119 protein-coding genes (2 of these 119 cut by a window edge) are annotated in these 112,332 nt (G+C 62.9%); 57 read left to right on the top strand and 62 right to left on the bottom strand.

Annotated features, from left to right (window positions below; all coding sequences use genetic code 11):
• Positions 1-3, bottom strand: partial view of an efflux RND transporter permease subunit gene (locus FHY04_RS16560; protein WP_183937232.1) — the beginning only. It extends 3,159 nt beyond the left edge of the window; only the first 3 of its 3,162 coding nucleotides appear in the window; the start codon lies at positions 1-3; the stop codon falls past the left edge of the window.
• A protein-coding gene (locus FHY04_RS16555) for an efflux RND transporter periplasmic adaptor subunit (RefSeq protein ID WP_183937231.1) crosses the window boundary here: on the bottom strand, positions 1-1,247 show its 5' portion. 1 nt of this gene lie to the left of the window's left edge; 1,247 of the gene's 1,248 nt are visible here — the first part of the coding sequence; it begins with the start codon at positions 1,245-1,247; the stop codon is cut by the window's left edge — 2 of its three bases fall inside, at positions 1-2. The genes FHY04_RS16560 and FHY04_RS16555 overlap by 4 nt, the downstream gene beginning before the upstream one ends.
• On the bottom strand, positions 1,244-2,482 hold the full coding sequence (locus FHY04_RS16550) for a TolC family protein (RefSeq protein WP_183937230.1): 1,239 nt from the start codon (positions 2,480-2,482) through the stop codon (positions 1,244-1,246). The genes FHY04_RS16555 and FHY04_RS16550 overlap by 4 nt, the downstream gene beginning before the upstream one ends.
• 82 nt (positions 2,483-2,564) lie before the next feature.
• Complete coding sequence (locus FHY04_RS16545; protein WP_183937229.1) at positions 2,565-2,825, bottom strand: hypothetical protein; 261 nt, start codon at positions 2,823-2,825, stop codon at positions 2,565-2,567.
• An 81-nt stretch (positions 2,826-2,906) separates the two neighbouring features.
• Complete coding sequence (locus tag FHY04_RS16540) at positions 2,907-3,266, bottom strand: hypothetical protein (RefSeq protein ID WP_183937228.1); 360 nt, start codon at positions 3,264-3,266, stop codon at positions 2,907-2,909.
• 97 nt (positions 3,267-3,363) lie between these two features.
• Positions 3,364-3,774: a DUF411 domain-containing protein gene (locus tag FHY04_RS16535; protein ID WP_409349174.1), complete on the bottom strand. Its 411-nt coding sequence runs from the start codon at positions 3,772-3,774 to the stop codon at positions 3,364-3,366.
• 112 nt (positions 3,775-3,886) lie between these two features.
• A complete protein-coding gene (locus tag FHY04_RS16530) occupies positions 3,887-4,279 on the bottom strand; it encodes a DUF305 domain-containing protein (RefSeq protein ID WP_037527287.1) in 393 nt (130 codons plus the stop codon).
• 133 nt (positions 4,280-4,412) lie between these two features.
• Positions 4,413-5,129 (bottom strand): PepSY domain-containing protein, encoded by a 717-nt coding sequence (locus FHY04_RS16525; protein ID WP_183937227.1) that lies wholly within the window; start codon positions 5,127-5,129, stop codon positions 4,413-4,415.
• A gap of 46 nt (positions 5,130-5,175) precedes the next feature.
• A complete protein-coding gene (locus tag FHY04_RS16520; protein ID WP_037527288.1) occupies positions 5,176-5,760 on the bottom strand; it encodes a cytochrome c in 585 nt (194 codons plus the stop codon).
• A 67-nt stretch (positions 5,761-5,827) separates the two neighbouring features.
• A complete protein-coding gene (locus tag FHY04_RS16515; RefSeq protein WP_183937226.1) occupies positions 5,828-7,123 on the bottom strand; it encodes a copper resistance protein B in 1,296 nt (431 codons plus the stop codon).
• Complete coding sequence (locus tag FHY04_RS16510) at positions 7,120-9,192, bottom strand: copper resistance system multicopper oxidase (RefSeq protein ID WP_183937225.1); 2,073 nt, start codon at positions 9,190-9,192, stop codon at positions 7,120-7,122. The genes FHY04_RS16515 and FHY04_RS16510 overlap by 4 nt, the downstream gene beginning before the upstream one ends.
• Before the next feature lie 178 nt (positions 9,193-9,370).
• Between FHY04_RS16510 and FHY04_RS16505 the strand changes: the two genes are divergently transcribed.
• Positions 9,371-9,706, top strand: coding sequence for a hypothetical protein (locus FHY04_RS16505; RefSeq protein ID WP_037527292.1), 336 nt, complete (start codon positions 9,371-9,373; stop codon positions 9,704-9,706).
• A 31-nt stretch (positions 9,707-9,737) separates the two neighbouring features.
• Here FHY04_RS16505 and FHY04_RS16500 read toward each other — a convergent pair whose 3' ends face one another.
• The 5 genes from FHY04_RS16500 to FHY04_RS16480 form a co-directional block, all read right to left on the bottom strand.
• Entirely contained in the window at positions 9,738-10,325 is a 588-nt protein-coding gene (locus FHY04_RS16500; RefSeq protein WP_037527294.1) for an RNA polymerase sigma factor, read from the bottom strand.
• 10 nt (positions 10,326-10,335) lie between these two features.
• On the bottom strand, positions 10,336-10,776 hold the full coding sequence (locus tag FHY04_RS16495; RefSeq protein WP_037527296.1) for a periplasmic heavy metal sensor: 441 nt from the start codon (positions 10,774-10,776) through the stop codon (positions 10,336-10,338).
• A complete protein-coding gene (locus FHY04_RS16490; RefSeq protein WP_037527298.1) occupies positions 10,773-11,048 on the bottom strand; it encodes a hypothetical protein in 276 nt (91 codons plus the stop codon). Before FHY04_RS16490 ends, FHY04_RS16495 begins: the two co-directional genes overlap by 4 nt.
• Before the next feature lie 442 nt (positions 11,049-11,490).
• Complete coding sequence (locus FHY04_RS16485; RefSeq protein WP_183937224.1) at positions 11,491-11,991, bottom strand: MucR family transcriptional regulator; 501 nt, start codon at positions 11,989-11,991, stop codon at positions 11,491-11,493.
• On the bottom strand, positions 11,988-12,278 hold the full coding sequence (locus tag FHY04_RS16480; RefSeq protein ID WP_037527300.1) for an HU family DNA-binding protein: 291 nt from the start codon (positions 12,276-12,278) through the stop codon (positions 11,988-11,990). Before FHY04_RS16480 ends, FHY04_RS16485 begins: the two co-directional genes overlap by 4 nt.
• Before the next feature lie 358 nt (positions 12,279-12,636).
• Between FHY04_RS16480 and FHY04_RS16475 the strand changes: the two genes are divergently transcribed.
• A complete protein-coding gene (locus FHY04_RS16475; protein ID WP_260171583.1) occupies positions 12,637-13,155 on the top strand; it encodes a DsbA family protein in 519 nt (172 codons plus the stop codon).
• Between the two features lie 88 nt (positions 13,156-13,243).
• Here the strand turns inward: FHY04_RS16475 and FHY04_RS16470 are convergent, their stop codons facing one another.
• Complete coding sequence (locus tag FHY04_RS16470; protein WP_221211838.1) at positions 13,244-13,861, bottom strand: YgjV family protein; 618 nt, start codon at positions 13,859-13,861, stop codon at positions 13,244-13,246.
• Between the two features lie 388 nt (positions 13,862-14,249).
• On the opposite strand from FHY04_RS16470, the gene FHY04_RS16465 reads away from it, so the two are divergent.
• Together FHY04_RS16465 and FHY04_RS16460 are read left to right on the top strand one after the other, a co-directional pair.
• Positions 14,250-15,359: an acyltransferase gene (locus tag FHY04_RS16465; protein ID WP_183937221.1), complete on the top strand. Its 1,110-nt coding sequence runs from the start codon at positions 14,250-14,252 to the stop codon at positions 15,357-15,359.
• Between the two features lie 78 nt (positions 15,360-15,437).
• A complete protein-coding gene (locus FHY04_RS16460) occupies positions 15,438-16,721 on the top strand; it encodes a glycoside hydrolase family 130 protein (protein ID WP_037527161.1) in 1,284 nt (427 codons plus the stop codon).
• 495 nt (positions 16,722-17,216) lie between these two features.
• On the opposite strand, the gene FHY04_RS16455 is transcribed toward FHY04_RS16460, so the two are convergent.
• The gene (locus tag FHY04_RS16455; protein ID WP_183937220.1) at positions 17,217-17,396 is read right to left on the bottom strand and encodes a hypothetical protein; all 180 of its coding nucleotides are present in this window, start codon (positions 17,394-17,396) and stop codon (positions 17,217-17,219) included.
• A gap of 168 nt (positions 17,397-17,564) precedes the next feature.
• Here FHY04_RS16455 and FHY04_RS16450 point away from each other — a divergent pair, with 168 nt between their 5' ends.
• Complete coding sequence (locus tag FHY04_RS16450; RefSeq protein ID WP_037527163.1) at positions 17,565-18,500, top strand: NAD(P)/FAD-dependent oxidoreductase; 936 nt, start codon at positions 17,565-17,567, stop codon at positions 18,498-18,500.
• An 80-nt stretch (positions 18,501-18,580) separates the two neighbouring features.
• Here FHY04_RS16450 and FHY04_RS16445 read toward each other — a convergent pair whose 3' ends face one another.
• Positions 18,581-18,916 carry a hypothetical protein gene (locus tag FHY04_RS16445; RefSeq protein WP_157840457.1) on the bottom strand — a complete coding sequence of 112 codons (336 nt, stop codon included), beginning with the start codon at positions 18,914-18,916 and terminating at the stop codon, positions 18,581-18,583.
• A 185-nt stretch (positions 18,917-19,101) separates the two neighbouring features.
• A complete protein-coding gene (locus FHY04_RS16440; RefSeq protein WP_221211837.1) occupies positions 19,102-19,479 on the bottom strand; it encodes a DUF305 domain-containing protein in 378 nt (125 codons plus the stop codon).
• A 192-nt stretch (positions 19,480-19,671) separates the two neighbouring features.
• Between FHY04_RS16440 and FHY04_RS16435 the strand changes: the two genes are divergently transcribed.
• The 4 genes from FHY04_RS16435 (at position 19,672) to FHY04_RS16420 (ending at position 22,111) form a co-directional block, all read left to right on the top strand.
• Complete coding sequence (locus tag FHY04_RS16435; protein ID WP_183937219.1) at positions 19,672-19,893, top strand: hypothetical protein; 222 nt, start codon at positions 19,672-19,674, stop codon at positions 19,891-19,893.
• 201 nt (positions 19,894-20,094) lie between these two features.
• Positions 20,095-20,862 carry a MauE/DoxX family redox-associated membrane protein gene (locus tag FHY04_RS16430; protein WP_037527169.1) on the top strand — a complete coding sequence of 256 codons (768 nt, stop codon included), beginning with the start codon at positions 20,095-20,097 and terminating at the stop codon, positions 20,860-20,862.
• Positions 20,863-20,973: 111 nt separating this feature from the next.
• Positions 20,974-21,630: a DUF2231 domain-containing protein gene (locus FHY04_RS16425; protein WP_311725246.1), complete on the top strand. Its 657-nt coding sequence runs from the start codon at positions 20,974-20,976 to the stop codon at positions 21,628-21,630.
• Positions 21,631-21,640: 10 nt separating this feature from the next.
• Positions 21,641-22,111 (top strand): nuclear transport factor 2 family protein, encoded by a 471-nt coding sequence (locus FHY04_RS16420; protein WP_037527171.1) that lies wholly within the window; start codon positions 21,641-21,643, stop codon positions 22,109-22,111.
• Positions 22,112-22,418: 307 nt separating this feature from the next.
• Here the strand turns inward: FHY04_RS16420 and FHY04_RS16415 are convergent, their stop codons facing one another.
• From FHY04_RS16415 to FHY04_RS16400, 4 genes are all read right to left on the bottom strand, one after another.
• Positions 22,419-23,177, bottom strand: coding sequence for a copper resistance protein B (locus FHY04_RS16415; protein WP_221211836.1), 759 nt, complete (start codon positions 23,175-23,177; stop codon positions 22,419-22,421).
• An 11-nt stretch (positions 23,178-23,188) separates the two neighbouring features.
• Positions 23,189-25,513: a multicopper oxidase domain-containing protein gene (locus FHY04_RS16410; protein ID WP_183937217.1), complete on the bottom strand. Its 2,325-nt coding sequence runs from the start codon at positions 25,511-25,513 to the stop codon at positions 23,189-23,191.
• Between the two features lie 271 nt (positions 25,514-25,784).
• Positions 25,785-26,360: an RNA polymerase sigma factor gene (locus FHY04_RS16405; protein ID WP_037527173.1), complete on the bottom strand. Its 576-nt coding sequence runs from the start codon at positions 26,358-26,360 to the stop codon at positions 25,785-25,787.
• A 9-nt stretch (positions 26,361-26,369) separates the two neighbouring features.
• Positions 26,370-26,810 (bottom strand): periplasmic heavy metal sensor, encoded by a 441-nt coding sequence (locus tag FHY04_RS16400; RefSeq protein ID WP_037527177.1) that lies wholly within the window; start codon positions 26,808-26,810, stop codon positions 26,370-26,372.
• Between the two features lie 511 nt (positions 26,811-27,321).
• Here FHY04_RS16400 and FHY04_RS16395 point away from each other — a divergent pair.
• From FHY04_RS16395 to FHY04_RS16380, 4 genes are all read left to right on the top strand, one after another.
• Positions 27,322-27,765, top strand: a complete 444-nt coding sequence (locus tag FHY04_RS16395; protein WP_260171581.1) for a flagellar hook-basal body complex protein FliE — start codon at positions 27,322-27,324, stop codon at positions 27,763-27,765.
• Positions 27,766-27,882: 117 nt separating this feature from the next.
• Positions 27,883-28,251: a copper homeostasis periplasmic binding protein CopC gene (copC, locus tag FHY04_RS16390; protein ID WP_037527181.1), complete on the top strand. Its 369-nt coding sequence runs from the start codon at positions 27,883-27,885 to the stop codon at positions 28,249-28,251.
• Between the two features lie 4 nt (positions 28,252-28,255).
• Positions 28,256-29,182, top strand: a complete 927-nt coding sequence (gene copD, locus FHY04_RS16385) for a copper homeostasis membrane protein CopD (protein ID WP_037527182.1) — start codon at positions 28,256-28,258, stop codon at positions 29,180-29,182.
• A 43-nt stretch (positions 29,183-29,225) separates the two neighbouring features.
• Positions 29,226-29,495: a flagellar biosynthetic protein FliQ gene (locus FHY04_RS16380; protein ID WP_183937216.1), complete on the top strand. Its 270-nt coding sequence runs from the start codon at positions 29,226-29,228 to the stop codon at positions 29,493-29,495.
• A gap of 49 nt (positions 29,496-29,544) precedes the next feature.
• Here FHY04_RS16380 and FHY04_RS16375 read toward each other — a convergent pair whose 3' ends face one another.
• The 6 genes from FHY04_RS16375 to FHY04_RS16350 form a co-directional block, all read right to left on the bottom strand.
• Positions 29,545-29,877: a four-helix bundle copper-binding protein gene (locus tag FHY04_RS16375; RefSeq protein WP_037527184.1), complete on the bottom strand. Its 333-nt coding sequence runs from the start codon at positions 29,875-29,877 to the stop codon at positions 29,545-29,547.
• Positions 29,878-29,966: 89 nt separating this feature from the next.
• Complete coding sequence (locus FHY04_RS16370; RefSeq protein ID WP_037527313.1) at positions 29,967-30,848, bottom strand: DUF4396 domain-containing protein; 882 nt, start codon at positions 30,846-30,848, stop codon at positions 29,967-29,969.
• 68 nt (positions 30,849-30,916) lie between these two features.
• The gene (locus FHY04_RS16365) at positions 30,917-32,230 is read right to left on the bottom strand and encodes a type II restriction endonuclease (RefSeq protein WP_183937281.1); all 1,314 of its coding nucleotides are present in this window, start codon (positions 32,228-32,230) and stop codon (positions 30,917-30,919) included.
• Positions 32,231-32,327: 97 nt separating this feature from the next.
• Positions 32,328-32,747 (bottom strand): histidine kinase, encoded by a 420-nt coding sequence (locus FHY04_RS16360; protein ID WP_183937215.1) that lies wholly within the window; start codon positions 32,745-32,747, stop codon positions 32,328-32,330.
• Between the two features lie 66 nt (positions 32,748-32,813).
• Positions 32,814-33,434: a response regulator transcription factor gene (locus FHY04_RS16355; protein WP_183937280.1), complete on the bottom strand. Its 621-nt coding sequence runs from the start codon at positions 33,432-33,434 to the stop codon at positions 32,814-32,816.
• Positions 33,430-34,989: a PAS domain S-box protein gene (locus FHY04_RS16350; protein WP_260171580.1), complete on the bottom strand. Its 1,560-nt coding sequence runs from the start codon at positions 34,987-34,989 to the stop codon at positions 33,430-33,432. Before FHY04_RS16350 ends, FHY04_RS16355 begins: the two co-directional genes overlap by 5 nt.
• 338 nt (positions 34,990-35,327) lie before the next feature.
• Here FHY04_RS16350 and FHY04_RS16345 point away from each other — a divergent pair, with 338 nt between their 5' ends.
• From FHY04_RS16345 to FHY04_RS16325, 5 genes are all read left to right on the top strand, one after another.
• A complete protein-coding gene (locus FHY04_RS16345) occupies positions 35,328-35,678 on the top strand; it encodes a hypothetical protein (RefSeq protein WP_183937214.1) in 351 nt (116 codons plus the stop codon).
• A gap of 16 nt (positions 35,679-35,694) precedes the next feature.
• Positions 35,695-37,629: an FAD-binding oxidoreductase gene (locus tag FHY04_RS16340; RefSeq protein WP_183937213.1), complete on the top strand. Its 1,935-nt coding sequence runs from the start codon at positions 35,695-35,697 to the stop codon at positions 37,627-37,629.
• Positions 37,630-38,298 carry an iron reductase gene (locus tag FHY04_RS16335; protein WP_037527189.1) on the top strand — a complete coding sequence of 223 codons (669 nt, stop codon included), beginning with the start codon at positions 37,630-37,632 and terminating at the stop codon, positions 38,296-38,298. It abuts the gene before it with no gap.
• A complete protein-coding gene (locus FHY04_RS16330) occupies positions 38,286-38,990 on the top strand; it encodes a class III cytochrome C family protein (RefSeq protein ID WP_183937212.1) in 705 nt (234 codons plus the stop codon). Before FHY04_RS16335 ends, FHY04_RS16330 begins: the two co-directional genes overlap by 13 nt.
• A 105-nt stretch (positions 38,991-39,095) precedes the next feature.
• Positions 39,096-39,395, top strand: a complete 300-nt coding sequence (locus tag FHY04_RS16325) for a DUF1622 domain-containing protein (RefSeq protein ID WP_052148885.1) — start codon at positions 39,096-39,098, stop codon at positions 39,393-39,395.
• Between the two features lies 1 nt (position 39,396).
• Here the strand turns inward: FHY04_RS16325 and FHY04_RS16320 are convergent, their stop codons facing one another.
• Together FHY04_RS16320 and FHY04_RS16315 are read right to left on the bottom strand one after the other, a co-directional pair.
• The gene (locus FHY04_RS16320; protein WP_183937211.1) at positions 39,397-39,726 is read right to left on the bottom strand and encodes a four-helix bundle copper-binding protein; all 330 of its coding nucleotides are present in this window, start codon (positions 39,724-39,726) and stop codon (positions 39,397-39,399) included.
• Between the two features lie 143 nt (positions 39,727-39,869).
• Positions 39,870-40,085: a hypothetical protein gene (locus FHY04_RS16315; RefSeq protein ID WP_183937210.1), complete on the bottom strand. Its 216-nt coding sequence runs from the start codon at positions 40,083-40,085 to the stop codon at positions 39,870-39,872.
• A 278-nt stretch (positions 40,086-40,363) separates the two neighbouring features.
• On the opposite strand from FHY04_RS16315, the gene FHY04_RS16310 reads away from it, so the two are divergent.
• The 3 genes from FHY04_RS16310 (at position 40,364) to FHY04_RS16300 (ending at position 43,804) form a co-directional block, all read left to right on the top strand.
• Entirely contained in the window at positions 40,364-40,732 is a 369-nt protein-coding gene (locus tag FHY04_RS16310) for a hypothetical protein (protein ID WP_183937209.1), read from the top strand.
• Positions 40,733-41,093: 361 nt separating this feature from the next.
• Positions 41,094-43,424, top strand: a complete 2,331-nt coding sequence (locus FHY04_RS16305) for a heavy metal translocating P-type ATPase (RefSeq protein WP_221211833.1) — start codon at positions 41,094-41,096, stop codon at positions 43,422-43,424.
• Positions 43,421-43,804: a MerR family DNA-binding protein gene (locus FHY04_RS16300; RefSeq protein ID WP_183937208.1), complete on the top strand. Its 384-nt coding sequence runs from the start codon at positions 43,421-43,423 to the stop codon at positions 43,802-43,804. Before FHY04_RS16305 ends, FHY04_RS16300 begins: the two co-directional genes overlap by 4 nt.
• Before the next feature lie 321 nt (positions 43,805-44,125).
• Here the strand turns inward: FHY04_RS16300 and FHY04_RS16295 are convergent, their stop codons facing one another.
• On the bottom strand, positions 44,126-44,518 hold the full coding sequence (locus tag FHY04_RS16295; protein WP_183937207.1) for a helix-turn-helix domain-containing protein: 393 nt from the start codon (positions 44,516-44,518) through the stop codon (positions 44,126-44,128).
• Positions 44,519-44,589: 71 nt separating this feature from the next.
• On the opposite strand from FHY04_RS16295, the gene FHY04_RS16290 reads away from it, so the two are divergent.
• From FHY04_RS16290 to FHY04_RS16240, 11 genes are all read left to right on the top strand, one after another.
• Positions 44,590-45,240 (top strand): cation transporter, encoded by a 651-nt coding sequence (locus FHY04_RS16290; RefSeq protein WP_183937276.1) that lies wholly within the window; start codon positions 44,590-44,592, stop codon positions 45,238-45,240.
• Positions 45,241-45,340: 100 nt separating this feature from the next.
• Positions 45,341-45,658, top strand: a complete 318-nt coding sequence (locus FHY04_RS16285) for a hypothetical protein (protein ID WP_221211831.1) — start codon at positions 45,341-45,343, stop codon at positions 45,656-45,658.
• Between the two features lie 65 nt (positions 45,659-45,723).
• Positions 45,724-47,091 (top strand): TolC family protein, encoded by a 1,368-nt coding sequence (locus tag FHY04_RS16280; protein ID WP_183937205.1) that lies wholly within the window; start codon positions 45,724-45,726, stop codon positions 47,089-47,091.
• Entirely contained in the window at positions 47,091-48,254 is a 1,164-nt protein-coding gene (locus FHY04_RS16275; RefSeq protein WP_183937275.1) for an efflux RND transporter periplasmic adaptor subunit, read from the top strand. Before FHY04_RS16280 ends, FHY04_RS16275 begins: the two co-directional genes overlap by 1 nt.
• A gap of 3 nt (positions 48,255-48,257) precedes the next feature.
• A complete protein-coding gene (locus FHY04_RS16270; RefSeq protein WP_183937204.1) occupies positions 48,258-51,503 on the top strand; it encodes an efflux RND transporter permease subunit in 3,246 nt (1,081 codons plus the stop codon).
• Positions 51,500-51,841 carry a DUF190 domain-containing protein gene (locus FHY04_RS16265; RefSeq protein ID WP_183937203.1) on the top strand — a complete coding sequence of 114 codons (342 nt, stop codon included), beginning with the start codon at positions 51,500-51,502 and terminating at the stop codon, positions 51,839-51,841. Before FHY04_RS16270 ends, FHY04_RS16265 begins: the two co-directional genes overlap by 4 nt.
• Positions 51,828-52,403: an SRPBCC family protein gene (locus tag FHY04_RS16260; protein ID WP_183937202.1), complete on the top strand. Its 576-nt coding sequence runs from the start codon at positions 51,828-51,830 to the stop codon at positions 52,401-52,403. The genes FHY04_RS16265 and FHY04_RS16260 overlap by 14 nt, the downstream gene beginning before the upstream one ends.
• On the top strand, positions 52,400-52,780 hold the full coding sequence (locus FHY04_RS16255; RefSeq protein ID WP_183937201.1) for a hypothetical protein: 381 nt from the start codon (positions 52,400-52,402) through the stop codon (positions 52,778-52,780). The genes FHY04_RS16260 and FHY04_RS16255 overlap by 4 nt, the downstream gene beginning before the upstream one ends.
• A gap of 31 nt (positions 52,781-52,811) precedes the next feature.
• Entirely contained in the window at positions 52,812-53,495 is a 684-nt protein-coding gene (locus FHY04_RS16250) for a ZIP family metal transporter (RefSeq protein WP_183937200.1), read from the top strand.
• Positions 53,496-53,553: 58 nt separating this feature from the next.
• Positions 53,554-53,925 (top strand): DUF305 domain-containing protein, encoded by a 372-nt coding sequence (locus tag FHY04_RS16245; protein ID WP_260171578.1) that lies wholly within the window; start codon positions 53,554-53,556, stop codon positions 53,923-53,925.
• A complete protein-coding gene (locus FHY04_RS16240) occupies positions 53,925-54,842 on the top strand; it encodes a cation diffusion facilitator family transporter (RefSeq protein ID WP_183937199.1) in 918 nt (305 codons plus the stop codon). The genes FHY04_RS16245 and FHY04_RS16240 overlap by 1 nt, the downstream gene beginning before the upstream one ends.
• Before the next feature lie 293 nt (positions 54,843-55,135).
• On the opposite strand, the gene FHY04_RS16235 is transcribed toward FHY04_RS16240, so the two are convergent.
• Genes FHY04_RS16235 through FHY04_RS16210 form a run of 6 tightly spaced genes read right to left on the bottom strand, consistent with a single transcriptional unit; the run spans position 55,136 to position 63,872 of the window.
• On the bottom strand, positions 55,136-58,369 hold the full coding sequence (locus FHY04_RS16235; protein ID WP_183937198.1) for an efflux RND transporter permease subunit: 3,234 nt from the start codon (positions 58,367-58,369) through the stop codon (positions 55,136-55,138).
• Entirely contained in the window at positions 58,366-59,529 is a 1,164-nt protein-coding gene (locus FHY04_RS16230; protein WP_183937197.1) for an efflux RND transporter periplasmic adaptor subunit, read from the bottom strand. The genes FHY04_RS16235 and FHY04_RS16230 overlap by 4 nt, the downstream gene beginning before the upstream one ends.
• Entirely contained in the window at positions 59,526-60,785 is a 1,260-nt protein-coding gene (locus tag FHY04_RS16225) for a TolC family protein (protein ID WP_183937196.1), read from the bottom strand. The genes FHY04_RS16230 and FHY04_RS16225 overlap by 4 nt, the downstream gene beginning before the upstream one ends.
• 51 nt (positions 60,786-60,836) lie before the next feature.
• Positions 60,837-61,178, bottom strand: coding sequence for a hypothetical protein (locus FHY04_RS16220; protein ID WP_221211830.1), 342 nt, complete (start codon positions 61,176-61,178; stop codon positions 60,837-60,839).
• Positions 61,179-61,219: 41 nt separating this feature from the next.
• Complete coding sequence (locus FHY04_RS16215) at positions 61,220-62,548, bottom strand: MFS transporter (RefSeq protein ID WP_183937194.1); 1,329 nt, start codon at positions 62,546-62,548, stop codon at positions 61,220-61,222.
• 52 nt (positions 62,549-62,600) lie between these two features.
• Positions 62,601-63,872 carry a nickel/cobalt efflux transporter gene (locus FHY04_RS16210; protein WP_311725306.1) on the bottom strand — a complete coding sequence of 424 codons (1,272 nt, stop codon included), beginning with the start codon at positions 63,870-63,872 and terminating at the stop codon, positions 62,601-62,603.
• On the opposite strand from FHY04_RS16210, the gene FHY04_RS16205 reads away from it, so the two are divergent.
• The 6 genes from FHY04_RS16205 to arsH all read left to right on the top strand — a co-directional run bounded on the left by FHY04_RS16205 (position 63,871) and on the right by arsH (position 67,413).
• Positions 63,871-64,140, top strand: a complete 270-nt coding sequence (locus tag FHY04_RS16205) for a metal-sensing transcriptional repressor (RefSeq protein ID WP_128456012.1) — start codon at positions 63,871-63,873, stop codon at positions 64,138-64,140. The two genes, FHY04_RS16210 and FHY04_RS16205, sit on opposite strands and share 2 nt — an antisense overlap.
• A gap of 148 nt (positions 64,141-64,288) precedes the next feature.
• On the top strand, positions 64,289-64,621 hold the full coding sequence (locus FHY04_RS16200) for a helix-turn-helix transcriptional regulator (RefSeq protein ID WP_183937193.1): 333 nt from the start codon (positions 64,289-64,291) through the stop codon (positions 64,619-64,621).
• An 11-nt stretch (positions 64,622-64,632) separates the two neighbouring features.
• Positions 64,633-65,061, top strand: a complete 429-nt coding sequence (gene arsC, locus FHY04_RS16195; protein WP_183937192.1) for an arsenate reductase (glutaredoxin) — start codon at positions 64,633-64,635, stop codon at positions 65,059-65,061.
• Positions 65,061-66,347 carry an arsenic transporter gene (locus FHY04_RS16190; protein ID WP_183937191.1) on the top strand — a complete coding sequence of 429 codons (1,287 nt, stop codon included), beginning with the start codon at positions 65,061-65,063 and terminating at the stop codon, positions 66,345-66,347. The genes arsC and FHY04_RS16190 overlap by 1 nt, the downstream gene beginning before the upstream one ends.
• Positions 66,344-66,667: a YnfA family protein gene (locus tag FHY04_RS16185; protein ID WP_183937190.1), complete on the top strand. Its 324-nt coding sequence runs from the start codon at positions 66,344-66,346 to the stop codon at positions 66,665-66,667. Before FHY04_RS16190 ends, FHY04_RS16185 begins: the two co-directional genes overlap by 4 nt.
• Complete coding sequence (gene arsH / locus FHY04_RS16180; RefSeq protein WP_183937189.1) at positions 66,667-67,413, top strand: arsenical resistance protein ArsH; 747 nt, start codon at positions 66,667-66,669, stop codon at positions 67,411-67,413. Before FHY04_RS16185 ends, arsH begins: the two co-directional genes overlap by 1 nt.
• 157 nt (positions 67,414-67,570) lie before the next feature.
• Here arsH and FHY04_RS16175 read toward each other — a convergent pair whose 3' ends face one another.
• Positions 67,571-68,284, bottom strand: coding sequence for an Abi family protein (locus FHY04_RS16175; RefSeq protein ID WP_260171592.1), 714 nt, complete (start codon positions 68,282-68,284; stop codon positions 67,571-67,573).
• Between FHY04_RS16175 and FHY04_RS22710 the strand changes: the two genes are divergently transcribed.
• On the top strand, positions 68,204-68,548 hold the full coding sequence (locus FHY04_RS22710) for a hypothetical protein (RefSeq protein ID WP_260171577.1): 345 nt from the start codon (positions 68,204-68,206) through the stop codon (positions 68,546-68,548). The two genes, FHY04_RS16175 and FHY04_RS22710, sit on opposite strands and share 81 nt — an antisense overlap.
• 1,273 nt (positions 68,549-69,821) lie before the next feature.
• Here FHY04_RS22710 and FHY04_RS16170 read toward each other — a convergent pair.
• On the bottom strand, positions 69,822-70,058 hold the full coding sequence (locus FHY04_RS16170) for a hypothetical protein (RefSeq protein ID WP_183937188.1): 237 nt from the start codon (positions 70,056-70,058) through the stop codon (positions 69,822-69,824).
• A gap of 283 nt (positions 70,059-70,341) precedes the next feature.
• Here FHY04_RS16170 and FHY04_RS16165 point away from each other — a divergent pair, with 283 nt between their 5' ends.
• Entirely contained in the window at positions 70,342-71,463 is a 1,122-nt protein-coding gene (locus FHY04_RS16165; RefSeq protein WP_183937187.1) for a tyrosine-type recombinase/integrase, read from the top strand.
• Between the two features lie 148 nt (positions 71,464-71,611).
• Here FHY04_RS16165 and FHY04_RS16160 read toward each other — a convergent pair whose 3' ends face one another.
• The 11 genes from FHY04_RS16160 to FHY04_RS16110 form a co-directional block, all read right to left on the bottom strand.
• Complete coding sequence (locus FHY04_RS16160; protein ID WP_260171591.1) at positions 71,612-71,818, bottom strand: KTSC domain-containing protein; 207 nt, start codon at positions 71,816-71,818, stop codon at positions 71,612-71,614.
• A gap of 12 nt (positions 71,819-71,830) precedes the next feature.
• Complete coding sequence (locus FHY04_RS16155) at positions 71,831-73,399, bottom strand: ATP-binding protein (RefSeq protein WP_221211828.1); 1,569 nt, start codon at positions 73,397-73,399, stop codon at positions 71,831-71,833.
• A 235-nt stretch (positions 73,400-73,634) separates the two neighbouring features.
• Positions 73,635-74,879, bottom strand: a complete 1,245-nt coding sequence (locus FHY04_RS16150; protein ID WP_183937184.1) for an SIR2 family protein — start codon at positions 74,877-74,879, stop codon at positions 73,635-73,637.
• Positions 74,876-77,551 (bottom strand): AAA family ATPase, encoded by a 2,676-nt coding sequence (locus FHY04_RS16145; RefSeq protein ID WP_183937183.1) that lies wholly within the window; start codon positions 77,549-77,551, stop codon positions 74,876-74,878. Before FHY04_RS16145 ends, FHY04_RS16150 begins: the two co-directional genes overlap by 4 nt.
• Positions 77,548-78,657, bottom strand: a complete 1,110-nt coding sequence (locus tag FHY04_RS16140) for a DNA repair exonuclease (protein ID WP_183937182.1) — start codon at positions 78,655-78,657, stop codon at positions 77,548-77,550. The genes FHY04_RS16145 and FHY04_RS16140 overlap by 4 nt, the downstream gene beginning before the upstream one ends.
• Complete coding sequence (locus FHY04_RS16135) at positions 78,657-81,554, bottom strand: class I SAM-dependent DNA methyltransferase (protein WP_183937181.1); 2,898 nt, start codon at positions 81,552-81,554, stop codon at positions 78,657-78,659. Before FHY04_RS16135 ends, FHY04_RS16140 begins: the two co-directional genes overlap by 1 nt.
• Before the next feature lie 109 nt (positions 81,555-81,663).
• Positions 81,664-81,960 (bottom strand): helix-turn-helix domain-containing protein, encoded by a 297-nt coding sequence (locus FHY04_RS16130; protein ID WP_221211827.1) that lies wholly within the window; start codon positions 81,958-81,960, stop codon positions 81,664-81,666.
• Positions 81,961-82,130: 170 nt separating this feature from the next.
• On the bottom strand, positions 82,131-82,418 hold the full coding sequence (locus FHY04_RS16125) for a hypothetical protein (protein ID WP_183937179.1): 288 nt from the start codon (positions 82,416-82,418) through the stop codon (positions 82,131-82,133).
• Positions 82,419-82,421: 3 nt separating this feature from the next.
• The gene (locus tag FHY04_RS16120) at positions 82,422-85,685 is read right to left on the bottom strand and encodes an error-prone DNA polymerase (protein WP_183937178.1); all 3,264 of its coding nucleotides are present in this window, start codon (positions 85,683-85,685) and stop codon (positions 82,422-82,424) included.
• Positions 85,682-87,400: a DNA polymerase Y family protein gene (locus FHY04_RS16115; protein ID WP_260171590.1), complete on the bottom strand. Its 1,719-nt coding sequence runs from the start codon at positions 87,398-87,400 to the stop codon at positions 85,682-85,684. The genes FHY04_RS16120 and FHY04_RS16115 overlap by 4 nt, the downstream gene beginning before the upstream one ends.
• Entirely contained in the window at positions 87,387-88,148 is a 762-nt protein-coding gene (locus FHY04_RS16110) for an ImuA family protein (protein WP_183937177.1), read from the bottom strand. Before FHY04_RS16110 ends, FHY04_RS16115 begins: the two co-directional genes overlap by 14 nt.
• Positions 88,149-88,392: 244 nt before the next feature.
• Between FHY04_RS16110 and FHY04_RS16105 the strand changes: the two genes are divergently transcribed.
• On the top strand, positions 88,393-88,992 hold the full coding sequence (locus tag FHY04_RS16105; protein ID WP_140851346.1) for a DUF6088 family protein: 600 nt from the start codon (positions 88,393-88,395) through the stop codon (positions 88,990-88,992).
• On the top strand, positions 88,985-90,049 hold the full coding sequence (locus FHY04_RS16100) for a nucleotidyl transferase AbiEii/AbiGii toxin family protein (RefSeq protein WP_183937176.1): 1,065 nt from the start codon (positions 88,985-88,987) through the stop codon (positions 90,047-90,049). The genes FHY04_RS16105 and FHY04_RS16100 overlap by 8 nt, the downstream gene beginning before the upstream one ends.
• A 16-nt stretch (positions 90,050-90,065) precedes the next feature.
• Here the strand turns inward: FHY04_RS16100 and FHY04_RS16095 are convergent, their stop codons facing one another.
• The 9 genes from FHY04_RS16095 to FHY04_RS16055 all read right to left on the bottom strand — a co-directional run bounded on the left by FHY04_RS16095 (position 90,066) and on the right by FHY04_RS16055 (position 97,129).
• Complete coding sequence (locus FHY04_RS16095) at positions 90,066-90,743, bottom strand: hypothetical protein (protein WP_183937175.1); 678 nt, start codon at positions 90,741-90,743, stop codon at positions 90,066-90,068.
• 197 nt (positions 90,744-90,940) lie between these two features.
• Complete coding sequence (locus FHY04_RS16090) at positions 90,941-91,660, bottom strand: hypothetical protein (protein WP_183937174.1); 720 nt, start codon at positions 91,658-91,660, stop codon at positions 90,941-90,943.
• A gap of 9 nt (positions 91,661-91,669) precedes the next feature.
• Entirely contained in the window at positions 91,670-91,957 is a 288-nt protein-coding gene (locus FHY04_RS16085) for a hypothetical protein (protein WP_183937173.1), read from the bottom strand.
• Positions 91,958-92,108: 151 nt separating this feature from the next.
• Complete coding sequence (locus tag FHY04_RS16080; RefSeq protein ID WP_183937172.1) at positions 92,109-92,906, bottom strand: hypothetical protein; 798 nt, start codon at positions 92,904-92,906, stop codon at positions 92,109-92,111.
• Between the two features lie 40 nt (positions 92,907-92,946).
• The gene (locus FHY04_RS16075; protein ID WP_183937171.1) at positions 92,947-94,209 is read right to left on the bottom strand and encodes a Shedu immune nuclease family protein; all 1,263 of its coding nucleotides are present in this window, start codon (positions 94,207-94,209) and stop codon (positions 92,947-92,949) included.
• A 104-nt stretch (positions 94,210-94,313) separates the two neighbouring features.
• Positions 94,314-95,237: a toprim domain-containing protein gene (locus FHY04_RS16070; RefSeq protein ID WP_183937270.1), complete on the bottom strand. Its 924-nt coding sequence runs from the start codon at positions 95,235-95,237 to the stop codon at positions 94,314-94,316.
• 245 nt (positions 95,238-95,482) lie between these two features.
• The gene (locus tag FHY04_RS16065) at positions 95,483-95,926 is read right to left on the bottom strand and encodes a hypothetical protein (protein ID WP_183937170.1); all 444 of its coding nucleotides are present in this window, start codon (positions 95,924-95,926) and stop codon (positions 95,483-95,485) included.
• Between the two features lie 213 nt (positions 95,927-96,139).
• Positions 96,140-96,463 carry a single-stranded DNA-binding protein gene (locus tag FHY04_RS16060; protein WP_183937169.1) on the bottom strand — a complete coding sequence of 108 codons (324 nt, stop codon included), beginning with the start codon at positions 96,461-96,463 and terminating at the stop codon, positions 96,140-96,142.
• Positions 96,464-96,514: 51 nt separating this feature from the next.
• Positions 96,515-97,129, bottom strand: a complete 615-nt coding sequence (locus FHY04_RS16055) for a hypothetical protein (protein ID WP_260171574.1) — start codon at positions 97,127-97,129, stop codon at positions 96,515-96,517.
• Between the two features lie 646 nt (positions 97,130-97,775).
• On the opposite strand from FHY04_RS16055, the gene FHY04_RS22705 reads away from it, so the two are divergent.
• From FHY04_RS22705 to FHY04_RS15980, 15 genes are all read left to right on the top strand, one after another.
• Positions 97,776-98,270, top strand: coding sequence for a hypothetical protein (locus tag FHY04_RS22705; protein WP_260171573.1), 495 nt, complete (start codon positions 97,776-97,778; stop codon positions 98,268-98,270).
• Positions 98,267-98,620, top strand: a complete 354-nt coding sequence (locus FHY04_RS16045) for a hypothetical protein (protein ID WP_183937167.1) — start codon at positions 98,267-98,269, stop codon at positions 98,618-98,620. Before FHY04_RS22705 ends, FHY04_RS16045 begins: the two co-directional genes overlap by 4 nt.
• Complete coding sequence (locus FHY04_RS16040; RefSeq protein ID WP_183937166.1) at positions 98,617-99,228, top strand: lytic transglycosylase domain-containing protein; 612 nt, start codon at positions 98,617-98,619, stop codon at positions 99,226-99,228. The genes FHY04_RS16045 and FHY04_RS16040 overlap by 4 nt, the downstream gene beginning before the upstream one ends.
• Entirely contained in the window at positions 99,225-100,553 is a 1,329-nt protein-coding gene (locus tag FHY04_RS16035; RefSeq protein WP_183937165.1) for an LPD7 domain-containing protein, read from the top strand. Before FHY04_RS16040 ends, FHY04_RS16035 begins: the two co-directional genes overlap by 4 nt.
• 22 nt (positions 100,554-100,575) lie before the next feature.
• On the top strand, positions 100,576-100,899 hold the full coding sequence (locus FHY04_RS16030; RefSeq protein ID WP_183937164.1) for a TrbC/VirB2 family protein: 324 nt from the start codon (positions 100,576-100,578) through the stop codon (positions 100,897-100,899).
• Positions 100,892-101,233 carry a VirB3 family type IV secretion system protein gene (locus FHY04_RS16025; protein WP_183937163.1) on the top strand — a complete coding sequence of 114 codons (342 nt, stop codon included), beginning with the start codon at positions 100,892-100,894 and terminating at the stop codon, positions 101,231-101,233. Before FHY04_RS16030 ends, FHY04_RS16025 begins: the two co-directional genes overlap by 8 nt.
• On the top strand, positions 101,226-103,592 hold the full coding sequence (locus FHY04_RS16020) for a VirB4 family type IV secretion/conjugal transfer ATPase (protein WP_183937162.1): 2,367 nt from the start codon (positions 101,226-101,228) through the stop codon (positions 103,590-103,592). Before FHY04_RS16025 ends, FHY04_RS16020 begins: the two co-directional genes overlap by 8 nt.
• Positions 103,525-104,319 (top strand): type IV secretion system protein, encoded by a 795-nt coding sequence (locus tag FHY04_RS16015; protein WP_260171572.1) that lies wholly within the window; start codon positions 103,525-103,527, stop codon positions 104,317-104,319. The genes FHY04_RS16020 and FHY04_RS16015 overlap by 68 nt, the downstream gene beginning before the upstream one ends.
• Before the next feature lie 2 nt (positions 104,320-104,321).
• Positions 104,322-104,594 carry a hypothetical protein gene (locus tag FHY04_RS16010; RefSeq protein ID WP_183937161.1) on the top strand — a complete coding sequence of 91 codons (273 nt, stop codon included), beginning with the start codon at positions 104,322-104,324 and terminating at the stop codon, positions 104,592-104,594.
• A gap of 45 nt (positions 104,595-104,639) precedes the next feature.
• On the top strand, positions 104,640-105,704 hold the full coding sequence (locus tag FHY04_RS16005; protein WP_260171571.1) for a type IV secretion system protein: 1,065 nt from the start codon (positions 104,640-104,642) through the stop codon (positions 105,702-105,704).
• Positions 105,705-106,140: 436 nt separating this feature from the next.
• Positions 106,141-106,818: a virB8 family protein gene (locus tag FHY04_RS16000; RefSeq protein WP_183937160.1), complete on the top strand. Its 678-nt coding sequence runs from the start codon at positions 106,141-106,143 to the stop codon at positions 106,816-106,818.
• A gap of 1 nt (position 106,819) precedes the next feature.
• A complete protein-coding gene (locus tag FHY04_RS15995) occupies positions 106,820-107,827 on the top strand; it encodes a TrbG/VirB9 family P-type conjugative transfer protein (protein WP_183937159.1) in 1,008 nt (335 codons plus the stop codon).
• A 1-nt stretch (position 107,828) separates the two neighbouring features.
• A complete protein-coding gene (virB10, locus tag FHY04_RS15990) occupies positions 107,829-109,133 on the top strand; it encodes a type IV secretion system protein VirB10 (protein WP_183937158.1) in 1,305 nt (434 codons plus the stop codon).
• Between the two features lie 4 nt (positions 109,134-109,137).
• A complete protein-coding gene (gene virB11 / locus FHY04_RS15985; protein WP_121905596.1) occupies positions 109,138-110,160 on the top strand; it encodes a P-type DNA transfer ATPase VirB11 in 1,023 nt (340 codons plus the stop codon).
• 13 nt (positions 110,161-110,173) lie between these two features.
• The gene (locus FHY04_RS15980; protein ID WP_183937156.1) at positions 110,174-112,096 is read left to right on the top strand and encodes a type IV secretory system conjugative DNA transfer family protein; all 1,923 of its coding nucleotides are present in this window, start codon (positions 110,174-110,176) and stop codon (positions 112,094-112,096) included.
• A gap of 17 nt (positions 112,097-112,113) precedes the next feature.
• Here the strand turns inward: FHY04_RS15980 and FHY04_RS22310 are convergent.
• A partial coding sequence (locus FHY04_RS22310) for a hypothetical protein (RefSeq protein ID WP_221211826.1) occupies positions 112,114-112,332 on the bottom strand: 219 nt, incomplete at its 5' end.

The following is a 112,332-nucleotide window of genomic DNA, read 5'->3' as shown; positions in this document are numbered from 1 at the left end:
CACTTCGTGTCGCCCGTGATCGGCCGCGCGGCGATGCCGGTCAGGCTCGCCTCGCTGTCGAGCAGGAACTGGCCCGACGCGACGACCTTCTCGCCTGGTGCCAGTCCGGCGAGGATTTCGGTCCTACCACCTGCATCACGGCCCGTCTTTACCTCTGCTGGCCGATAGCGGCCCTTATCCTCGGCGAGCATGACCAGCGTCCGCGTGCCGGTGCGGATCACGGCTTCGCTCGGCACCAGCAGTGCGGTGTCGGACGTGCCGCCCAGATGGACGGTCGCGAACATGCCGGGGCGCAAGCGACCGCTAGGGTTGCGCAGCTCGATCCGTACCGTGAGCGTGCGGCTGTCGGCTTGTGTCGTCGGCAAGACAGCGATGATCCGCCCGGTGAAATGCTCGGCAGGGAAGGCCGCCAATTCGGCAGTCGCGGTCTGTCCCACCTTGACCGCACTGGCCCGTACCTCGGGTACTGCGGCATTAAGCCAGACCGTGGAGAGCCCGTTGACCTGTGCCAGCGTCTGCCCGGCGGCGAGCGTTACACCTTGCCGCGCGTCAAGCGTCTGGATGACACCGGCGATCGGACTGCGCACGGTGGTCATGCCGCGCCCGCGCGGCGTGCCACCCGGAATACCGAGAAGGCGCAGGCGCTGGGCTGCGGCCGCAGTGAGCGCCCTGTCGCCGGTCCGCCGCACGGCCTCATATTCCGCCTGTGCACCGCCCCATTCGGGCACCAAGATGTCGGCGATCGGCGCACCGCGCGCGATCACGTCGCCCGGCGCCCGATTATAAACCCGCTGGACGAACCCGGCTGCGCGCGACTGGATGATTGCTACGTCGCGCTGGTTGAAGTCGATCGTGCCGGTCGCATCCAGTGCGCCGGCCAGCATGCCGGTAGTCGCCGTGGCGATACGGATGCCGAGATTTTGCATTGCGGACGGATCGATCGAGATGCCGGGCTTGGCGGCCGGTGCCGTGGCACTCGCATCCGGATATTTGGGGATCGTCTTCATCCCCATCGACGAGAGCGAGTCCGGATTGTCGTAATGCTCCTGCGGCACCATCGGGTCGTAATAATAGAGTGGCTTGGGTTTAGCCGAAGAGGCCGGATCGGCAGTCGCCGATGTCAGCGGGGCTGTCGTAGCCGGGCTGGTCAGCCGCGCGGCCACGAACCCGATCCCGCCGCTGGCAAGGATCGCAAGAACGACCGCGCGGGACGCGGGCGTGCGGGGGACGAGATCGCGCGGGCTCATCGTGGGTCGCTCCGATAGGTGAGGGTGAGACGCGCACCGTCGATCGCGACCAATGCCTCGCGGTCGAGCGTTTCGAGGGCCGCATTGGCAAGCGCACTATGTGCGTCGACGACATCGAGCAGTCCGGCACGTCCGCCAGCATAGCTCGCGGTCTCGAGATCGACGCGCTCGCGCGCCAACGGCTCGAGCGTCTCCTTCGATCGCATCCACTGCGCATGGTGCATCACATGATCGGCAAGGCCCGCATCGAGGCCTGCCGCGAGTTGGCGGGCAGTATCTTCCTGCTGGGCGCGCTGTTTCGCCGCATCCGCGACGCGTGCGGCGATCAACGGGTCCTGTCGGTGCGATTTGAACAGCGGCAAGCCGATGGTGACGCCTGCCGAGACATAATCGCCAAAGCGCGGGTCGCGACGCTGATAGCTGACGTCGACACCGAAATCGGGGCGGCGATCGGCCTGCGCCAACCGGACGTCGGCATCGGCCTGGCCGACACGGGCGGCAATCGCCGCCAGCATGGGGTTGCGATCGAGCGCACTGCGCAATTGCGCGGGGTCCACCATGAAGTCTGGCACCGGGCCGGCGACCGCCGGGGTCGGATCTCCGGTCCAGCGGATCAGGTCTGAGCGCGCGCGCGCGACCGCGGACACCAGTTCGTCGCGGCGATCATCTAGGGCTGCGAGACCTTGGCGTCCGGCAAGCGTCTGCGCCGGGCGAGCGCTACCGGCCGACACCGCACTTGGTGATGTCCGTACCAGACGATCCAGCCTGCCGCGCACGGCATCGAGCGCCACCAGACGGCGCTCGGCATAGGCCAGCGTGATCCAAGCAATTGCGGTTTCGACCTCGACGGTGCGGGCTTCAGCGACCGCCTCCGCATCGGCGGCCGCGATATCGGTATCGGCACGTGCCTGTTGCGCGTGGCGCTTGGCGGCGTTCGGAATGTCCTGCGACAGCCCGACCCGCGCCCAGGTAAAATTGTCCCGATTGGGCTCGAACGCGAGCGGCCCCGAAACCGGGAAGCTGTCGACCCCGAGCGCGAGCTTCGGATCGGGGAGGGCGCCTGCAGCTCCACGTGAAGCACGCGCGCTGTCGGCACCGAGGGTACGAGCGCGTAGTGACGGTGCATGGCCCCTCGCTGCGGCGAGCGCCGCATCGAAGGTGAGCGGTCCAGCCGTGGCTGTGGTGGTGGTAAGCGCAGCGATCAGCGCGGCGCTCAGTATCGTGTATCTGGACATGGTTTCCCCGCTGGCAGATCGAAGCTCAGCGAAAGACCGACCGGCAGGGTCGAAGCCCTGCCGGTCGACTTTCAGCGCTCGATTAAGAACTGTGCGAGGCGCAGCAGGCCATAGCGCCGGACTTGGCCGTCATCATAGACTGGCAAACGTCGGCGTCGGTCATCGCAATGGCCGCCGGCACCCAAACGCGACGCGCCACGGCAAGCGGCGCGCGAGGGCCGGGAGCCTGGGTACCCGCCCGCCATTCATAATGACCGGCATCGGGACGCGGAGACGCTGATGCGGACGTGGCAGCAAACACGGCGACCATACCGACGAGGACGCCGGAAAACTTGATATTCATGGTAATGATTCCTTGATCTGAGCAGTTGCCGCCAGCACGCAAGCGCCTCGAAAGGGGCCTGCGGCAGACGGAATCCGGGTGTCAGATCAGGAAACTGGGTGGGTCGGGGTCGGGGCCGTAGGTCCGCCCATCAAGGCGCGCAGTCAGTGGCCATGCTGGATCAAGGCGATTGAGCTGGCGTGTCGTGAGAGTAGCACCTACCGGCTCGGTGATCGCCGCGGCGGGGCATCCCATCGCCGCGATGCATTGGAGCGTCATCTTCTTACACGGCACCGAGCCGTGCATCTGTCCCGCCGTCATGCCATCGCAGCAATCCATTGAGGCCATTGTCACCATCGACATGGTCTCGCTCTGAAGCGGACTCATCGCCATCGCCGTGGACTGTCCGAACAGGCCGACGACCGCGAACAATAACAAGAAAGGGCGAAGAAAGCGGGTCACGTCGTCGTGTAACCTAATGCAATGGGGTTATAAAGTCAATTCGCCCAAACGAGCAGTCGGTTACACGCCAAGATCAATGCCGTAGAATTAACCAGCTCTATCCCCCATGATGCGCGAAGACGCGGCCCCCAGCTGGGCCAAACGCGATCACGTCGTAGGCTTGCGGCTTTGCCCCTGCGACCTCCATGCCAGGGGAGCCCATCGGCATTCCCGCGACCGCTAGTCCGCGCACGCCGTTCGGGTGCTGCGCAAGCACGCGCTTCATGTCGGCGATCGGAACGTGTCCCTCAAATGCCATCCCGTCGATGATCGCAGTGTGGCAGGACGCGAGCTGCGCCGGCACGCCCACGCGGCGCTGGAAAACCGTGCGGTTCGCGTCGTCGATGATCTGGACCTTGCGGCCGAACTGCTGGCGAACCTGGGCTGCCCATTTCTCGCAACAGCCGCACCCAGGATCGCGGTGCATGGCGATGTCGGCCGCAGCCGATGCTACGGCGGGAACCGTCATCAACAAGGCGGCAATGATGCCGCGTAGGCCGTGCTTCATAGGTCAGCTCCGAATGAGAAACCCCGCCCTGCCGGGGGAATTGGGGGGAATCGACAGGGCGGGTAAGCACCCCTTACTGCGGGCGCTTACCGTGCTTGCTGAGCCAACCCTGAAGCTCGGCAATGCTCTTTTCCTGTTCCGCGATACCCATCTGAGCCATACGCTTAGTTTCGGCATCGTTAGCAACCCGCAAGGCGACGCGCGACATAGCGACAGCGCCGCGGTGATGTTCGATCATCTTGCGGGTCCACATTTCGGCCGCATCGCCCTGCTTGGCCGCCATCATCTTCTGGTGCATGTCCATCTCGGCCTGACCGTAGGGGTTGCCGGCCATCATCTTGGACATGTCGGCGCCCTTCATGCCGCCCATCTGGCTGTGGTCCATGCCCTGCATTCCCCCGCTCTGCTGTGCGAGCGCGGGCGTGGTGATCAGGGCTAAAGCTGCTAACGTCGGTGCAAATCGCATTGTCGATCTCCTCGGGTTCTAAGTCTTTTACGCGTGCGGGGACGCTACCCCTCACGCACGCCGTTAAAACGCGCGAGATGTCGTCCAGAAACGAGACTTTATTTCCAAGGGCGGCACGCCTGCGGCGCGTATATTACGCGCCAGTCCCGGCGATGCGACGTCGTCGCTTAGGCCACCGCATGTAGAGAAGGACCGCCCCGCCCAACCATAGAACCAGTCCGCCGATCGCGAAGGCGAGCAGCCAAGGTGTGTTGAAATTCTCGTGGTTCGTCCAATCCATAATGTGGAGGCCCCAGAAGAAGTCGTAGAGCCGCCATGTCCCGGTCCTCACTGCCATGATCCGGCCGGTGTCAGCCGCTACGAATACGCGGGTGGAGTCGGGATCGGTGAACGCAACGCGCCAAGCAGGAAGCGTTCCTCGGTATTCGGGGTTAGCGCGCTCGATCCGTTCTACCATTGCTGTCGGTCGGGCGCTGCCGCGCCACGCCGAGCGTGCAATCTCTTCGGCCTGGCGGGCTGTTAGTGCCGGAAGCACCGTGCCGGTCGAGGCGTCGAGCAGGCGCGTGCCTTTGGCAGTCGCGACCTCGGCGACGGGCCGGCCAAGCCACATGCGATAGGTTATCGCCTCGATCGGCGCACCGCTCGCGGCGACGATCGCCGATGGCGGCGCGAGCGCGATGCCGGTGGGAATGGCCGTCACGGCTTTGCGGTCGACGAGATGATCCCCATGCACCCGCTCGATCGGCAGGAAGCTCATCAAGGCGCCGCTCGTGAACCATAGCAGGAGCTGCGCGCCGATGATGATCGCAAGCCATTTATGGATGCGGCTCGCGAGCAGGTGCAGCCTCAATTTTGCGCTTTTCAGAACCGCCCCTCCATCAATGTCGTCGCCGGCATCATTTCATGCCTGGCATATCCCTCATCATCTCATCGTGATCGGCCGGGGCGCTCGCCACCAGCGCCTTATACTGCTCGGGCGTCATACCGGGGAGCTTGCGCACGAACGCGACCATATCCCAAATCAGGGGATCGGGATGGGTCTTGCCCCATGCCGGCATGGCGCTGAGCTTTACGCCGTGCTTGATGATCCAGAATTGCTGCGCGGGAGTGAGATCCTGGGCACGCGCGAGTTCCGGTGCCTGCGGATAGAGGCCCTGGCTCATTTCGGACTTCTCGACGCCGGGGCCGAGATGGCATCCGGAACACATTTCCCCATAAAGGCCCGCGCCGATCGACACGCGCTGCGCCGACGCAAGATCAGCCGGTGGCGCGATACCGCGGGCGTGCGCCTCGATCGACCGATCGCGCAACCGTTCGAGCACCGAATAGACCGCAGGCGTGTGCGGCTCGTCGGCCGCGATATTATACACGCCGAAATAGACGAATGCGGCTGTGCAAACGGCGACAAGAACCGCCACCACCGCAACGAAGGACAAGCTCGGCAAGTGCCGTTTCAGCGTGCCCGATGCCTCGTGTTGCATTACTTCTCCCCTCGACATGCCAGTTGATTATGCGCGCGAGCGCCTAGCGGTGCTCGGGGCGGCAGGCTCAGAACCACATGCGGACGCCGGCAACGATGCTGCGGGACGTGGCCTTGTCGCCCTCCGCCCGGACGTAGCGGGCGGTGTCGCCAAACCGGCGATCCCACGACACGCCGATATAGGGCGCGAACTCGCGCCGTATCTCATAGCGGAGCCTCAATCCCAGCTCGGCATTGGACAGGCCCGATCCGATCCGGTTTTCCGGCACGTCCTGAGCCGCGAAATTAAGCTCGGCGCGCGGCTGCAAGATCAGTCGCTGGGTGACGCGCTGGTCGTAATATCCCTCAAGCCGACCAAGCACATCGCCCTTGTTGGACAGGAACAGCGCCCCCTCCAACTCGAAGAAACCTGGTGCCAGTCCCTCAAACCCGACGGTCGCATAAGTGCGCTTCGGGGAAGGCCCCAAGTCCTGGCGCACGCCCGCTTGTAGATTGAAATACGGGCCGATCGTCCGGCTATAGAGCGCCTGCACCTCGGCAGTTTCGATGCCCTTGCGAAACGCTCCCTCGCCCTCACTCTTGACGAACAGACGGTTGATGTCTCCACCAAACCACGCTTCGCCGTCCCAGCGATAGCCGTCACGGCCGTTGCGGAATTGATACTCGGCTAGGTTCAACAGCACCTGGCTGAAGTTCTGACCGCCATGCTGCCGAAGATGATGGCGGCCCATCGCCATCGTGTCCGCCCCGTAAACGCCGTCGGCCGCGTGGTCAGTCGGGATAGGCGGGGGCGGTCCGTTTCCGGCGGGAAGCGCGGTGCCGGTCTGCTGCACCCCCTCCGTCGCCATGCCTGGCATCCCGGCCATGCCGGGCATTCCCTGCATGTCGTGGCCGCTGCTCTGGTCGGCTGGCATATTCATGCCCGGCATGGCCGAGTGATCCATACCCTGCATCGGCTGCTGAGCGCCCTGAGCGGGCGTCTGGCCGTTTTGGGGCATCTGCATCCCCGGCATCGCCTGCATGTCCTGCTGGGAGCCCTGCGGGGCATTCTGGTCCATCCCGGGCATGGTCGAATGATCCATGCCCGGCATGGTCCCGTGATCCATACCCTTCATGCCGGCCATTGGCGCGGCCCCGCGCTTCGCTGCTGGAGCCGCTTTCCCCCTTAGGGTTGCGGTGCGCGCGGTAGCCTTCGTCTTTGTGGCGGGCTTCCCCTTCGCTGCGGGTTTGTTCGCCGGCTTCTTCTTGGCGGGCATTGGCATCGTCATGCCCGGCATGTTCATGCCCTGCATCGACTGGGCGGCGACCGGAACGGTCATGCCAAGCATCGTGGTGGCGGCGAGCGCCGGGATCAGCCGGTTCATGCTGCCGCTCCCTCTAATGGCCGAACGGTGACGACACGCATCATGCCCGCGGTCATGTGGTAGAGATTATGGCAGTGGAACGCCCAATCCCCCGGAGCATCGGCCGTCAAATCGAAGGCCATTTTACCTCCGGGCGGCACATTCACCGTGTGTTTGCGCGGCGCGTGGTCGCCGTGGCCCGTGACCAGCTCGAAGAAGTGACCGTGGAGATGGATCGGATGCGGCATCATCGTGTCGTTGATCAGCGTAATCCGCACCCGCTCGCCGTTGCGAAACGGAATGGGATCGGCCGGGTCGCTGAGCTTCTGACCGTCGAAGCCCCACATGTAGCGTTCCATATTACCCGTCAGGTGGATCTCGAACTGACGCGATGGCGCGCGCACGTCCGGGTTGGGCGCGAGCGCCACGAGGTCACGATAGGTGAGGACACGGTGGTCAAGGTCTTCCAAGCCCTGCGGCGGCTCGCCACTCCGGTCTTTCGGCATCGGGGAAATGGTCTGCACGCCCGGCCCCATCTTGACGCCCGGCGCATTCTTCGGATCGCGCATGCTCATGTTCATGCTGCCACCTGAGCCGTGATCCATACCGGCCATGCCGCCAGCCTGGCTCGAGCCGCCCTGCATGGCGCTATGGTCCATTCCGGGCATAGCAGCGCCGCTGCTCATCTGGCCCTGATCCATGCCGGCCATGCCGGCGCCCGCCGCCACCTGGCTGTGGTCCATTCCGGGCATGGCAGTGCCGCTCATCTTGCTGTGGTCCATGCCCGACATGCCGGACATGCCTCCCATCGCAGCGCCTACCGCGACCGTCCCGTGATCGGTGGGCTCCTTCCAGCCGGTCAGCTTCCATAGGTTGCGCGAAGCATTCTGCATCAAGGTGGGGTCCGCCCCGCGCTTCACGACCGGACTCTCCTCCGACATGCCGGACATGCCTTGCATCCCGCCCATGCTCCCCATGTCCATGCCCATATCGGTCATGGTCAGCAGCGTGCGCGGACGGAGTGGAGGAACGGGCGCGATCATGCCCTCACGCGGGGCAAGCGTCGCCCGGCCCATGCCGGAGCGGTCGATCGCTTCGGAGACGAAGCTGTAGGCCCGGTCCCCGGGCATTACGATCACGTCGAACGTCTCGGCGACGCCGATCTGAAACTCGTCCACCTGAACGGGGCGGACGTTCTGCCCGTCGGCCTGCACGACGGTCATCGGCAGGTCGGGGATGCGGACGTTGAAGTTGGTCTGCGCCGCGGCGTTGATGATCCGCAGGCGAACGCGCTCGCCTGCCTTGAACAGCCCCGTCCAATTGTCATACGGCCCATAGCCGTTGACCAGGAAGGTGTAGGTCGAGCCCGTGACGTCGGCGATATCGGCGGGGTCCATCCGCATTTTGCCCCAGTCGATACGGTCCTTCAGGGGCATCTCCCGACCGGCGAGCAAACCCGCGAGGGTCGGGCGCTGATAGTTGAAATAGGCACCGCCCATTTGCTTCAGCTTTCGGAAAATCTGGTCGCCCGTCATCTGGCTATGGTCGGACAGCACGATCACATGCTCGCGGTCGTAGCCGATCGGATCTGTGCCGGCCGGATCAATCACGATAGGACCGTAAAGCCCGCCTTGCTCCTGCGCGCCCGAGTGGCTGTGATACCAATAGGTGCCCGCCTGGATGATCGGGAACTCGTACACGAAGGTCGAACGTGCCTTGATGCCGGGGAAGCTGATGCCGGGAACGCCGTCCATCGGAAAGGGGACCAGCAGCCCATGCCAGTGGATCGAGCTGTCCACGTCGAGGTTGTTGGTGACGGACAGGCGGACCTTCTGCCCCTCTTTCAAGCGAATGAGAGGCGCGGGCACCGTGCCGTTCACGCCGATCGCGGGCGTGGACTTTCCATCGACGGGAAGTTTGAAACTGTCGATCGTCAGCGCGATCTCAGCGCCTGACACGACGGGCAACGGCTTGACGATCCCGCCCGACACAGGCTGCGCCCATGCGGGCATATAGGCGGTAAGCGCCACGCCGCCGCCCGCTAGGGCAGCCCCGCGTAGCATCTGGCGGCGATCGAATATGCGGCTCATACGGTCCTCAAGGCTCTCGAACGGGAGTGTCCCTCTAGCCTTGATACGCGGCGCGAGCGCGAACCCCTCAATGCCTTTGCAGGGAAAGGCGAGGGCAGGTGGTGCTGCGGCCTTTCCCTGCAATCTTGCTCAGCGACAGAGCCGCTTAGTAGCCATATGGGTTGGAGTAGTTCCGATCATGGTCGTCGCCATGCTCGCGCCGGAGTTCGCGATGCTCGTCGCGGTGCTCGTGGCGAAGGTCACGATGAAGCCGACGGTGATCCCGACGCGTCAGCCCGTAGGCGTGCGCCTCGGCATGTTCGTCGTCGATGGCATCATGGCCGTCATGGTGTTCGTCGCGCAATTGCTGGTGCTGATCGCCATGTTGCCAGTCCCGTTGATACCGCCAATCCTGATTTTGGGCCATTGCGGGCACCGCGAGACCGAAGGTCAGCCCAATCCCAAGCGCGACTCTACTCAAAGCGTTCATGTCACCTCTCCTAACTGTGGAGGCGTTCTGCGGCTCCGCTGTTGAACCGGCAGTGACGTAGATCGTAATCGGCTGTTCAGCCCGCGGCTGAGCGGGTCATCGCCCCAAGTCGGTCTGCCAGGCTGCGCCGCGCTCGATACAGGCGGGTCTCTACGGCCTTCTCACTGATCCCCAACACCTCGGCCGTCTCGGCTTGGCTCAAGCCCTCGATCGTGCGGAGGACAAGCGGCTCCTTCAAGTTCGCCGGCAAGGTCGAGATGGCACGCGTCACCCGGTCCAGCTCCTGACGGTCGCCCGTGGCGTCGTCGATTGCCACCTGATCGTCTGCCACCGCTTCGGCCTCGGGGCCGATCGGCGCGGCGAACGACAGGAAGCGCCGCACGGTGCGCTTGCGCCCCCAATCCCGGCACTTGTTGATCGCGATCGTCGATAACCACGCGCGCATCGAACGATCGCCGTCGTAGCGAGGCAACGCCTGGTGAGCCGCGACGAACGTCTCCTGCACCAGGTCCAGCGCCTCGTCGGCTTCTCCGACGCAAGCCCTGACCATGCGGAAGACTGACTGGCGATGCCGACGCATGATCTCGGAAAAAGCGGCCTGCCTTCCTGCGATGCTGAGCGCTGCAAGCTCACCCTCGGTTAGCGTCGTCCAGTCGAGGCTCACGCACCAAGACTCAATGGACGTCGTCGGTGAGCGCCTTGACCACCGCCTGATCGAACTGCCCGGTCTGGTTCGGCCGGAGAAGCTGTCGCATCGCGAATATGTGCGCGAGCGTCGCCTTTTGTAGTTCGCCCATCGCGGCATGGCTCTGATCGACTGCGGCGGCGACCCGCGGGCCGTTGCCGTGCTCGGCCTCGATCGCCTCGGCAAGCCGCGCGTTGTCGGCTCTCAACTCCAGCTCGAACGCGCGCCGCTGCACCGCGAACCGCTGCTCCAATATCTGAAGGCGCGCCTCTTGGGTGGCGTCCAGCGCTAGCTTGTGATGCAGCACGTCATGCAGCTCCGCGCCGGGCTGCGCCCGGGACGGGAGAAGCGCCCGCCCGATGAACACGCCGATGATCGCCGCGACGAAGCACGCGATCACACCAAGCATGAGCCGGGTACGGCCGCTCACGGCGTGCCGACCAGCAAGGTCGATGGCGCGAGCGGCGACACTGGCCCAAGCGGGAATAGGAGAGATGCCGCGCTGGCCTCCTTCGCTGGAACGCCAGCGCCGAATATCCCCATGACGAGCGCAGCCGCGATCGTCATCGCGCCGAAGCCCATGCCGACACGGGCCACTGGCGCCGCAGAAATGCGCGCGAGCACCCTGGCTTCGATTCCGTCGAGGCTTTCGGGCACGGGTGCGTACGCGAGCCTCATCAATACTGCGTCGAGGTTGTTCATATCGTTCACTCCGCCCCTCTAGCATGAAATACGCGGGCGGGGCTCCTGTCCCTCACCCTCGGGTTGTGCGGGGTAGCCGGTCGAAGTGCGTACGTTGCGAGCTGCGCATGATCGGCGACCTGTTTGGTTAAACGCTACGCCCACGCCGGGCCGCAAGGCGAGGCGTCAGGGTTGGGTGGGTGGACAAAGGCCCGGTGGTCGAGCGACAGCCTCTATCTAGGCAGATTGGCTAAGCGACTAGTCGTGGACACGCGCGCATAGCAGACGAGCAGAGGCATTCCCCGAAAACTCAATACGGTCCAGCCGGATTTCGGAGAAGGAAACAAGAAGCGGTTTTGGGAGGCTAGGTATGCCGTTTCAACGTCCTTGGCCGATCGTGATAGCTCTCCCGTGGCGACCGTTTCTCGAAGAGGCTGCTAGGGTCCGACTGATTGCCTAAAAACTATCCGGTGATAGTCGGCAGCTTCAACTTTTGTCGTTTGGGCGGACTGGATTCAGTTGGTGTCGTCCGCAGGCCAGGTTTGCGGCCCAGGCCAATTTTCTTTGCCATGGCGCGACGCGCGGCTGAGTACGCTTCTGCCACCATCGGATAATCGGCCTTCAAATTATACCGGCGCCGATACTCTTCTTCGGTCAGGCCATGCCCTCCCAAATGGCGGCGCAAGGTCTTGTAAGGTTTGCCATCGATCATCGAGATGATGTGCTCCTTCGACGCGAGCGACTTGCGCACTGACACCGCCGGGGTGAACAGGTCAGCTGGAGGTTCCTCGACGCCTGCCGCATCTGGCTGACCGATCAGTTGCAGCACGCTATCTCGCATCGTGGCGAGAAACGCCGGCACGTCCTCGGCCGACGCGCGGGTGTTGGGATTACTCAACCATGCGATCGTCAGCTCGGTTGCGAGTTCGATAGCGCTTGGACCGGCGTCAGTCTCTGTCGTCATGAGCGACCCTTTGCGACGGGAAGCTTGTCCTTGAACGCCTTGGCGGGGACAAACACGACTTTGGTCGACGCAGCGATTTCCATTGGCTCGCCTGTACGTGGATTGCGTCCGGTGCGCGCGTTCGTACCCTTGCTGGAGAATTTGCCGAACCCCGGCAATGACACTTCCTCGCCGCGTGCAACCGCATCGCCGATACTGCCGAACACATGGTCGATCAGCGCGCGCGCCTTTACCGTGCTAAGTTCGCTTTCTGTTCCGACACTTCTCACAAGATCGTCCAGCTTCATGTAAAACTTTCCTTGCCGTCAAAGCGAATCAACGCACCGCAAAATAGCGGAGGCTTTGTGGGCACGAGTGAGCTGCTGTGTCGACCGATAATATATTCAGCAGAGTTCGATGCCCATGAGGTCGGAACAGTTTGGCTGTGCTCCGTGCCTCCACCCGCTACCAAGTGCGCATGCCAGGAATGTTTTACGCGCAGCGGCATCCGCGCCATCAGACTCCCGCAGGGGCTGTAGCATGCCCGCGCCGCTAACCCGTCGCCAAATAATGCGGCTGGGTGCATTGGTCGTTGGCGGATGGGCGGCCAGTATGGTGTTAAGGCGAACGGTGCCGATCGGACGTGACATCGGCAGGTCCAGCGCTTTGGCGAAAATCCTCGACGGAAAGGGTTTTCCGATGAGCGGGCCGGCTGATGCATCCCTGCATCTCGCTGTCTTTTCTGACTATCGCTGCCCAGCGTGCAGGCGTGCGTTCCCGGCGTTGGAAGAAGCAATACGCAAGGACGCAGACGTGCGCGTGATCTACAAGGACTGGCCCATTTTCGGTCCACCGTCGGAGCAAGCTGCACGGGTGGCGCTCGCGAGCGCCGAGCAGGGCATCTACCCGGCGGTTCATCGTCGGCTTATGACTGACAGTAGAGCTATTGACGATGGCATGCTCAGGAATGTCGTAACTGAGGCGGGTGGTGATTGGACCCGGACCATCGCCTATCTGACGTCGCACGACGAGCAAATCTCGGCGCTCCTTCGCACTAACGGTCAACAAGCTCTCGCGATCGGACTTCCGGGCACGCCGGGCTACCTTGCTGGGCCGGTGTTGGTCATCGGCGCGATTGACGAAGCGGATTTTACTCGATTGTTCGCTCGCGCGCGCGCTTCATGACGCACAAAGATCACATCCGCCTCTATCCAATGACATTGCGCTTGCATCGGCTACGCGTTCGCTGCCGACACGGCCTGTAATAGATCGATCATGCGCAGCGCTTCCGTTGCTCCGCGACACGATAGCGGTTCAGCCTGAATAAGCCCGCCCAGCCCAAGTATCGGTTGAAAGAAGCCCGGTAAACGCCCCCTGCATTGCGCAATGCAGCGCCTGAGCCCGCGGCTTGCAGGCTCCGCCGCGCCCCGAACGCCGCTAGGCCGAGTCCACCGATGTTAGTGACGACGGAGATGAAATCCACCGTCAGCGCAAACGGCGCGCCGACTATAATATTGTGTGCCAACCAGAAGGGAGCCCCGATCAGGAAGCCTACCTTCATCCGTATAGGCGATGGCTGATTGCGCGCGGCCATGCTTACTAAGCCACCGCAACCGGCCAGAAGCGATGATATGCCTGCCCATGTGATAAGAGCCAGCGCGGCAAGGACGACGAGGCTCGCGACATTGAGCGCAAGCCGCGTTCGACGGTCCCGTACGGTCAGCGCGATCATCAGCTGCGCTAGCGAGATGCCGCAAGCCACAGCTGCGGTCGAGGCGCCAAGGACGGCGAACTGAAATGTGAAGGCGGTCGCGCCTACGCCCTGGACGACGATCACCCGACGCAAACTGCGCAGGAACGGCCAGATAACAACGCAGCCCAGCCCGATCATGCCCAACAGAATGCTGGGCGCACTGCCAGCGGCCATCGCTACGGAAATAAAGGATGGCATGCTCTCTCGCGGAAATGTGGGACTACATCCGCATATGAAGATACGAGGTTAATAAGCCCTTCATTGTACGAGATGCGCACGGCTGCGGGTCAGATTCGAGCTCGGCGCCGAGAGTCTTTAGGTGGAAATGCTCGTCGATGTTGCGGGCAGGATGTCTTGCCATGCGCAGCCGCGTGGCTTGGGCGAAGAGGTATGCCAACCTCCTCGCGCGCCTCTGGACCCTGTGTCGCCTAGAGCCGTGAGGGGTAAACACCGCTGCCGCGTAAATCAAACGGGGCCTGTCGTGTTCAGACAACCTTGGGGTCGGCCTGCGGTTGGGGATCACGAGATGGCCGATGTTGCGACAGGTCGCGCCGAGCGAACGGCGGAGGATCGATCACGGTCCTTTCATATCCTAGACATTTTACGGGGTCTTGCCGCCATAAGCGTCATCACGTTGCATTACCCGCAAGCCTTCGCCCCCTTCGTAGCAATCGGAGCATACCTCGCGGTAGACTTGTTCTTTGTCATGAGCGGCTTCGTGCTCGCCCGCGCTTATGATGTGAGACTTAAAGACGGAATGGGGGGAGGGGCTTTCATCACTGCTCGGCTAATCCGCCTCTATCCGTTCTATCTGCTGGCCTTGGCGCTGGGCATCGTTGAACTCGCTTATTACTATCGAAACGATCATCTCGCAGCGGAGATAATGCTCTCCGGCATATTCAACGTCGCGATGTTGCCTTCGCCACCGGTGGGTATCCCGTATCAACCGCTGTTTCCTGCGAACTTTGTAGCGTGGACTCTGTCATTCGAGCTGCTCGCCAACGCTGTTTACGGCTTTGGTTTCAGATTTCTGACTGTCGAACGACTGAGAAAGATCACCAGCATATCGGGCTTGGTCCTTTTGGCATTGGTACTCATTCGCGGCAATCTTAATGGAGGAGCATATTGGCCTGATGCTCATCTAGCCGCAATCAGGGTCACCTTTTCCTTCTTTGTCGGAGTTTTGATTCACCGCGCTCGGGAGGAGGGAAGATTAGCAGCGCTGACTTCCGTCAAGCTACCCCAGGCCATCATCATCGTGATCACGATCGGCGCCCTTGGTGCGCCCATACCACCTGCCTTGCGGGGGCTATTTGATGCGGCCTGCGTGCTGTTTCTATTTCCGCTGATTGTAGCCGCTTCGGCTGGGCGCAACCCGGTTCCAAGTCGAGGAATCAGCGCTTTTCTGGGGGAGATTTCCTATCCCATCTATGTCTTGCAAATCCCCGTCTTTACGCTTGGGGTGATGGGCCTGCCCAAACTTCTATCAGGTCTTCCACAGTTACCTGCGCCATGGTCAGGGTTTGTCCTGTTGTCTGCACTCTGCATCGCCTCGTGGTTTATGGCCGCGCGCGTCGACATCCCGGCGCGGCGCCGGATGAACGCTGCGGTGCTGCGGCATCTCCAGCCTGGGTAGAGGCTTCATGATGCATAGGGATGACCTTTGATTGGCCAAGCCTGCCTATTCACATGCCACAATTCGAGAAAGCCTGACATGATCCAGCGCGCGAAGCTCCGTTTTCCTCATGTCACGCTACGGCCCGATCCGTCGCGTACCTTGGTCAGGCCATTCGAGCCCGGCTATCCGCGTGGCTTTGACGCTGGCACGACACGCACTCAGGAGACGGTCGACTTAATCCTATCGCTAGACGAGGCGGAATTGACCCGTCAGCTGGAGGGCGTCACCGCGTCACTCGACCAGAACCACCGCGACGTCGACGCGATGCTGCGGCGGCGTTTTGACGAGGTCGCGGATCACTTCGAAGGTGCCGATCGCTGCGACGACGCGCGACGCCGACTGATCGGAGCCTATTTCAGCCAGGAATATGCCTATGAGAGCGCAGCGTTGTTCAATCCCGGCGCCGTCCTACATCCCGACCAAAGCGGCGTTGTCGATGGCGAGGTTCGGATCATCCTGTCGCTGCGCGGGATCGGCGAGGGCCACCTTTCCTCGGTAACGTTTCGCACGGGGCGATGGAAACCGGGCGGCGCGTTGATCGTGGATGATCCCAGTTCGGTGTCGATGCAGCCGATCATCGAGCGTGCCGATACCGACGACGCGGTCCGCCTCCGCTATGGCGGCAGCGAGACTTTGTCGGAAACCGTGCTGTTTCCGGTGTTGCCTAGCCAACGCCAGGGTATCGAGGATCTCAGGCTGGTCCGCTTTGACGAAGGTGACGGCACGGTCGCTTACCATGGGACATATACCGCGTTCAGCGGCGCAGAGGCGCGATCGGAGCTGCTGACCACGACCGACTTCAGCACCTTCGAGATGCGCGCGCTTACCGGCGATGCCTCGACGGGCAAAGGGATGGCGCTTTTTCCCCGTCGGGTCGACGGCTTGTTCACGATGCTGGGCCGCCAGGACAACAAGAATATCTGGCTGCTGAGATCTGACGACATCCTCCGCTGGGGCGGCGGCGCCAAGCTGATCGAGCCGCGCTATCCCTGGGAGTTTGTCCAGATGGGCAATTGCGGCTCACCGATCGAGGTAGACGAGGGATGGCTGTTGTTGACGCACGGGGTTGGCACGGTCCGCAACTACTGCATCGGCGCCTGCCTGCTCGACAAGGGCGACCCCTCAAAGCTTCTGGCGCGTACACCTCGCCCGGTTCTGGCTCCCAGCCCCAAGCAGCGCGATGGCTATGTCCCCAATGTCGTCTACAGTTGCGGCGCGCTCGTTGTCGGCCGCGATCTGCTGCTCCCCTATGCAGTCGCGGACAGCTTTACCGCGTTCGCGACCACGACGGTCGACGATCTGCTCGCAGTGATGGAGTGAGCAGGCGGCGCGCTTTGAGGGATTTCCGCGCCAGATGCGTATCTATTAATATTGGCGGCTCTGGCGCGTCTGGTCAGCCGGTGTGTCCGGCCGGCGCCTGGGGTCGGCAGCAGCGTTTGAGGCCGTGCATGCGCCTTGCAGCCTCGGCGACAGTCGTGATCCACGCTCAATCGATGGAGGCTCCACATGTCACCGCAGATTTTGAAACTTTCGGCAATTTCCGGTCTCGCAGCGGCACTTGGCGGTTGCGCGACGTATGGTCCTCCGAGTCGTAATATCGCCTATTTCGCGGTGCCGTGTAACACACCAGGAGCTTTCGTAGCGCAGCCCTTGTCAGCTCCGGACGCGCCTCCAGCCGCGCCGGTCCCAGCGGCCCAGACGCAAGGTGTACGATCTTGCCTGATTGCAGTGCCGGCCCAAAATCTCGCGTATAACGGTCGCTATCGGGGCGGCGGGGGCTCTTACGACCCCTACTATGGCTATCCGGGCTATGGGTCACCCTTTTACGGTTCGGTTGGGATCGGCTTCGGACTCCACGGCGGTGGTTATGGACACGGCGGCGGCTTTGGCCATCGCGGTGGATTCAGCCATGGCGGTGGCGGCGGTCACGGCGGCGGTGGTGGTCACGGCGGTCACGGGGGCCATTGAAGCGCCGATCTGTTCGGGCTTGTTCATGCGGGAAGCTCGGCCGCAGAACCACCATCCAACTTTGCTCAAATGACGACCAATGGGCGTATGCGGAACAGGAATGATCCTGCGTGACACCCGACGTGAGGGACGATCGCCGTGCACGCGTAAACGTGAATAGAGCGCGCGCTAGAGCCGGCTTGGGGGAATGGCTTTATGAGCACGGCAGCTGACGGGTCGACGTCGCAGAACAACGTGGATTGCATCATCATCGGAGGTGGCCCCGCCGGGCTGACGGCCGCGACCTATCTCGGGCGTTTTCTACGCAACTGTGTTGTGATCGACGCGGGGGCGGGCCGCGCAAGTTCGATCCCGCGGTCACACAATCTGCCAGGCTTCCCAGACGGGATTGGTGGTGCGGATCTGCTGTCGCGTATGAAACGGCAGGCGCAGGCGTACGGCGCAACAATCCAGCAGGGCAGGGTGGTTCGCCTGGCGATCGTCGAGGACGGGTTCTCGGTCGCGACGGACACGACAAGCTGGCAGGGCCGTACCGTGATCCTGACGACCGGCGTTCGAAATCACCGGCCCTCGATGCCTCAGGAGACGCACGACGACGCATTGGCGCGCGGCCTGATCCGCTACTGCCCAGTGTGCGATGCTTATGAGGCGAAGGGCACCAATATCGCTGTGCTCGGCTGTGACGATCATGGCGCTGCCGAGGCTGAGTTCCTACGCCCCTACGGCGCACGCGTGACGCTGCTGACGCAACGCTCGCCCGAACTCTCCTGGCCGGACGAGGCGCGGCTAGTTGGGCTCGGTGTCGAAATAATCAAAGAAGCGGTCGATCAAATATCGATCGATGGCGATCAACTCGCGGTTCGACTGGCAGATGGACGCCAGCTCTCGTTCGACACCCTGTATCCTGCGCTTGGCTCTTCACCGCACACGCAACTCGTCGCAGAGATCGGGGTGAAGCTTAGCGAAGGCGGTTGCGTTGTCACCGACGCGCATCAGCAGACCTCGGTTAGCGGTTTGTTCGCGGCGGGCGATGTTGTCGAAAGTCTCGATCAGATCAGTGTCGCAATGGGCCAAGCCGCGCAGGCAGCGACCGCGATCCACAACTTGCTGCGCGGTAGCGGGGACAGGTGACCCTATTGAGATATTTACTGTAAGGGCTAGTCGCGGCGCTCGCACCCCGATCCGGTCAAGTCTCGGGATGCGAACCCAGGTCAATGGCCGCGATAGTTGTCGTGGCCGCTTTGGTAATGCTGGTTATACCCACGATCATACCCATGCTGCTGCTGATAGCCATGCTGGCGAGGGTAGTAGCCATTATTATAATAGCCGTTGCCGGCATTGTAACCATGGCCACCGCCACGATTATACCGATGGCCACCATTGCCACGGTTGTACCCATGGTTGCCATACCCGCCCTGAGAATGACGATCTTGATTCTGCCAACCACCGTGGTTGCGATCCCGGGCGAGCGCCGCACTTGGTGCTAGAACAGCAGCTGTAGATGCAACCAGTGCGGCAGCCGCAAACATTTTGCCAAACATTTCCATTCTCCTCATCGTTCCATTACGTGAGGTCTTGGTAGATCGTCCTGGTTGAAGCAGTTCTGAATGCATCTGTCAGCGACCATTCACGAGAGTTTCAGTGTCGAGACTGTCATCTTGTCTCGCAGAGCCGCACGTGTGAAAGGTGGCGTTGTCGCTACCCCTCACCGGCCCGCTGGGACAGCTGAGTATCAGCTCATTTTCGCTTGCAGCTCGGTGAGCGCCCGCTGATTGTCATCGACCGTCTTCCGAGCCTCTGCCAACACCTCGGCGTTCTTTGTGTGACGCATGATAATCTGTGACATCTCGATCGCGCCGCGGTGGTGAGCGGCCATGCTCTTCATCCATGCCTTGGCGGGATCGGGGTCCATCATTCCCTGCATCATCGCCTGGTTCATGCGGTCCATCGCGGCCGAAAGCTCTTTTTGCGCTGGCCCCATGTTCTGCATGCCCTGCATGCCCTGCATCCCGGGCATCGCCATTCCGCCCATCTGCGAGTGCTGGGCAAGTGCCGGCGTGGCGGCGACGGTCACTGCGGCGATGCTCATCATACCGAGAAGACGGGTCATGCTGGTTCCTTTCTTTGTGGTTCGATCCTCAACGAGCAAGCGGCAGTCCGGTTCACCTGGAGCGGTTTAGGCCGCAATGGTTGCTTGCGATTGTCATGCTTCTGGCCCCCGAGGGCAAACGGCTCGTGGCGCGTATCATCTTGTAGGCACGACGGTTGCACCGCCGCTGCCCTAGGCACGATCGGAGACGTTATGACCAAGATGAAAATCGCCGTGAGGCTCCTTCAGACCGCAGCTGCCATCGGTATCGCCACTGCCGGCATCAGCGTCGCATCGGCGCAGTCAAATGGCGGCTCGATGGCCGGTATGAAGATGGCGCCCGGATCGAAAATGGACATGAAGAGCAAGAAGGCCGCCCCGAAGAAGGCCGCTCATCACAAGGGTGGGCACAAGGCGGCAGCCAAGCACAAGTAAACGTCGATAGCTGCCAGCGGGTTGTCGGGAGCGTTCCTGGCAACCCTCTCGCATCCGTGACGCATGGGCAGGGGCCTTGAATGTGCTCTTGGCAACCGTGGAAAGGCGTTCCGCAGGAGCTTGCGCCCTGGACGGTTCAACTGATGACCTAGGGTAATTCGCTCGTGCTGTTGCAAGCGGAGAAAAGAAGCGGAGAAGCACATGGCTACCGGCCCCGCCAAGCAGGCAACCATCTACCGGATGGTGATGGCGGAACACACGTGCCCTTACGGTCTTAAAGCAAAGAATCTGCTGCGGCGCGAGGGCTACGCGGTCGAGGATCATTGGCTTACGACCCGCGAAGAAACCGATGCCTTCAAGGCGGAGTATGGGGTCAAAACGACCCCCCAGACATTTATCTCTGGCGAGCGAATAGGCGGCTATGACGATCTGCGCCGCTTTTTCGGCAAGACAGTCAGCGACCCCAAAGCCGTCTCCTACCGCCCCGTGATTGCGGTCTTTGCGATGACGGCGCTGATGTCTCTCGCCACGAGCTACGCCGTGTTCGGCACCCCTTTCACGATCCGCGCGGGCGAATGGTTCATTGCTTTTTCGATGTGCGTCCTAGCGCTGCTGAAGCTCCAGAACATCGAGAGCTTTTCCAGTATGTTCCTCGGGTACGATCTGCTCGCCAAACGCTGGGTGCCCTATTCGTACATCTACCCGTTCGCAGAAGGTGGCGCGGGCGTGCTGATGATCGCCGGTGCGCTGACCTGGCTGTCAGTGCCCGTCGCCTTGTTCATTGGCGCCATTGGCGCGGCCTCGGTGTTCAAAGCGGTCTATATCGACAAACGGGAGTTGAAATGCGCCTGCGTGGGCGGGGATAGCAACGTGCCCCTCGGCTTCATCTCGCTGACCGAGAACGTGATGATGGTGGCCATGGCGATGTGGATGGCGCTTGCTCCGGGCATGCTGAAGATGACGGGTTAGAGCCTCGTTCAGATCACTGCCGATGGGCAACAATCCAAAACACCACGAGCAATAAATCACTCAAGACGAGGTAATGCGATGACGCGATCGGCAAAGCGGTTTACGATAATAGTGCTGGGCTTTGTAGCACTGTCGACGGGCTCGCTCGCATTCGCGCATGAGGATCATGACGCGCTGGGCGCAGGTCCCGGGGCGGCCAATAGCGCGGCTCCTGCCAAGGCAGATGATCACATGGCCATGGGTTCGATGACGAGCCTCAACGCGAATATCGCCGGCGACGACATGGCGATGGGCGGCATGCACGACGAGGGCGCCAACAAGAACAAGAGCTTCGGCGAGCGCCTCGTGAGCTGGCTTGGCCGCGTCCATACGATGGTCATCCATTTCCCGATCGCGATGTTCATCGGCGCCTTCGCGGTCGAGCTGTTCGGGCTATGGCGCCAAAATCGCGACTACCAGCGCGCTGCGCACGTCATGCTCGTGGTCGGGGCGCTGGGGGCTATCGTGGCGGCGTTCCTCGGCTGGTTCGCTGGCGGCTTCTATCTATGGGACCGCAATCCGATCCTGATGACCCATCGCTGGCTTGGCACCTCGATCGCGGTATTCGGGATAGGCCTCGCCTACCTGGCTACAGCGCACCGCAGAGCGCCCGATCGATCTCGCACTGCATATTGGGGGCTGCTCGGTTTGATGACGCTGGCGATATCGGTACAGGGGTTCCTGGGGGGCACTTTCATGCATGGCGGCCTCAACCATCTGGCGTTCTAAGGGGAAAAAGATGATGCTTGGACTGAGGGTGGCTGTGGCCACGTCGCTGGTAGTGCCGATTGCGGTCGCTGCGCAGTCTCCGTCGCGCATGGCGGACACAAAGGCCGTGGAAGCGGTGCTGTCTGAGTACAAAGCGGCGATCGAAAAGCTCGACGCGACCGGGACAGAACGTCTCTTCGCGGCCGACTCCCAGATTTTTGAAACGGGCGGATCGGAGGGCACCTATGCGACCTATCTCGCCCATCATCTTGGGCCCGAGCTGGCGGCGTTCAGGTCGTTCAACTTCTCCGACTACAAGGTCAGCGTCCGCTTCGAAGGTCCGGTCGCGCTCGCGACCGAAAGCTATCGCTTCAGGATCGAGCCGAAGACCGGAGCTGTTGCTGAACGTCTTGGCGTCGCCACCAGCGTCTTGAGGCGCGTAGGGAGCAGCTGGAAGATCGTCAGCATGCACAATAGCGGTCGCAAGCCGAAAGGTGCCTGAGCGGTCAGCGTCGTTGATCCCGAAGCTTGCTGGGGATCAACGACGTGGTCTCTACCGCTTCTTTGCTGATTCCGGCGTAGTCGGCTCCGGAGTCGTGCTTGTTGCAGCATTCGTCGGGTGATCGTGTTCGGGGACACCCGCATAATGGTTCATCTGGTCCTCAGAAATGCTCGGCGTTTCATCTTTGGTGCCACACGCCGCTACAGCTAGAGGCAACAAGAGCATGGCCGAGATAACCCGTGTTCTTCTCATGTCACAATGTCCCCGCAATTCATGAATGCGCTGATGACCGCTGCGAGGGGGCGACTCAGAACCATGCACGGATACCTGTTCTCAGCGCCCAGCCCCCCGCATTCTCGCCGTCCAACCGGGCTAACCGGGCGGTCCCGCCAAGCTTGCTCTCGTACACGATCGCGACGTAGGGCGCGAACTTGCGGCTGAATTCATAGCGCGTCTGCACGCCCGTTTCGATGACCGAAAATCCGGACTTCACCCGGCGTCTAGGCGCGTCGTTCAGATAGAAGTCGGTCTCCAGCGTGGGTGCCACGATCAGTCGGTTGGTCATGAGCAGATCGAAACTCTGCTTATACCTGATGCTGACGTCGCCCTTGAAGCCGACGAAAGCATGCACCTGGGTTTCGAGCCGGTACGGCGACAGACCCTGTATACCAAAGACCGCATACCCCCGGCTATCGGGCTTGACGTCGTAGCGCACGCCGCCCTGGACATCGAAATAGGTGAAGACGTTGCGGCTGTAGAGCGCCTGAAACTCCAGCTGCTCGGTCCGCGGGCCATTCTTCTCCCCTTCGCTCTTGTACCAGAACTTGTCCCGGTCGCCTCCGACCCAGCCCTCGGCATCATAATTGCCGACGTTCTTGCCGCGCTGGCGTGAATAGTCCGCCTCGATGCGATTGTAGGTAAAGGTCCGCTCCTCATGACCCATTCCGCCCATCTCGATCTGGCGTTCCATGACGTCTTTTTCCTGCGGTGCAGGCGGACCCGCCGGGACCTCCACGGTCTGAGGTGCGGCCGGCGTGCTTGCCGCTGCCGCAGCTGCGGCAGCCATGATGAACCACATCAATTCGTTCCCGTCCCGTGATCCATCCCAGGCATCGACTGCATTGCAGGCGTGGGCATCCCGTTTGGCTGACTGACCGACGCCACGATAAGCTTCTGCATCATGCCGCTCTCCATATGGTAGAGCAGGTGGCAGTGAAGCGGCCATTCCCCGGCTTCGTCTGCGGTAAGCAGGATCGACTGCGTTTTGCCGGGAGCGATCGTCACGACGTTCTTGTCGGGCAGCCGATCTGCCGACTGCCCGTTTTCGACCTGGAAGAACATCCCGTGCAGGTGCATCGGATGCGCCATCATCGTCTCGTTGACGAAGGTAATGCGAACCCGCTCACCAAATGCAACCTTCATCGGCGGTGCCTCGCCGAACTTGGCGCCGTTAAGCGTCCAGATATAGCGCTCCATGTTGCCCGACACCTTGATGACGATCGTCCGGGTCGGTGCGCGGGTGTCACGCTGCGGGGCCAGTGCTCGCAAGTCTTTTACCGAAAGCACGCGCGCTCCATAAGGAGCGCCTGTGGCCCAGCCGAAGACTCGCCCCGATCCGTCAGTGTCGCCCTCGTCGGCAAGCGATGTCATCGACATGCCCGCCATGCCAGCCATGCTGCCTCCGCCACCACTCATATCCATTCCAGCCATAGACCCGCTACCGCCGGCCATCCCGGCCATCCCGGTATGCTGCATGGGCATGGCCATCTTGCCGCTGCCCATGTCCACGCCGGCCATTGCCTGACTATTGCCGGTCATCCCCGGCATGCCGCCATCGGTCATCGCCATCCCGTCCATGCCAGCCGTCGTGTCGGACCCCATGCCGTAATCGACGCGGGGGAACGGCGTCTCCTTCTTGCCGGATGAGGTCGCCTGGACCGCACTCCCCGATCGCGCAGGGGTGTTGCTGGCCATCATCGATGCACTAGCCATTCCTGGCATCTTCGTGTGGTCTGACGACGCAGGAGCTTTACTACTCATGTCCATGCCCTGCATCGAGCCGCCCGAGTGGTCCATTCCAGCCATAGCCATCGACTTGCTATCGCCCATGTCCATTCCGGCCATGGCGCCCGAGGTGGAATGGCTCGACCCTGCCTTCGAACTGGCTGAAGACTTCGCCGAAGCGCCCGCATTGCCGCTCATGTTCATGCCCGGCATCGAGCCTCCAGATTGGTTCATTCCAGCCATGTCCATCGATTTCCCGCCGCTCATGTCCATGCCGGGCATCGAGCCGCTGGAATGATCCATGCCTGCCATCGGCTTGCCATCGCCGCCCATCGACATGCCCATGCTGCCCATCTCACTCATCAACAAGACCTGGCGCGGACGCGGCGCCGGTGCCGTCACGGCCATCCCTTCCCGAGGCGCAATCGCCGCCAGCACGGACGCTCTGCGGTCAAGCGTCTCCACCCACAGCGGATAGGCCTGGCCTGCCTTGGGCTCGACAATCACGTCGTACGTCTCGGCAACACCAATGCGGAACTCATCGACCGTGACGGGCTCGACGGCCCGACCGTCGGCCGCAACGACGGTCATCGTCAATCCGGGGATTCGAACATCCATGAAGCTCATCGCCGAGCCGTTGATGATCCGAAGCCGCACCTTCTCACCGGGCGTGAACGGAAGGTAAGGTTTGCGGCTGCTCGGCTGCCCGTTCACGAGCAGCGTGTAGTTGCCAACGTCGGCGATATCGGTCGGATCCATCCGCATCTTGTTCCAGGCCGCACGGTCCGCCAAGGTCTTCTTCAAGCCGAATTTCGCAACATCGCGAAACAGCTCGGGCGTGGTTCGCTTGGAGAAATTGTAATATCCCGAATCACCCTTCAGGTTGCGCAATATCCGCTCCGGCGCGGTGCGCGTATGCTCTGAAAGCAGCACGACTTCATCGCGGTCCGCTTTGACCGCGATATCGCTGCCGGCTTTGGGATCGATGATGAACGCCCCGTATTGGCCTTCCTGCTCCTGGGTCGCCGAGTGCGCGTGATACCAATAGGTCCCGGTCTGCCGGAGATTGAAGGTGTAGGTGTAGGTCTCGCCGGGCTTGATGCCGGCAAAGCCATTGAACCCGGGCGCACCGTCCTTCGATCCTGGCACCAGCAGGCCATGCCAGTGGATCGAGGTCGTTTCCTTCAGGTGGTTGGTGACCCGAATAGTCGCAGTCTCACCGTCGGTGAACCGCAACACCGGTGCCGTAATTCCGCCATTGACCGTGATGGCCATATCTTTTCGACCTGGTTCGACCTCAACTTTCTGCCGGTCGAGGACGAGGTCATACGTCCGCGCTTCTGCCGTGCCGGCAAAAAGGATGGTGGTGGCCAGGAGGAAAACAGCTGTCCGACGCATATCGATGCCTTTATGTTAGAAAGTCCTGCCGTATGTTAGAAAGTCCTGCCGTCGCTGAGTTTAATGGTCAGTTCGGGCTCATGCATAAACGACGCGAGCACCCCAAAGGGCGCTTCACATTCTATTACGTGCGGCGCAGCCTGACCCCTCATCCACGTTTCGCACTGGTGCGCGAAGGTGACCGGATAATCGAATTTCGGAAACCTGAATTGCGCGGGCGAAGCGGGCTAGCTGCCCGATGGAGCTGCCCTTTGGCAAGCTTGGCAGCGCGTCACCTGGTGCGCCCGCCCAAACTCTCCAGGAGCTTTGTGCGGGCGCGATATAGCCGGGTCTCCACCGCCTTTTCGCTGATCGACAATATGGCGGCCGTCTCGGCCTGACTGAGCCCTTCGATTGTGCGAAGCACCAAGGGCTCCTTCAATGTGATAGGCAAGGCGGCAATAGCCCTTGCTACTCGATTCAACTCCTGCCGATCGCCGACCGCGTCATCGGGTGCCACCTGATTGTCCCCCACGGCCTCCGCTTCGGCGCCGATCGGCGTAGCCAATGACAGAAAGCGCCGAACAGTTCGCTTCCGTCCCCAGTCACGGCATTTATTGATCGCGATCGTCGATAGCCAGGTGCGCATTGATCGCTCACCGTCGTAGCGGTGCATTGCCTGGTGCGCGGCGATGAACGTCTCCTGCAACAGGTCGAGCGCCTCGTCCGTGTCACCCACACAAGCGCGGATCACCCGGAACACCGGCCGCCGGTTTCGGCGCATGATTTCAGCGAACGCTGTCTCTCGGCCGGCAATACAAAGTGTCGCAAGCTCCGCTTCGGACAGCGTTTTCCAGTCGAGGCTCACCGCCCAGGCTTAATGATGATCGTCGGTGAGCGCCTTGACCACCGCCTGGTCGAACTGGCCGGTCTGGTCGGACCGGAGAAGCTGCCGCATGGCGAATACGTGGGCGAGCGTCGCCTTTTGTAACTCGCCCATAGCGGCGTGGCTCCGATCGACCGCCGCGGCGACGCGGGGGCCGTTACCATGCTCTGTCTCGATCGCCTCGGCCAGCCGCGCATTATCGGCCCTCAGTTCAAGCTCAAAGGCCCGCCGCTGCACCGAGAACCGTTGCTCCAACGCTTCGACGCGGGCCTGCTGGTTCGCGTTTAGCGCCAGTTTGTGATGCAGCACCTCATGCAGTTCATTTCCGGGCTGAATCTGCGAAGGGAGCAGCGCCCGCCCGACGAACACACCGCTGATCGCGGCGATGAAGCACGCAATCACACCTACCGCCAGCCGGGCGCGCCCGTTCATGGAGTTCCGACAAGTAAGGTCGAGGGTGCAAGTGGCGACGTCGGTCCCAAGGGTGACAGGGGTGTCATTGCACGAGCCTCGCGTGCGGGAATGCCTGCGCCAACAATGCCAAACACGAGCGCCGCAGCAACCGTTATCGCCCCCATCCCCATGCTGGCGCTCGCTACAGGCCGCGCAGCGATACGCGCGAGCACCCTGGCTTCTATTCCGTCAATGCTACTCGGCAAGGGCGCCTGCGCCAGCCTGGTCAACATCGCGTCGAGGTCGTCCATGTCGTTCACTCCACCCTCTAGCATAGGTTACGCGAGCGAAGCCCTAACCCCTCATGGTGCCCAGCCGGTGCTAGCGAGCCGCGGGACGTACGAGCGAGACGCTTGCTGGCCGAACCCAATGAGGAAATGTACCCTTTAATAATTTTTCAATTGAGAATAACCGGTATTAACCAATTTCTAATTTATGCGTCGCTACCGTGCCCGATCTGTCTCCACCCACAGAGGCGATCGTGAGCAGCATGTCGATCAACAACATCATGGCCATCCGCAGCGCGGTTCTCGAAAAGAACGCTGCGCTTCGCAACGTCGCGAGCACCCCGCTCTCGTTGACCGGTCCCGGTGCCGCGGGCAAGCCAACCTTTGAAGCCGCAATGAACACTGCGCTTCAGAAAGTCGCGGATCCGAACTCCATCCGGAACGACAATGGCCCCGGGGGAGTGGCGCCGGTCGGAACGGCGCAGCAGGGCGGCTTCGCGTCGACATTCCAGTCCCAGTTGCAAAAAATGAATGCGGTGAATGCGCGGGCCGGCGCTCTGACGGTAGCATATGAGCGGGGGGAGGAAACCGACATCGCCAAGGTGATGCTCGCTCGCCAGGAAGCCTCGATCGGCTTCGAGGCGACGTTGCAAGTGCGCAACAAGCTGCTTTCTGCCTACAAGGATATCATGAGCATGCCGATTTGATGCCATCGCATCTCACGACCAATTTTCGAGCGAGACGCTCTGCGATGAAGCGATCTGAGGGGTAGCCGACGAAGCCGCGTATGAAGGAGAAGGACAACCAACACGAAAGAGACCTCCATGCGTCGCCTACCATTCCTGATCGCTGCTACCGCACTCGTCGCTTTTGCAGGCGCAGCCAATGCCCATCCCAAGCTGCTCTCCGCCAGCCCGGCCGCCAATGCGACCGTAGCGAAGCCCGCACAGATCAAACTCCAGTTCAGCGAGAAGCTGATGCCAGCGTTCTCCAAAGCTGACCTCACGATGGCGGCGATGCCCGGAATGGCAGCAATGAAGATGCCGAGCACTGCGGCGCTTGCGGCAGATGGTCGTACGCTGGTGGTTACGCCCAAGGGGCGGCTGGCCGCTGGGCGGTACACCGTCGACTGGCACATCGTCTCGACCGACACGCACAAGGTCGCTGGCAATTACGCCTTTACGGTAAAGTGAGCCGATGTCTGATTGGTCGCTGATCGGCGTCCGCTTTGCGCTCTATTTTGCGATGGCGGCGCTGTTCGGTTTATCCGCATTCAGCCTTTATGGGCTACGGGCACGCGAGCGCAGCAACGCGCTCGCGCTGCCCCTATGGTTGGTTGGCAGTGCGATCTTGAGCCTGCTGCTTTCAATCGGCTGGCTCGTCCTCATGGCTTCCTCGATGGCCGGAACGCCGCTTTGGCCGCTCGACCAGGAAGCGATTGGCGGGCTGCTCACGGGTTCCGCTATCGGTGCCGCCTGGAAGCTTCGGATGGTTGCGCTCGTTGTGGCTGCTTTTGCTGCGATGTTCGCCGCTCAGCGTAGTCTGTGGCTGTCGGGCGTTATGCTTGCCTCGGGCATAGCCCTTGGAACGCTGCCATGGACCGGACACGGGGCGATGGACGAAGCCGCGATGGGCTGGGTCCACCTCATCGCCGACATTCTCCACCTGATCGCCTCGGGTGCCTGGGTCGGCGCGCTGCTCGGCCTGCTTTTGCTCGTGTCACGTCCGGCTGCTGAGGTCGACGCAGCGCATCTCGGCCTGACGCACCGGGCGCTGCACGGTTTCGGCACGGTCGGGACGATTGTGGTCGCCACGGTCGTAGTTACCGGTCTGGTCAACGCATGGATGCTGGTCGGGATTGACAACGTCGCAGCACTTGCCACGACGCTCTACGGTCAACTCTTGCTCGCCAAACTGGCGCTGTTTGTCTTAATGCTGGGACTGGCCTCGCTCAATCGCTTTCGGCTGACACCAGCGTTCGAGCAGTCGATCGCCAATGCCGATCATCGTGGCGCGCTCGGCGCGCTACGGGGGAGCCTGGCAGCCGAAACCGCCTGTGTCGTCGTCATCCTTGGGCTGGTCGCCTGGCTTGGGACGCTCGCCCCACCTGCCTCGGCGATGTGATGATTGGCCGGGTGGTCTTCCCGACTCCCGGCCTTTCGCACTGATGGATCAATCCATCCTCTTCGACGAGTCGGGCAGGATGCTGGCGGTCTTGGCGCTCATCTGCGTCGTCCTGCTCGTGCCCATGATGATCGTCGGCTTGATCATCAGCATGATTCAGGCCGCTACCTCGGTCAGCGAACAATCGCTGAGCTTCGTGCCAAAGCTCATCGCCCTGGGGGTCTGCCTGCTGGTATTTGGAGGCGCGGCGATCGAACTGCTGACGGAATTTACCGTCGAGCTTTTCGACGTGATCGCTCGGATCGGGCATTAGCAAATCGGTCCTTGACGCGCGGGCGGCGAGCCGCCCGCGCGAGCGGGGATTAGCCCGCCATCTTGTCGCAGGCGTCAGCACACTTGCGGCACGCCGCTACGCAATCCTCCATGCCCTCGAGCCCTTCGCAGCTAGCCGCGCACGCCCGGCAGATCTCGGCGCACTCGCGGCAGATATGCTGGTGATGCGCCGATTTGCGCGCCATGAAGTCGATCGCGACCGCGCAAATCTGCGCGCAGTCGGCCATGATCTTGATATGCTCGGGCGCCGCGTGCTGGCCGCCCATCTCGAGGCAATGGTTCATCGCCATTTGAAGACAGGTCACATGGCAGTCGTGGCAGGCGTCCATACACGCCTTCATGGCGAGGTCGATCTGGTGCATCGGTCTATCTCCGTGTGAGCCCCCGCCTGCTCATAGATACGCGCCCCGCGCGATCATCCCTTGCCGCAATTTCGTCGATCGCGGCAAAGCTACATGGCCCAGCGGCCGAACAGCGTCGCAATGATGACCCCCGCGCCGAGCATGACGAGTGTCAGCACCGTCATCGCGATGATCTGCGGCCTGGTCGCGCGCGAACCTATCGCCATGTCGCTCATCCCCTGCATGGTATCGTGTTCCATGCCGGGCATGGGTGGCGTCGATCGCGGCTCCGCCGCGACCTCGTGCCCGCCATGCCCAAGTGCTCGCACCGTCCCCATGCCGTGCTTCAACCGGACGCCGACAAGCCATAGATTGATCGGATAGGCGACGGCGAAGCCGACGAGCGTCGCCAGCGACATGACGCCCCAAAAGCGAAGCGAGCTGGCGTGCATCGCGGCCATGTCCCGACTCATCAACACCACCATCGTCGGGATCATGCCGGCCATCACGGCATTCATCGACAGCCATTCGGGGATGAACGACATTCGGAGCGCTCGGGCATAGGAGCCGCCCGCCATGTCGCGCATGAACAGCGCCTGGAAGATAAGCAGCCCGAACGCGAAGCCGAACACATACTCCGCGATCACGTCCTGCCACATCGGCAAGCCGAGCGCCGTCGTGATCGCCGCAGCGGCGATGACGCCGGTCGCGTCCCCAGCCATGCAATGAATAGCCGAGCCGAACGCCTGCTTCCAAAGCGGCCGAATGAAGTCTTCATGCCGCTCTGTCGCCGGCTCCTGGCAGGACAGGACATAGGCTGCGGCCATGATCGGTCCGCCATAGAGCGTGACCAACAGCCAACCCCATTTCATCACCTTAAGCTCGGGGTTGTGCATGAAGGCATCCCAGGCGACGTAAGCGACGGAAAGCGCAGTCAGCGCGAACCATACGACCAGCACCGTATCGAGCCAGGGGACCGGGGAAGGCATCATCGTCACGGCAGCTCTCCTCCACTCTAAGAGGATACGCGGCTTCCGTTCCTAACCCTCGCCGGAGGATGTCATGCGAGCTTGCTCGACACCGCCTTGATCGCTTTCAGTCCCGATCCGAACCGGGCTATGGCCTCGCGGTTCTTCTCCAACTCGCTGTAGGGCAGGTAGGATATGTCGAGGTCGGCGACGCGACTGAACGCTGGCCGCTGCAACTGTGCGCGAACGTCCGCCTCGCGGGCGTCGGGTGCGACGAGGAACAGCCCCGCGGTCGCGTGAAGGTCGCTACCGCTGAGCGCAAGGTCGAGCATCCGCACGATCCCCGAATAGATTGAGGTCGAGTGCTCCACCTCGAACGCCGCTGCGACATGATCGCCACCCCGCTCAAGCCACAGCACGTCGATCAGGCGGATGGAGTCCGCCCCTTTGGAGGTTGCGATCGAGGTGGGCAAGCGCTCAAGGCACCCTTGCCCCAACGGCGCGCCGTTGAAGGGTCGGCTACGATCGTTCGATGCGATCCACACGTCATAGCCAAGCGCCAATCCTAGATCACGAAGCCATGCCTGGATTTCAGTATGGGTGCGCTCGTTCTCGCCTTCGCGTAACGCCGCCTTGCTGAGCGTACGCGCTTCCTCGCGCGCCGCCTCAAGCCTTTCCCCCCAACTCGCCAGCGCCGCGCCGCTGCCGTCGAGGGGAGGGGCCGGGTAGCGATCGGAGCCGATGTCGAACAGCAGCCCGCCGATCGCGCCCAGGTCGTTCGATAGCAGGTCGCGGTGCCGATCGTTCAAGTCGAGAACACCGGACCTCATTGCCAGAAAATGTTCCCAGTTCCCGAGCTTCACGTTCGCGCCGGTCAGCGCATTGTAGCCTTTCACGATCGCAGTGTTGAAGGGCGGCACCAGCGTCGGGTGAAGGAAGTAGAGCAGGTTCGCAACCGCCGGCCCAAGGCCCTTGATCTTTAAGCGGTCAATCGTGTGGATATGGCCGATGATCTCCTCGGCCGTGTCGCAACATGAACAGGCGTCAAGCAATCGGCCGAACGCGCGCTGGTTTTCCGGGCTCTCGTAAATATCGGGGATGCGGAGCTTGGGCTTCCACAGGAAGGCGTGATCGGCGCCTTTGAAGATTTGGCGCTGCTCGGCAACGGAATGGACGACAGTTTCGAGCGACGATCCACGGTAGGCGACACCGAACGTACCGCGTTCGATCTCCGCCACCACCTGGCCTATGCCGCGCCGGATCGAGCGGAAGTTCTTCAGTCGCTCATTCCAAAGGAACCAGCTCCGATAGGTTGCGCTCGGATCATCGCGCCATCGTGCAATGAGGCGTCGAACGAGGCCGTCGTGATCTTCATCAATGGTCCGCAAGCTGAGTTGAGCCGCCATTATTCCCCCGTGCGCTCGCCGCTGCGCTGTCACCTGCGGTTTTAGTCCGACGGGTAGATATCTTTTTCCGCGGGAAGGGCAAAGCTGATCCGGGCGTTCACACTCCGGCGCTCCACTCCTCCAGCCCGCTTCCTATAGAAGTGGCAATCGCCGCCATCAGCCGACCATCGCCAATGGCGTGGTCCAATACCTTATCACCATGGCGCTCGGCCTCGCGCAAAACCTCGCTCTCCGGGGGGATACGGGCCAACAGGATGCCCTTACCTCGCCAGCCGCCTGCCCGCATCGCGCGCAGGAGATCAATTCCGTCAACCTTCGGGGTATCGATGTCGATGATGATGCATTGTTGATCGCGCGGGCGGGGATCGGTGAGAAGGGCGACGCATGTGGCATAGGATCGGACGTTGTAACCCAAGGATCGCAGCATAATCTGGCGGGCATGCCTGGTCGCGGAATCACCGTTAACGAGCGAGACACCGACACTGGCGTTGGGGTTCAGGGCGGTCCGAGCGGGCATGCAAATTCCTTGTTGGAATAAGCGATTGCATGTCCGAGTGACTGCGTATGTACGTAGAAGGCGAGGCTACACCGCCTCGCCCAGCCCCGCAGCGAACGCAATGCGCAGCACGTCCGACAAGCTGCGGGCGGAAAGTTTTTCCATAAGGCTTGCCCGGTGGACCTCGACCGTGCGTGTTGCGATACCCAGCTCGAATGCGATCAGCTTGTTCGGCCTGCCGAGCACCATGCCATCGAGGACGTCTCGCTCTCGCGCCGTCAACGCCGCGATTCTAACGACCGCATCGCCAGCCGCCAAATGGTCACGTCCAGTCCGTGCAGCGTGTCTGAGGGCTGCTTCAATGGCGTCGATCAGCACTAGTCGCTCAAAGGGCTTCTCGAGAAATTCGATAGCTCCTGCCTTGATCGCTCGAACCGCCAGGGTCACGTCGCCATGCCCGGTGAGCATGACGACCGGCATCGCAATACCTTGCTGTGAAAGCCTGGCCTGAACCTCCAGGCCGTCGATATCTGGCATCCGGACGTCCAGCAGGACGCAACCTTGGCTTTTCCGGGTGACGGCTTTGAGAAAAGCCGTACCGGCGGGGTACGTTTCCACGGTATATCCGGCCTTGCGTAACAAGAAGCTGATGGATTGCCGGATCGCTTCGTCGTCATCGACGACATGCACGGTTCGTGGGTCATCAATCATTGGCGTCGCCATCGGCGGCTAGCGGCACGCAAAAATGGAACGCCGTGCCGCCAGTGACGACAGCGTCCGCCCAAATACGACCGCCATGCGCTTCGATGATGGTCCGGCAGATCGATAGGCCGAGCCCCATACCGTCCTCCTTGGTGGTCGCGAACGCTTCAAAAAGTCGCTCCCGGACGTCTTCGTCGATGCCGGCACCCGTGTCAGCGACCGTTATTTTCATCCACCCCTTCCGGTCGGGCGCGGTCGCGATGGTCAAATTCTTACAGGTCGTGGTGGCCATTGATTGTATCGCATTGCGGATCAGGTTCACCAGCACCTGCTGGATCTGCACGCGATCGACCATGACGCGATCGCGGCCGGCGGCGATCGTCATCGTAACCGTGATCCCGGCTTCGTGCGCACCGAGCAGGCCAAGGCTAGTCGCCTCTTCCACAAGCGCGTCGAGTTGCTCGATCTGGAAACCGGTGTCGCCGCCCTCCACAAATGCCCTTAGCCGCTTAACGATGGTGCCGGCTCTGAGTGATTGAGCGGTCGCCAGATCGAGTGCCTCAGCAAGCTCGTTGAGCATGGCGTCGTCGGTAACGCCGATCATATCGCGACCCGCCTCAAGGTAGTTCGCGATCGCGGTGAGGGGCTGGTTGATTTCGTGTGCGAGCGTCGAGGCCATCGTGCCCATTGCGCTGACACGGGACACATGGACCAACTCGGACTGAAGCTCTTTCAAGCGTCGTTCGGTCTCGTGTCGTTTGGTTAGGTCTCGAATGAACCCGGTGAATATGCGTTCGCCGGCAATGGAGGCTTCTCCTACGGCGAGTTCGATCGGGAAAGTTTCGCCATTTTTGCGGATGGCCGTTTGCGGCCTCACATGGCCAATCACATGTTTTATCCCGGTTTCCTGGTAGGTCCGGAGATGGGTGTCATGATCGTGCTTCTCCGCATCGGGCATCAACATGGCGACGTTGCGTCCCACAACCTCGGCCTCGACGTAGCCGAACAACTGTTCGGCAGCGGCGCTGAATGAGGAGACGATCCCGCTTTCGTCGATGACGATCATGGCATCGGGCACGGTCGCGAGAATCGAGCGAAGATGCTGTTCGCGCCGCAGGATCGCCGCTTCCGACGCCTTTTGATCCGTGATGTCCCGGATCACCTTGCCAAAGCCGCGAAGCGCGCCTGCATCGTCGCGGAGTGCTGTTATCGTTACGCTGGCGAGGAACTCCGAGCCGTCCTTGCGCACCCGCCAGCTTTCTTCCTCTACACGACCGAGAGCGCTGGCGAGCGCGAGGTCCGCCTGTGGTTTTCCTAGAGCCACGTCTTCCGGGGGATAGAAAATTGAAAAGTCGCGGCCTAGGATCTCTGCCTCGGCCCATCCTTTGATGCGCTCGGCGCCAAGATTCCAGATCGTCACGCGACCCTGCGGGTCTAGCATATAGATCGCGTAGCCGGTCGCGCCGTCGATGAGCAGGCCAAGTTCCTCGGCCATGGCGGAGTTGCTCCGCGCCATTGCCGCAACGGCGTTCGCGTCATTCGGGGGCAGCGCCTCCGTCATGCGAGGCGCGCAGCCCAATTCAATGCGTAGGCAAAGTCGATCAACGCCGCACCTCCGATGGTCTTGAAGGTCGCCGTTCAGCTCCGGCCTATCCGACACTAAGCGCAAATCACAGGCTAGGCCACTTAATCCCCTACCAGGCGGCAAGCTCTCCGGATGCCGAATAAATGTCGCACTCAACGAGGGGTCGGTGCGTGGCCTGCGTATTATCCGATGATGGCGGTGTCATTCCTAGCGGTCCATCTTTGATGGAGTTTGGTTCGCGACCCGCAGCCCCGCCTTTTGGCGGAGCATGTAGTTGCCGCCGCACTGGGCTCCTCGAGACTAAGGATATCGCAATGAAACAACACTTCAGCGCTCGCGCATCGACCATCGGCCTAGCATTTACCGCGATGTTGTTCACTCCAGCGCTTGCCGCTGCGCAAATGGCGCCGGCACCGTCATCGACCCCTGCACCGATGGGTGATGACAAGATGATGCCGATGGGCGACGGACAGATGGAGGGTGGCATGAAGATGCCCGCGAAGAAGCCCGGTTGTTGCGGCATGGGAGGCATGGCCGCCAAGCCAGCGCCGATGCCGATGCCGATGAAGGCTAAGCCGCATAGCCATCGTGCCAAGGCGAAGCCGACAGCGGCGAAGCCCGCTCCGAAGGCGCCGATGGCAAAGCCGATGTCCGACGACATGTGATCCTAGTAGGACTGGCATGAAGACCGGTAGGGCTCCGATAAACCGAGCGAAAAGTTCTTTTCTGCTGGGATTAGCTGCGCTGCTGATGACCACCGGGTCGTCGGCGGCGTTGGCGCAAGTGGCGCCGTCGGAGCACGCGTCGCACCATCCCGGCGCCGCGAGCCCCGGCCCGGCCAGCAATGCCCCTATGTCGGCTGCATCCGCGCCGCCTGCTGGTCCTGCCGGAATGATGGACATGATGAAGCCGTCGCCGGCGGCGATTGGCGCACCGGCGACGGTTGGAGGATGCTGCGGTGCCAGGGGCGGCAAGCCATTCTATCCAGCGATGATGGACTTGCCGGCACTCACGCGCGAAGCCCGACAGGCCATTCGTACTGAGGCAATCGCGCGTTTAGGTTCCGGCGGTCAGATGCTTTCGGCAGGGCAACTCGACCTGCATCATGCCCAATCGAAGAACGACCTCGCCGGCGCGCAAAGCGCGGTCGCTACAACCCGCGAAGGTCTATCGCTGGCCGAGAGTGGCATAAGCGCATTGCAGGCGCTCAACCAGTCGTGGCCGCCACGACGGATCGCATTGACCTGGTTCAAGAACGAGACCGCCATAGCCCCCAACGGAGACATGATAATGGACGGCGGCTTTCGCGATCTTTCATGGCTCCACGTCGCCGCAATGCTGATCCTGGCAGCCGCGCTGGGAACGATGCTGTTCCTGCGCTGGCAGCGCTTGCGACGCATTGGCGCGCTGGCTGATCGTCTCACTCCGAATGGCGATAGCAAACAAACAGCGGGCGTGGCGAGTGGGCCGCTTGGCGGTCAAGGCGTCGCTCCTCCGCCTTCCGCACCTCCCGCGGTACAAAGGCCGTGGAAGGGGGTGCTGAGGATCAAAGCGATCTTCGACGAGACACCAACGGTCAAAACCTTTCGGTTGATGGAGGCCAATCTAGGCCCGTTCCCTTTCGTGTTCCTGCCCGGTCAGTACGCCACGATCACCTCCGAAATCGACGGTCAAAAGGTCCGGCGCTCCTACACGATCTCCTCGGCACCGACGCAGCGGGAGTACATCGAACTGACGGTGAAGCGCGAACAACACGGCCTTGAATCGAGACACCTCCACGATCACGCAAAAACCGGCGATCTGCTTGAAATCACTGCTCCGTCGGGCAAATTCTTTTTTACCGGCGCGGAAGCCAAAGGTATCGTGCTGATTGCCGGGGGGGTGGGCATCACGCCCATGATGAGCGTGCTGCGCGACCTAACTGACCGATCGTATGAGCACCGAGTTCACCTCATCTGCGCTGCCAATTCACCCCAAGATCTGATCTTCCGAGAGGAGATCGCTTATCTGGCGCGGCGCCATCCAAATGTTACGATCGCCTCGATCGTGTCGAAGGCGGATGGGACGGACTGGACGGGTCCGGTAGGGTTCATCACACCCGATTTCATCGTCAAATGCGCGCCGGACATTGCGGAACGCCGGGTTCATCTCTGCGGACCGCCGGCAATGATGGATGCGGTCAAATATGCGCTGGCCCAACTCAAAGTCCCGCCCGATCAAATCAAGACGGAAGACTTTGCGCCGCCAAAGGGCGGTCCGGTTCCCGCGGACGAACCGGAAGAGCCGACGCCGGCAAGCGCAGTCGCTGCGGCACCGACCGGAGCTGGCGCCGCAGCGGTTAGCGCACCTTCGGCTCAGGCTACCGTCGAGTTTTCCACGTCAGGCAAATCGGGAACATTGGCTCCCGACCAGTCTGTGCTCGAAGCGGCCGAAGCGATCGGCGTCGTCATCGACTTTGAATGTCGAGTGGGAACCTGTGGGCGCTGCAAGGTGCCGCTAAGCAAGGGCTCCGTAACGATGGAAGTCGAGGACGCCCTGACCGCCGAGGAGAAGGCCGGCGGAACGATTCTGGCCTGCCAAGCGAAGTCGCCCGGCAATTTGGTCGTGGCGGCCTGAGTGACGGAAGCTGAAAAAGTAACCGTCGGCGGAATCATGACCGCCCTTGTGCTGATCGTTCCTGCGTTTCTGTTCCACGTCGCTCCCCGATTCCCCGGCAGCCTTGCTGGCGGCGTTACCGGAATAGCAGCCGCATTGCTTTTTGTGAGCCTGCTCAGCTATTGGATCGCCAAGCGCATCCCTTGGGTAAAAGAGCGCACCAAGAATACCGTTTCGGTCGGTGTCCTGCTGACGTTCCACGTTTACGCGGGCGCCATCGGCGCGCTGCTCGGCATCGTGCATTCAGGTCATAAGTTCGTAAGCCCGCTTGGCATCGCCCTGGTCGTCTCGATGCTGGTCGTGGTCGGGACCGGCTTCATTGGCCGCTACTATCTCGCCCAGATCGGCGAGGAGCTACGCGACCAGCAAAAGGCGCTCGGCGCTCTTCGCACCCGGTATGACGCGTTGGTCCGTGGCGAGCAGCCGATCGCTCGGTCGGATGCAGGCGATATCGACGAATTGCTCGGCGCGATATCGGACCTTGAATTTCAGCTCAGCGAGCGAGAAACCCTCAAACGCGTTCTGGCGAGGTGGGTAATACTCCACATCGTTTCGGCGATCCTGATGTATGCCCTGCTGATCCTGCACATCTGGAGCGGAATCTATTACGGCCTGCGGTGGCTCGCTTGAAGCTCCCCGGTGCCTTTTACCTCGTCCTGGCGGCTTTGGCGTTGTTCACCGCCATTGCGGTGCCGCTAGCGGTCGGTCGCTTCGGCAGCAACGCTGTTCCCGGTTGGACAGCCGCCGTCAGTCCAGGGCCATTGTCAAAGGCGCACGCATTCATCGGCGACAAATGCGAGAGTTGCCACGTGCCGGCTGGCGGGATTGCGGCCAGCAAGTGTATCACCTGCCATGCCTCTTCCCCTGAGCTTCTAAGCCAACCTGCAACGGCGTTTCACGCCAACATCGGAGAGTGCAGGGGTTGTCACGTCGAGCACAACCCCGCTGCTGCGCGGCCCATCAAGATGGATCATGCGATCTTGGATCAGGTGGCGGCGAAGATCACGGGTCACGAAGGCTCGCTCAACTGCTTCTCCTGTCACGCGACACGCGACAAGCACCAAGGATATTTTGGTCAGGATTGCGCGTCATGCCACGTCGTTAAGACTTGGAAGATCGAGGGATATCTTCATCCCAGTCCCCGGTCGACCAATTGCACCCAGTGCCATAAGGCACCCCCAAGCCACTACATGATGCATTTTTCGATGATGGACAAAACCATCGCAGGGAAGGGCCGCGCGCGCGTCGAGCAATGCTTCGCATGTCATCAGACCGACTCGTTCAATAACATCAAAGGAGTCGGCTGGGTGAAGATGCATTGACACGAAAGGCGCGTCGATTTGGTTCCGGCCATGACACTTGACCATACGACCGCTGTGGTCAGCTCGGTTGCTCACGGGGTTTCGGTAGGCTTTGAGGTTGCTGCCGTGGCGACGATCGTCGCGGTCGCGCTGGGTGCCGTAATGGTGCTGGGCCGGGCTTTGCGGCGCGGTGCAGACTGGACCGACGCGATGCTGTCGTTTCGCACAACCATCGGAAGAGGAGTGCTGCTCGGCCTCGAATTGCTGGTTGCCGCTGACATCATCGGCACGATCGCCGTAACCCCGACGTTCCGTAGCCTCGGCATTCTGGCGCTGATCATCGCAATCCGGACGTTCCTCAGTGCATCGCTATCAGTCGAGATCGAAGGGACACTGCCATGGCGCCGGACCAGGCCCCCAAACTGACCTAGCCCATCGCTGCCATGGTTCGGCAGCTTTTCGCGCAGCTCACGCACGCCGCCACGCACGTCTCCATGCCCGGCATACCGGTACAGGCGCGGATACAAGCCTCGCATATGTCGGCGCATAAACGGCACATCGCCGCGTGATGGGCCGAGCCGCGCGCCATGAAGTCGGCGGTTGTGGCGCAAATCTGCGCACTGTCGAGCATCGCGAGGATCTGCGCGGGAGACGACCGGTGAAGCGCCGGAGCGCGGCGAAGCTCGGTCGCGGTGGTAAGACACACCGTGTGGCACTTCTGACATTCGTCGATACAGGCGCGCATGGCTGCTGCCATCGAGGCCAGCTCACCTGGCCTCGCCGCGCGCGCTCCGGTCCCGCTCGCCATCGCTGTCATAGCGGTGAGACCGACGATGACCGCCCGGCGGTCCGGGTGGGGTATCGACTCAATCGCCATGATCTTCCTTTGCGGTTAGCCAATTAGCGGCTTTTGGCGAGGATCTGACGACATTGGTCATGCGTCAAGTTCATCGAACTTCTGCCCATTCCCTTTTGCTCGCTGTGATCGTGACGGTCATCGGTCCCCATACCGCTTTCCATCTTTTCGCAACTCGCACGTTGCTCTGCCGTCGAAGTCGTGGCGCAGGCACCGAGCAACACAAACGGCAGCGTGCCGGCAAGAAGGAGACGTTTCATAGTCGAATTCCTTGAAGATCGCTCCGGGTCATTCACGCACCGATAGAACCTCAACAACGAGCTAAAAAGACTCGGGATTTACATACCGCGGTGGCTCTTAATTGCAGAGCTTGCCTAGGCCGCTGCGGCAGTTTGCACATGTAGCGTGGGCCGGTCGCTGCCAAGGCAGCGGGCCTAGTTTCCGTCTGCGTAGTTTCCGATCCTTCAATGTGTTCTGACACTCGTCCAAACCAAGGAGGATCTTTGCAAAGCAATCCCGCCCATCCAAGGAATTCTTCATGACCGCACGCCGCTTTTTGATTGCAGCCGCGTTTCTCGCCGCGCCCCTCATGGGCGCAGTGCAGCCCGCCATCGCCGCGCCTGGCATCGGCCACACCTTCTTCATGCGCGGAAGCGTCGTGGATGTGTCGGGCAAGAATCTTGTCGTGTGCATCGGGCGGGCAGACGGCGCCGAAGCCGGTCAGGTTCTCAAAGTCTATCGCAATGTGTCGCGGCCCGGCCCGCGAAGCGGTGCGAGCTTTACGCGGACCGAAATTGGCACCGTCCGCATCGATTCTACCTTGAACGACCATTTTGCGACTGCATCCCCGCTCACTGGCGGCGTGAAGCTGCATGATATCGTCGAGCTCGAACGACCCGTTCGCTAGCCACATCGTGCCTTGAAAAGAGGCACGTCGCTGGTGCTATCGCGAGCGGCTAGTTACCCACTCGCGATGTAGCGACCGTTGAGTATGCCGACCGTCTCTCCTCCAACAGATCGCCAAGGGGAACGGGTCGCGGGCGCGTATCATTTAGGTGGGGTCGAGAATGGACGGGGGTTGACCTTGACACGATGTCAGACCCTACATGGCTTCGGGTCGAAGGAGTTACGCCATGAACGATCCTCATTCTCATTCCCATGCCGGGGGTTGCGGCTGCTCAGCGAAGCTAGCCGAACCGGCTGCTGAACCCTCGTCGTGCTGCTCGGGGGCGTCGACCGCGCCGGTGGAAGTCCAACAACACGGCAAAATGGGTGGCTGCTGTTCGGGGACTAAGGTGCCCGACGGTGCGGCCAAGGTGACGGACCCGGTGTGCGGCATGACGGTCGATCCGGCGACGACGGCGCACCATGCCGAGCACGCCGGCCATGAATATCATTTTTGCAGCGCCGGGTGCCGGACCAAGTTCGTCGCGAACCCAAACGCCTATCTCGGCGATAAGCCAAAGCCTGAGCCGATGGCGACCCCGGGGGCGATATGGACGTGCCCGATGCACCCGCAAGTTCGCCAGGAAGGGCCGGGGACGTGCCCGATCTGCGGCATGGCGCTAGAGCCTGAAGAACCCTCACTCGACGATACTCCAAACCCCGAGCTGGTCGATTTCACGCGCCGTTTGTGGGTAGCCGGCGCACTCACGATCCCGCTGCTGATCGTCTCCATGTTTGCCGAAATGACGGGCTTGCACGTCGTCAGCCCTGCCGCCTCGCCCTGGGTCCAGCTCGCGCTGACGGCGCCGATCGTGCTGTGGGCAGGCTGGCCGTTTTTCGAGCGGGGGTGGACCTCGCTCCGCACCCGCCACTTCAATATGTTCACGCTGATCGCGATCGGGGTCGGCGCGGCGTTCCTCTACAGCTTGGTCGCCACGCTGGCGCCGGGCATCTTTCCCGCGACGTTCCGGATGCACGGCGGCATGGTCCCGGTCTATTATGAGGCTGCCGGCGTCGTGGTGACGCTGGTGCTGCTCGGGCAAGTGCTCGAACTGCGCGCAAGGGCGGCAACCGGACGCGCGATCCGCGCGCTCATGGACCTCGCGCCCAAGACGGCGCGCCGGCTGCGCCCTGACGGCTCTGAAGAGGAAGTCGGCCTTGCCGACGTGGCGACCGGCGATCGGCTACGAGTCCGTCCCGGCGAAGCCATCCCCGTCGATGGCGTAGTGGTCGAGGGCCGGTCGTCGGTCGATGAATCCATGCTCACCGGGGAGCCTGCGCCGGTCCTCAAGGAAATTGAGGCGGCTGTCACCGGGGGAACGGTGAACGGAACGGGAAGCCTGGTCATGGAAGCCCGCGCGGTCGGCTCGGATACGATGCTGGCGCGCATCGTCCGCATGGTCGCGGAAGCGCAGCGTAGCCGCGCCCCGATTCAAGCGGTCGCCGATCGGGTGTCGGGCTGGTTCGTGCCGCTCGTCGTGCTGATCTCGATCGCGACCTTCGTCATCTGGTCGTTGGTCGGCCCTGAGCCGCGCATGGGTCACGCCATCCTCAATGCCATCGCTGTGCTGGTGATCGCCTGCCCGTGTGCGCTCGGGCTCGCCACGCCCATGTCGATCATGGTCGGCACCGGGCGCGGCGCGACTGCCGGCGTGCTGGTCAAGAACGCGGAAGCGCTACAGGGTCTCGAAAAGGTCGACACGCTGGTCATCGACAAGACGGGCACGCTCACGGAAGGCAAGCCCAAGCTGATCGCGGTCGAGACGGTCGGTGCGGTCGGAGAGAACGAGATGCTCGCGCTCGCCGCGGCCGTCGAAGGGCAATCCGAACATCCGCTCGCCCATGCAATCGTCGTTTCCGCCAAGGAACGCGGGCTGCAGCTCGGCACAGTCGAGGATTTCACCTCACAAACTGGCCTGGGAGTCAGCGCCACGGTGAACGGCCGTTCGGTCGTGATCGGCAACGCGGCGCAAATCAGTCGGATCGGCGCTGATCCCAAGCCGCTCGACGCCGCGGCCGATCGCTATCGTGGCGAAGGCGCAGGCGTCATCCTGGTCGCTATCGACGGGGCACTCGCGGGGCTGCTCGCGGTCGCCGATCCCGTGCGGCCATCGGCGCGCGACGCCATCGCCGCGCTCCGCAAGGAGGGCCTGCGCGTCGTAATGCTCACTGGCGACAATCGTGGGACGGCCGATGCGGTCGCTCGTGCCGTGGGCGGACTCGACGAGGTGCGGGCCGATCTGCTGCCGGAAGACAAGGCCCGTATCATCGGGGAGCTGAAAGAGTCCGGTGCCAAGGTCGCGATGGCCGGCGACGGCATCAACGATGCCCCCGCGCTGGCCGCTGCGGACGTCGGCCTTGCGATGGGCACGGGAACAGACGTGGCGATCGAAAGCGCGGGCATGACGCTCACGCGCGGCGATCTGTCGGCGATCGTGCGCGCGCGGAAGCTTGCCCGTGCGACCATGCGGAACATCCGCCAGAACCTGTTCTTCTCGTTCCTCTTCAACGGGATTGGCGTGCCGGTCGCGGCCGGGGTGCTTTACCCAGTGGCTGGCATTCTGCTCTCGCCGATGTTGGCCGGCGCGGCGATGGCTCTCTCGTCCTTCACCGTGGTCTTGAACGCGCTTCGCCTCAACGCCGTTAAGCTGTGAACATCGGGGCGGCGTCGGATGCCAGCGGCGTCTCCCAACGCATGATCCGCCACTACGAGAAGATCGGGCTTGTTCCCGCGCCGCCACGGCGCGGGAGCTACCGGGACTATGGCGATGCGGACGTTCACCGCCTTCGCTTCATTGCCAACGCGCGTGACCTGGGGTTTCCGATCGATGAGATTAGGACGCTGCTCGGCCTCTGGTCGGATCGCAGCCGTTCGAGCAGCGAAGTCAAAATGCTTGCGCAAGCGCGCGCTGACGAACTCGGACGTAAGGCGGCTGCGCTCGAAGATATGCGATCGACGCTGCTGGAATTGGTAAACCGCTGTCACGGAGACGATCGACCGGACTGCCCAATTCTTCGCCGCATGGCAGCTTGAAGCTGGGCCTACTCGCTACGGCGATGAGTAACGCCATCGCGCCATGGTCGTTGTGACGAGCGAAGCGTGATCCGCAGTGACGCTGCCCGGCCGCGTATCGCGTCCATCGTTCTTTCCATTTCGCGTGCGATCTGCGCGATCGTCTGCCTGGCCGCTACCCGCCGGCGTAGCTCGGCGTCGGCCTCATCCGTCCAGCGTAAGCCGCGCTGGCCGGTCATCCCAATATCTCCTTGTTACACTTGCGATCGTGGCCGGTATCTCTTTGAAACGGCCCGAGCAGAGTGAGCGAAGATATCGCGCATGATAATGTCCGGCCAGCGCTTAAGGTAGCCGCGAGGATAAAGCGTCGATCAGCCGGCATTCGGCGATCGTCGTCGCGTCACAGCGACCCCACGTGGCAACCTCATCACGTAACGCATGGAGGTCGGCGAGCTTGCGATCGATTTCCTCAATATGCACCACCGCCATCTCGTCGACCGCATCGCATGATCCGCGCGGATCGTCCGCCAGGCGGAGCAGGTCGCGTACCTGATCGAGCGTGAAGCCGAGGTCGCGCGAGCGCTTGATGAATGTCAGGCGTTCCAGGTGCGACCGGTCGTACAGGCGGTAATTCCCGCCATTGCGGCGAGGCGCGCCGATCAACCCTTCGCCTTCATAATAGCGGACGGTCTCTACCTTCAGACCGGTTAGTTTAGCAATTTCACCGATCTTCATGTGCGAGCCCTTGACCCTCTAGTGACATGAGGGTGCATATGGGGGGTCCGACACGCGAATCGAGTGGTATGATGGCGGACGACTGCTGTTCCAGGAAAGGCGACACGATCGCGCAGCTCGGCCGCAAGGCCGATCAGCGGCGCGTGCTGATCGCCGTCATGGTTATCAACTTCGTCATGTTCGTCGCCGAGTTCGGCGGGGGCGTCTTCGCCCGCTCGTCGGCGCTTATGGCGGACTCGGTCGATATGCTCGGCGATGCGGTCGTCTATGCCCTCAGCCTTTATGCGCTGAGCCGTGGCCCGCGCTGGGAAGCCGGCGCGGCGCTTGCCAAAGGCGGCATCATTCTCGTGTTCGGTATCGCGGTGGTGTTCGAGATCTTCGCCAAGATCGTGAACGGCGTGCCACCCTCGTCCTCGCTGATGCTGGCGTTCGGCAGCGCCGCGTTGGTCGCCAACCTGACCTGCCTCGCCATGTTGTGGCGCTTCCGGTCGGAAAACGTGAATATGTCCAGCACGTTCGAGTGTTCGCGCAACGACGTGGCCTCCAACGTCGGCGTGCTGATCGCGGCCGGGCTGGTCGCGATGACCGAAGCTGCATGGCCGGACATTGCGGTAGGCGGCATCATCGCGCTCATCTTCCTGCGCTCGGCATGGCGAGTTCTCGCCGGAGCGATTCCGGCATGGCGCGAAGCGCGGCCGGTGGCTCCGGAAGTTCTGCGATGATCGCTGTATTTGGCCGCATCATCGCCGCGACTATCCCGGCATCGGCGTTACTGCTACGGAGCGTCCCGTGCGACGCTTGCTGAACATCCTTGCCTGCTTGATGCTCGTCTGCTCCCTTGGAGCGACGGCGACGGCGCACGCGCTGGAACGGCCGGACGTCAGTATCAGCGCAAGCGAGACGCCCGGCGAGCAAATCGCTGAAGGCCATACCCCCGGTGATGCCGACCAGGTGCCGTCAGATGGCGACAAGGGCTATCCGCATCATCATGGCGGGTGTCACGGCGATCATGTCGCGGCACCGGTCAAGCTCGCAAGCACTGTCCTGACGCGCGACCTTCGCCTTGCACCGGTTTCGGCACGCCGATCGATGCTGCCGCTGTCCACGGCCGATCCTGCATTGAGGCCCCCCCAAGCCTGACGACCCGCTGACCCCGCCGGCTGCTGCCGCGCGGGGCGAACAAGGTTCGTTAGGAGTCATCATCGATGCAACGTACAATCGCGACCTTCATGGTCGCGGCGTCCCTGGCCAGTGTGGCCGGGGCGCAAACATCACCGCCGCCCGCTATCCCGGCGGCGACCACTTCGTCACAGGCAACGCCCGCCTTTTCGCTCGACGCCGCGCTTGGCGCTGCCGGCATGCCATCGGCAGGCACGCCCGTATCGGGCACTACCAATGGCGGGTCGGCAACTGGTCCCGCCGGTAGCACGCAACCCGCGCTGCCTTCGATTGGCGCCGCGACCGCGAACGTCGCGGCCGCAACCGCCGCAAGGCGGGTGGCGGGGCTGCGCCCCAATCCCGAGTTTCAGACGCAGGTCGAAAATATCGGCGGCAGCGGTGCCTACAGGGGTGTCCGGAGTTCGGAGACCACCGTCGGCGTGGCGCTGCCGCTCGAGCTAGGCGGCAAGCGTCCCGCACGTGTCGCCCTTGCGACGGCCCGTCTGACCCGCGCACAGATTCAGGCCGAGGTCGCGCGAGCCGATCTGCGCTTGAGGGTCACGCAGCTCTACATCGAGGCCGCTGCGACCGAGCGTCGCTTTGAGGTACTGGCGGAGCAGGCGGGGATTGCCAATAACGCGTTCCGCGTATCGAGCGAACGCGTGAAGGCCGGTGACGTCAGCCCGATCGAGCAACAGCGCGCAGACGTGCTGCGTATCAACGCGCAGGTCGCGGCCGATAGCGCGACCCGGCAGGCGCAGGCAGCGCGCGCCAATCTCGGGACGTTGCTCAATACAGCCGTAATGGGACCGCTCGACCGAGCCTGGTTTGAGCGGATCGATGGCTATGGACCACAGCGCTCCGTCGATATCGAAGGAACGCTCGCCCTCGTTGCGGCACAAGCCGATGTTCGCACTGCCGATGCGCAGGTTCGCGTTGCCCGCTCGTTGCGTGTTCCGGACTTGACGGTCAGCGCGTTCGCGCGACGACTGGCGGCAACCAACGACACCGCGGCCGTCGTCGGCCTTTCGATTCCGCTGCCGTTCTTCAACAACGGCAGCGCGTTCGTCGCACAGTCGCAGGCTGAACAGACCCAGGCGCAGGCGCTGCGTAGTCTGGCGATCGTCGACACCCGTCAGCAGATTGCCAGCGCGCAGACCGAAGTGGCCAATGCTGCCGCCACGGCACGGGCGGCGGGTGGTCCCGGCTTGGCCGCGGCGCAGGAAGCCGCGCGCATCGCTCGGATCGGCTGGAGCCAAGGCAAGTTCGACCAGATCGCGCTCCTCGATGCCGAGCGCACGCTGTCACAGACCCGCCAGACCTATGTCGATGCGCTCGCCGCGTACCACGACGCGCAGGCGCGGCTCGACCGGCTCACGACGCCGGCCCCCACGATTTCCGGAGATGAACGATGATGAAGGATAAGCGCCTGCTTGGCGGCGGCGCAGCCGTCGCGCTCGTCGCCGCACTCGGCGGTTTCGGCGTCGCACGCTGCACCGCGGACAAACCCGCCGCTAGCGAAGCGGCAGCCGGCAATACGGCCGCGCCCGCACCCGAAGAGAAAGCACCCGACACAGTGGCGATGACCGCGCAGGCGATCGAGCAGGCCGGCATCGCAACCGAGACAATCAATCCCGGGGGGCTCGGCGCGGAGATCGTCGCACAGGCGACGGTGAGCGCGTCGCCGCAAGGCGAGGCGATCGTCAACGCCCGCGCAGCCGGTGCCGTGACGCGGCTGATGAAGCGGCTTGGCGACCCGGTGCGTGCCGGCGAGACGCTGGCGATCGTCGAAAGCCGCGATGCGGCACAGATCGCGGCCGATCGCAGCGCTGCGGCTGCCAAGTCGACGCTGGCGCAAAAGGCGCTCGCGCGCGAAAGCTATCTCTACCGGCAGAAGGTCTCGGCGCGCGTCGAGCTGGAACAGGCGCAGGCGGAAGCCGCCTCTGCCGCGGCCGAAGCACGGCGCGCCAGCGTCGCGGCGGGTGCCGCGCGCATCACGTCCGATGGACGCGGTGTGCTGGTGTCGAGCCCGATTTCGGGCCGCGTCACCTCGGAGAATGTCAGCCTGGGCGCGTTCGTCCAGCCCGAAACCGAGCTGATGCGTGTCGCCGATGCGTCGAAGATACAGGTCGAAGCGGCGGTCGGACCGACCGATGCGCAGCGGCTTTCGCCGGGCGATCGGGCGATTATCGAATTACCCGATGGGCGGACGGTGGAAGCGCGGGTGCGCGCCGTCACGCCGGGCCTCGCCAACGACACGCGCTCGGCGACCGCGGTCCTCGATGTGACGGGAACACTGCAACCGGGGCTCGCGGTGCGGGTGCGGTTGCTCCCGGCCCGTGGCGGCACGTCGAACGCTATCGTGGTGCCGGAAGATGCGGTCCAGACGCTCGAAGGACGCGATGTCGTGTTCGTACGGACCGCCAAGGGCTTCCGCGCACAAAACATCACGATCGGACAGCGCAGCAATGGCCGCGTCGAGATCCTGAAGGGTCTAGCGGGCGGCAGCCAGGTCGCGACCAAGAACGCATTCCTGCTCAAGGCCGAACTCGGCAAGGGCGCGGGTGAGGAAGAATAGACCATGATAGCCAACCTCATGGCGCTCTCCGTCCGCGCCCGCTGGACGGTCCTAGCTTTGTTCCTCGTCATCGCCGGCCTCGGCGTGTGGCAGCTTACCAAGCTGCCGATCGACGCGGTGCCCGACATCACCACTAAACAGGTTCAGATCAATACGGTCGATCCACGGCTTTCACCGGTCGAGATCGAAAAGCTCGTTACCTACCCGGTAGAAATCTCGCTCGCCGGCATCCCCGGCCTGGAGACGACGCGCTCCATCTCGCGCAACGGCTTCAGCCAGGTCAGCGCGATCTTCACCGACAGCACCGACCTCTACTTCGCGCGGCAGCAGGTTGGCGAACGCCTGCGACAGGCCGCTGAGAACCTGCCGGACGGCGTGGAACCGCAGATCGGACCGGTAACGACGGGCCTCGGCGAGATCGTTATGTACACAGTTGGCTACGCCAATCCGGACGGAAAAGGCGCGAAGAAGGTGGCGGGCCAACCCGGCTGGCAACCCGATGGCAGCTACCTGACGCCGGAAGGCGAACGGTTGACCGACGCTGTCGAGAAAGCCGGTTATCTGCGCACTGTGCAGGATTGGATCATCAGTCCGCAGCTTCGCTCGGTGAAAGGCGTGGCAGGCGTCGATTCCATCGGCGGCTTTGCCAAGACGTTCGTGGTCGAGCCCGATCCGACAAAGCTCGCCAGCTTCGGCATCTCGTACAGCGAGCTGGGGCAGGCGCTTGAAAACGCCAACCTCGCGGTCGGCGCCAACTATTATAACAAGGGCGGCGAAGCCTATCTCGTGCGCGTCGACTCCCGCGTGCGGACGGTCGACGAAATCCGCAACGCAGTCGCGGCAACGCGCGGCGGAACGCCGATTACGATCGGCCAGATCGCCAACGTCCGCATCGGCGGCGATCTGCGCACGGGTGCGGGTAGCATGAACGGGCGGGAAGCGGTGATCGGCACGGTGCTGATGCTGATCGGGCAGAACAGCCGCGTCGTTGCCGAGCAGGCGTCGACCAAGCTGGATCAGGTCACTAAGACCTTGCCTCCCGGGATTCAGGTGAAGGTAGTGCTGAACCGCGCCGAGCTGGTCGGCGCTACGGTGGCTACGGTGCAGCGCAACCTGACCGAGGGCGCGATCCTCGTTGCGGTTGCGCTGTTCCTGCTGCTGGGCAACTGGCGTGCCGCGGTGATCGCGGTGCTGGTGATCCCCTTTTCATTCCTGATGATGGCCATGGGAATGAACGCGTTCAACGTCCCCGGCAATTTGATGAGCCTGGGAGCGCTCGACTTTGGTCTGATCGTGGATGGCGCAGTCATCATCATCGAAAACTGTCTCGCCAGATTGGCGCATCGACAGGAACATGAAGGCCGGTTGCTCGCGCTTCGGGAACGGCTGGAAGAGACGATGCGGGCAGCGCAGGAGATGATCAAGCCGACCGTTTTCGGGCAGGCGATCATCCTACTCGCATTCGCGCCGCTGCTGACCTTCACGGGCACCGAAGGCAAGACGTTCTCGCCGATGGCGATCACGATCATGCTGGCGCTGGTGGCGGCATTCGTGCTTGCGATCACGCTTGTTCCCGCACTGGTTGCTATCCTGATCAGCGGCAAGGTCGCAGAAAAGGACGTGTGGCTGATCCGCAAGTCGAAGGAGCGGTATCTGCCGCTGCTCGACAAGGCGATCGCGCGGCCGTGGCCGTTCATTCTCGGCGGACTGGCCTTTTTTCTGGCGGCAATCCCTGCATTTGGGCTGTTAGGGTCGGAATTCATACCCACCCTTGATGAAAAGAATATCGCCTTCGCCTCCACGCGCGTGCCCTCGGTCAGTCTCGAGCAATCGCTGCTGATGGAGCGCAAGGTCGAGGACGCGGTCAAAAGAATCCCCGAAGTCGCCTTGATGTTCTCCAAGACCGGCACCGCCGAAGTTGCGACCGACCCAATGCCGCCGAACGTTTCGGACGGTTTTGTTATCCTGAAGCCTCAGGATGAATGGACCGAGGGCGTTACCAAAGCCGATGTCGTCGCCAAGATTGAGAAGGCGACGGGCGGACTGCTAGGTAACCTTTACGAGGTCAGCCAGCCGATCCAGCTTCGCTTCAATGAGCTGATTGCCGGCGTCCGCGGCGACGTCGCGATCAAGCTCTACGGTGACGATCTCGACAAGATGTCTCAGACGGCGAATGAGATGGTGCGTGTCCTGCAGACCATCCCTGGTGCCACAAGCGTCAAGGCTGAACAGGTCGGTGGCGCGCCGGCGCTCGACGTGAAGCTCGACCGTGCGGCCATCGCGCGGCTCGGCCTCACAGTGCGCGATGTATCCGATACGATCGCGGCGGGCCTGGGCGGGCGTGAATCGGGATTGGTATACGAGGGCGATCGTCGGTTCGACGTCACCGTGCGCGTGCCCGAGGCGACGCGTGCCAACCTCGACGACATTCGGTCGCTGCCAGTGCTGCTGCCGGAAGTCGAAGGACGCCCCCGGGCACAGGTGCCGCTTGCACAGGTGGCACAAATCCGGCTGACCGAGGGGCTGAACCAGATCAGCCGCGAGAACGGAAAGCGTCGTGTCGTCGTTCAGGTAAACCTTGGCGGACGCGATGCGGGCTCGTTCGTGGCAGAAGCGCAGGCAAAGATCGCGAAAGTGAAGCTGCCGGCCGGCTACTACCTCGAATGGGGTGGTCAGTTCGAGAACCTGCAGGCGGCCTCGGCACGCTTGTCGATCGTCGTACCGCTCTGCTTCCTCGCGATCTTCGGGCTGCTCTACATGGCGCTCGGCGGGTTCGGCCGGGCGGCATCGGTGTTCCTGGCGGTGCCGCTGGGGCTCGCCGGCGGCGTGTTCACGCTCGCCTTAACCGGGATCAACTTCTCGGTGTCCGCGGCAGTGGGGTTCATCTGCCTCGCCGGTGTGGCGGTGTTGAACGGGCTCGTGGTGATGACCGCGATCCGGGATCACAGCGAAGCTGGGATGCCGGTCGCGGAGGCGATCCGGGCAGGCATGGCCGAGAAGATGCGGGCGGTCATCATGACCGGGTTCGTGCCCGCGATCGGCTTCGTGCCGATGGCGCTCGCGCACGGCACCGGCGCGGAGGTGCAGAAGCCGCTCGCCGTGACCGTGATCGGTGGCCTCGTTGCCGCGACCATCCTGACCCTGCTGGTGCTTCCAGCCATCGCCAAGGTCGTCCTGGGGGCGACGTCGAGCAAGCGAACCGAGGACAACGATCAACCGACCAGCACGCCTGCGGAGGCCACGGCATGACCATGATGAAGCTGCTGCGGGTCTACACCGACGAGACCGCCTATTTCGGGGACCGCAAGGTCTTCGAACTCATTGCCGAGCGGGCGCGCGACGCCCGTCTCGGCGGTGCGACGGTGATCGAGGCGATGATCGGGATCGGGCGATCGGCGCACACACACCGTCGTCATATCCTCGAGAACGACCGATCGGTGGTGATCGAGATCGTCGACGACGACGCAAAACTTCGGACCTTCATGACGAGCTTGCGCGACTTGAAGGGTATCGGCTTGATGACGCTGGAGGCGGTGGAGATCATCGACCTCCATGCCGACGCGGACGCGGACAATGACGGACGTTGAGCATGGCGGCGCGATCGGTCCAGTTAGCGCTTCTCTCGATGGTGGCCGCCCGGCGAATGCCGGGCGCGCCGCGATCGAGAATGTCGTGATCCTGACGGCATCGCCGCCACGCGTGTGGTCGGTCCTCACCGACTTCGCCGCGCATTCGCAATGGAAGCCGTTCACCCAGCTCGCGGGGGAAGCGGTCGAGGGTGGCGAGGCAACGTACAGCTTCCGCATCGGAGGGCTTGGGAAGTCTGTAATGACGGCGGCCGACATCACCCGTGTCGAAAAGCCGGTCGCGTTCGCCTGGACCGCGGGGGTGGCGAAGCTTCTGCAGTTCGAAGAGATTTATGAGCTGGAGCGCGATCCTGTCGGCACCCGCTTACGGCATAGCTTGCGCTTCCATGGCTTCCTAAGCGGGATGTGGACGGCGCTGCTGCGCCGGAAGCTACAGGCCGGGCTCGTGCAATCCGATCGGTGCCTGGACCGCCAACTTAGGCGGTTGGCGGCACAACCAGGCGTGAAGCCTCGGCCTGCGGCAATGCGTCACGGCGGGCGGAAAACCCGGAGGCACAAATGACACCCTTTCGGATTAAAATCGCGGGCGCCGGTGCCTGTCTCCTACTGGCACTCTCCGCCTGCTCCGAGCAGCCGCAGAAGGGGCCGCCAACCGAGCAGGAAATTCACGCCGGCGACAGCGGCGTGGCGAGTGGGGTGCCTGGCCGCCATCTCTACCGATGCGACGATGACCAGACGCTCATCGTTGATTACAAAGATCAGGGCCTCACGGTCGTGTTCCGGCGCGACGCGCGCGCGGTGCCGGCTGTCCTGACCGCGCCCATGCAGGGTCTTCAATATGTCGGTGAGGCCGAAAGCGCGACCTTCGCCGGCAATCAGATCAAGATCGAGGCACCCGGCAAACGCCCGGTTCTATGCACGAAGGAAAACGCATCGTGATCGATTCCATCGAAACCCGTGAACGCTGACGATGGCAGCGCTCAAGTTCTCCCTGATCCCCATGATGGCGATCATCATCGGCGCGCTCATCGCTGGGTGGCGCACGCCCGGCGAGAAGCTGGTCGCGGCCATGCAGCACCTCGCAGCCGGCGTTGTGTTCGCCGCGGCGGCGACCGAGATCCTGCCGCTGGTCATGCACGGCGGATCGCCGACTGCGACGCTGATCGGGGGCGCGATCGGCGTTGGCGTGATGCTCGGCCTCAAGGCGGCGGAAAGCCGATTTGAAGGCCCCGTGGCGCTGCTCACCGCGATCGGGCTTGATCTTGCGATCGATGGCCTGGTCCTGGGTCTGGCTTTCATCGCCGGCGAGAAGGCGGGCACGCTGCTGGCGGTCGCGTTGACCCTCGAAGTGCTGTTCCTGGCGCTGACCCTCACCAACGATCTGACGAGCCGATATCGAAAGATGAAGGCGGTCGGTCTCACCTGCGCGCTAGCGCTGCTGGTGCCAATCGGCGCGCTGGTCGCGCAGCCGGTGGCACTGCTGTCGCCGGTGTGGATCACCGGGTTCCTGAGCTTCGGCCTCATGGCGCTGCTCTACCTCGTCACCGAAGAGCTGCTGGTCGAGGCACACGAGAAGCCGGACTCGCCGCTCATCAGCGCGATGTTTTTCGTCGGCTTCCTCGCACTGCTGCTGATCGAGGAGATTGCGATGTGACTGACCTTATCGTGGGCGTCGATAGGCCCTGCAACAAATCGCGTCAGGAGAAAAAATTTTGATCGTCACGGCGCGGTGCGCCCTTCTGGCAGCCGCGGTTGCCCTGTCCGCGTGTTCCGGCGGCAAACCAGCAGGGCAGGTCGCATCGAATGAAGCGGGTGCTACCGATGCCATCCACGGATCGAACGCTGCCCACGGAAAAGCCGGGATGGGGATGCAGTCGACCGGCGATCCCGATTCCGACTTCCTGCGCGGGATGATCCCGCATCATGAAGGTGCGGTAGAAATGGCGCGCGCCGAGATTGCGAACGGAACCGATCCGAAGATCCGTGCGATGGCGCAGCAGGTGATCCGAGCGCAGCAAGCGGAAATCCAGACAATGCAGACATGGCTTGCCGAGCGGCAGGCCGAGAAGAAGGAAGCCCGATAATGGCGCACGATCACGGCGGAGCCGGGCACAGCCACGACCATACGGCCGGTGCCAACGCGAAGATGCTCAGATGGGCACTGGCGCTGACCGCGACCTACCTGGTTGCGGAGGTGGTCGGCGCCTTCGTGTTCAACAGCCTCGCGCTGTTGTCCGACGCAGCGCACATGATGACCGACGTCGCCGGTCTCATTATTGCGTTGATGGCGATCCACCTCGGCAAGAAGGCTGCCGACGACAAGCGGACGTTCGGTTACAAGCGATTGGAGATCCTCGCCGCGACGTTTAACGCGATGCTGCTGTTCGTCGTTGCCATGTATATCCTCTACGAGGCGATCCAGCGCTTCCGCGAGCCGCAGGCGATCCAGTCGGCCGGCATGTTGATCGTCGCGGTCATCGGCCTGATCGTGAACTTCGCCTCGATGCGGCTGCTGACCGCGGGCAAGGACCAGAGTTTCAACGTCAAAGGCGCATATCTGGAGGTCTGGGCCGACATGATCGGCTCGGTCGGCGTGATCCTGGGGGCGCTCGCGATCCGGTTTACGGGCTGGACCTGGGTCGATCCTATCATCGCCGTCGGCATCGGGCTCTGGGTGCTGCCGCGAACGTGGGTGCTACTCAAGGGCACGATCAACGTGTTGCTGGAAGGCGTGCCCGGTGGGCTGAAGTTGCCCGAAATCCGGTCTGCGATCGCCGCCATTCCAGGTGTTGCCGGCGTCCACGATCTGCACGTCTGGTCGATGGCGACCGATGAGATCAACTGCACCGCGCACGTGACGCTCGGCGAGCGTGTCGATCCCGATAGCGTCAGGGTCGCGGTCACGAAGACGCTCGATGAGCGGTTCGGGATCGAACATTCGACGATCCAGACCGAAGGTCCCTCCGAGTCCTGCGAGGAAAGGGAGCACTTGCACCCATGAGATCCGGAGATTGACCCGTAAGAAGGCCAACATTGGTCGGATGAACTGACGCCGAACTGCGTACGCGGATCCGTGCACGACAGTCACCCGAGCAGATTGCACCTGATATGGGGCGGACACAGGATGCCATCCGCGGCCGGGCAGCAACCCTACGCCTTACCTTGCCGTCGACGACGCGCCCGTGCCGCAGAGCGGTAAAACGCGGGCCGCGAATGGAGCGGCCAGTACCTCGGACGACCAGCGAGGATTAAAAGACGGGGGGGGGGCAGATAACGGCCCCCTTTCACGTTATTTCATGTGCAGCCTGGCATGGCCGGTGTGATCGCCGCCCTTGGTCCTGGCGCCATGCGTGCCACCCATGCGGTGATCGCAGGCAAGACGAGGAGTGTCAGCACCGTCGAAGTGATAAGCCCCCCGATCACGACAGTAGCGAGAGGGCGCTGGACCTCAGCGCCGGTACCGGTGGCGAGTGCCATCGGCACGAAGCCGAGCGATGCCACCAGTGCCGTCATCAAGACCGGCCGCACCCGCTCCATCGCACCGTCGGCGATAGCCTGGTCTTCGTTCTCGCCTTTCTCGCGATGCTTCTTGATCGCGCCCATCATCACGAGCCCGTTGAGTACCGCAACGCCCGACAGTGCGATGAACCCGACCGCGGCAGTGATTGAGAACGGAATACCGCGCAACAGGAGTGCGAACACTCCGCCCGCCAGTGCCATCGGCACAGCCGTAAACACGATTAGGGCGGGAATGAAGCCGCCCAGCGCCATGTAGAGCAGCGCGTAGATCGCAAGGAAGCAGATCGGCACGACCAGCATCAGGCGCAGGCGTGCTGATTGCAGGCTCTCGAAAGTGCCACCCCAATCGATGTACATGCCGGCCGGGAGTTGCATTGCAGCGATCTTCGCCTGTGCCTCGGTGACGAAGCCACCGAGGTCGCGCCCGCGCACGTTGACTTGTACGGTCATCATTCGCTTACCGTTCTCGCGGCTGATCTGGTTCAGCCCTTTAGTGTAGCGGAAACGCGCCACCTCACTGAGCGGAATCGAGCGGGCGCTCTGACCTTGCGCCGTGGGCAACATGACCGGGATCGATCCCAGCGTGTCGATGTCGTCACGCTGCGCGTCAGGTAGTCGCACCACGACCGAGAAGCGCCGATCGCCCTCGAACAGCAACCCTGCTTCACGACCGCCGAGCGCCGCCGAGACGGTGTTCGCCACCTCCTCGACCGACAAGCCTAGTCTCGCGACCGCTTGGCGATCGATCTGGACGTCGAACGTCGGTGCACCGTCGGTTTGCTCGACGCTGACATCTCCGGCACCCGGGATAGTGCGGATGGCGCCAGCAATCTTGCGCGCCTGCACGCCCATCGCGTCCAGATCGTCACCGTAAAGCTTAACCGCGACGTCGGCGCGGACGCCCGCGATCAGCTCGTTGAAGCGCATCTGGATCGGCTGCTGGATCTCCGTCCGGTTGCCGATCGTCGACTTCATCCGCTCCTCAATGCGACGGATGATATCCTCCTTGCTATGCACATCGGCCGGCCACTCGCTCTCCGGCTTTGGGATAACGTAGGTGTCCGACGCATTGGGTGGCATCGGGTCGGTGCCCAGATCGGCATTGCCGTTCTTGGAAAAAACCAATGCTACCTCCGGCAGGGTCTTCAAGACGTTCTCGATCTGCATCTGCATCTGCGTCGATTGGTCGATCGATGCCGACGGCACGCGGAAGTTGGTGACGGTGATGTCCTTCTCATCGAGCTGCGGCATGAACTCTTCGCCGAGGAAGCCGAAGCAGAACACGGCTACGACGAACACGCCAGCGCCGCCCAGGATAAAAGGCAGCGGCCGGGCAATCGCGCGGCCGAGGATCGGCGCGTACCGCTCCTTGAACCAGCGGACAGGCTTCACCTCGGTCTCGCTGACCCGGCCCTTGACGACGATCGCGATCATCGCGGGGACGAAGGTCAGCGACAGGATGAAGGCACAGGCGAGCGCAACCATCAGCGTGACCGCCATCGGCGCGAAGGTCTTGCCCTCGACGCCCTGGAAGGTAAGCAGCGGCGTGAAAACGAGAAAGATGATGAGCTGCCCGTAGACCGTTGGGCGAATCATCTCCTTGGCTGATGCCGTGGTGGTTTCCAGGCGCTCCTCAAGCGTCAGCAGCCGGCCTTCGGCCTGTTGCCGTTCGGCGAGATGTCGAAGTGCGTTCTCGACGATGATGACGGCACCATCGACGATCAGGCCGAAGTCGAGCGCGCCAAGGCTCATCAGATTGCCCGACACGCCAAGGCCGTTCATACCGGCTGCCGTCATCAGCATGGTGATTGGAATGACCGCCGCGGTAATGAGCGCGGCCCGGACGTTGCCCAGCAGCAGGAACAGCACCACGATGACGAGCAGCGCGCCTTCGGTCAGATTCTTCTCGACCGTCTTGATCGTCGCGTTGACCAGCTTGGAACGGTTGTAGACTGGTTCTGCGAACACGTCAGGCGGCAGTGCCTTGTTGATCTGTGTCAGCTTGTTGGCGACTGTGGTGGAGACGATGCGACTGTTCTCACCGACCAACATCAGGACGGTCGAGATGACGGCCTCCGAGCCCATCCGGCTTCCTGATCCGGTGCGTACCGCTCCGCCTATTACGACTTGCCCCACGTCCTTCACGCGCACGGGCACGCCGTTGCGGGTGGCGACCACCGCCTCTTGGATGTCCTCAATCGATTTTAGCCGGGCGTCGGCGCGGACGAGAAAGCTCTCGCCAGCACGGCGAACATAGTTCGAGCCCGCGGACAGATTGGCCCGCTCCATCGCGTTCGCCAGCTCGGTAATCGAGAGGCCGTAGGACGCAAGCGCATTGAGGTTGGGTTCGATCAAATACTGTTTGACGTAGCCGCCATTGGAATCGACCCCAGCGACGCCCTTCACAGTGCGCATCTGCGGCCGGATGATCCAATCTTGCACGGTGCGTAGATACGCAGCTCTGGCCAGCTCGGTGGTCAGCCGCTCGCCTTCGGGGGTAAGATAACTGCCGTCAGCCTGCCAACCGGGCTTGCCGTCTATGGCTTTCGCTCCTTTGCCGTCGGGGTGACGGAAGGCGATCGAGTAGAAGAAAATCTCACCGAGCCCCGTGCTGAGCGGGGAGAGGTTGGGCTGGACGCCGGCGGGCAGACTGTCCTTGGCCTGACCGATCCGCTCGGTCACCTGTTGGCGCGCGAAGTAGATGTCGGTCGCGTCGGTAAAGACTGCCGTCACTTGGCTGAAGCCGTTACGCGAGAAGGATCGCGTCATCTCCAGTCCAGGGATGCCTGCGAGTGCCGTCTCGACGGGGAAGGTGACTTGCTTCTCGACATCGATGGGGCCGAGTGTCGGTACGAAGGTGCTGATCTGGACCTGTCGGTTGGTGACGTCGGGTACGGCGTCGATCGGCAGCTTGGTGATTTGCCATGCGCCGAGGCCGATGACGATGAGGGTCAGGAAGGCGACGAGCCAGCGCAGTCGCACCGACGTCGATAGGATGCGCTCGATCATTCGTCGCCTCCCTCGTTCTTCTCGAGTTCGGCCTTGATGAGGAAGGCGTTGGTCGTGGCAATCAGGGTACCAGCGGCGAGGCCATCGGCAATCGCGACCATGCCCCCGGATCGGCTGTCGATGCGGATCGGCTGCGCCTTGAAGCCCTGCTGCGTGCGGACGAACACCACGGTCCGGTCGCCAAGCGTCTGAACCGCATCCTGCGGGACCGTCACGCCCGTCTTGGTGGCCCCGCCACTGGCGGCGATACGCGCTTGGACGAGCTGCCCCGGGATGAGCGTGCTGGTGCCCGCGGTAGGCGTCACCACGACGGTGGCGGTGCGCGACTGAGCGTCGACGACGCCGGTCGCCGAACGGACCCGCCCTTCAACCATACGACCGTCATTGGTGGTCAGTTCTACCCGGTCGCCAACACGGACGCGGGAAGCATCGGCCGGCGGCACATTGGCGGTGATCTGCAAACGGCGTGGATCAGCGACGCGGAACAGCTCGGTCTCGGCTGCGACGAACTGGCCAAGATTGGCACCGGCACTGGTGATCCGGCCAGAGATCGGGCTGACAATCGCGACCGAGCGTCCATCGCTCGATACGCGCGCAGCCCCTGCCGCGGCGCTGGCGCGACGCGCGTCTGCTTCGGCGACCGCAAGGTTAGCCTGCGCAGCCTCGTAGTCGGCGCGGGGTGACACACCTTGGGCGAGCAACGTGCGCTCGCGCGCGAGCTGCCGTGCGGCCAACGTCACCCGCGCGGATGCGGACGCGCGGTCCGCAACGATCTGCGACGCGTCACGGCTTTCGACCAGCGCGATAGTCTGGCCGGCGCGGACCGGATCGCCAATCCGCAGGAAGATGCGCGTCACAGTGCCCGGTGCGCGTGCAGTGAGCACGGCTTCGGCGTCGGGCGTCGAGTCCACGGTTGCGGAAGCAAGAATTGCGGCATCCAGTTCGCCCGGGGCAGCCGGTGCGACTGTAATCTGCGAGATAGCGATAGCTTGCGGCGTGATGGCGAGGACATCGGCCGCCTTCTTTGGCGCTTCCGCTACCGTAAGTGATGCGATGGGAGGGGGTGGGGCTTGGGTCAAGCGTGCAGCCCCGAAGCCGAGTGCGGCTGCGGCAACCAGCCCGACGGCGGCGCCAGTGTAGAGTCGATTTCTATCGGTCATTGGACCGGTTCTCCGGTGATGCTGAGGCCTGACAGGCGGGCGAGATTGGTGCGGGCGTCGAGACGCGCGGCAGCAGCATCAAGGATGACGCCGCGAGCCACTCCGAGATTGTGGCGGGCGGCGAGCAGCTCGATCAGCGGCGATTTGCCGGCCTCATAGGCGATGCGTGCGAGCCGATAGGCTTCGCCGGCCGTCGTCATCGTCCGCTGCGCGGCGGCTGCGCGGCTGTCGGCCGCCTCGATCAAGGCCAGCGCTGCGCGAGTGCCGGCTTGAGCGTCAAGCCGCGCGACGGCGGCTCGCGCCTCCGCGCCCTGCAACTCGGCGCGCGCCGCATCGATGTTGCCGCGATTGCGGTCGAAGAACGGCAGGGGGATACCGACGCCGGCGACGATCGCCGGCCCGTTTGCCACCCGGAGCTGGCGGATGCCGAGCTGCGCGGTGATATTGGGAATGGCGAGCCGCTGCTGCACCGTCACCGCTCTCGCCGCGGCCTCGCGTTCCGCCTCGGCGACCTTGACGGTCGTTGCCTGTAGAGGGTCGATCGGCCCGCTGGCAGACTTGGCGTTCAAGCGATCGAGCAGCGATTCCGACAACCCGGCAAAGGGTATCGGCGAGCCCGCCAGCGCCGACAGCCGCGCCAGAGCCGCCAGCTTCTGCGCGCGGGTCGTTTCAAGATCGGATTCGAGTGTGTTCAGCTCGGTCTCGGCCTGGAGCTGACGCAGCCTGGCCTCCTTCCCCGCACCGACGAGCGCGCGTGCCACCTTTAGGTCGGCGGTCGCCTTCTCTACCTCATCTTCGGCCAGGCGAACCCGCCGATCGGCGATCTCCGCGCCTGCATAGGCGCGTGCCAGCTCGGTAGCATAGAGCAGCCGCCCTTCGAGGGTGCGCGCCTGCGCGGCTGCGATGCCCGCCTCGCCTGCCGCAATCCGCGACGAACGCTTACCGCCCAATTCGATCGGTTGATCGATCTGGAAAGTGGTCTGCTGCTGGTCGCGGGCATTGGTCCTCAAATCGCCCGCGAAGTTCTCCGCATAGACGTTGACGGTCGGATTGGGCCGCGCGCGTGCCTGTTCGGCAAGCCCCCGCGCGCGCGCCACGTCGGCATCTAGCATGGTGACGCGTGGGGTCGTCTGGGCCTGGCGCAAGAGCTGCGCGAAGGGCGGCGCGGTCTGCGACCACGCCGTTCCCGCCGGGTATAGCGCCACGAGCAGACCGGCTAGCACAAGCCTGCGCCGCCGGCAGAATGAGCCGTTCATGATGTTCCTTCCAAGGGGTGTGAGAATGTCAGCGCCCAGCGCCGGCACGGCTCAGCCTTGTGGAGGTCGCAACAGTCCGGAAGGCGCGATCCCGCCACGCAAGCCGGTGATGCCGGTCGGCCACGTCCGATCGACGGCCAGGATTGGCCGCATCGGCGGAACGGCGGCATCGAAGGGGATCCATTGCCCGGCTACGTGGGCGAGGGCGTGGATAGGAGCGTCGGGATCGGTCTGGCTCGATCCGCTCAGACTATGCTCGATCGAAACCGATTGCACCGGATGGTCATAATGGACAACCGCACCGTGCCACCCCGACAGGCCAATCAAGCCAAGCATGGCGACGAGCGCCAGCACGGCACCGAGCAGCGCGGATCGGGATCGACGGGTTGGCATCCGCTTTAGGGTAGGCGGCACGTGTGTCCGCGGCAAGCATGTCACTGGCCCGGCCATTTCGGATGCCGGCGATCGATGACGTAGGGATGGGTCTTGCCGGCTGCGTGTTCCAGGTGATGCGTATCGTCCGCGGCAAGGTCGCCATGCGCATGGTCGAGCACGTCGGGATCGTTGGCAGGCCATAGCCACAGCGCCGCGACGACACCGATCGCGGACAACACGGCCATGGCGGCGAAGGCCGCCGCCATGCTGACGCGCGCGCCGAGCTGTCCGACAAGTGGATAGCAGACCAGCCAACAGACGTGGCTCAACGCGAATTGCGCAGCGAACAGCGCGGGGCGATCGTCAGCGTTCGCCGAGCGGCGGAGCAAGCGGCCCGACGGGGTGACGCTTGCCGAATAGGCGATGCCCATGACGAGCCATCCGGCGAGCAGGACGCGCCAATAGGCCAGTCCCGGCGTCATCGTCACAGAGATCGCAGCAAGGGCAGCGAGCGCGAGCGTCAGCGCGGCTGCGGCGACCATCATCACCGTTCGATCGGCGATGCGATCGAGGACTTTTGGCAAGGTGAGGGCAGCGGTGATCGAGCCGCCTCCAAAGGCGGCGAGCGTCAGCGCGACGTCGCGCTGGTTAAGCCCCATGCCTCGTACGATGACGACGGTGTTGACGATGACCATCGCGCTCGCCGCCGCTGCCGAGAGCGTCATCGCCAACAGGCCGCGAAGGCGCGGAGTCTTGAGGTAGATGCGTATGCCCCGCGTCGTCTTGTCATAGATGCCGCCCTGGTCTTCTACAGGGGCGGGCTTGGGCAGCACGGTTGAGACGACGAGCAGCGCCGAGGCGACGAAGCCGATCGCGGTGCCCGAAAAGAGCCAGTGGTAGCTCATCACCGTGAGCAGCCCTGCCGCCAAGATTGGGCTGGTCAGGCTCTCCATGTCGTAAGCTAGACGAGAGAGGGAGAGCGCGCGGGTGTAGTCGCGCTCCTCCGGCAACACGTCTGGGATCGTCGCCAGGAATGTCGGGGTGAACGCGGCGGATGCCGATTGCAGGACGAAGATCAGGACATAGACCTCCCAGACCTGGTTCACGAACGGGAGGCAGATCGCGACCGCGGCACGGATCACGTCCATGCTCACCAGCAAGGCGCGTCGGGGAACCCGGTTGGCGAACGCCCCGGCGATCGGCGCGACGCCGATATACGCGACCATCTTGATGGCGAGCGCGGTTCCCAGCACGGCGCCCGCGCTGCCGCCCGCGATGTCGTATGCGAGCAAGCCGAGCGCCACAGTCGCGAGGCCCGTTCCGATCAGCGCGATGATCTGCGCGAGGAACAGGTGGCGATAGGTCCGGTTAGCAAGGACGCTCAGCACGGGCGGCACTCCGACAGCCCACGCATATCGGGCAAGAGATGCGCGAGGCTCATCAGATCGCGCCGATGCGGCTGAGGCCGCTCAAGCCGGCATAGGCCATATAACTTGCGATCACGATCATCAGGCCGGCCGATGCGTACGGTGCCTTGCGCGCGAAATCGCCGAAGCCGGACCAGCGCTTCTGAATCTGGTTGACGCTGAGCGCGGCGATCACACCGGCGCTGACCATTGTCACCGCCAGGCCGACGCTGAACGCGCTGACCAAAACGACACCCAGCGAGAGGCGCTTGAGTTGGAGGCAGAGAAGGAGAACGGTGACGGCTGCAGGGCAGGGGATAAGTCCACCCGTGAGACCAAACAGCGCGATCTGGCCGGTCGTAACCTTCCGGTCGGCGAAACGGCGACTGATGTCGGAGGCATGCGCGCGCTCGTGGGCGTCCATGTAGGCATCGTCGCCCGTCACCTTGAGACCGTCCATCGGCGCTGCGTGATCATGTTCGTGTTCGGCGAAGGTGAGTTCATAGTCGTGGCTATGACCGCCATGCCCGAGCGACACCCGTGCCGCGAACGCGTGCGGCACCGGTATTTCTTCAACGCTCTCGAGGAAATCGCCACGATCGACGAACCGGAATGTCTGCGACCGTCCCTCGCCGCGGGTCGTGATGACGGTCACATCCTCGGCCGACCATCCGCCCTTGCCGAAGCGCGCGCGCCAGCGGGGCGGCACGCCGTCCTCGAAGATCTCAAGCCGCATCGTACCGTGGCCGGTATCAATTGATCGAACCTCGTCCTCGCCGTGATGATGATGGTGAGCGTGCGCCGCCTCCGCCTTCTGGTCCGCACGCGTGCGCCAGACCATCCAGAGGCCGATACCAAGCACGATGACCGCAGAGCCGAGTAACAGGTAAGGCTCGGTCGTCTCGGTGTTGATGCCGCGACCAAGATACTGTCCACCGAGCGCTATCCCCCAAACGATCGCAGTATGCGACAAAGCTGCGCAAAGACCGAGCAGCACGGCTTGGCCGACCGTGCCGCGCACCGCGATGATGAACGCGGCCATCATCGTCTTGGAGTGGCCCGGCTCCAGGCCGTGCAACGCACCGAGCAGAAGCGCGCTCGGGATGAATAACCAAAGGTTGGTGCTGCCCTGTTGAACGAGGTCTGCAAAAGAGGTCATCATGCTTCCCGATGTTTCAGGGCGTCCAAACGATAGCTGTGCTTGGGGGCCGAGGTCGGGCTCCTCTATCCCCCCAGGGGGATAGAGTCCATCCCCCTGGGGGGATGCTCGACAATCGTTCGAGGATTGCCCTACATAGGGTGACATGGCCCACAACGATCATTCCAGTCATCCTGCGATCATCAAGCGGCTGAACCGTGCGACCGGCCACCTTCGGAGCATCGTCAGCATGATCGAGGAGGAGCGGCCGTGCGTCGACATCGCGCAGCAGCTTCAGGCGGTCGAGAATGCTATTGCCAGCGCCAAGCGCGCTCTAATCAACGACCATATCGATCATTGCCTTGTCCACGCGGAAGAGGGCGAAGGGACCAAGGCCGCGGTCGAACAGTTCCGAGCAATCTCGAAATATTGGTGAAACGGCTCGGCACGAAGCCGAACGTCATCGCGACCAGCGATCTCGTCCTTCTGCAGCTTGGATGAGACCCTTGCATCGAAGGTAGCGGCTCGTGCCGAATGTCACGGCGAAGACTTTCCCTACCAATGATATCCACTATGCTGGATGTATGGAAAACGAATCGGCAATCTCAGCACTCGGTGCGCTCGCACAAGGGACACGTCTAGACGTGTTTCGCCTGTTGGTGCGCCACGAACCGGATGGCTTGGCGGCGGGCGAAATTGCCCGCCAGCTCGAAGTGCCGCAAAACACCATGTCCGCACACCTCGGCATTCTGGCCCGTGGCGGACTGGTACGATCCGAACGGCATAGCCGCTCAATCATCTACCGTGCCGATCTGGGTGGCCTGCGCGCGCTCACACTGTTCCTCGTTAAGGATTGCTGCGCCGGTAGTGCGGAGCTGTGTGCCCCGCTGATCGCCGAGCTTACCCCCTGTTGCTGAAAGGACGCCCCGTGGCCGTCGACATCGTCATCTATCACAACCCCGAATGCGGCACGTCGCGCAACACGCTCGGCCTGATCCGCAATGCCCGCATCGAGCCGCATGTCGTGGAGTATCTGAAAACCCCGCCCTCGCGCGCGCTGCTGGTCGAGCTGATCGACCGCGCCGGGATCTCGCCCCGCGAGCTGCTGCGCGAGAAGGGGACGCCCTATGCAGAGTTGGGCCTGGGCGACACGTCGCTGTCCGATGATGTGCTGGTCGACGCAATGATGGCGCATCCGATCCTTATCAACCGACCGCTGGTCGTCTCGCCGCTCGGCGTGAAGCTGTGCCGGCCGTCCGAAGCAGTGCTTGATCTGCTGCCGGGCGATGAGCTCGGCGCGTTCGCGAAGGAAGACGGACAACAGGTGGTGGATGCCTCGGGCCAGCGCATCGCCTGATGCTTCTTGCCGTCCTGATCTTCGTCGCCACGATCGCGCTCGTCATCTGGCAACCCAAGGGCCTCGGCATCGGGTGGAGCGCGATGGGCGGTGCCATCGTGGCGCTGCTCGCGGGCGTCGTCACGTTGTCCGACGTGCCGGTCGTGTGGGGCATTGTCTGGAACGCGACGGGCGCGTTCGTCGCGATCATCGTCATCAGCCTGCTGCTCGATGAAGCCGGATTCTTCGAGTGGGCGGCGCTTCACGTCGCGCGCTGGGGCAGGGGGCATGGTCGCCGCCTGTTCGTCCTGATCGTGCTGCTCGGCGCGGCCGTGTCCGCATTATTTGCCAACGATGGCGCGGCGCTGATCCTGACGCCGATCGTCATCGCCATGCTGCGGGCGCTGGGCTTTAGGGACAAGGCGACGCTGGCCTTCGTCATGGCGGCCGGGTTCATCGCCGACACGGCCAGCCTGCCGCTGGTCGTGTCAAACCTCGTCAACATCGTGTCGGCCGACTTCTTCAAGATCGGCTTCGGCACATATGCGTCCGTGATGGTGCCGGTCGATCTGGTGTCGATCATCGCCACGCTGGGGGCGCTGCTGCTGTTCTTCCGGCGCGACTTACCGGAAGACTATGACGTGGGCGCGCTGCGCGTACCCCGCGAGGCAATCCGTGACGTCGCGACCTTCCGCGCCGGATGGATCGTGTTGGCGCTGTTGCTCGCCGGCTTCTTTCTGCTCGAACCCCTCGGCGTGCCGGTCAGCGCCGTCGCCGCTGTCGGCGCTATCCTCCTGCTGGTGATCGCCGGGCGGGGCCACGTGATCCAGACCGGCAAGGTGCTGCGCGGCGCACCGTGGCAGGTCGTGATCTTCTCTCTCGGCATGTACCTGGTCGTCTATGGCTTGCGGAACGCGGGCCTGACCGACCATCTGGCCGTGCTGCTCGATCGTACCGCTCAAGGCGGCGTGTGGGGCGCCGCGTTCGGCACAGGCGTGATCGCGGCTGTCCTGTCCTCGGTGATGAACAATATGCCGACCGTGCTGGTGGGCGCGCTGTCGATCGACGCGGCCCATGCGACGGGCGCAGTGAAGGAAGCGATGATCTATGCCAACGTGATTGGCTGCGACCTCGGTCCCAAGCTAACGCCGATCGGCTCGCTCGCGACGCTGTTATGGCTTCACGTCCTGGGCCAGAAAGGCGTGCGGATCGGATGGGGCTATTACTTCCGTGTGGGCGTGACGCTCACCGTGCCGGTGTTGCTGGTCACGCTTGCCGCCTTGGCATTGAGGATCACGATCGGATGACAGCCCTGATCTACATCGGCGCGGCGCTTGCCGAGATCGCAGGATGCTTTGCCTTCTGGGCATGGCTTCGCATGGGAAAGTCATCCTTGTGGCTTGCCCCCGGCATCGTCTCACTGGTCCTGTTCGCATGGCTCCTGACCCGCGTGGACAGCGATGCCGCGGGACGGGCGTATGCCGCTTACGGCGGGATCTACATCTGCGCATCGCTTGCCTGGCTCGGCGCCGTCGAAGGCGTGCGGCCTGATCGCTGGGATGTCGGTGGAGCGGCGCTCTGTCTGATTGGCACTTGTGTCATCCTCTTGGGACCTCGAACCGCCTGATGCCTTTACGAACACTCTCCGACCCCGACCGGCTGCCCGCGCTCGATCGACGCTACGCGATCGAACGACCTGCTCTCGGCCTCGGCGCGGGTGATCCGCCGCCACGAATCCTTCTGCTCTACGGTTCCTTGCGCGAGCGGTCATTCTCGCGGCTGAGTGTCGAGGAAGCGGCGCGGCTGCTGCAATTCTTCGGGTGTGAAACGCGCATCTTCGATCCGTCCACCCTGCCGCTCCCTGACCAACACGCGGGCGATGATCATCCGGCGGTCCACGAGCTGCGAGAGTTGTCGCTATGGTCGGAAGGACAGGTATGGTGCAGCCCAGAACGGCACGGCCAGATTACGGGTATCATGAAGCTGCAGATCGACCATCTTCCGCTGTTGATGGGCGGAATGCGACCGACCCAGGGGCGAACGCTGGCGGTCATGCAGGTATCGGCGGGGTCGCAGTCGTTCAACAGCGTCAACACGCTACGCGTGCTGGGCCGCTGGATGCGGATGGTCACGATCCCGAACCAGTCGAGCGTTGCCAAGGCGTTCAACGAGTTCGACGATGCCGGGCGAATGAAGCCGTCCAGCTACTATGACCGGATCGTCGACGTGATGGAGGAACTGGTGCGGTTCACTGTGCTGCTGCGCCCTCATGCGGTCCAGCTCGTCGATCGCTACTCGGAACGGAAGGAGGCCGGCGTGCCGATCGACACCGCGACGGATCTGTCGAGCGTCGCGACCGCTCGTCAAGGATAGCACGCGCGATCTCAGGGCTGGTCGGCGCGGAAGCTGCCGCGCCTGCCCCGGAACTCGCCGACGACGGCACCTTGGTCCCAATGGCGCGAAAGGATGCCGCGCCGGGTAATGCTGCGGATAGCCGTGGCCGCCAAGGTCGCGCGCGCGGGCTCGTAGATCAGGCCCAGATCGCTTCTGCGTCCCACCCCGTCAGGAAACCGCCTTGGATGGGACTTGCGAACGGCATCACTGGGAACGCCTGCCAATGCCCCTTCACGCGGGACGGCCAGGATGTCCCAGGATTGATCCGCCCGACGAAATAGCTGGCCACGGCCGCGGCACCATAGACACGCGTGCGCCGCTCCAGGTCACTACCGATATGCACGAGCTGCGGTGCCTCGAACGGCTTGGGGACCAACGGCTGATTGACGATGCCTGCGTTCCACAGACGGGCATGATGCGCGCTGATGTTGCGCACGAACGCCAGCGTCTTGATCCAGCTCACCAGCGTGTTGGGAAGAAGGCCGTAGCGCTTGGCGATAGCGGCACGATCGTTGGGATGTGCCATCTCGAGCAACCAGGACAAGGTGCCGAAATCCCATGCCTCGACTGCCATCCAGATCGGCACGGGCGGGCTGTAGATGGCGTAGAACTCCTTGATCCAGTCGTCCTTGGAGCGGGCCATCGCGCCATCGGCTTTGGCGAGCCAATTTTGGTGGCGGGTGCCCCCTGCGGGCATCGCCTGGTTGGCACGATGGGCGTCGAGAAAGGCGGGCGAACGGTGCGCGCAAGGATCACGCTTGCCCATGGCGTGCGCGAGATCCACGCGCAGCGCGACCTCGATCCGTTCGATCGCGTCGAGGAAGAGGAGGCGAAGCTGCTTGTCGAACAGGTAGAGATCAACGGCGTGGCGAAACTCGGCGCCCGCTTGGAACTGCTCGGTGCGGACGGTCAGCGTCGCATCATTGGGATCGGGAACAATCTGCTGGAAGGGCTACCAATAGAGCGTGAGACGCCCGTAACCAATGCGCTGAAGGTGGAGAACCGCCTTCGCCTGATCGGTCACAACCAAGCCGCGCTGCACGAGGATCGCCAGCTGATCGGCGAAACTGAGATGGGATTTGGTGTAGGGCGGAAGCATCCGGCCCAGATATGAAGAAGGCCGCCCCTTGATGCCAGCGGCAACAGAGGGGACGGCCATGTTGCGTCGAATATATGCGTGGGCGCATGAGGACTCAATTAAAAGTGGAAAGCCGCTCGACCGCTGTGCGCGTCTGGAAGCCTTTGGCACGGCGCGCGCGATCCATGAGCGCGGGTCGATAGGCGGGCCTCGCCTATTACTCGACCGTTCCAACAACGCACCCTTTCGCACTGTCGCTCGCCCGGGAACGTGCGCTATCCCCCTCGCCAGAGCGTCTTTAAGACTCTGCGTAGCGTTCTTGCGGGATCTGCCGCGTTCATCACCTGCGACGCGATCGGTTTGGTAAGATCGACGCCCTTGTCCAATGTAAGGCGGCCTTTAAGGGCACCTACACCGCGCACTGTCTGAAAATTGCCCGTCTTTGGGTCCCGAACCCCGGTGCTCGTCGTGGTAGGCTGGATCTTGGCCATAGCTCGATATACTTCGTCGCTCGCGCTGACGAAAGGTGTGCCAAGTGGCACACCTGCTCTAACAAAGCCCAATTAACAGGCACCGGCGAGGCAGTTGCTCTTTTCCCTACGGTCTTTAGACACGCCATACCCGCGGCCGCTTATCAAGCGTGTCCGTTTCCCGAAAGGGTACTAGCAGACCGGGGCTGTCTTATGGGCGACCCCGGTCTCCCCCAACACTCGGTGGGCGACATCCCACCACCGTGCAGGTCATCGGTCGGCGAAAGCACGAAGCGATGACCGATACCTGTTTTGCAAAGAGGCTTCGTGTTCCGGACGGAACTCTCTTAGCGCTTTCGGGGACCGCACCATTCCTGCTGACGGGGATGCAGTTGTGATCGGTCGTCAAAAGCACGAACCGGAATGCCCATATGCGAGACGCACGTCTGTAGATGTCAGGCAAAAAGATGCGAGTTCGTGCTTTTGACGACCGATCTTGATCGACCCGCACTGCGCAGCAAGCTGAGTCGCGCAGCTAACACGACGAACTGCACCGGCTTTCCCTTATTCGTCTCGCGCGCCATCTTTGGTTCTCGATCGAGCATGTGCGCGACACAACGGACTATCGACAGCGCGATCATCCGGGCCTTTTGACGTGTCGCCAAACGGTGCCGAATGGCCACTAACCGCAACATCAGCGATCTGCCGACGATCGCAGGCGGTTGGAAGGAGGATGGAGTTGCAAAGCCGAAATTCGGTCGCCGCCTGCAGAACCCTTGGGACTTCTGGCTCAGGCTGACTAATATCTTGCGAAGTGAAACGAACGAACCCAGCTTCGTCTACTGCTGATAAAGTTGTAATATAAGGGTTGGCATCAAACTCGGTGGAACGCCCTCATCAAGCATCATTGCAAACATTTCATCGTCATCTGCCGTCGGTGCAAGTCCCTCGATCTCGAGGTTCGCGCGCGCTTCCGCCAGATCTTCACGCCAAAGGGCGATTTGATCCGGCGTGCCGCGTTCAAACGTCATCGAGCGGATCTGCCTTCGCATCTCTGTTAGATCGACATTTCCCATCGTGGATCCGCCTACGTACGTTTGAGGGTGTCCTTGAACCTATCCGACCGATGCAGATCGAAAAAGGAACGCGTGGGCGTTTGCAGCGCACCGTGTCGCAAAACTCATTCTGCGGGTTACCCTCCGAACGTCACATGCCACGCTTCATAATTAGCGATAACGCTGATTCCCGCTAATTACATGCTGGCTTCAATCTGGGCGGTCGCGTATCATTTCCGAGGGTTCCGGAACGGCCGCGCACGCGCCTGTTTCGGTTTGGACGAACGTAACGCGGGAGGTCGGCATGGCCGACGATGGTGGCATCGATAACGCGGCGCACGTCGATCCTTCGGATCTGGCTGGTATCGTGGCTGACGCGCTGGTCGTGGTCGACCAGGTTCAGTCGCTCGAGCCCTATCTCCCGCAGCTCGCGCCCGACGATCGCGAACGGGTCGACGACTATGTTCGCCGAGCCTCGGCCGACGCGACGTTGCGCGCCTACAAATCGGATTGGCGAATGTTCTGCGCCTGGTGCCAGGAAAGCGGTTATCGGCCGCTCCCAGCGACGCCGGCGACGGTCGCCGCGTTCCTGACGCTGCTCGCCGAGAGCGGGTTCAGTCCGCAAGAGCTCCGCCGCACGAAGCGCGGCAAGGTACTGCCGCGGAAAGCGCCTGTGCCGCTCGGCCGCGCGACGATCGGCCGACGCCTTGCCGCGATCGTCTTCGCGCACCGCGCGGCTGACGTTGAGCCCCCCACCTCTCAACCCGACGCGTCACGCCTCGAACGCGCGATGCGCGGCATCCGCAAGGATAAGCGAGGTGATCTGCCCGGGAAGAAGCGCCCAGCCGATGGCGACGTGCTCCGCGACATGGTGCGCGCGATCGTCGGCGAGGATCTGCGCAGCTTCCGCGACCGCGCGCTGCTCGCTATCGGGATGGCGGGCGCGTTTCGGCGTTCCGAGCTGGTGGCGATTACAGTCGGGCAAGTGAACGAGGACAGCCGCGGGCTGTTGGTTCGGATCGCGGCCTCAAAAACCGATCAGGAGGGCAAGGGCCACACGGTCGCGATCCCCGACGGGCGTCGGCTAGAGCCGGTCCGCCACTACCGGGCTTGGCTGAAGACTGCGGGCATTGCGAGCGGTCCGGTGTTCCGCAAGCTCACGCCGCAAGGCCGGCTCACCGATAAGCCGATGAGCGCCCAAGGCGTGGCGCTGGTGGTGAAAGCTGCTGCTGTCGCGGCGGGCTACCCGGCCGAACTCTTCTCAGGTCACTCTCTCCGCGCTGGCTTCCTTACCGAAGCCGGTCGCCAAAACGCTAATTTGTTCAAGATGAAAGAGCATAGCAGGCATTCATCGCTTGAGATGGTTGCGGAATATGTACGCGACCATGAGCGGTTTCGTGAGCATGCGGGCGAAGGCTTCTTATAAGCCGAACCAAAAGAAGCTATTCGTTCCTCTGCGGCGGCAGGAGATTCTGGCTTGGATCAGGGATATACTCGCTCGTGGCGGTGTGGACGATGACCACCGACCGGCCACTTACCCCCCGTCATGACCCTGCCGATCACTCGGAGGGCATTTAGAGCTTACGACAGGGATAGGCTTTCTTCTTGAATTCCTCATTGACGAAAATGCCCTTGGAATCTGCGTTCTGGAACTGCTCCCAGACATCCGGAATAACCTCGGAATAAACGTAGTGACCGCTTTTCTTAAAGATCACATGGCATTCCGAAGTCTCTTCGTCATAGCCGATCTGATCGACGCTTTTCGAGTCAACATAGTTCATTTCCACCACGACTTATCCTCTCACCTGCCGGCGCCAACAGCTCAGCGCATCGGCATATAGGTCTACATCCGGGCGCGGTTCAACACTCCAGCGGCCGCTGACCTTTGGGTCTGCCCCGCCATTGGGCGTTCGCGTTATCCGCACTCGAACCCGTGACGGGACGAACATGGCCTCCCCGACGAACAGGCCTTCGCCGGTTCGCAAAGACGGTAGGAGATCGACGAGACCGCCGAGATCATCCGGGAACGCTGCTGCCACCCGGCCCCGGTCGCCTGGATTCGTCGTTCGAAGGGCAATCATCGTTCCACATTGGCTGAGTACAGTTGCGTCGATCTCGCTCGGCCGCTGGGTGATCACCATCAGGCCGACGCCATACTTCCGACCTTCCTTGGCGATCCGTTTCAGAATGCGATGGCAACTGGAATCCTCGCCCTCCGGAAGAAAACGATGGGCCTCATCGACCACGATCAAAAGCGGCTGCGCCTTACCCGAGACCGCAAGTGATCCGGCCCACAACAACGTGTCATAGACGATACGGACAAGTAATCCGATAACATCGCCTGCGATTTCCGACGGCAGCTCGGACACGTCAACGATGGTAAGCGGCTTCGGATGGCCGACCCAGGAGGCGACCAGGGTATCGATGTCAGTCGTAACCCTGCCCTCGAGATCCGGGGCGTATCCACCTGCCGGGTGGAATAAGAACGCATAACGCGCGTCTGTGATACGGCTCCGCGCAAATTCCAATTGCTTGCCAATGCCGCGAGGCGAGGGGTTTTTCATCGGCTCCTTGCCGCCCGGCCCATGGATTGGGTAGATGTTTGAGATTAGTTGGGTCGGATCACCGGCCGTCTCGACCTGCGTCTTAACGCGCTGGCCAGCCTCAGTCCGAAAAGTCGACCTCTCGAAGTCATCGAGTTCAAACCACAATTGATGGACGCTGAAGGGAACGGGACTGTCCGCGGTAATTGAGTTCGGCGGCGGTGGGCTTTCGAGAAACGCCGCGGCGGCGCGCTTGAGTTCTTGGACGCGATCCCGGACGATCGCTTCGTTGCCAGACGACATTCCGCCAAAAGTGATTGAGAGCAGCTCGTTAAAAGGAAGAGCCCAATAGGGAACGACGAGCGCTTGCTCTCCTTGCCCAGGCGAAATGCGAAAGATGGTACGGTCCGTGGCATCCCCTCCATATTCGCCGTGAGGATCGATAACTAAGGTACGAGCGGACGGATAGCCTGGGGACGCGAGCACCTCCAGCATCACGGACACCAGATTAGACTTCCCGGCTCCCGTCGAGCCAACCACTGCACAATGGCGGCTTACCAATCGGTCAAGATCGAGGGTTGCAGGGATCCCACTGGCCGCCGCGATGTTCCCCACTACAAGTCCACCGCTATTTGGCGAGCGACTATAGATAATTCCGAGATCGACGTTAGTGACGAAATGCACTTCGTCCCCGACAGTGGGATACTGGCCAACGCCACGCTCGAAAACTCCGCCAGTCGATTCACCGAAAAGCACGACGGTCATCCACCGATAGCCCGCCAGGCCTTCGTCTTTTGCGTCATCTCGCTCGAGCTGCATTGCGTCTCCGCCGATACCCGGGGGGACTGCGTCAGCGCCGACTTGGGAGCAGACTGAGTATAGCTGAGTGTAGCCAACAGGAATTCGGAAAAAGCCCCCGATTTGGCCGACGCGGTAGGACTCACCCTCGACCAAGACGAGTGTGGTAGGCAAATCGCGCCTCAGCCTCACCCGGACGATACCGCCGGCAACCGACGCGACTTGCCCGATGTAGGTCGGATCCGAACTTGCCATTTCAAGCCGGTCCCGTGAGCTTGCCGAGAAACTCGGCGAAACATGCGAAATCTCCGAGTTTCAGAGTTCCGGCGCCGCTCAGTTCTTTCTCGGGCTCAGGCGGATCGAGGGCAAACGCCTGTGCTAGGTGGTTGGCGCTATGTACTTCCTCAAGCTTCCATTCACCGTGCCGCCCGCCAATGAAGCCGGCGCGCGGACCGAGCACCATCAGGTTCAGATATCGTTGCGCGCGTTCCGCCAAGACCGAAGACGAATCCGGATCGGCAAATTGAAGCGCCACAACATGAGGTCGCCGCTTCGCTTCCAACGCATCAAAGATGATCGCATTGATATGGTCGTCCGAAAAGCTATACCCGCAGACGAAAAGAATTGCATCGTCTCGGTCAAGCACACGGGTGAGACGATCGAGCAGGGCTGAATAAGGCTGCTTCCGCGATTCATCATATTTATGATGCGAGGGAAGGATCATTTCACCTTCATTGTGCGGCTCCGTGCGGATAACCCGCGACCTCCCGCCCACTGTATCCAACCGCCAATTGATAGAACCATGAATTTTCCAGAGCCGGGTCCATGCTGTCCCGGGTGCATTTTCAGGTCTGGTCAAACTGTCGTGGGAGAAAAATGGCCGATTGCATCCCACGAATCCATCAAACGCCGGGACGCGTTCGGCTTCGAGAGCCGTCTCGACGAGGACGTCATAGTTCGTCGTGAAGATCTCGACCGGATGGACTCTCGGCATACGCGCGATCCATCGCACAAATTGTTCATGCGGAAGCTGTTCTGGAAAACTCGACCGGTCGGGGTTCACCTGCGCGGCGATCGTTGCCTGAATAGTCTTTTCTACCACAAGAAGATCGGCAGAGACCAAGCCAGAGAGCGTATCTCCGACTCCGATCGCATGGACCTTGCGACGGACGCACGACAAGATGTCCTCAATATTGACAGGCCGCTTTCCGGTACTGAGCTCCTTCTCAATCGCATCATAAGCAGCGGCGAACCGGGTGCCCTCGTTCACTGGATCAAGTTTCTTGATTTCTCTCGCGCAAATCGCTGTGAGCTCTGCCACGTTCGGGATCAGTGATCGGGTTTTGGGAGGCTCGTCGTCGGCGGCGGCAGGATCGGGCGGAACCGCAACCCGAACAGCGCAGGACGTCCCCGCGCCCAACAGAAAGGAGACATTAGCCTCTGGCTGAGTGAGATGGTTGCGGAGCGATTCCAGGAGTTTGCGAGGATCGTGCGTTGTCATTTCACTGCTCCAAAAGCCGCAACTTCGTGCTCGACCGCCGGCCCGGGGGGGGTTAACGTCAAGCGATTGGCGTTCACATGTCGGAATGCGCGTTCACGGCAGGTCAGCAAGATCACCTGCATCCGTTCGGCCGCCTCGCTTAAAATTTCGACCATCAAATCGAGCCGAGCATCGTCAGCATATACCAGCGGATCATCGAGGATGAGCGACACCGGCCGTCCCTGCTCCAGGAGCATGTCGGCAAACGCAATCCGGGTCAGTACCGCCAGCTGCTCTTGGGTACCGCGCGACAGATCCCCGCACCCTTCGCTGATCCCGCCCCGCACCACCGCATCGAGCATCAGATCCTCAGAAAAGGATAGATCACAGCCAGGGAGCAGGCGCTCAATGTGCCGCTTTGCCCGCTTGGCAACGGGGCCGACGAACTTGGCCGACGTCTCGTCACGTGCCTCGTCTAGCGTTTCGCGCAGAAGCTTCAGGGTTTCGGCCTCTTCGGTGACGCGTTGCACGGCCGCGCGCGCAGCTTCAGCTTCCTCTCGGGCGCTTGCCTCGCGGTCGGCTAGACCCTTCCCGCCTTCGCTCTCGATCGTCCCTTCCAACCGAGCAATTTCCATCTCAAGCTTTGTCCGCGCTTCCCCCGCCGCCCTGCTCCGCGCATCGACCGTCTCGATCTTCCGCGCAATCGTCGCGGCGTCGTGCGCTGTTGCGTCGCGGATCGCATCTTCCAGCTTCACTGCCGCTTCGGCGGTTTGCTCGCGAGCACGAGCGAGATCCTCTGGCAGGCTCAGGAATTCCGGTCGGCTCTCGATCGCAGCGATCTGACCCGTAGCGTTTACGAGATCGCTCGCGGCACCCGCCTCAGCGGCGGCAAGCGGTGCATCCTCCTCCTCGGCACGCCGGAGAGCGGCGAGCGCGCTATCCTGCGCGCCTTCGGCCCGTGCAAGCACGGTGTCGGCCGCCTCCAGAGCATTCGTGAGGGCTGCGATATCGGGAAGTTCGCCTTCACCCGCCGCGGCTTCATCCGCGAGCTCGACGATGAAGAGCTTGAGCGCACTGGCGCCAGCAGCGAGCCCGATATTTTCATCGGCTGGCGTCGTCGCTTCGATCCGCGCCGCTATGGTGCGCAGTTCGCTCGCAGCATCCCGCGCAGCGTCGTTGCGTGCGCGCGCAGCCGCGAGGTCAGCAACATCGAGATCCGCCAGCGCAGACTGCTGCTTCTTCAAAGCCGACGACAAAGCCTCATCAGTGCTCGTCGCGCTAGCGGGCGGTGTGATGATCAGCTCAGCGCCACCAAGCCGAATTTGGGCCCTGCTGGTCAGAGTCCGCTCACCGGGACCCGCGGGTTCGCCGTCAATCAGAATGCCAGCAGTGTCGCCGGTCAGCGCGATGCGCGTCGCGCCCGCGCTCTGCGATGCACGAGACTCGGCAATCGCTCGCTCATTCGTCTCGAGCAGTTCGATCGTCTTTGCCGGGATCAATGTCGCCGCGAGGGTCTTGGCCTCGCCCTGAAGCCGTTCAAGCTCGACCAGCTCAGCATGGCGTTTGCGCGCTGCCGTAACCCCGGTCTTACGACGTGCCGCGCGCACGCGATCCTCGCCCGCGCCGAGAGCGGCGCGCGCATCCTGACGCGCCGTCCGGGCATTTTCGAGGGCCGCACGCGCATCAACGAGGCGCTGCTTGGCTGTAGCCAGACCCTCGCCGAGGTCCGTTCGACTGGCACGCGCCTTCTCCAGCGCGAGTCTCGCTTTGTCACAAGCTTCCGTCGCCGCGCGATGGCGCTCCGAAAGGTCTTCGAGCCCCTTCCCCTTCGCGCTGACAGCTTCATGCTCCGCACGACGGGTCGCCAGGATCTGCGCGGCGGCGCGCGCAACCTCCAACGACGCAACCAGATCCTTCCGCGTCTGGACATCGGTGTCGTCGGCGATCTCGCGCTGAACGACCTTCAGCCTGGCACGCGCGGCTTCGAGTTCAGCGAACGTCTTCTCCAACCCCGCGACCCTGTCAGCGGCATCTCGCGCGGCGGTCTCGGCGCTTTCGACCCGCTCCCGCACCTCATTTTGACGCTCGCGCTTCTGACCCGTCGGCGACCAGTATCGGGCAAACTGCTCGTCGACCCGGGTGCGGACTCGCTTGTACGCGGGGCCGCCCATGATCGAGCCAACTTCGGCTTCCAAGGTGGACCTGACCGTATCGCGCACGATTTGCCCGGGTGCGGTGACCGCAAGAGCGTCCGTTTGCGCCACCCAGAGCAGACCCAAGGCGCCATAGGTCTCGGCATCGCCTTTTTGACTGGTATCTCGGACGGACCCGAAAAGCGCATGGAGCCGGGCTTCGGCTTCTTCGCCTTGGGCCTTTCCCTGTGGTCCCGTGACCTCGATCGTGGCGCCGCGCAGGAACCGCTTGGTGACAGTCCACGGCGCACCATCGGCCTCGAACGACACCTGAATCTCCGGCCCGACTGCCTCGCCATAGGGCGCGAAGGATTGGGCGAGCTGGTTCTTTGTCCCATGGCGCACGAAAAAGGCCGCCCGAAGCGCCTCGAGCAATGTCGACTTGCCGGTTTCGTTGGGTTCGATGATGATGTTGAGACCGTCGGTGAGCCCCTCGATCGCCATCGGCTCGCGAAACTTGCGGAAGCCGTCGACGGCAATCCGGCGAAGCCGCAGGCTCATGCCTTCTCCTCCCGGCTATACTCGACGAACAGGCGCTCGAGCGCGCGTTTGGCGATCGATGCCTCTAGTCCACCGGCTTCGATCCGGGCGGAGAGTTTTGCGGCCGCTACGCCGAGCATGCCTTCGCCCACAAGTTGCGCGAGATCATCTTCGCTAGGGCGACCGACAAGGTCGCTGGCGCGAACATCGAGATAGCGGACGCGGTGGCCGACATCATTTTCAAGCCTTCCGAGCATCGCCACGCGATCTGTGAGAGTGGTGATTCCGGCGAGCGATAGTTCGAGCAGCGTCGCCGGCGGGTCGATTGACCCCAACAGCTGGTCACATTCGGCGTCGAACGCAGCCTGATCGTTCACGGTCCAGCTGCGCCTGATCCACTGAAAACGGCCGGTGCGGATCGGCGTGACGGTCGGCTCACGGCCCTCGTCGATATCCACCAGCAGGATTTGACCCGGCTCGTCGCGCTGGAAGCGATCGGTCTCAGGCGTGCCGGAATACCAGGTGCGCGCATCGACCTTCAGCATGCCATGCCAGTCGCCGAGCGCGAGATAATCGAGGTTGGATCGATGAGCACGGTCGGGAGCGATCTGATTCTTGGTCTCGCCCTGCGTCCCAAAATCACGGACTGAGCCGTGAGCCACGCCGAGCCGCAGCCGTGCCCCGGGCGTCGCCATGCCGTCGAACAGGTCAGTTGGATCATCGAGATTGTGCCGATGCGCGAGCGGCGCGGGCAATAGCCAGACGCCTGGCTCGATCTCCCGGGGCTGCGGTCCGGAGAGGACGGTGATGGTGGCGCCCACGCGCTGGCGCACACGATCCCATAGCCCGCCATTTCGAGCGAAGTCATGGTTTCCGGGAAGCAGCCACCATCGGCATGGATGGCGCTCCATCCTCGATATCGCCTGCACGATCGTGCGATCCTCGGGGCCTTCGGTGTCGAAGACGTCGCCTGCGACAAGGACATGGTCAACACCATGGGAGGTCGCTGCGCTACCGATCGCGTCGATCGCATCGAAGCGCGCTTCGGTGAGGGCTGCGCGCACCTCCGGCTCGAAGCGCCCATATGGCTTGCCGAGTTGCCAGTCCGCGGTGTGAATAAATTTCATTATGCTTTTGTAGCTTCGAATGCGCGCGCGCGATTGAGAGCAAACAAGCGCGCAAGTATCTCGTCATCGCCTAGAGCGCCCTCGCGCCACGCGTCCCCCCACCCGTAGGCATCGGCCACAGCCGCGTCCAGCGCAGCGTGGGCGTTCACCAGCCACTGCGGGCGTATGTTGTACAGGTTGGTCAGCGTGCGTTTTTTTAGTTCCTTTACGGCAACCTCATCCCTGAGAAGGATCCGATCGGGGAACCCGCTTACCACCTCGGCCACGCGCTCGATCAGGTCAGCGGGGTTCAGCCAGTTTGCGCGCAGCTCGTTCAGCCGCGCGGCAGCCGCGCCGATCGCCTGCGCGTGAGGATCGTCGGCATAGGCCGCTGCCGGGATGTTCGGGGTTAGGCCTTCTGGGAACGGGAAGGTCTCAAATCCAAGTGATGGCGTGTATTGCGGATCATTTCCCACACCATGCCACCCCCCCAGGGCGAGCGACCAAAGCTCATGGAATTTCGAGTGGAGCACGCCGAACGCAGTGTCGTCGTCGCGGCATACAATGACGACACGACTGTCGGGGACGACGCTCGGAGGCGCCCACACAAATAGCCGATGTTTGGCAACACGCGGTGTAAAGATCGCGCGGCTCAGCCCCGCCACTGCTTTCTTGATCCCCGGCACGGTCTCGCCGTGCTGCCACCAGAACAGACGTCGCCGGTCTCTGCGATTGGTCTCCCGAAAGGGCTTCACTACCTCATGGACATGCTCAAACGGCATTTCGTACATCGCCGAGTCGGCTTCGGATGTGGTGCCAAAGTCGATGATCCAGCGATCAGATGGCCTCTGCGTAATGTCCTGTCCGTTGAGAAGCGGACGTACGACGTCACGATTGTGCCGGCCATTGGGATTCATTGGTAATAGGAGCCATCGGCGGGCAAGATCGCCTTCGACGTCGAATGCACCCACCTTGACCGGGCCCTGGAAGGCAACGCTGCGATTTTCTTGCAGCCTGCTGGCAGATGTGAGGTCGACGCCGCCCCGTTCGGCGGACAGGTCGGCGAAGATGCTTTCGACGGAGGAGCCATCGAGTAACGATGGGCCGTCAGATTTGTGACCGAAGCTCACTAGCGACACCCGAACGGCGGCACCGTCGACCGTCCATTGCTCGTCGCTCCAAGCCTCAAAGATTCGGCCGTGCACAACGATAGGAATGAGTACCTCGCGGTTTTTGCCGCTGCGAATGCTGTTTGTCGATACCAGCCCGACACGCGAAACCTGTCCGCCCTCTATCATCGCCCAGGCCTTGGCGAACCAGTAGCAGACTAGATCGACGCCACCCGGCACATTAGGCCAAGCCTTGCGTAGCGCTCGCGTATACTCCTCGCCCAGCTCGCCGATCATCTTCTTGTTTCCAAGGAATGGCGGGTTTCCAACCACTGCATCTGCCGCCGGCCATTCGGCTGGCAAACCCTCGGCGTTCAGAACTGCATCCCGGCACTCGATCGTGTCCAGCGGCCGTAGAATCGGGTTTCTAGCCGCGTCGAACCCGTTGCGGCGCATCCACTGAATTTCGCCGATCCAAACCGAAACTCGGGCCAGTTCGGCTGCGTAGGGGTTCAGCTCGATTCCCAGCACGCATTCCGGACCGACGCGTGGGAAGCCACGCGGCAGACCTAGTGCCTCGGCGTCGAGATTGGCGCGATGTTCGATGTCTTTGAGCGACCTGAGCGCGACGTACAAAAAGTTGCCCGATCCGCAGGCCGGATCCAGTACGCGAAAGCCTGCAAGGCGCTCGATGAAATCGTTGTGGATCGCCGCGGCATCGGTCAGCGCGCGCGTACGCTTTCCCAAATCGGCGCCTCGAAGCAGCTTCTCCTTCGTCTGCCGCGGGGCGCTTTCTACAAGAGCCGTTAAGCGGGCCAGCGTGCGGGCCCATTCCGCTTCAAGTGGTTGGATGATCACGGGGCCGACGATCATCATGATCTTGTCGCGGTCTGTATAGTGCGCGCCGAGCTGACTGCGCTTCGCAGGGTCGAGTCCGCGCTCGAAAAGCGTACCCAGAATTGAAGGATCGATTTGGGACCAGTCGCGGCGCGCAGCGCTCAACAACTGCTCGATGTCGTCGCTGTCCACCGGCAATGCGCTATCGTCGACAAATAGTCCGCCATTGAACCATTCGATCGCGGTGAAGCCCACGGTGCCGCCGCGTTGCGCCATGGCTCCGAACAGCATCGATGCGTTGGCAGTGAACTTGGTCGGATCGCCGCGGCTCACCTCGAGCATCTTCGTGAATAAATGGTCGGGCAAGAGCCCCACATCCTCAGCGAACATGCAGAACACGAGCTGGTTGACGAAATGCGCAACCTTCTGCGCATCATGCCCCCGGTCGCGAAGGCGCTGCGCGATCCTAGCAAAATCGCGAGCCGTCTCCTCGGTGAGCTCCTGGCGAGACTTTTGCGGCTTGAATTGCTCGGGGTCGACGAACGCCGCTTTCAACCGATCGCGGACGGCACCATCGGTCAGATCCTCTAGTGCGAACTCGTGGGTCTCCTGGACGCTGTTGGTCCAGTTGGTCCGGATAACTATCCGACTCATGTCAGAAACGATTAGCAGCGGCGGATTTTCAAGTGCGACTGAATATTGCAGCAGCTGAGCGTTGGCCTTGTCGAGATTGGCGTGTCTGCCCTTATACTCCCATCCGAAACACTCGCGCCGCCACACGTCTGCCCAGCCATTGCCGCCACTCGTCTTGTTCGCCCCCTTCTCGAACGTGAACCAAGTCCCGGCGGGATCCGCAGACACTGGATCGAGCACGCCGAGAAGCGCACAAAGATCGTTGAAATGGCTTTGCGATGCCGAGCGCTCCTTCAGCTCAACGTTTCGCCACTTTTTGAGAAATTCGTAGGGTGTCATGCGGCCCTTAAAATTGATGTGAAGGGCTGCAACCTGCTACCCCTTCCTCTTCTGTAACCCATCGGTTCAGCTGGACAATGATTAGGCCTGCCGATGCCGATCGTTCGGATCACAGCGAAACAGGCGGCTTGGGTCGGCGGACCCGTTGGGGCATCCGTTCCACGTCGAGCAACAGACCCTGCTCGTCCTTCTTCGCATCGAGGAACTCCCCGAGGCTTTCGCCGAATCCGAGAACGAAGAAGGTCATAGCGTACGTGCCCAGCGCGACGGTCGGATCACCTTTCTCTAATTTGAGATACGTACTCTTAGCGACCCCGATCCGTTCGGCCATCATGACCACAGTGAGTGTGCGCTTCTTTCGCGCCAGTGCGATATCGGCGCCGAGCTTCGCCAGGCTGCGCCTCACGCGCGGCGGAAGGGTATCAGGGACGGTCGATCGCATTTAAGGTCTCATATACGCGCCCATGTCGGCGATAGGGTGCGTTATATACGTCTTTATTCGAATAGCCGATGCTATGGTTTTTTTAAACACGACACCAAGAGTTCCACAGCGCAAGTCGCAACACCCTCCCACTGTTACTGATCCAATGTTTCCTCATACCGACCTGCGCGGCGTAGCTGCCGAACGATGCCATTGAAGGCGGCTGTCACGCCCTGCGCCCGCCCAATCTCGTTTTCCTGGCGCGCAGCATCCCAATAAAGCTCGAGCGGCCAACGCTCTGGGCAGTGCGGGAGAAGGCAGCGAAGCGCCAAACGAACCTCCACGCCGTCCACGCGCGCGTCCGAGCAGCGGGTGACGCCACTCCGTAGGATATGGACCGAAAGCGCGATCACGACGCGCTGGTGGCGACCGATCTTTGCCATCGCTCAATGAAAATCGTGTGATTTGAAACGTATCGCGTCTTCGGGATCCATGCCCTCGGCATGAGGCGGCCAATAGGAGTTACGCGGTTCGGGCTTCCATCCCGCGTCACCTCGGTCGGGTGAACCAGGATGTTTGGCGCCGTCGCCGCGGCCGGTGCGATGCGGGAACGACAGCTCGCCGACACGGTGCAGCAGGTCGCCATGGTCGATGATCCGGTCGCAAATGACATGTATCACCTCGCCTTCCTTCTGCACCCTGCCCTTCATGCCGATCATCGACGCCGACATGACGGTGCGCCTCTGGCGCTCGAACCGGTCAGGCCAGAGGATGCCGTTGGCAATGCCTGTCTCGTCTTCGATCGTGATGAAAAGGACGCCCTTGGCCGAACCGGGCTTCTGACGAACCAGGATGATGCCAGCGACCTCGACATGCCGACCATCGCGTATGGTGGCGAGATCCGCGCACCTGGTTACGCCACGCCGTGTCAGATCATCGCGAACAAAGGTTAGCGGATGCGCGCGCAGCGACAGCTGCAGCGCCCGGTAATCCTCGATCACCTCACGGCCATCGGTCAGCGGGCGCAGCGCAACGACAGGCTCGATCCCTTCGGCGCTGATCGTCTCGGCCGCGCGGTCCGCGGCCGCAAACAGCGGCAGCGGCGCCTCGCCGAGGCCCCTCACCTTCCACAGGCCCTGCCGCCGGTCGGCGCCGAAGGCGTGAAACGCATCGGCATCCGCCAGCTTCTCGATCGCCGCGCGTTGGACGCCCGATCGACGCCACACGTCCTCGACGGAATCGAACAATGTCGTGCTGCGCGCTCCTACGATCGCAGCCCCATCGGCGTTCGAAAGCCCGCGCACTTGGCGCAGGCCGAGCCGCACCGCAAGGTAGCGGCCGCCTGTCGGCTCCAACGTGCAGTCCCAGCGGCTCGCGTTGATGCACGGGGGCCGGACCTGGACATCGTGCGCCTGAGCGTCGCGTACGATCTGTGCGGGGGCGTAGAACCCCATCGGCTGCGCGTTCATGAGCGAAGCACAGAAAACGTCGGGATGGTGATGCTTCATCCAGCTCGATGCGTAGGAGATCTTGGCGAAGCTGGCGGCGTGGCTCTCGGGGAAGCCGTAGGAGCCGAAACCTTCGAGCTGGCGGAAGGTGCGCTCGGCAAAGTCGCGCGGGTAGCCTCGGGCGACCATGCCTTCGACGAGCTTTTCCGAGAAATGCGAGACGCCGCCCGTTACCTTGAACGTAGCCATGGCGCGGCGCAGCTGGTCCGCTTCGGCCGGCGTGAAGCCGGCGCCGACGATCGCGACCTTCATCGCCTGCTCCTGGAACAGCGGCACGCCGAGTGTCTTCTCCAGCACCGCGCGCAGCTCCGGCCGGGGGTATTCGGGCCTTTCCAGCCCTTCGCGCCGGCGGAGATAGGGATGGACCATGTCGCCCTGGATCGGGCCCGGCCGCACGATCGCGACCTGAATGACGAGATCGTAGAAGCGTCGAGGCTTCATGCGCGGCAGCATCGACATCTGCGCGCGGCTCTCGATCTGGAAGGTGCCGAGCGTGTCGGCCTTCTGGATCATCGCGTAGACGTCCGGATCGTCGTCCTGCAGATCGGCAAGACCGACCCGAACGCCCTTCGTCTCCTCCAGCATGTTGAAGGCGCGGTTCATGCAGCCAAGCATGCCAAGGCCCAGCACGTCGACCTTCATGAACTTCAGGGAGTCGATATCGTCCTTGTCCCACTCGATGATCTGCCGGTCGACCATTGCGGCTGGCTCGATCGGCACGAGGTCGTCGAGCCGGTCGAGCGTGAGCACGAACCCGCCAGGGTGCTGGCTCATGTGGCGGGGCACGCCGATCAGCTTGCGGGCAAGCTCGAGCGTCAGGCGCAGCCGGCGATCGCCCATGTCGAGATTCAGCTCGTTGACCTGCTTCTCACCGACCCCTTCGGCCGACCAGCCCCAGACGAGCCCCGCGAGCGATGATGTCAGGTCTTCGGGCAGGCCCAGCACCTTGCCGACGTCGCGGACAGCGCCGCGCGCGCGGTAGCGCTGAACCACGGCGGTCAGCGCGGCGTGGTTGCGGCCGTAGGTCTCGTAGATCCACTGGATGATCTCTTCGCGGCGCTCATGCTCGAAATCGACGTCGATATCGGGCGGCTCACGGCGCTCGCCTGAAACGAACCGCTCGAACAGGAGTTCGTGCTTGATTGGATCGATCGAGGTGATCGCCAGCACGAAACACACGCAGGAGTTGGCGGCTGAGCCGCGCCCCTGGCACAAGATGCCGCGGCGCCTCGCTTCTCGCACGATCGCATAGACCGTCAGGAAATAGGGCGCGTAAGCGAGTTCGGCGATAAGCTTCAGCTCGTGCGTGATCTGATCGGTGTACGCTTGCGGGACGGCGCCATCGAACATCCGGTCGACAGCCTCCAGTGCCAAGCGCTCGAGCGCTTCCTGTGCGCTGAGGCCCTCCAAAAGCCGCTCGTGCGGATACTGATACGCGAGTTCGCCCAGATCGAAGGTGCACGCGCGCGCGATGTCGACGCTGGCACGCAGCGCGTCCGGATACGCCTTGAACCGCCGGACCATCTCGGCGGGAGACTTGAGCGCGCGGTCAGCGTTCACCTCACGGCGGTAGCCGAGCTCGTCGACGGTGCATTTCTCTCGGACTGCAGTGACCACGTCCTGCAGCAACCGCGCCTCGGGCGCATGATAGAGGATATCGCCAGTGACCACCGTGCGCACGCCGGCCGCAGCGGCTTGGCGCGCGAGCGCGTCGATGCGGACCGCGTCATTTGGCCGACGGCGCTGGTACAGCGCCATATAGCTGCGTTTGCCATACACGGCCTTCAACCCGGCGAGCGCAACCGCGTTATGGTCGCTCGCTTCCTCGGCGAGCAGGATGGCGACCATCCCTTCGGACCAGGGCTCGAGATCGTGCCAGTGCAGCTCGCACTTCCCCTTCCCCGCTCGCTTCTTGCCGACCGTCAGCAGCCGGGTCAGCCGGGACCAGGCCGGTCGATCGGTCGGGTAGAGCAACAGCCGGCGGCCGCAGGCCAGATCGACGCGGGCACCGGCGATCATCCGCACGCCAGTCGCCTTCTGCGCTTCCCAACCCCGCACCACGCCTGCGACGGAGCCGATGTCCGAAATACCCAAGGCTTCCAGGCCGAGCAGATTTGCAGCGGCGAACAGCTCGTCCGGGCTCGACGCGCCGCGCAGGAGCGAGAAGTGCGTGAGGACCTGCAGCTCGACATAGTCGGTCATGCGAACACGCCGTGCATCCACCAGCTGAGATCGCCGGTTTCGCTCTGAAAGCCGTCGCCACGCCGGAACACCCAGTAGCGTCCGCCCTTCTCATCCTCGACGCGGTAATAGTCGCGCACGGCCCAGGTCTCCGCGTCGCGGCGCCACCACTCGCCGTGAATGCGCTCGGGGCCGTCACCAGCGACGATCATGTAGGTTGTACCCCGCCACTCGAAGCGCCGCGGCGGTTGGTCGGGCATCAGCGCGATCACACGCGACAGCGGTTCGGGGCGCGCAAACAGACGGATCGGCCGGATCCAGGCTGGCCAGCTGCCCGGCGCCTCGACAGGGTCGGAGCGCGTTACCGCGCGCTCGGGCACATGGCTCTCGACCGGTGCCAGACGGAAGACCGCGCGTGGGCCGATCCTGCCGGCAACGACGTCCACCAACCGCGCCGGGTCGCGCACCAGAGTTTCGCCCGCGAGCACCGCGCCGAGATCGACGGCGTCGAGCGGCTCGGTGTGCGGTGCAACCAACGTGAAGTGCTCAAGTCCGAGGCCGGGTTCGATCCGCTCGATGCGAAGCTTCAGCAGCCGATGGAGGTGCGACACCTCACGTGTCGGTCGCGACGTCCCGACCGCCACGACCTGCTCGCCGCCATCGACGCGCAGCCCGGTCAACCGCAACGCGCGCGCGCCAAGCCCGCGCGCCTGCAGCAGCTCGGCGAGATCGCCGAGCAAGTCTCCCATGACGCGCTCGATCGCTTCTGCTGTGCAGATGGGCTCCAGCAGACGCCGTTCGGCGACCGGCGCCTCGGCATCCTCGCGCGGCGTGATCGGCTCTGCGACGCCACCCAGCGCCTGATCGAGCCGTTTGATCGTCGGCAGTCCAAGGCGCCGGGCCAACGGGCCTCGAGCGACGGGCAGGAGGTCGGCAACCGTCTCGAAACCGAATTTCCGTCCGGCGTTCAGCGCCGTGTCGGACAAGCGAAGCGAGGCGATCGGCAGCGGCTCCAACGCTTCGACGATGCGGCCCGGCGGTACGATCGTGACGTCCGCGCGACCGAAACGGGCAAGGGCGTGTGCAGCACCGGGGGTGTCTGCGACGGCGACGCGGGCCGTAAAGCCCGCGCGCGCGCAAAACGCGCGCAGTCGACGGCAGAAACGCTCTTCGCCACCATGCAGGTGGGCACACCCTGTGAGATCGAGCCACAGCCCATCACTTGGCGTGACGGCTGCGATCGGTGTCCAGCGACGCACGGCACGCAGCGCCAGCGTGTCGAGCAGAGCGGCGTCGGCGTCCGGCTCGGAAGGCCGGAAATCAAGATCCGACACCAGCGCGCGCGCGTGTGTTGCGGCCATACCGACGGTGATGCCAAGGCTCGTGGCTGAAGAGCAGGTGGCCACGACTTCCTCGCGGCGACCGACCTTGCCGACCAAGGCAAGCGGCTCCGCGTGAAAGGCAGCAACCGTCGCTTGCACCAACGCGGTGTGCTCCGCTGGTACGGGGCCACGATACGGGTGCGTCGCGGCTTCGGAACGGCGGCCGAGCTCGCGCATCGGCGGACGCGCGTGCGCGGGAAGCGCCGCGATCTGGCTTTCGGCATCCCCGCCTGCCGGCGCCTCGGTCCGCGCCCAGCGCGCGCCCGGACGCCATCCACCTCCGCGCGGAACCGAACAGGCGCCAGGATTGTCGTCGACGGGAAGCTGGAGCGCTGCGGGGCTAGGCCGCGGCATAGCGTACCGGTCCAACCGTCTCAGCCGCTCGATGGCCAAGTGCGGCAGGAACAGCGAGACGACCCGTCTCATCGCATCCCTCCACGATCATAGAAAATGAAGCGCCACTGCGCTGTCGGGCAAGCTCGACCAACCAGCGCGGCCGCCCGACACCCGCGACTGCGAGCCGGGCCGACGGAGCACTGCCAATCCTCCAGCGGGTCCAGGCAGCCGATGGTTCGGCAAGCGGATCCTGCTCGCGACCCCGCCTCCGCCGCAGAACCAGGACCGGGATATCCGCATCGGCCGCCACGAGTTGAAGTCGCCGGCTCGCCACCATCGACATCCTGCCGACTTCGGCGACCACTGCGGAGGGCGTACCATCGCGCACCGCGTCCTCGACCACGGCCAGCAGCGCGTCATCGTCCCGTGGCTGCGCGTGGATCACGTTGGCGGAGGCAAGACCTGCCTGCGCCAGCCCCGGCGCATACAGATCGTTGCGGTAACTCGCCCACAGCACTGGTCCGCCGACGCGAAGTGCCTCGCGTCCTGCCATCCCAGCGAGGAACAGCGTAGTGGCAGCATCATCGGCGAGCGAGCAGGTCTGCGCAGCAGCTTCATGCAACGCCCCGCCTCGCAGCCCTCCCCCGCCTAGCCGTGCGTCTAGCTCCGAAAGGCCGAACGGCATGACTCGGTACTCGCTGACAGGCGATGCAATTGCCTTGAGTTGGGCGAGTGTGGACGGCAACGAAGAATGGACGGCGGACATAACGCATAGACTCGGTGTGTTCCTCTTATGTTCCGCGCTCATTCCCAACAATGCAAGGCTTTTGGCGTCCCGTTTTGGTCGGGCGACGGACGTGTTCGCCCCCGGTTCGCAAGGGCACGACGATGCGGCTTGGACGAACTAAACCCAGCAAACTGCGGCTGCTCACATCGGATCAGACAGAGGGTGGCTTGTTAGAAATATGCGGGCTATTATCTAACGGGAAAGGAGCAGTCCCGTGACCGCAATGGCCGACAGAATCATGAAACGCATTCGCGGCAAGGGTCGCGGTTGGGTGTTCACGCCCAAGCATTTCATCGACTTCGGCTCGCGTGGCGCGGTCGATGTCGCGATTTCCCGTCTGGCACAATCTGGATCGATTCGCCGGCTCGGCCGGGGACTGTACGATTATCCTCGCCACCATGACACACTAGGCATCCTCAGTCCGGACACTGCGACCATAGCCGATGCGATAGCGACCCAAAGCGGTGACAAGCTGGCGCCCACCGGTGCCGCGGCTGCCAATAGCCTGGGGCTATCGACCCAGGTACCGGCGCGAACGAGCTATGCGACCAGCGGCCGTACACGCGTGGCCAAGGCCGCAGGCCGCACGGTGACGCTCCGACACAGTCGCGCACCGGTTCTCGATTCCGGCTCCGATACCGCCAACGCGGTGCTCCAGACGCTTGCGCAGCTTGGCAAAGCCCATGTCGATGCGGACGTTATTCGGCGGCTCGCGACACAGGTCGACACTCGAGCATTGAAACAGTTGCTCCAGGCACGACCTTCGATGCCGGGATGGATGGGTGATGTGATCCTCAAGATCGATACCGCGCACCATGGATGAATTTGCGCGCCGCAGCGCCAGCGACCGTCGCGTCTTTATTGAGGAAGCCGCAGCGCAGCGCGACCTGACGCCGATCGTCATCGAGAAGGATTTCTGGGTTTGCTGGACGCTGAGACGCCTCGGCACAGCGCCTGATCTGGAAGGCCATGTCACCTTCAAAGGCGGCACGTCGCTTTCGAAGGCTTACGGCATCATCCAGCGTTTCTCCGAGGATATCGACCTGACCATCCGCCGCACAGCGCCACTGCTCGATCAGGTTGCCTCACCGATGGAGGCCGGCATCGGCTCCAACGAACGCCAGCGCCGGACCAAGGCGCTGAAAGCTGCAGCGCAAGCCTATGTCGCCACGATCGCGATGCCGGCGCTCGCGGCGGCGGTCGAGGCTCAGCTTGGCCGTGAGGGATGGAGCATCGCCCTCGATCCGGAGGACCGGGACGGCCAGACGATCCTGTTCAACTATCCACGCACCGGCGGATATGCAGCGAGCGACTATTCTGCGCGTGACTATGCTGCCGATGACGAGACCGGCTACATCAAGCCGCGGATCAAGCTCGAATTCGGCGCACGAGGCGATCCCGACCCGTTCGAGAATCGCGAAATTCGCCCTTACCTCGCCGAGCAGTTTCCGGATGCCCTCCCGGACTCCTCGACGTCGGTCGAGACGCTCAGCGTCGAGCGTACGTTTTGGGAGAAGGCGACCATCCTTCACGCACTCCATCACAACGGCAAGATGCGCGATGGCTTGTCACGTCATTATTACGACATGCTGATGCTCGACCGGGCAGGCATCACCGCCCCAGCCCTCGCCGACCCGGAACTGCTGGAGCAGGTCGTACGCAACAAGAGCGTGATGTTCGCCGATGCGTCGGCGTCCTACGCAACGGCTATCCTCGGCACGTTGCGCCTGACACCCTCCGATTGGATCCGGCAGGCGCTCGCCAGCGATTATGCGGCCATGGCAGACATGTTCATGGTCGAGCCCCCTTCCCTCACCGGACTGCTGGAAGGGTTGGCCGGCCTCGAGGCGCGCATCAACGAGGTCGGCTCGGCATCCTGAAGGCTGTCGCCCACATCTAGTGCAGGCGTTCGCCTCTCGGCCCACGCGGCTCGCGCAGCGGCAGATAGAGCAGGCGGAAATATTCCTCGGCAAGCGCACGCGCCGTATCGGGCAGGAGCTTCTTCACAGTCCCTGTAAACGAACCCCCGAGAAAGAGTGGCTTGCCCGGTGCGCCCCTGGCTAGCGCCTGGAACTTGTCGAACATGAGCCGACCCAGCGTGCGGCCATTGTCGGTGCCGTAAAGATAATCCTCTTGATCCGGGCTCACCGTGATGCAGTCCCACTCGAGCTCAGCATAGGCGCGGGCGATCCGAACCATCACCATCGGACGGTTGAGCCTCTGACAGTAGTAATAATGGCTGTCGTTGCCGATCCGATCGCCCCGCCTGAACTCGGCATAAGGCAGGTCCGGCAGTGACCGTCCGGAAACGACGGCGCTGAACGGATTGCTCGGGGCCGTTTCATATCCAAATTCTCGTAAGCGGCGTTCAAAGTCCGCCGGGCTGGCGAGCGTGATGGCGGGCGGCAATTCGGCATTGGCGTCGATTGCCGCCTTGAGGGCGGCGTGTGTGCGAAACTGAAGGCCGCTGGCGATTGCCTCGGTCAGATGCGAGGACCGAACCCCCGGCATTTGGCTGCGAAGCGCGGTCTTGGCCGCAGCGACATTGGCGTCAGATAAAATGATCAGGTGCATGGCTAACCGTCCTCATTCGAGTAGACCGTCTGACGCCGATTACGAGACGGCCCGAATGGGTCGGCTGCAAAGCTACCTCTTGCTCCCTTTGACCCGGCGACAGGTCTGGTGGGAGGGACCGAACCTTAATCTATCACCCTGCCGGGCGATGACAAGGTGGCACGCGCGATCGTCCGGCCACTAGGCCCCCTTCAAATTCAAACAGAAGCTGGCCCAGTCGTGCCTCGCCAAAACTGCGTGCTATAGTTGTTCAGGTGTCGCGAGTAGGAGTCGGTGGTCGCTTGAAATGTTTCCGGGATCAGCGTTCGATCCTGTCCTGACTTCAAATATTCCCGAACCGATTGTAGAGCCGACGATCTAAGGTGTTCCCAAACGCGATAAAGCTTCTCCTGCAACTCATCGTCCTGCTTTGCGCGAGTGGGTTTTCGTGCCGGAGCCGACGAGGTGTAGTCAGGGCGCAGGTCAACTTCATGCAGGAACGTAATGCTACCATGCGTCCAGTCGCCTTCCGCAGTGGCACGCCAGCGGTAGTTGATCCGAACGCTCAGGTTGGGAGTGAAGCGCGTGGGCGTCCAGATCACGTCGTCGATCCAAAGGAGCTGCTGCTCACGCTCCTCTTCCTCCAGTCGGCTCTTCATGTCGCGCACCGCGGACACGAGCTCCATGCCCGCGCGCCGGACATCGTGTGCCGTCTCCGCGCGCTTCTTTGCCGCCTTGGCTTTATTGTGGACGATGATCGCCTGGTCCAGCCGGTAGAGCCGCTGGGACACAAACGGGCCGCAGCTGGCGAGGCGCAACGAGTGCAGGTCTCCGGATCTCGATTGCCACACAGCTTCGTCTACGAGCCGCTCAAGCTCTCGAAGCTCGATGCTCTTCAACGCCTCGGCATCGCCGCGTGAAATATACAGATTGCCCATATGATCGCCTCAGAACCAATCCATGCCGAGCGCTCTTGCATGGTCATTAGGCCGGGCCCGCAGCAGGCTGTGTTCAAGAGCGTCGATTGCCTGCAGCGCGAATGTCCGCGCGTCGTCCAGCGCCCGCGCGTCTGCCATGGCACCGATCTGCCGCCGCGCCGCATCGAAGGTCTCGCTAATCGTTGCATCCCGAGCAACGAACGCCTGCGCATTCGTCAGCATTGCGTTCGCGTTGCCGGTCAGAAGACCGGCATCGAATGCGTGTGCCCGTCCGATCATCGAGCGCGCTGCGGCCAAGGGTTCGCGCAATGTCTCTGGGAGCGGCATCGAAATTCCAACCCTGGTTTTCTGTGAAAAAAAACAGGATCGCCGCCGAGGCGCAAGTCCTGAATGGTGCGGCGATCTACTTTGATCAAGCCGTCGCGACACCGTCTGGCCAAGGCTTGCGTTAGGTGCCCTTCCCTATCTTCGCATTCTGCAGGAGCAGGATCGAATGCATGTCGCTCAGACTGTCCGCCATCGCCTTGGACCCGGACATGACGCGCGTCGCTTCGTGCAGGAAATCTGCTTCCAGGCGTGAAGTCGCAGCCACAAGACCTCCAAGGTCCATCGCCCTGACCGATGAGACATCCGACTTGCTAAGCACGCTGCCAAGCAGTTGGCCGATACCATTGTCCTTGCGCCAGTCTACAAAATCACGGCGTTCGAACGACTGGGTCAATAGATAGCCGTAGCGCAAGTGAACGGCACGAAAGATGTGGAAGATCAACCAGAGGCGATCTCCCGAGAAGAGACGATGCCGGTCCATTTCATTGCCATTGAGCTCCGTGAACAAGGGATTAGCAAGCATATCGCACTCAAAGGCGCGGACATATTCAAGCAGATTCGGGTGGTCCGTTCCGCGGAAGGCGAGGCCCGCCTCTTCAGCCGTGAAGGTGCTATCGAAGCCGACGGAAGTGCCGAATCTATCGCGAATCAGGAGCATATGCGCCCATAATCCCGTGACCGACGCTACGATGTGCGGGTGCATGCCCGCATTCGTCGCTGTGATGACGTCGACCGAGTTTTTGAGCGTCGAGTAAGCGCCCTGCAGGTCAGCCTTGAGCCGTTCAAGCTTTGCGTCGCTTCGACGATCGACTTCTTTAGTAATGAATTTAGTCAGAACGCCGGGAAATAGCTTCAGCACGAGCCAGGATGCGACGACCGGCCACCCGACTGCAAGCACGCTCAGAATAATACTTTTCATACGAGCAGCATAGCCATGACCCAGGCCGCCCCTCAAGCGGCTAGCTGCTGGCCACAGGTTCCTCCCGCCGCTCAGTCAACGACGCAATGATGTTGTTCAACCGTCGCAGCAGATCGTCGTAGGTGAGGATATCCATCATGTTCGCGTATTTGCGCTTTATGACTTCGAGGTCGAACATCTGCTGGCTGGTCAAAGCGGGGCTTCCGTCCGGTCCTCGGTCGCGCCCCATGATGATCATTGCCTTGGGGTTGGTGACGCGGAGCGTCATCGAGCCTGGCAGGACGGTGCGGTAGCGCTCAGTCAACTCACGCTCACCCGGGGCACCCCATTTCGACAGGTGAAAGAGGTACTTTTCTGCCTGCATAATGCTGCCTGAAAGCTCGCGCGTGGGGATGCTGTTGCCCCGGTAGAGTGACCGACCGACCAATGCGTTGTCGAACGGCTTTTTAATCTCGATCACGTCGATAGTGCCAGCCGCGTCGACCAAACACAGGTCGATGTAACGGTCACGCCGCTCGCCGGGTTTGCTGTAGAAATCGGCTATCTTGACGTTCTCGAGAACCGCCACGTATTTCGGAAGCACTAGCAGGATGATTTTGATGATCATCCTTTGCCAGTCGTGCTCCGAATAGTCTGTCGCGGTTTGGAGCCACGTCGTGATCAGGTCGCGCAAATAGACGTACTTGTCTATCTCCGCTTGGATGAGTTCGGCTTGCGGAAGGGCGCGCTCGCTGATCACCGAGCGCCTCCTGCTGAGGTAGGCCTCGTAGGTTTCGCGGGCGCTGCGCATACTGTCGAAGAACTCGCCAAGGATCAGCTCGACGCGTGCGCTCGCATAATGGTCAAGTTCCGTGGTGTTGGGAAACGTGCGGAGAAGCTCATAGAAGCTTGCTGACGGAATCGCATCGTCGCGGGCTCCGCCAATGACGATAGGCCCGTTGTCGGCTTTCACTTTCGCAATCCGGCGAAAGATTCCGACGTTGCGCTCGGCGACGAACAGCTTCCGCTCGAGCCACACACTTTCGTCGATCAGCACATCGTTCTCGATCTCGAACACGCGCCCGGGAATTTGGAAATATCCATCGCGGTGCGCGGCGAAGCGAAAGCGAAACGGCGGCGCGGGCTCAGGATCATCGTCGGTTCCCAAGGGCCCATCAAGCAAGTCATCAGCCGTAAAGGTGAAGCCGCGGCTGACCGTGACCTCGCCTGAGGTCTGAAGCTGATCGCGGACCCATCTCGGGGTGGTAAAATCAGGTGTGTAGATCAACACGACCGCGCGAGCGTTGACCTCAAAGCTAACCATTACTCAGTTCCTTAAGGTGTGCGCCCGTTGTTGCGTTGACGATCGTTTGCCATCGTCCACCCGATTGAGAAAGAAATTCGAGCCGCCGTTCGCGCAGAATGGCCCTAGCGCTTCTGATCGTCCGCGGCTGGTGGCAAGATCGGAGCACTGGATGAGCTGGCGCTCTCCCGTAGGTGCGCGCGCCACGCATCGTTCCAGTCGTCGTGGTACTCGGGCACGCGGCTGACCACTTCGCGACCGTTCGCGCCGAGGTGTTCGCGCGCCTTTTCCAATAGGCGATCGGCGGCTCTACCCCGGTCGCCGTAGACGATCACGCGGCGAACCTTCTCCGGGATCGCCACGAAGGCGAGCCGTTCCACGCCACCCAAGGCCCAAGTCGGCGTGCCGAACCATTCCATTGCCGATCGCGCATCTTCGATCCCCTCGGCGAGGCCGAGCTCCTCGGTTGCGGGAGCAAGCCGGATGGCAGCGGTGCCGAGCAGCCCCAGCGCGACCTTCGGTTTGGGAATGGGTTTGTGCAGCACATCGGCCGGATCGAGGAACGTCCGCTGGACGGCGACCAGACCGAGGTCGTCTTCGACCGCCGCGATCATCGCGGGCATGATTCGTTTGTCGACACCGGAGCCGAGGATCGTGGCCGGGTTGAAGCGCAGAGCCTTGGGAAACGGGGCGCTCAGACCACGGGCGACGAGATAGTCCTCGGCGAGCGTGCCAGCGATCGGCAGGCTGGCATTCCAGAGGCGCAACGCCAAAGCGCCCATATCGCGCTTGGGCTTCCCTGTCGGGATCGCCACGGCGGTACGGTCATGCAGTTTCCGGCGTTGCAGCGCCTTCAATACCTCCAGCGTCGTGCAGCCGGCGAAGCAGTGAAAGAGAATCGCGGTATCGCCGAGCCGAACAGAAAGGCTGGGCGAGCCGTCGTCATGCGCCGGGCAGCGACATTCACCGCGGGTGCCGCGCCAGACGCCCCCGAGCTGTTCGACGATATTCCTGGCCCGGATCTCGGCATCGAGCGGTAATCTCGCCATCGGGAACGTCCTGTGGGTCTGATAAATTTCGGTCACTCTGGCCTCCGCAAAACGCAACCGAGACCAACGGCATCCTCCCCTCTGTGACGGAGGAGAGACGGACGGCGGCTATCCGCTTCGGGTTCGTGGAGGCATGGTCGGCCAAGGTGCGCGGTGCAGTGCCGGCAACGCCGCAGCGCCGATTGATAAATGCTCGAAAGCACGAAGACGCAGCACAGCGCGCGTGCTCGACATTCCTATCCCGCTTAGCTGTAGCGTCCGGAGAAAAGATCGCCGAGCGCACGCCTGCGGAAGGCGTTCCACCAGCGCCGCCGGCGATGCTCTGGCCCGTCGTGGATCATGTGGCAGCGCGGGCATAAGGCAGCGAGGTTGCGCCAGCGCGGTCCGCTGAAGGTCGGATCGTGATTGAGGTGCGCGGTCGCCAGATAGACGGGCTTGCGCGTCATGCGGATCGCCTCGAGCGGTACGAACTCGGGCGCATGGCGGAGCTGGCGACCGCGACCGTCGCGCCAGACGTTGATCTCGGCGTCCCACCAGACCCCGTTTGCGCCGATAAGCTGCGCGACATGACGGCCATGCGGTCGCTGGCAATGTTCGCACCTGCCGCCGGCGCGCGTGAATCGCACGATATTGCTGATCTCCGGCCAGTCGATCGGATAGAGCCAGCGATGTTCGGGACGGATCGGCATTCAGCGATTCTGAGTCATCCAGCACCAGAACGAAAGGAGAAACTGCGCTACCCGAGAAAGTGGCTCGCCCGTGTCGACTGAGCAGCGCTGGATCAACTTTCTTCCCCTGGCGACGACCCAAGCGAGGATCGTCACCCGACCGGGCCGAGACCTTCGAGCTCGGGCGGAGCGAAGCGGAGCTAGAGCCGTGCCGCAGGCCGCTCCCGCGTCTCATCAGCCGGGCTCGGCTTCGGACTTGGTCAGGACCGAGAACGAGTCGACGATCAGCTCGGTACGGTAGGAAACCTCGTTGCCTTCGCCGTGGTTGCTCTCGCGGACCCGGCCGGTGACATGCACCAGATCACCCTTCCCGGCTGCTTCGACCTGGGGTCCGACATTGGAGAAGCACACGACGCTGTTCCATAGCGTGTCGGTCTTCCAGTCTTCGCCGTCGCGCCGGTTGTAATTGGCGGCGACGCTCACATAGGTGACCTTCTCACGCGCCGTGATTTTGCCGATGCGACCGATAATCCGAAACTCGGCAATATTCTGTGGCATGATATCCTCCTTCGTCGGTGTTGGGGTCGGATCCGGCTGGCCGGTGCGAGGCTAGTCGCGCTCCTCTTGGCGATGCCGAAAGTGGTGGCGCGCCAAATTCTCGGGCGTCGCGTATGTGTCGTAGGCCGTCGTCCAATCGCGCCGGATGGCCTGCTGCGCCGTCCGAAGCGGCACGCGTCGCTCGCAAACCAGTCGCCACAAGACATAGGCCAAGGCATTCTTGTCGGCCGCGTTTGCCTGGCCGCGCCGGGGCTGGAGCCACAGATCGCGCAGGTCGAGCGGCGCGCCGCCAAGCGAGATCGGGATCAGATGGTCGAGTTCGTAGTCGGCGAAGGACTCGCCCGGATGCTGCGCGTCCATCAACCGCCGTTTTATCGGCTCGGTAACCGCGAAGGCGGGGCGTGCCGATCGGGCATAGCCTGGTCGGCAGATCGTCGTGGCGATGTTCGCTTGGGTGATAGAAGGATCGACCGCCCCTGGCGTGTCGCGGGGCGGGAGGATGCTGGTTCGGTCCACCCGCAAAAGGGGATTGCGGAGCGCCGTCGATAGGCTGGAGACGGCATCGCAGAAGTCATGCGTCGCGGCGACGCTGCAGGTCGAAACCTCACCTCGCCTCACAGCCCGTTGGTCGTCGAATGGACGATACCAAAAGGCGATGGCGGTCAAGAGCGTCAACCCGCCCGATAAAGCTTGCAGCTTCAAGAGCTCATCGCCCGATTATCCACCCTTTTCACAGTCACCGCGGAACCACTCGGCTAAGTGAATTAGCTCAGTTCTGGCCTTGCTATCAATTCTTCAAGAGCCGTTCGAATCGCCTATCCTAGAGTTAGGGTGCAATAGCGGGCTTCTAGTCGCAACAGATTACGCCGTATTACTCCATATTCGTGCCTGTTTCGCTCCAGATATGGCGTTGTTTGATCATAGCTTGGGACCTAACCTTTTGATGCGGATGTCTTTCGGTCTCTGACATCTGCTCGGGTTAATTCAGTAACGGTGCATTGATGTGCTTCCGGCGAGTATCTTAGCGAAGGCAATTCAACTCTGCGCCGCCGGGCTAGCCGGGGGCGGAACGCCATCTCCCGCGTCGCTCGCGGTCTCCGTTCGTTCGGGTGCGGTCCTCGCCAGGCAGCCGGGCAACGCAGCTGACGCAGAGGCGACGGTCCGTGATCTGATCGCGCTGAGCGCGGACTTTAGCGCTGGACCATTGAAGATCGCGGGCCACGACTTTGCGCGTTACGGTATCACGCCGGCGACGGTTTTTGATGCCTGCGCGCTCACGCACATCGAGGACGACCAGGCTCCTATCGGCTCCGTGGGCGCGCCCTTAGTGTCGAACGTCGCGGCCATCGTCCGTCGCGCCTTCGGTGCGCGGGTCACCGACACGATCCGCCCGATGAATGCCAATTACGGCGCGCGGTATAGCTGGCACAAGTTCGGTCAAGCGGTCGATTTCGTACCCGCAGGCGGCGTCGACGCGATCGACCGCGACCAGATCCGCGCCCTCATGGCACAGAGCGGTATCCGTGTCATCGAGCTGCTCGGGCCGGGAGATCGCGGTCACTCGAACCACTGGCATGTCGCGTTTGCGCGACCAGGGCAGGTCATCGACCGGACCCGACCGATCGAAGGCGACGAGGACTGGCTCATCACCGCCTCACAAGGCGACGCGCCGTCCTCACCGACGCCCGTCGGAGTCGAGGCGCCGACCGCGCCTGCCTCGACCCTCGCCATTGCCGCAAAAGCCCCGCCGCAATGGGACGTGTTCGCGACCGAGGAATGGCGCGCAGCTCATGGAGGTGGCTCATGATCCGACATTTGATGACCAAGCTGGGCGGCACAACTGGCGCCATCGCGCTGTGCGCGGCCGGCGTCGTGGCGGTTGCGGTCCCGCAACCCGCGTACGCGTCGGACTGGGGGTGTCAGGTGGTCCTCTGCCTGGCGACGCCCGGTTCGCCGACGAAATATGCCGAGTGCGTCCCCCCGATCACGAACCTCTGGAACGCCCTCGCTATCGGCGGCTCGTTCCCGACCTGCACCGGGGTCGGCATCAAGACGAAAAAGGCCAAGCACGGCTACGACCTGACCGTAACGCAGGCCGATGGCGGAACGTCGCGGTACGCGCTCGACACCCGCTACCAGACGGTGACGCAGCAATGATCCACGCCATCGCCGCGATCACCATGCTTGCGCAGCAATGCGCGCCTGAGATCGCGACCGAGGCGGTTGTTCCCCTCGTCGTGACCGAAAGCGGCGGCGACGATCTGGCGATCAATATCAACAAGGGACCGCGTGTCCGCGCCACGTCGATCGCGGACGGCGCCGCGCTGGTGCGGCGGTACATGGCGGCCGGCTATACGGTCGATGTCGGGTTGGCACAGGTGAACTCCGCCAATTTAGCGCGGTTGGGCGTTACCGTCGAACAGGCCTTCGACCCCTGTACGAACCTGCGGCTCGCATCCTCGATTCTTCGGGCGGGATATGGCCTCGCGATCCAGCATTATACGGGGCTGGACGCGATCTCCGCGACCTATTCGCTCTACAACACCGGCACGCTGACGCGCGGTTTCCACAATGGCTATGTCGGTCGCGTCTGGTCGGCCGCGAGCGGCATGGGGACGATCCAGACACCCCCGCCCATCCCGGGCTCGGCGTCGGCGTCGGCGTCGGCGCCGACCGCCACGCCCGCCTCGGCAAAGCAAGGGATCGCCGAAGCTAGCTGGGTGGTGGGGCAGATCGATTCCCGCGCGGTTCAGGTCTTCAAATGAGCGCGGATAACAGCGTTGCTCGGGGCGGCCTCGACGCGCAGACGCAAGCCGAACAGGCTGCGTTCCAGATCCCGCCTGAGGTGGCGACACGTTATCAGGTCCGGATCATCGAGCCGTCCGACGGCAGCGAGCGCCGCGTCGGCATGTTCCTGCCGACAGATCGTGAGAATCCGTCGATCGAGATTGCCGGCGATCGCATCATTGCTCGAAACGAGGATCCCGACACCGTCTCGGCCCTGGTCACGATCGCCAAGCACAATGGCTGGGCGGGGATCGACGTCGAAGGTTCGCCTGAGTTTCGTCAGGCCGTGTGGACGGCGGCGTCGCGCGAAGGCCTGACCGTGCGCGGCTATGAGCCGAGCTTCGACGAACAGGCGCGAATGGAAGAGCTGCGTCGCGCCGATGCTGCACGACGCGACCGTGAGGTGGCGGAGAAGCCGGCGCCGACTGTCGAACCAGTCGCTCCGACGGCGGCTGTCGGGGCGACGGAGGCGACAGTCCTCGCGCCGTCGGCCGACGCGGAGAGGAACGGCGCGCCTCAGCCGTTGCCAAGCGGAAGCAGCACCGAATTGTCCGACGCCGACAAGCGCCTCCTGTTGACGGTGAGCGTCCACACGCAGGATCGCAAGGCGCTCTACGCGGCCGTCAGCGAGGACATGGACCCCTTGCGGAGGGAGGTTCAGGCCGAACGTATCGATCTGAACAGGGATGCGCTGAACGGGGCGCTGGAGCGGGCCTTGGAAAGCCCGACGCTGGTCAGCGCCTTCTCAAGGTCCGGTTATGAACCCGACGATCTCCGCCAGATGGCGCGCGAGGGAGCGTGGGACGGCGAGATCGCCGATGCGATCTACCTCGTCCGGTCCGGGCTCAACCGGCACGAAGTCGCCAAGGAAGCGGGCGCGAACGTGTCACTTGGCAACGAGCTCGCCGGCCAGCGCGAAGACCGCCGGGTCACGGGGTCGACGGTCGCGCCCGAACGGCAGCCCGAACTGGAACCACTCATCGTCCGGGAGGAGCGCCTACATCAGGCCGCTGCCGAGCGACGTCACGAGAATGACGAACTGGCCGAGCTGTTCCTGCATGGCGGGGAGGAGCGGATTGCCGCCGAGCCGCGCCTCGCCAACGCGCTGCAGGCGCAGGCGGCGATGGATCAGCATCTCGGTGCGGCTTTCGACGGGGACGCGGACCGGATGACGTCCGCGAGCCTGGAGAGCCGCCACATGATCTCGGACGTGCTGCGGCGCGGCCTGGATGTTTCGGTCCGCGAGCCGACGCCTGTTCGGCAGGTCGAGCCGATCCGCCCCACCCACGATCTCGAGAGGTAAACCCCAAGCCATGGAGACCCGTATGAAGTTCACTCAAGGCATGGGCCGGATGTTGTCCGACGCCCGCGCGCGGCAGGTCATCGGCTTTGCCGGTGCGCTCGCCCTCATTTCGATCGCACAGCCGGCCTTTGCCGATGGAACAGCGATCGAAGGTGGCCTCAACACGATCAAGACGTGGATGACCACCGTCGCGTCCGTCGTCGGTGTCATCGCCGTCATGGCGGTCGGCTATGCCAAGCTGACCGGCCGGATGGATTGGGGAAAAGCGGTCACGGTGCTGATCGGCATCGGCATCATCTTCTCGGCCACGACGATCGTCGGCTGGATGAGCAGCTCGGGTGGCTGACGCGAATAGGCTCGCCGAGGATAAGGTGTTCCTCGCCCTGACCAGGCCATCGGTGTTCATGGGATTGCCGCTCGAGGCGATCCTGCCGATCATCATGGTCTGCATGGTGATCTGGGGGATTTTCCACAATCCGTTCTACCCCCTGGCCTTGTTCGGGGCGCTCTACTTCCCGGCGCGCATGATCTGTCACTACGATTTCAATGCGTTCCGGCTGTGGGGCCTGTGGTTCCAGACCGGCTTTCTAGCCAAGAACCGCAAGTTCTGGGGAGGCGGTAGCTACTCCCCCGTCCGCCTCGCCAAAGGCGTGAAGCGGAAGCATTTCGGCAATGACTGATTCCAAGCTGAGGCATAAGAAGATCGCGGTTCGCGAGACGGATGACATCAAGTTCATTCCCTACACGCGGCACGTCGACGACACGCTGGTTGCGCTCGAGGACGGCTCGCTCATGCGCATGTACCGCGTCGATGGGCGGCCGTTCGAGACCAGCGACGTCGGCGACCTCAACACCTGGCATAACAAGCTCAACATCGCGTGGCGCTCGATCGGTGACGATCGCGTTGCGCTGTGGACCCATCTCGTGCGGACAGCGACCGACCCCGTTCTCGGCGGCGACTTCCACTCCGACTTCGCGCGAACCTTGCAGGAGAAATACGCCGACACGCTGAAGGAGAAGGTCCTCTACCACAACGAGTTCTACGTCACGATCATCGTCCGGCCGTCGAGCATGGCCGGCGAGCAAGTGACGCGGCTTTTCTCCAGGCGAAAAGCGAACGCCGAGATCGACAATCGCGCCCTCACGATCATGGCGGACAAGTGCCGCGACTTCGAAACGCTGCTTGCTGATGTCGTTCCGGAGCCGCTCTCGATGTATGAGCACAACGGTATTCTATTTTCACGACCGATGGAGGTACTTCACTTCATCCTGACCGGCGACCGCATCCGCGTGCCGCTGCTCGACGGCAGGCTAGGCCAAGCCCTGTATGCCTCACGCGTGGTGTTCGGTCGCGAGGCGGCCGAGATCCGGCTTCCGCACAAGTCGCATTATCTCGGCATGTTCGGCGTGCGCGAGTATGTCGCCAGCACGCGGACCGGTCAGTTCAACAGCCTGCTCACGCTCGACTTCCCGTTCGTGCTGACCCAGAGTTTCGCGCCGTTGGTGAAGTCGGTCGCGAGCGAGCGGTTCACCAAAAAATACAAGCAAATGGTCTCCTCGGACGATGCCGGCGTCAGCCAGGCGGAGGAACTGCTCGACGGCGTCGACGATCTCATGGCGAACCGCTTTGCCATGGGCGAGCATCACCTCTCGATCGCGGTAATCGACGAGAACCCGAAGCGGCTGCTGGAACGCTTGTCGATCGCACGATCGGCAGCGGCCGATACAGGCATGGTGATGGCGCGCGAGGACGTCGCGCTGGAGGCCGCCTTCTGGGCGCAGCTTCCCGGCAATTTTCGGATGCGCGCGCGCCCCGCGGTCATCAACACGCGCAATTTCGCAGGCTTGAGCCCGTTCTACACCTTCCCGGCAGGCCGCAAGTCTGGAAACCACTGGGGCGACGCGGTAACGCTGCTCAAGACGCGCGCGGGCTCGTCCTTCTGGTTCAATTTTCACCGTGCCGACATCGGCCACACGCTCATCATCGGGCCAACCGGTGGCGGCAAGACGGTGCTGCAGAACTTCCTGCAAGCGCAGCTCGAAAAGACCGGCGCGAAACAGGTGTTCTTCGACAAGGACCGCGGTGCCGAGATCTTCGTCCGCGCCTGTGGGGGCACCTATCTGGCGCTGCGCGACGGCGAGCCTACCGGGTTCGCGCCGTTGAAGGGTCTCACCCCTTCGCCGCACGACATTGCTTTTCTGCGGCAGTTCATTCGTGTCCTGGTACGCCGGGACAACCGCCCGCTCAGCGTCGCCGAAGAGCGACTGATCGACGAGGGTATCGAGGCGGTAATGCGGCTGCCGGCGCCGTCGCGCTCGTTCAGCGCGTTGCGCGAGATGCTGGGCTACGCCGATGCCGAGGGCATTGGTGCGCGGCTGGAGCGCTGGTGTCTGGGCGGCCCGCTCGGCTGGGCTTTCGATGGTCCACAGGACGAGGTGTCGATGTCGGCGCGGTTCATCGGCTTCGACATGACGGACTTCCTGGAGAACTCTGAGATCCGCACTCCCACGATGTTGTACCTCTTCCACCGCGTCGACGAGCTGCTGGACGGGCGGCGTGTCGTGGTTGACGTCGACGAGTTCTGGAAGGCGCTTCAGGACGAAGCCTTTCGGGCGTTCGCGCAGGACGGTCTCAAGACCTTCCGTAAGCGCAACGCCTTCATGGTATTTGGCACGCAGTCCCCGGCCGATGCGCTGCGCTCGCCGATCGCGCACTCGATCATCGAGCAGACCGCGACCAAGATCTTGCTTCCAAACTCGGACGCCAAGCGATCGGATTATTGCGACGGGCTCGGCCTGACGGATGCGGAGTATCGGCTGATCCGTGAAGACCTGACGCCGGAGAGCCGGACCTTTCTGGTCAAGCAAGGGCATACCTCGATCGTTGCGAAGCTCGATCTCGGCGGGATGCCCAATGAGCTGAAAGTGCTTTCTGGCCGCGAGGAAACCCTCGTCGCCATGGAGGAGGCCATTGCCCTGGCGGGCAACGATCCTGCGGCGTGGCTGCCGCATTTCTATGCCAACCAAAGGAGAAGCTGACATGTCGCTCAAGCGCATCATCATGGTTGCAGCCGCGCCGGTCGCGATCGTCGCGTTTACGTCGCCGGCCGCTGCACAGGGCATCCCTGTGTTCGACACCTCTACCTATGTGCAAGCGCTCGCCCAGGTCCAGAACACGATCAAAATGGTCCAGCAGGGCGAGCAGCAGATCCAGACGGCGACGACAACGCTCAGCTCGCTTCAGAAGCTGACCAACGTCAACGCGCTCGCCCCGCAATTGCTCAACGCGCAGGTGCGCAACATCCTGCCCAACACGACGATCGACGCCTCGACGTTGCTCAGTGGCGACCTGTCGAAGATTGGTTCGCTCGGTTCGCTCGCATCGAGCATCCAGTCTCGTTACGCGCTGCCGGCAACGTCGTCCTCCGACGCAGACCTGGCGTACAACCAGGCGCTCAAGGATGCGACCAGCTCATCGGCCGCCACGGCCGCGCTGGGCGAGAATACGCTCAGCATCGCCCAGACCCGGATGCAAGGCCTCGACCAGCTCCGCGAGCAACTGTCGTATGCCAAAGATCCCAAGGACGTGATGGACCTCCAAGCCCGGATCTCGGTCGAACAGGCACAGCTTCAAAACGATATGCTCAAGATGCAGGCGATCCAGATGGCGCAGGCCGGTCAGGCGAACATGCAGATCAGCGCAGCGCAAGTGGCGGCCGGTCGCGATGAAGCAGCATTCTTCAGTGCCAACACGATCAGGAAGTGATCATGCGCAAGATACTATCGCTCTGCTCGTTGCTCGTCGTCTGCGGATGCCAGCAGAACGTCGTAGTGCCTACCCCCAAGGAGCTGGTCGCCAGCCCGCAACTCCTCGCGCAGTGGCAGGCGAAGTGCGATGCGGGGGAGTACAGCCATCTCCCGGCGGATCAGAAGGCCAAGATGTGCGCGACGACCGGAGACGCGACCATCACGGTCGCCCAGACCAAGGCCGGTAACGAAGAAGTCGACTTCTTCAAACAGAACACGATCCGCAAGAAGTAGATTTACCCGCTGCGCGTTGATCGCCGAAGATCGGAACCTGACGTAATGGCTGCCGGCCCACCCAACATCATGACGCTGTTCACGACGATGTATTCGTATGTGGAGACCGCCATAGCGACCTCGGTTGCGAGCTTCGGGTCCGGGCTCGTAAGTTTCGTTGCCGCGCCTTTGGCCCTGGCGGCGATCATCTACTTCCTGCTGCTCGGCTTCGCCGTGCTGCGAGGTGCTATCCAGGCCCCGCTCCGCGAGCTGGTATTCCAGGCTGGTAAGGTCGGGTTCGCCCTCGCGGCTGCCAGTGCCGTCGGCTATTCGGCGTTTGTGGTGAACGTGGTCACCAACTTGCCGAGCGAGATCATCGCGGCTGGATCGGGCACGCCCGTCACCAACCCGGGCACGACCTTCGATACCTATGTCGCCGATACGGGCAAGCTCTCGGAGAAGTTGGTCAATGCGAACCTGAAAGTTCAGTCGCAAGAGCAGAAGGGCATCACCGACTTTCGCACGCCCGTGATTCAGCTCAGTGCCACGCTGATCACCTATCTGTGCGTCGCCGTCCTCTACATCTTCGCGTTCCTATCGGCGTCGATAGGCTTTTGCATCGTCATTTTTGCCAAGCTGTCGGTCGCGATATGCGTGGCGCTCGCACCGCTCGCGCTGGCGTGTCTGCTTTTTAACTCATCCCGCTGGCTGTTCGACGGGTGGTTGAAGCAGACCGTCAATTTCATCCTGCTGATGGTCGTCATGGCGATCATGACGAAGTTCATAACCGGCCTCCAGGAAGCCGCGATGGACGGAATCATGGGGTCGATTCCCGAGGATGGCTCGTCCTTCGTCATGGCGCAGAACGGCTACACCGTCCTGAAAGCTGCCGTGATGCTCGTCGCGACGATCGCCTGTGCGGCGATCTACATCGTCGGCACGATCTTCTTCTTTCAGTCGCCAGCCATCGCTGCGGGTATCTCGGGTGGTGCGTCCTCTGGCGGCCATGGCTTCCTGCAAACCGGCGCGAACATGTTGACCAATCGGCTCATGTTCCGGCGCGCGACGCAGGCGAACCGTCCTCCGCCAGGAGGAGGCGGCACGGGCGGCTCGGCGTCTCGGTCCAAATAAACCGGCTAGCCAGTCCCGAACCATGAATCACGAACACCGCGGGCGCGGGAACTTACCAACGGAGACCGTATGAAAAGGCTGACCATCCTGGTGATAGGCGCGGTTGCGCTTGGCGGCTGCACCGGGACTCATATCAAACCCGTCTCGGTGTGCGACGGCAAGCACCGGCGCCCCGCCAATCTTTACGGGTCGATCCTGCCGAGCTTGCCGGTGCCACTGCCGGCGTCACAGCAGGGCGCAGGGCAGTCGATGGTGGCGCCGCCATCACGCGAGCTAGCACCGGCGCCTCTTCCCGCACCGACCCCTACGCCCGGTGCCGGAGGTACGCCTGCCGCCCCAATCGGACCTGGGGCCATGAATATCCCGCGATCGGCGCCACGCACGTCCGCGCAGGACGTCGCGCCGACCTACTCCTCCTGCTGAAGGGATCGACGCCATGGGCGCGGTGAAGGCCGAAGATAAAGAGAAATACTACGAGACATCGAGGACGTGGGAATATGACCGTATGCGTGCGGCGATCCAGTCCAAGCGGCTCGCCTGGGGCGTTGCGGCGGCTGCGTGCACGCTCGCTGTGGCGTCGGTTGCGGCAGTCGCGATGCTCAGCCCGCTGAAGACCGTCGAGCCCTATGTCATCAGGGTCGACAAGAGCTCGGGCGAGACGCAGGTCGTGACCGCGCTCAAGGGGCCGCAGCCGCGCACCTATGAAGATGCGGTCAACCGCTACTTCATCTCGCAATATGTGCGGTTGCGCGAAGGCTGGCTCAACGATGCCGCGCGCGAGAACGCCTATACGGTCATGCTCACCAGCGATTCCGCCGAGAGCGCTCGTTACCTGAACAGCGTTCAGGCCAACAACAAGAACGCGCCTTCCAACATTTACGGCGACAAGGGCTTCGTCTCGATCTCGATCCGGACGATCAGTTTCCTCAGTCCTACCGTGGCGCAGGTCCGCTTCACGAAGATCATCACCTTCGGGCAGAACACGCCGATCGCGCAAAATTGGAACGCGATACTGACCTTCAGATACACGACGGCGCCGGAGCATGAGAAGGATCGGAATCTCAATCCGCTCGGCTTCCAGGTCGTGAATTATCGTTCTGACCCGGAGGCGTGACATGAGCGATCAGCCAAATACGTCGGCCAATGGCGACCGTGTTGCAGTCCCCTTCTTGCCAGCGCTGCGCAAAGAGCTGGGTCTGCGCCTGTCACCGCCGACGACGGCGTTGGTGCTGACGGAGGATGGCGCCAGGAACCGCTTCTGGCGCGGGGTCGGGGCGGTGTGGCACCGCCTCGTCGCGTTCTCGGTTCTGGGTGCCGCGGCAGTCACGCTCGCGCCACAGCCTGCGTTCGCGTCGGAGACCCCCGTCCCCGGGGCCAAGGACGCGCGCGTTCGCAACGTCAACTACGATCCGGATCAGGTTGTGACGATCGTCGGCAGTTTCCGGCACGCGATCGAGATCCAGTTCGGGCCTGGCGAAACGATCACGCAGGCCGCTCTGGGCGATACCGTCTCCTGGCAGATCGCGCCCGTAGGCAATATCGTCTTTCTCAAACCCCGCGAGAGGGCTGGAGGCACCAACCTGATCGTCGTCACCAACGCGGGCGGCGTGCCGCGCACCTATCATTTCAACCTCGCACTAGGGACGGGCGCCACGATGTACGGCGTGCGGTTCCGCTATCCGCGCGAGGAACGGGCGATGGCGGCGTTGCAGGTGCAGCTTGCCCAGGTCCAGGCCGCCAAGGCGATCGAGACGAGCATCACCACCGCCGCGCTCGACCATGCCGTGATCGAGGGCACCCGGAATATGAATTATACCGTGCAGGGCGACGTCGCGCTGCAACCCACCGAGGTCTCCGACAACGGCGAGTTCACCGTGCTGCACTATCCAGGCCACGCCGACATTCCCTCGATCTTCGCGATCGACGTCGACGGGACCGAGACGATCGTCCCCTACGATGTTCGCGAGGATTTCGTCGTGATCCATGCAGTCTACCGGCAGCTGCGCCTCCGGCGCGGGGCGACGGTGCTGTGCATCTACAACGACGCGCCGCTGCGCAACGAGCGCGGCGATCGAACGGGCACCGTCTCCAATGTCGTCGAACGCAAAGTGAAGGGGCAGTAACATGGTCGGGACCGTCATTGACCGCGGAGGCGATGTTGCTGCCGACACCGTTGCGCCAGGCGAGGTCGATAGCCCGGTCGCGCGTAGCGGCGGGTGGGGCAACCTAGCGTTTATCGGTGCAGGCATCGGCCTGCTGGGCGCCATAGGCGGCATCGTGATAGGCTATGGCGCGTTCCACCAGTCGGCCAGCACCGCGGCTGCCGCGCAGCCCGCGAAAGCCAGTGACCGTGCCGTGGACGACGTGATGGGATCGCCGAATGCGCAGCGCGCGGCGCTCGCGGGTCAACTCGGCCAGCCCGGCGCGGCGCAAACCGACATCTTCGGACGGCCGATCGCCGCAGCCCCGGGGCCGCAGGTCGCCGATGCCAACGGAAATCCGCTGCCGGCAACGAGCGGGACAACCTCCCCAACGGCGAACGGACAGCAATCTCCCGAGCAGCGACGTGCCGAGCAGGCACGCGCCATGGCCGATGCGGCGCGGCGGTCGCCGATCATGGCCTTTGGCAACACCGGGCTGGCCTCGGCCGCCCTTCCCGCCTCCGCCGGTGCCGACGCCCAACAGGGCACGGACCTCGACGACCGGACGCGCGGCGGCCAATCCACTGTCGCGCGGCGGGGCCTCGGTGCCAGCGGCTTCGGAGCGCCGGGTGAAGACAATCCGGCCGAGGCGGGCAAGGGATCGACCGACTTCAGCGATCAGCTCGGCCATGCCGCGATCCAGACGGTCCGGGCAACGATGGTCGCGGACCGTAACCTTCTGCTGAGTGCGGGCACGGTCATCCCCTGCACGCTCCAAACGGCGATCAACTCGACGCAGGCCGGGTTCGTTTCCTGCGTCATCAATCACGAAGTCTATTCCGAGAACGGTCGCATCGTCCTGCTCGACAAGGGGACCAAGGTCCTCGGGCAATATTCCGGCGGCATCACGCAGGGGCAAGCGCGCCTGTTCGTGCTGTGGACGCGCGCCCTGACGCCGCGCGGCGTCGCGATCGACCTCGGCTCACCGGCAGCGGATAGCCTTGGTCGGGCCGGTTTGCCCGGCGGCGTCGATACCCAGTTCTGGGCCCGGTTTGGCGTTGGGCTCGTCATCTCGGTGTTGGAAGATGCCTCGCAGATCGCCGGTCGGGCGCTTGCCAACGAGGGGAGCAACACCACGCAGGTCCCCGGCCAAACCGGGCAGACGGTCCTTCAGCAAACTATGAACATCAAGCCGATCTTGAAGAAGAACCAGGGCGACACCGCGGCGATCTTCGTCGCCAAGGACTTCGATTTCCGCTCGGTCTATGACGTAGGATTGAGGCGTTAAGGCCGTGGCATCCAGTCCGACGTCGCTGATCTACGAGCATAATGCCGAGCCGATCCGACGGCACCTTCTGCGCGACGATGTGACCGAGCTGGTCATCAACGAGCCGGGGATGATCGGCCTTGAAACGCGGGGTGGCTGGGAGTGGCACGAGGAGCCCGCACTGGACAATGCGGCCCTCATGACGCTGGCGAAGCTGATCGCGGGGCTGACCAAGCAGGATATCAACTCCGAATATCCGATCTGCTCCTCGGTCTTGCCGGGCGGCGAGCGCGCGCAGGTCGTCGTCCCCCCGGCGGTCGAGCAAGGCTTCATCTCGATCACGATCCGCAAAGCGTCGGGCGTGACGATGAACATCGACGATTTCGAGCGTGCCGGCCTGTTCAGCGAGGTCCGCGCGCACGGCCTGTACGAGGAGGTCGACCCCGATCTGCTGCGACTGCGCGAGGCGGGCGACTGGCGCGCCTTCTTCAAGCTGGCGGTCGAAGCCCGCAAGAACATCCTCATTTCCGGCGCGACGGGCTCCGGCAAGACGAGCTTCTCTAAGGGTCTCATCAAGCTGATCCCGGACTATGAGCGGATCCTGACGATCGAGGACACGCGCGAGCTCGTTGTACCCCAGCGCAACCACGTCCACATGATGTACGCCAAGGATGGGAAGAGCCTCCAGAAGGCGGGCGCCAAGGAGTTGCTGGAATCGGCGCTGCGGATGCGGCCCGATCGCATCCTTCTGCAGGAGCTGCGGGACGGCACCGCCTTCTTCTACCTGCGCAACGTCAACAGCGGTCATCCCGGTTCGATCACCACGGTCCACGCAAACACGGCGGAGGGCGCGCTCGAGCAGCTGACGCTGCTGGTGAAGGAATCGGAGGGCGGCAACGATCTCGACCGCCACGACATCCGGGCGCTGCTGCGCTCGCTGGTCGATATCGTCGTGCAGATGCACCGCCTGCCACCCGGCGAGGGCCAGCCGGCGCGCTATCGCATGACCGAAGTATGGTTCGATCCGGCGAGCAAGCCGACCGACTGAAGGGGGTATCGGCATGAACGGAAAATGGGTGCGAAGCGACGAAGGGTCGCAGCCGGGCGCGATCGCGTTCCTCGGCATCATCGGCCTGGCGCTGAGCGCCACGATCGGCGCCCTCGCCGTCCTGTGGCGTGCCCACCTCCTCAACGCGCATACGCCCTGGATTAAGGTGCCGGCCGCGCTGTGGGCGCTGAAGGGCTATCCGATCGTCTATCAGCCGTTCCTGATCGGCGTCGGGATCGGCCTCGTCCTGACGGTCATCACCATTCTCTCCACGCTGTTCAAACGGCAGAAGCTCCACGGCGAGGCGCGCTTCGCACGAGTCGGCGAGGTCCGCAACGGCAAGATGCTCGCCTCGGCCGGCATCGTGCTGGGCAAGTTCGGCGGCAAGGTGATGCGCTTTGGCGGACCCGAGCATGTGATGCTGGAAGCCCCAACGCGCGCCGGCAAGGGGGTGGGCGTCATCATCCCGAACTTGCTCGACTGGCTCGATTCTCTCGTGGTGCTCGACATCAAGCAGGAAAATTACGACAATACGGCGGGGTATCGGCTGAAGGTGCTCGGGCAGCAGGTGCTGCTCTTCAACCCGCTCGATCCCACGGGCCGCACCGTGCGGTGGAACCCGCTGAGCTACATCAACCGGCATGATCCGGTGGAGGTCATCAACGAGCTTCAGAAGATCGCGGCAATGCTCTATCCCGATCCGCTCACGGGCGAGAAGTTCTGGGCCGAGGGCGCGCGAACCGCTTTCCTCGGCATCACCGCATATATCGCGGCAACCGTCGACGATGGGGAGGACGCCCTCCCCTTTACGCTCGGCGAGGTGTACCGCCAGTTCGCGGCCAGCGACGCCCAGCGGCGTTTCCCGAAGATCATCGCCGATCGTAAGAAGGCCGGTAAGCCCCTGTCGGAAGGGTGCGTATCGGCGATCAAGGATTATACCGGCTCGTCGGCGAACACATTCTCTGGATTGCGCCAGTCGGTTACGTCCAAGATCAACGGCTGGCTGAACCCATATGTCGATGCGGCGACCTCAGAGAGTGATTTCGATCTCAGTGACTTTCGGGACAAGCGGATCTCGCTCTATCTCGGCGTGTCGCCGGATGACCTGGAGCGGGTTGCGCCGATCTACGGCCTGCTCTTCCAGCAACTCATCGACCGCAACGTCCGCGAGCTGCCGAAGGGCGACAAGCATCAGATCAAGGTGCTGCTAGCCCTGGACGAGTTCGCGAGCCTCGGCAAATGCACCGTGCTCGCGAACGCCTTCAGCTATGTCGCCGGCTACGGGTTGCGGATGCTGCCGGCATTCCAGTCGCTCGAACAGATCCAGGGCGTCTATGGGGACAAGGTGGCGGCCGACATCGAGCGGAACTGCGCGGTGCGGCTCGTGCTTCGTCCGGCCGGTTTGGCCGAAGCGAAGAAGATTTCGGACCAGCTCGGCAGCTACACGTTCAAGGCTCGCTCGCGCTCGATGGGAACGTGGGGTGGCGGCGGCGGCTCCACCTCGGACTCCGATCAGCGCCGGCCGCTGATGCTCCCTCAGGAAGTCGAGTTGCTGCCGGAGGACGATCTGATCGTTTTCCGGCGAGGCATGTACGCGACCTATGGAAAGAAGGTCCGCTACTATGCCGAGAAGAAGCTCTCGGCGCGGACCAAGATACCGGCCCCCGAGATGCCCCAGATCCGCGTCGACCCGGCGGTCGCTGCTAACAGCCTCCGCGTGATCGAGGCCACGCAGGCCCCGGATGACGTCAATGCCGCCTCGTCAGCGCCAGGCGCCGCGCCGATGGCAGGAGCGGTTGCGACTAACGGCGCTCCCGCAGTAGGTCGGCATGGATTGAACCAAGCCGCGATCAACGCCGCCTTGGCCGTTCCGTCAAACGAGCGTGTCGCCAAGCTCTTCGACGGCGTCCTCATGGTGCGAGGCAGATCTGGGTGACCAATGGGAATGCCTTCTCATCGAGTTTTAAAGTGGGAACGAGCAAGGTTGTCCCCGGAGGGCGTCAGTTGGGGACTTTCCTGCCAGACAGCTTTCAGGATTGGAACGGTCGAAAGCCGCCGGCACGTGGTGTCACAACCGTTCGAGACTGTTGAAAAAGGATCGCGTGGGATCAGCGTGGTGGATGACAGGTGACGCCGGGCACCGGAGGATGCGCCGCGTATCAGGCCGGCGCG

This window comes from Sphingomonas sp. BK481 (genome assembly GCF_014194875.1).
Taxonomy (GTDB): Bacteria; Pseudomonadota; Alphaproteobacteria; order Sphingomonadales; family Sphingomonadaceae; genus Sphingomonas; species Sphingomonas aerolata.
This window is presented reverse-complemented; position numbering and strand designations above follow the sequence as displayed.

What these genes read in the sequence shown, in the direction of transcription:
- FHY04_RS16550 (WP_183937230.1), bottom strand. Translation starts at nt 2,482, where the DNA reads ATGTCCAGATACACGATACTGAGCGCCGCGCTGATCGCTGCGCTTACC.
- FHY04_RS16545 (WP_183937229.1), bottom strand. Translation starts at nt 2,825, where the DNA reads ATGAATATCAAGTTTTCCGGCGTCCTCGTCGGTATGGTCGCCGTGTTT.
- FHY04_RS16535 (WP_409349174.1), bottom strand. Translation starts at nt 3,774, where the DNA reads ATGACGGTTCCCGCCGTAGCATCGGCTGCGGCCGACATCGCCATGCAC.
- FHY04_RS16530 (WP_037527287.1), bottom strand. Translation starts at nt 4,279, where the DNA reads ATGCGATTTGCACCGACGTTAGCAGCTTTAGCCCTGATCACCACGCCC.
- FHY04_RS16520 (WP_037527288.1), bottom strand. Translation starts at nt 5,760, where the DNA reads ATGCAACACGAGGCATCGGGCACGCTGAAACGGCACTTGCCGAGCTTG.
- FHY04_RS16515 (WP_183937226.1), bottom strand. Translation starts at nt 7,123, where the DNA reads ATGAACCGGCTGATCCCGGCGCTCGCCGCCACCACGATGCTTGGCATG.
- FHY04_RS16510 (WP_183937225.1), bottom strand. Translation starts at nt 9,192, where the DNA reads ATGAGCCGCATATTCGATCGCCGCCAGATGCTACGCGGGGCTGCCCTA.
- FHY04_RS16505 (WP_037527292.1), top strand. Translation starts at nt 9,371, where the DNA reads ATGGTCGTCGCCATGCTCGCGCCGGAGTTCGCGATGCTCGTCGCGGTG.
- FHY04_RS16490 (WP_037527298.1), bottom strand. Translation starts at nt 11,048, where the DNA reads ATGAACAACCTCGACGCAGTATTGATGAGGCTCGCGTACGCACCCGTG.
- FHY04_RS16485 (WP_183937224.1), bottom strand. Translation starts at nt 11,991, where the DNA reads ATGACGACAGAGACTGACGCCGGTCCAAGCGCTATCGAACTCGCAACC.
- FHY04_RS16480 (WP_037527300.1), bottom strand. Translation starts at nt 12,278, where the DNA reads ATGAAGCTGGACGATCTTGTGAGAAGTGTCGGAACAGAAAGCGAACTT.
- FHY04_RS16470 (WP_221211838.1), bottom strand. Translation starts at nt 13,861, where the DNA reads ATGATCGGGCTGGGCTGCGTTGTTATCTGGCCGTTCCTGCGCAGTTTG.
- FHY04_RS16465 (WP_183937221.1), top strand. Translation starts at nt 14,250, where the DNA reads ATGGCCGATGTTGCGACAGGTCGCGCCGAGCGAACGGCGGAGGATCGA.
- FHY04_RS16460 (WP_037527161.1), top strand. Translation starts at nt 15,438, where the DNA reads ATGATCCAGCGCGCGAAGCTCCGTTTTCCTCATGTCACGCTACGGCCC.
- FHY04_RS16455 (WP_183937220.1), bottom strand. Translation starts at nt 17,396, where the DNA reads ATGAACAAGCCCGAACAGATCGGCGCTTCAATGGCCCCCGTGACCGCC.
- FHY04_RS16450 (WP_037527163.1), top strand. Translation starts at nt 17,565, where the DNA reads ATGAGCACGGCAGCTGACGGGTCGACGTCGCAGAACAACGTGGATTGC.
- FHY04_RS16445 (WP_157840457.1), bottom strand. Translation starts at nt 18,916, where the DNA reads ATGGAAATGTTTGGCAAAATGTTTGCGGCTGCCGCACTGGTTGCATCT.
- FHY04_RS16440 (WP_221211837.1), bottom strand. Translation starts at nt 19,479, where the DNA reads ATGACCCGTCTTCTCGGTATGATGAGCATCGCCGCAGTGACCGTCGCC.
- FHY04_RS16435 (WP_183937219.1), top strand. Translation starts at nt 19,672, where the DNA reads ATGACCAAGATGAAAATCGCCGTGAGGCTCCTTCAGACCGCAGCTGCC.
- FHY04_RS16430 (WP_037527169.1), top strand. Translation starts at nt 20,095, where the DNA reads ATGGCTACCGGCCCCGCCAAGCAGGCAACCATCTACCGGATGGTGATG.
- FHY04_RS16420 (WP_037527171.1), top strand. Translation starts at nt 21,641, where the DNA reads ATGATGCTTGGACTGAGGGTGGCTGTGGCCACGTCGCTGGTAGTGCCG.
- FHY04_RS16415 (WP_221211836.1), bottom strand. Translation starts at nt 23,177, where the DNA reads ATGGCTGCCGCAGCTGCGGCAGCGGCAAGCACGCCGGCCGCACCTCAG.
- FHY04_RS16410 (WP_183937217.1), bottom strand. Translation starts at nt 25,513, where the DNA reads ATGCGTCGGACAGCTGTTTTCCTCCTGGCCACCACCATCCTTTTTGCC.
- FHY04_RS16400 (WP_037527177.1), bottom strand. Translation starts at nt 26,810, where the DNA reads ATGAACGGGCGCGCCCGGCTGGCGGTAGGTGTGATTGCGTGCTTCATC.
- FHY04_RS16395 (WP_260171581.1), top strand. Translation starts at nt 27,322, where the DNA reads ATGTCGATCAACAACATCATGGCCATCCGCAGCGCGGTTCTCGAAAAG.
- copC (WP_037527181.1), top strand. Translation starts at nt 27,883, where the DNA reads ATGCGTCGCCTACCATTCCTGATCGCTGCTACCGCACTCGTCGCTTTT.
- copD (WP_037527182.1), top strand. Translation starts at nt 28,256, where the DNA reads ATGTCTGATTGGTCGCTGATCGGCGTCCGCTTTGCGCTCTATTTTGCG.
- FHY04_RS16380 (WP_183937216.1), top strand. Translation starts at nt 29,226, where the DNA reads ATGGATCAATCCATCCTCTTCGACGAGTCGGGCAGGATGCTGGCGGTC.
- FHY04_RS16375 (WP_037527184.1), bottom strand. Translation starts at nt 29,877, where the DNA reads ATGCACCAGATCGACCTCGCCATGAAGGCGTGTATGGACGCCTGCCAC.
- FHY04_RS16370 (WP_037527313.1), bottom strand. Translation starts at nt 30,848, where the DNA reads ATGATGCCTTCCCCGGTCCCCTGGCTCGATACGGTGCTGGTCGTATGG.
- FHY04_RS16365 (WP_183937281.1), bottom strand. Translation starts at nt 32,230, where the DNA reads ATGGCGGCTCAACTCAGCTTGCGGACCATTGATGAAGATCACGACGGC.
- FHY04_RS16360 (WP_183937215.1), bottom strand. Translation starts at nt 32,747, where the DNA reads ATGCCCGCTCGGACCGCCCTGAACCCCAACGCCAGTGTCGGTGTCTCG.
- FHY04_RS16350 (WP_260171580.1), bottom strand. Translation starts at nt 34,989, where the DNA reads ATGACGGAGGCGCTGCCCCCGAATGACGCGAACGCCGTTGCGGCAATG.
- FHY04_RS16345 (WP_183937214.1), top strand. Translation starts at nt 35,328, where the DNA reads ATGAAACAACACTTCAGCGCTCGCGCATCGACCATCGGCCTAGCATTT.
- FHY04_RS16340 (WP_183937213.1), top strand. Translation starts at nt 35,695, where the DNA reads ATGAAGACCGGTAGGGCTCCGATAAACCGAGCGAAAAGTTCTTTTCTG.
- FHY04_RS16320 (WP_183937211.1), bottom strand. Translation starts at nt 39,726, where the DNA reads ATGGCAGCAGCCATGCGCGCCTGTATCGACGAATGTCAGAAGTGCCAC.
- FHY04_RS16315 (WP_183937210.1), bottom strand. Translation starts at nt 40,085, where the DNA reads ATGAAACGTCTCCTTCTTGCCGGCACGCTGCCGTTTGTGTTGCTCGGT.
- FHY04_RS16310 (WP_183937209.1), top strand. Translation starts at nt 40,364, where the DNA reads ATGACCGCACGCCGCTTTTTGATTGCAGCCGCGTTTCTCGCCGCGCCC.
- FHY04_RS16305 (WP_221211833.1), top strand. Translation starts at nt 41,094, where the DNA reads ATGGGTGGCTGCTGTTCGGGGACTAAGGTGCCCGACGGTGCGGCCAAG.
- FHY04_RS16295 (WP_183937207.1), bottom strand. Translation starts at nt 44,518, where the DNA reads ATGAAGATCGGTGAAATTGCTAAACTAACCGGTCTGAAGGTAGAGACC.
- FHY04_RS16290 (WP_183937276.1), top strand. Translation starts at nt 44,590, where the DNA reads ATGGCGGACGACTGCTGTTCCAGGAAAGGCGACACGATCGCGCAGCTC.
- FHY04_RS16285 (WP_221211831.1), top strand. Translation starts at nt 45,341, where the DNA reads ATGCTCGTCTGCTCCCTTGGAGCGACGGCGACGGCGCACGCGCTGGAA.
- FHY04_RS16280 (WP_183937205.1), top strand. Translation starts at nt 45,724, where the DNA reads ATGCAACGTACAATCGCGACCTTCATGGTCGCGGCGTCCCTGGCCAGT.
- FHY04_RS16275 (WP_183937275.1), top strand. Translation starts at nt 47,091, where the DNA reads ATGAAGGATAAGCGCCTGCTTGGCGGCGGCGCAGCCGTCGCGCTCGTC.
- FHY04_RS16270 (WP_183937204.1), top strand. Translation starts at nt 48,258, where the DNA reads ATGATAGCCAACCTCATGGCGCTCTCCGTCCGCGCCCGCTGGACGGTC.
- FHY04_RS16265 (WP_183937203.1), top strand. Translation starts at nt 51,500, where the DNA reads ATGACCATGATGAAGCTGCTGCGGGTCTACACCGACGAGACCGCCTAT.
- FHY04_RS16260 (WP_183937202.1), top strand. Translation starts at nt 51,828, where the DNA reads ATGACGGACGTTGAGCATGGCGGCGCGATCGGTCCAGTTAGCGCTTCT.
- FHY04_RS16255 (WP_183937201.1), top strand. Translation starts at nt 52,400, where the DNA reads ATGACACCCTTTCGGATTAAAATCGCGGGCGCCGGTGCCTGTCTCCTA.
- FHY04_RS16250 (WP_183937200.1), top strand. Translation starts at nt 52,812, where the DNA reads ATGGCAGCGCTCAAGTTCTCCCTGATCCCCATGATGGCGATCATCATC.
- FHY04_RS16240 (WP_183937199.1), top strand. Translation starts at nt 53,925, where the DNA reads ATGGCGCACGATCACGGCGGAGCCGGGCACAGCCACGACCATACGGCC.
- FHY04_RS16235 (WP_183937198.1), bottom strand. Translation starts at nt 58,369, where the DNA reads ATGATCGAGCGCATCCTATCGACGTCGGTGCGACTGCGCTGGCTCGTC.
- FHY04_RS16230 (WP_183937197.1), bottom strand. Translation starts at nt 59,529, where the DNA reads ATGACCGATAGAAATCGACTCTACACTGGCGCCGCCGTCGGGCTGGTT.
- FHY04_RS16225 (WP_183937196.1), bottom strand. Translation starts at nt 60,785, where the DNA reads ATGAACGGCTCATTCTGCCGGCGGCGCAGGCTTGTGCTAGCCGGTCTG.
- FHY04_RS16220 (WP_221211830.1), bottom strand. Translation starts at nt 61,178, where the DNA reads ATGCCAACCCGTCGATCCCGATCCGCGCTGCTCGGTGCCGTGCTGGCG.
- FHY04_RS16205 (WP_128456012.1), top strand. Translation starts at nt 63,871, where the DNA reads ATGGCCCACAACGATCATTCCAGTCATCCTGCGATCATCAAGCGGCTG.
- FHY04_RS16210 (WP_311725306.1), bottom strand. Translation starts at nt 63,872, where the DNA reads ATGTCACCCTATGTAGGGCAATCCTCGAACGATTGTCGAGCATCCCCC.
- FHY04_RS16200 (WP_183937193.1), top strand. Translation starts at nt 64,289, where the DNA reads ATGGAAAACGAATCGGCAATCTCAGCACTCGGTGCGCTCGCACAAGGG.
- FHY04_RS16190 (WP_183937191.1), top strand. Translation starts at nt 65,061, where the DNA reads ATGCTTCTTGCCGTCCTGATCTTCGTCGCCACGATCGCGCTCGTCATC.
- FHY04_RS16185 (WP_183937190.1), top strand. Translation starts at nt 66,344, where the DNA reads ATGACAGCCCTGATCTACATCGGCGCGGCGCTTGCCGAGATCGCAGGA.
- arsH (WP_183937189.1), top strand. Translation starts at nt 66,667, where the DNA reads ATGCCTTTACGAACACTCTCCGACCCCGACCGGCTGCCCGCGCTCGAT.
- FHY04_RS16170 (WP_183937188.1), bottom strand. Translation starts at nt 70,058, where the DNA reads ATGGGAAATGTCGATCTAACAGAGATGCGAAGGCAGATCCGCTCGATG.
- FHY04_RS16165 (WP_183937187.1), top strand. Translation starts at nt 70,342, where the DNA reads ATGGCCGACGATGGTGGCATCGATAACGCGGCGCACGTCGATCCTTCG.
- FHY04_RS16160 (WP_260171591.1), bottom strand. Translation starts at nt 71,818, where the DNA reads ATGAACTATGTTGACTCGAAAAGCGTCGATCAGATCGGCTATGACGAA.
- FHY04_RS16155 (WP_221211828.1), bottom strand. Translation starts at nt 73,399, where the DNA reads ATGCAGCTCGAGCGAGATGACGCAAAAGACGAAGGCCTGGCGGGCTAT.
- FHY04_RS16150 (WP_183937184.1), bottom strand. Translation starts at nt 74,879, where the DNA reads ATGACAACGCACGATCCTCGCAAACTCCTGGAATCGCTCCGCAACCAT.
- FHY04_RS16145 (WP_183937183.1), bottom strand. Translation starts at nt 77,551, where the DNA reads ATGAGCCTGCGGCTTCGCCGGATTGCCGTCGACGGCTTCCGCAAGTTT.
- FHY04_RS16140 (WP_183937182.1), bottom strand. Translation starts at nt 78,657, where the DNA reads ATGAAATTTATTCACACCGCGGACTGGCAACTCGGCAAGCCATATGGG.
- FHY04_RS16135 (WP_183937181.1), bottom strand. Translation starts at nt 81,554, where the DNA reads ATGACACCCTACGAATTTCTCAAAAAGTGGCGAAACGTTGAGCTGAAG.
- FHY04_RS16125 (WP_183937179.1), bottom strand. Translation starts at nt 82,418, where the DNA reads ATGGCAAAGATCGGTCGCCACCAGCGCGTCGTGATCGCGCTTTCGGTC.
- FHY04_RS16120 (WP_183937178.1), bottom strand. Translation starts at nt 85,685, where the DNA reads ATGACCGACTATGTCGAGCTGCAGGTCCTCACGCACTTCTCGCTCCTG.
- FHY04_RS16115 (WP_260171590.1), bottom strand. Translation starts at nt 87,400, where the DNA reads ATGCCGCGGCCTAGCCCCGCAGCGCTCCAGCTTCCCGTCGACGACAAT.
- FHY04_RS16110 (WP_183937177.1), bottom strand. Translation starts at nt 88,148, where the DNA reads ATGTCCGCCGTCCATTCTTCGTTGCCGTCCACACTCGCCCAACTCAAG.
- FHY04_RS16105 (WP_140851346.1), top strand. Translation starts at nt 88,393, where the DNA reads ATGGCCGACAGAATCATGAAACGCATTCGCGGCAAGGGTCGCGGTTGG.
- FHY04_RS16100 (WP_183937176.1), top strand. Translation starts at nt 88,985, where the DNA reads ATGGATGAATTTGCGCGCCGCAGCGCCAGCGACCGTCGCGTCTTTATT.
- FHY04_RS16095 (WP_183937175.1), bottom strand. Translation starts at nt 90,743, where the DNA reads ATGCACCTGATCATTTTATCTGACGCCAATGTCGCTGCGGCCAAGACC.
- FHY04_RS16090 (WP_183937174.1), bottom strand. Translation starts at nt 91,660, where the DNA reads ATGGGCAATCTGTATATTTCACGCGGCGATGCCGAGGCGTTGAAGAGC.
- FHY04_RS16080 (WP_183937172.1), bottom strand. Translation starts at nt 92,906, where the DNA reads ATGAAAAGTATTATTCTGAGCGTGCTTGCAGTCGGGTGGCCGGTCGTC.
- FHY04_RS16075 (WP_183937171.1), bottom strand. Translation starts at nt 94,209, where the DNA reads ATGGTTAGCTTTGAGGTCAACGCTCGCGCGGTCGTGTTGATCTACACA.
- FHY04_RS16070 (WP_183937270.1), bottom strand. Translation starts at nt 95,237, where the DNA reads ATGGCGAGATTACCGCTCGATGCCGAGATCCGGGCCAGGAATATCGTC.
- FHY04_RS16065 (WP_183937170.1), bottom strand. Translation starts at nt 95,926, where the DNA reads ATGCCGATCCGTCCCGAACATCGCTGGCTCTATCCGATCGACTGGCCG.
- FHY04_RS16060 (WP_183937169.1), bottom strand. Translation starts at nt 96,463, where the DNA reads ATGCCACAGAATATTGCCGAGTTTCGGATTATCGGTCGCATCGGCAAA.
- FHY04_RS16045 (WP_183937167.1), top strand. Translation starts at nt 98,267, where the DNA reads ATGATCCGACATTTGATGACCAAGCTGGGCGGCACAACTGGCGCCATC.
- FHY04_RS16040 (WP_183937166.1), top strand. Translation starts at nt 98,617, where the DNA reads ATGATCCACGCCATCGCCGCGATCACCATGCTTGCGCAGCAATGCGCG.
- FHY04_RS16035 (WP_183937165.1), top strand. Translation starts at nt 99,225, where the DNA reads ATGAGCGCGGATAACAGCGTTGCTCGGGGCGGCCTCGACGCGCAGACG.
- FHY04_RS16030 (WP_183937164.1), top strand. Translation starts at nt 100,576, where the DNA reads ATGAAGTTCACTCAAGGCATGGGCCGGATGTTGTCCGACGCCCGCGCG.
- FHY04_RS16020 (WP_183937162.1), top strand. Translation starts at nt 101,226, where the DNA reads ATGACTGATTCCAAGCTGAGGCATAAGAAGATCGCGGTTCGCGAGACG.
- FHY04_RS16010 (WP_183937161.1), top strand. Translation starts at nt 104,322, where the DNA reads ATGCGCAAGATACTATCGCTCTGCTCGTTGCTCGTCGTCTGCGGATGC.
- FHY04_RS16005 (WP_260171571.1), top strand. Translation starts at nt 104,640, where the DNA reads ATGGCTGCCGGCCCACCCAACATCATGACGCTGTTCACGACGATGTAT.
- FHY04_RS16000 (WP_183937160.1), top strand. Translation starts at nt 106,141, where the DNA reads ATGGGCGCGGTGAAGGCCGAAGATAAAGAGAAATACTACGAGACATCG.
- FHY04_RS15995 (WP_183937159.1), top strand. Translation starts at nt 106,820, where the DNA reads ATGAGCGATCAGCCAAATACGTCGGCCAATGGCGACCGTGTTGCAGTC.
- virB10 (WP_183937158.1), top strand. Translation starts at nt 107,829, where the DNA reads ATGGTCGGGACCGTCATTGACCGCGGAGGCGATGTTGCTGCCGACACC.
- FHY04_RS15980 (WP_183937156.1), top strand. Translation starts at nt 110,174, where the DNA reads ATGAACGGAAAATGGGTGCGAAGCGACGAAGGGTCGCAGCCGGGCGCG.